This is a genomic window from Nocardia sp. NPDC004573, from assembly GCF_053602135.1.
In genome coordinates this window covers 508,804-622,083 of sequence record NZ_JBSGDA010000001.1, presented here as the reverse complement: position 1 = coordinate 622,083, position 113,280 = coordinate 508,804, and the positions used below count along the sequence as shown (strand labels likewise).

At 69.6% G+C, this 113,280-nt stretch carries 112 protein-coding genes, 4 tRNA genes and 2 pseudogenes (2 of these 118 cut by a window edge); 46 read left to right on the top strand and 72 right to left on the bottom strand.

The genetic code is table 11. From position 1 onward, the window contains the following. The 3 genes from ACWEKR_RS03100 to ACWEKR_RS03090 all read right to left on the bottom strand — a co-directional run. Nucleotides 1-108, bottom strand: partial view of an adenylosuccinate synthetase gene (locus ACWEKR_RS03100; protein WP_452353006.1) — the beginning only. The gene continues 1,146 nt to the left of window position 1, outside the view; 108 of the gene's 1,254 nt are visible here — the first part of the coding sequence; it begins with the start codon at nt 106-108; its stop codon lies beyond the left edge, outside the window. A 16-nt stretch (nt 109-124) separates the two neighbouring features. After that, entirely contained in the window at nt 125-1,072 is a 948-nt protein-coding gene (locus ACWEKR_RS03095) for a hypothetical protein (protein ID WP_452353005.1), read from the bottom strand. Between the two features lie 146 nt (nt 1,073-1,218). Beyond that, nucleotides 1,219-1,728 (bottom strand): winged helix-turn-helix transcriptional regulator, encoded by a 510-nt coding sequence (locus ACWEKR_RS03090; RefSeq protein WP_452353004.1) that lies wholly within the window; start codon nt 1,726-1,728, stop codon nt 1,219-1,221. 80 nt (nt 1,729-1,808) lie between these two features. On the opposite strand from ACWEKR_RS03090, the gene ACWEKR_RS03085 reads away from it, so the two are divergent. Continuing rightward, nucleotides 1,809-2,219, top strand: a complete 411-nt coding sequence (locus ACWEKR_RS03085) for a nuclear transport factor 2 family protein (RefSeq protein WP_452353003.1) — start codon at nt 1,809-1,811, stop codon at nt 2,217-2,219. 117 nt (nt 2,220-2,336) lie between these two features. On the opposite strand, the gene ACWEKR_RS03080 is transcribed toward ACWEKR_RS03085, so the two are convergent. The 8 genes from ACWEKR_RS03080 to ACWEKR_RS03045 form a co-directional block, all read right to left on the bottom strand. Next, nucleotides 2,337-3,917, bottom strand: a complete 1,581-nt coding sequence (locus tag ACWEKR_RS03080; RefSeq protein ID WP_452353002.1) for an ABC-F family ATP-binding cassette domain-containing protein — start codon at nt 3,915-3,917, stop codon at nt 2,337-2,339. A 163-nt stretch (nt 3,918-4,080) separates the two neighbouring features. Further along, complete coding sequence (locus tag ACWEKR_RS03075) at nt 4,081-4,686, bottom strand: DUF4291 domain-containing protein (RefSeq protein WP_452353001.1); 606 nt, start codon at nt 4,684-4,686, stop codon at nt 4,081-4,083. An 82-nt stretch (nt 4,687-4,768) separates the two neighbouring features. Next, the gene (locus ACWEKR_RS03070) at nt 4,769-5,341 is read right to left on the bottom strand and encodes an adenine phosphoribosyltransferase (RefSeq protein WP_195083626.1); all 573 of its coding nucleotides are present in this window, start codon (nt 5,339-5,341) and stop codon (nt 4,769-4,771) included. A 38-nt stretch (nt 5,342-5,379) separates the two neighbouring features. After that, on the bottom strand, nt 5,380-7,101 hold the full coding sequence (locus tag ACWEKR_RS03065; protein WP_452353000.1) for an ABC transporter substrate-binding protein: 1,722 nt from the start codon (nt 7,099-7,101) through the stop codon (nt 5,380-5,382). 18 nt (nt 7,102-7,119) lie between these two features. Then, nucleotides 7,120-8,355: a protein translocase subunit SecF gene (gene secF / locus ACWEKR_RS03060; protein ID WP_452352999.1), complete on the bottom strand. Its 1,236-nt coding sequence runs from the start codon at nt 8,353-8,355 to the stop codon at nt 7,120-7,122. 7 nt (nt 8,356-8,362) lie between these two features. Next, complete coding sequence (secD, locus tag ACWEKR_RS03055; RefSeq protein WP_452352998.1) at nt 8,363-10,045, bottom strand: protein translocase subunit SecD; 1,683 nt, start codon at nt 10,043-10,045, stop codon at nt 8,363-8,365. 120 nt (nt 10,046-10,165) lie between these two features. Next, a complete protein-coding gene (gene yajC, locus ACWEKR_RS03050) occupies nt 10,166-10,525 on the bottom strand; it encodes a preprotein translocase subunit YajC (protein WP_195083630.1) in 360 nt (119 codons plus the stop codon). A gap of 170 nt (nt 10,526-10,695) precedes the next feature. After that, nucleotides 10,696-12,186, bottom strand: coding sequence for a flavin-containing monooxygenase (locus ACWEKR_RS03045; protein ID WP_452352997.1), 1,491 nt, complete (start codon nt 12,184-12,186; stop codon nt 10,696-10,698). A 36-nt stretch (nt 12,187-12,222) separates the two neighbouring features. Between ACWEKR_RS03045 and ACWEKR_RS03040 the strand changes: the two genes are divergently transcribed. Together ACWEKR_RS03040 and ACWEKR_RS03035 are read left to right on the top strand one after the other, a co-directional pair. After that, nucleotides 12,223-12,888 (top strand): TetR/AcrR family transcriptional regulator, encoded by a 666-nt coding sequence (locus ACWEKR_RS03040; protein WP_159837943.1) that lies wholly within the window; start codon nt 12,223-12,225, stop codon nt 12,886-12,888. A 151-nt stretch (nt 12,889-13,039) separates the two neighbouring features. Further along, nucleotides 13,040-13,603 (top strand): DivIVA domain-containing protein, encoded by a 564-nt coding sequence (locus tag ACWEKR_RS03035; protein WP_195083632.1) that lies wholly within the window; start codon nt 13,040-13,042, stop codon nt 13,601-13,603. A 17-nt stretch (nt 13,604-13,620) separates the two neighbouring features. On the opposite strand, the gene ruvB is transcribed toward ACWEKR_RS03035, so the two are convergent. The 5 genes from ruvB to ACWEKR_RS03010 all read right to left on the bottom strand — a co-directional run bounded on the left by ruvB (nt 13,621) and on the right by ACWEKR_RS03010 (nt 17,107). Beyond that, nucleotides 13,621-14,706 carry a Holliday junction branch migration DNA helicase RuvB gene (gene ruvB, locus ACWEKR_RS03030; RefSeq protein ID WP_452352996.1) on the bottom strand — a complete coding sequence of 362 codons (1,086 nt, stop codon included), beginning with the start codon at nt 14,704-14,706 and terminating at the stop codon, nt 13,621-13,623. A 6-nt stretch (nt 14,707-14,712) separates the two neighbouring features. After that, nucleotides 14,713-15,318, bottom strand: a complete 606-nt coding sequence (gene ruvA / locus ACWEKR_RS03025) for a Holliday junction branch migration protein RuvA (RefSeq protein WP_452352995.1) — start codon at nt 15,316-15,318, stop codon at nt 14,713-14,715. Continuing rightward, a complete protein-coding gene (gene ruvC, locus ACWEKR_RS03020; RefSeq protein WP_159837951.1) occupies nt 15,315-15,884 on the bottom strand; it encodes a crossover junction endodeoxyribonuclease RuvC in 570 nt (189 codons plus the stop codon). Before ruvC ends, ruvA begins: the two co-directional genes overlap by 4 nt. Nucleotides 15,885-15,966: 82 nt before the next feature. Continuing rightward, entirely contained in the window at nt 15,967-16,419 is a 453-nt protein-coding gene (locus tag ACWEKR_RS03015; protein WP_195083636.1) for an acyl-CoA thioesterase, read from the bottom strand. Nucleotides 16,420-16,591: 172 nt separating this feature from the next. After that, nucleotides 16,592-17,107 (bottom strand): O-acetyl-ADP-ribose deacetylase, encoded by a 516-nt coding sequence (locus ACWEKR_RS03010; RefSeq protein WP_452352994.1) that lies wholly within the window; start codon nt 17,105-17,107, stop codon nt 16,592-16,594. On the opposite strand from ACWEKR_RS03010, the pseudogene ACWEKR_RS03005 reads away from it, so the two are divergent. Then, nucleotides 16,994-17,623 (top strand): annotated as a pseudogene (locus ACWEKR_RS03005) (hypothetical protein); the annotation flags it as partial. The gene ACWEKR_RS03010 and the pseudogene ACWEKR_RS03005 sit on opposite strands and share 114 nt — an antisense overlap. A gap of 2 nt (nt 17,624-17,625) precedes the next feature. Here the strand turns inward: ACWEKR_RS03005 and ACWEKR_RS03000 are convergent. Beyond that, a complete protein-coding gene (locus ACWEKR_RS03000) occupies nt 17,626-17,757 on the bottom strand; it encodes a hypothetical protein (RefSeq protein WP_452352993.1) in 132 nt (43 codons plus the stop codon). A 179-nt stretch (nt 17,758-17,936) separates the two neighbouring features. Here ACWEKR_RS03000 and ACWEKR_RS02995 point away from each other — a divergent pair, with 179 nt between their 5' ends. The 4 genes from ACWEKR_RS02995 to ACWEKR_RS02980 all read left to right on the top strand — a co-directional run bounded on the left by ACWEKR_RS02995 (nt 17,937) and on the right by ACWEKR_RS02980 (nt 19,568). Next, nucleotides 17,937-18,278, top strand: a complete 342-nt coding sequence (locus ACWEKR_RS02995) for a zinc-binding dehydrogenase (RefSeq protein ID WP_452352992.1) — start codon at nt 17,937-17,939, stop codon at nt 18,276-18,278. Nucleotides 18,279-18,320: 42 nt separating this feature from the next. Then, nucleotides 18,321-18,527 (top strand): DUF5988 family protein, encoded by a 207-nt coding sequence (locus tag ACWEKR_RS02990; protein WP_195083639.1) that lies wholly within the window; start codon nt 18,321-18,323, stop codon nt 18,525-18,527. 109 nt (nt 18,528-18,636) lie between these two features. Further along, nucleotides 18,637-18,993 (top strand): metalloregulator ArsR/SmtB family transcription factor, encoded by a 357-nt coding sequence (locus ACWEKR_RS02985; protein WP_452352991.1) that lies wholly within the window; start codon nt 18,637-18,639, stop codon nt 18,991-18,993. 71 nt (nt 18,994-19,064) lie between these two features. Next, a complete protein-coding gene (locus ACWEKR_RS02980) occupies nt 19,065-19,568 on the top strand; it encodes an SRPBCC family protein (protein WP_452352990.1) in 504 nt (167 codons plus the stop codon). Here ACWEKR_RS02980 and ACWEKR_RS02975 read toward each other — a convergent pair. The 3 genes from ACWEKR_RS02975 to ACWEKR_RS02965 form a co-directional block, all read right to left on the bottom strand. Continuing rightward, nucleotides 19,565-20,317 (bottom strand): YebC/PmpR family DNA-binding transcriptional regulator, encoded by a 753-nt coding sequence (locus ACWEKR_RS02975; RefSeq protein WP_063020994.1) that lies wholly within the window; start codon nt 20,315-20,317, stop codon nt 19,565-19,567. The two genes, ACWEKR_RS02980 and ACWEKR_RS02975, sit on opposite strands and share 4 nt — an antisense overlap. 162 nt (nt 20,318-20,479) lie before the next feature. Then, nucleotides 20,480-21,130: a pyridoxal 5'-phosphate synthase glutaminase subunit PdxT gene (gene pdxT, locus ACWEKR_RS02970; protein WP_452352989.1), complete on the bottom strand. Its 651-nt coding sequence runs from the start codon at nt 21,128-21,130 to the stop codon at nt 20,480-20,482. Between the two features lie 76 nt (nt 21,131-21,206). Beyond that, nucleotides 21,207-22,028 (bottom strand): acyl-CoA thioesterase, encoded by an 822-nt coding sequence (locus ACWEKR_RS02965; RefSeq protein WP_452352988.1) that lies wholly within the window; start codon nt 22,026-22,028, stop codon nt 21,207-21,209. 107 nt (nt 22,029-22,135) lie between these two features. Here ACWEKR_RS02965 and ACWEKR_RS02960 point away from each other — a divergent pair, with 107 nt between their 5' ends. Beyond that, nucleotides 22,136-22,762: a hypothetical protein gene (locus ACWEKR_RS02960; protein WP_452352987.1), complete on the top strand. Its 627-nt coding sequence runs from the start codon at nt 22,136-22,138 to the stop codon at nt 22,760-22,762. 107 nt (nt 22,763-22,869) lie between these two features. On the opposite strand, the gene ACWEKR_RS02955 is transcribed toward ACWEKR_RS02960, so the two are convergent. From ACWEKR_RS02955 to ACWEKR_RS02885, 15 genes are all read right to left on the bottom strand, one after another. Next, the gene (locus ACWEKR_RS02955) at nt 22,870-23,604 is read right to left on the bottom strand and encodes an SDR family oxidoreductase (RefSeq protein WP_452352986.1); all 735 of its coding nucleotides are present in this window, start codon (nt 23,602-23,604) and stop codon (nt 22,870-22,872) included. A 136-nt stretch (nt 23,605-23,740) separates the two neighbouring features. Then, nucleotides 23,741-24,235 (bottom strand): hypothetical protein, encoded by a 495-nt coding sequence (locus ACWEKR_RS02950; RefSeq protein ID WP_452352985.1) that lies wholly within the window; start codon nt 24,233-24,235, stop codon nt 23,741-23,743. A 162-nt stretch (nt 24,236-24,397) separates the two neighbouring features. Continuing rightward, nucleotides 24,398-25,282 carry a LysR family transcriptional regulator gene (locus ACWEKR_RS02945; RefSeq protein ID WP_452352984.1) on the bottom strand — a complete coding sequence of 295 codons (885 nt, stop codon included), beginning with the start codon at nt 25,280-25,282 and terminating at the stop codon, nt 24,398-24,400. Nucleotides 25,283-25,306: 24 nt separating this feature from the next. Further along, nucleotides 25,307-26,209 (bottom strand): pyridoxal 5'-phosphate synthase lyase subunit PdxS, encoded by a 903-nt coding sequence (gene pdxS, locus ACWEKR_RS02940; RefSeq protein ID WP_195083648.1) that lies wholly within the window; start codon nt 26,207-26,209, stop codon nt 25,307-25,309. Nucleotides 26,210-26,661: 452 nt separating this feature from the next. Continuing rightward, complete coding sequence (locus tag ACWEKR_RS02935; RefSeq protein WP_452353097.1) at nt 26,662-27,705, bottom strand: NUDIX hydrolase; 1,044 nt, start codon at nt 27,703-27,705, stop codon at nt 26,662-26,664. Further along, on the bottom strand, nt 27,705-28,829 hold the full coding sequence (locus ACWEKR_RS02930) for a glycosyltransferase family 4 protein (protein WP_195083649.1): 1,125 nt from the start codon (nt 28,827-28,829) through the stop codon (nt 27,705-27,707). The genes ACWEKR_RS02935 and ACWEKR_RS02930 overlap by 1 nt, the downstream gene beginning before the upstream one ends. Then, nucleotides 28,826-29,794, bottom strand: a complete 969-nt coding sequence (locus tag ACWEKR_RS02925; protein WP_452352983.1) for a phosphatidylinositol mannoside acyltransferase — start codon at nt 29,792-29,794, stop codon at nt 28,826-28,828. The genes ACWEKR_RS02930 and ACWEKR_RS02925 overlap by 4 nt, the downstream gene beginning before the upstream one ends. A gap of 88 nt (nt 29,795-29,882) precedes the next feature. After that, nucleotides 29,883-30,578: a phosphatidylinositol phosphate synthase gene (gene pgsA / locus ACWEKR_RS02920; RefSeq protein WP_452352982.1), complete on the bottom strand. Its 696-nt coding sequence runs from the start codon at nt 30,576-30,578 to the stop codon at nt 29,883-29,885. A gap of 23 nt (nt 30,579-30,601) precedes the next feature. Beyond that, on the bottom strand, nt 30,602-31,201 hold the full coding sequence (locus ACWEKR_RS02915) for an HIT family protein (RefSeq protein ID WP_195083652.1): 600 nt from the start codon (nt 31,199-31,201) through the stop codon (nt 30,602-30,604). Further along, nucleotides 31,198-33,261, bottom strand: coding sequence for a threonine--tRNA ligase (thrS, locus tag ACWEKR_RS02910; RefSeq protein ID WP_452352981.1), 2,064 nt, complete (start codon nt 33,259-33,261; stop codon nt 31,198-31,200). The genes ACWEKR_RS02915 and thrS overlap by 4 nt, the downstream gene beginning before the upstream one ends. A gap of 244 nt (nt 33,262-33,505) precedes the next feature. Next, the gene (locus ACWEKR_RS02905) at nt 33,506-34,117 is read right to left on the bottom strand and encodes a (2Fe-2S)-binding protein (RefSeq protein WP_452352980.1); all 612 of its coding nucleotides are present in this window, start codon (nt 34,115-34,117) and stop codon (nt 33,506-33,508) included. Next, the gene (locus ACWEKR_RS02900) at nt 34,114-34,545 is read right to left on the bottom strand and encodes a TIGR02611 family protein (RefSeq protein WP_452352979.1); all 432 of its coding nucleotides are present in this window, start codon (nt 34,543-34,545) and stop codon (nt 34,114-34,116) included. The genes ACWEKR_RS02905 and ACWEKR_RS02900 overlap by 4 nt, the downstream gene beginning before the upstream one ends. A gap of 100 nt (nt 34,546-34,645) precedes the next feature. Further along, nucleotides 34,646-36,895 carry a solute carrier family 23 protein gene (locus ACWEKR_RS02895; protein WP_452352978.1) on the bottom strand — a complete coding sequence of 750 codons (2,250 nt, stop codon included), beginning with the start codon at nt 36,893-36,895 and terminating at the stop codon, nt 34,646-34,648. A gap of 244 nt (nt 36,896-37,139) precedes the next feature. Beyond that, nucleotides 37,140-39,368 carry a SulP family inorganic anion transporter gene (locus tag ACWEKR_RS02890; RefSeq protein ID WP_452352977.1) on the bottom strand — a complete coding sequence of 743 codons (2,229 nt, stop codon included), beginning with the start codon at nt 39,366-39,368 and terminating at the stop codon, nt 37,140-37,142. Between the two features lie 322 nt (nt 39,369-39,690). After that, nucleotides 39,691-39,762, bottom strand: a tRNA-Val gene (locus ACWEKR_RS02885). 384 nt (nt 39,763-40,146) lie between these two features. Here ACWEKR_RS02885 and ACWEKR_RS02880 point away from each other — a divergent pair. The 4 genes from ACWEKR_RS02880 (at nt 40,147) to ACWEKR_RS02865 (ending at nt 41,931) form a co-directional block, all read left to right on the top strand. Continuing rightward, a tRNA-Gly gene (locus ACWEKR_RS02880) sits at nt 40,147-40,219 on the top strand. Nucleotides 40,220-40,262: 43 nt separating this feature from the next. Beyond that, nucleotides 40,263-40,333 (top strand) — tRNA-Cys (locus ACWEKR_RS02875). A 1-nt stretch (nt 40,334) separates the two neighbouring features. Further along, nucleotides 40,335-40,409 (top strand) — tRNA-Val (locus tag ACWEKR_RS02870). 292 nt (nt 40,410-40,701) lie between these two features. Continuing rightward, nucleotides 40,702-41,931, top strand: a complete 1,230-nt coding sequence (locus ACWEKR_RS02865) for a sigma factor-like helix-turn-helix DNA-binding protein (protein ID WP_452352976.1) — start codon at nt 40,702-40,704, stop codon at nt 41,929-41,931. On the opposite strand, the gene ACWEKR_RS02860 is transcribed toward ACWEKR_RS02865, so the two are convergent. Then, nucleotides 41,897-42,841 (bottom strand): hypothetical protein, encoded by a 945-nt coding sequence (locus ACWEKR_RS02860; protein ID WP_452352975.1) that lies wholly within the window; start codon nt 42,839-42,841, stop codon nt 41,897-41,899. The genes ACWEKR_RS02865 and ACWEKR_RS02860 overlap by 35 nt on opposite strands. A gap of 542 nt (nt 42,842-43,383) precedes the next feature. Here ACWEKR_RS02860 and ACWEKR_RS02855 point away from each other — a divergent pair. Continuing rightward, complete coding sequence (locus tag ACWEKR_RS02855) at nt 43,384-44,427, top strand: hypothetical protein (RefSeq protein WP_452352974.1); 1,044 nt, start codon at nt 43,384-43,386, stop codon at nt 44,425-44,427. On the opposite strand, the gene ACWEKR_RS02850 is transcribed toward ACWEKR_RS02855, so the two are convergent. The 3 genes from ACWEKR_RS02850 to ACWEKR_RS02840 all read right to left on the bottom strand — a co-directional run bounded on the left by ACWEKR_RS02850 (nt 44,394) and on the right by ACWEKR_RS02840 (nt 48,652). Next, nucleotides 44,394-45,365: a LysR family transcriptional regulator gene (locus tag ACWEKR_RS02850; protein ID WP_452352973.1), complete on the bottom strand. Its 972-nt coding sequence runs from the start codon at nt 45,363-45,365 to the stop codon at nt 44,394-44,396. The genes ACWEKR_RS02855 and ACWEKR_RS02850 overlap by 34 nt on opposite strands. Before the next feature lie 436 nt (nt 45,366-45,801). Beyond that, nucleotides 45,802-47,361, bottom strand: coding sequence for a flavin-containing monooxygenase (locus tag ACWEKR_RS02845; protein ID WP_452352972.1), 1,560 nt, complete (start codon nt 47,359-47,361; stop codon nt 45,802-45,804). A gap of 58 nt (nt 47,362-47,419) precedes the next feature. Then, nucleotides 47,420-48,652 (bottom strand): cytochrome P450 family protein, encoded by a 1,233-nt coding sequence (locus tag ACWEKR_RS02840; protein ID WP_452352971.1) that lies wholly within the window; start codon nt 48,650-48,652, stop codon nt 47,420-47,422. Between the two features lie 159 nt (nt 48,653-48,811). Here ACWEKR_RS02840 and ACWEKR_RS02835 point away from each other — a divergent pair, with 159 nt between their 5' ends. Next, entirely contained in the window at nt 48,812-50,038 is a 1,227-nt protein-coding gene (locus ACWEKR_RS02835; RefSeq protein WP_452352970.1) for an MFS transporter, read from the top strand. 79 nt (nt 50,039-50,117) lie between these two features. On the opposite strand, the gene ACWEKR_RS02830 is transcribed toward ACWEKR_RS02835, so the two are convergent. The 3 genes from ACWEKR_RS02830 to zapE all read right to left on the bottom strand — a co-directional run bounded on the left by ACWEKR_RS02830 (nt 50,118) and on the right by zapE (nt 52,810). Beyond that, nucleotides 50,118-50,870 (bottom strand): alpha/beta fold hydrolase, encoded by a 753-nt coding sequence (locus tag ACWEKR_RS02830; protein WP_452352969.1) that lies wholly within the window; start codon nt 50,868-50,870, stop codon nt 50,118-50,120. 66 nt (nt 50,871-50,936) lie between these two features. Then, nucleotides 50,937-51,719, bottom strand: coding sequence for a tyrosine-protein phosphatase (locus ACWEKR_RS02825; protein ID WP_452352968.1), 783 nt, complete (start codon nt 51,717-51,719; stop codon nt 50,937-50,939). 74 nt (nt 51,720-51,793) lie between these two features. Further along, nucleotides 51,794-52,810 carry a cell division protein ZapE gene (zapE, locus tag ACWEKR_RS02820; protein ID WP_195083668.1) on the bottom strand — a complete coding sequence of 339 codons (1,017 nt, stop codon included), beginning with the start codon at nt 52,808-52,810 and terminating at the stop codon, nt 51,794-51,796. Nucleotides 52,811-52,845: 35 nt separating this feature from the next. Between zapE and ACWEKR_RS02815 the strand changes: the two genes are divergently transcribed. The 4 genes from ACWEKR_RS02815 (at nt 52,846) to msrB (ending at nt 57,051) form a co-directional block, all read left to right on the top strand. Continuing rightward, complete coding sequence (locus ACWEKR_RS02815) at nt 52,846-53,607, top strand: pyrimidine reductase family protein (RefSeq protein WP_159838005.1); 762 nt, start codon at nt 52,846-52,848, stop codon at nt 53,605-53,607. Between the two features lie 31 nt (nt 53,608-53,638). After that, nucleotides 53,639-55,189, top strand: coding sequence for an alpha/beta hydrolase (locus ACWEKR_RS02810; RefSeq protein ID WP_452352967.1), 1,551 nt, complete (start codon nt 53,639-53,641; stop codon nt 55,187-55,189). A gap of 84 nt (nt 55,190-55,273) precedes the next feature. Next, nucleotides 55,274-56,611 (top strand): glycosyltransferase family 87 protein, encoded by a 1,338-nt coding sequence (locus tag ACWEKR_RS02805; RefSeq protein WP_452352966.1) that lies wholly within the window; start codon nt 55,274-55,276, stop codon nt 56,609-56,611. Next, entirely contained in the window at nt 56,608-57,051 is a 444-nt protein-coding gene (gene msrB, locus ACWEKR_RS02800) for a peptide-methionine (R)-S-oxide reductase MsrB (protein ID WP_452352965.1), read from the top strand. Before ACWEKR_RS02805 ends, msrB begins: the two co-directional genes overlap by 4 nt. A gap of 81 nt (nt 57,052-57,132) precedes the next feature. Here msrB and hemQ read toward each other — a convergent pair whose 3' ends face one another. The 5 genes and pseudogenes from hemQ to hemE all read right to left on the bottom strand — a co-directional run bounded on the left by hemQ (nt 57,133) and on the right by hemE (nt 61,512). Further along, nucleotides 57,133-57,828 (bottom strand): hydrogen peroxide-dependent heme synthase, encoded by a 696-nt coding sequence (gene hemQ / locus ACWEKR_RS02795; protein ID WP_452352964.1) that lies wholly within the window; start codon nt 57,826-57,828, stop codon nt 57,133-57,135. A gap of 4 nt (nt 57,829-57,832) precedes the next feature. Continuing rightward, nucleotides 57,833-58,453 carry a hypothetical protein gene (locus ACWEKR_RS02790; RefSeq protein ID WP_452352963.1) on the bottom strand — a complete coding sequence of 207 codons (621 nt, stop codon included), beginning with the start codon at nt 58,451-58,453 and terminating at the stop codon, nt 57,833-57,835. A gap of 131 nt (nt 58,454-58,584) precedes the next feature. Then, nucleotides 58,585-58,656: pseudogene (locus ACWEKR_RS02785) on the bottom strand (transcriptional regulator); the annotation flags it as partial. A gap of 286 nt (nt 58,657-58,942) precedes the next feature. Further along, a complete protein-coding gene (locus ACWEKR_RS02780; protein ID WP_452352962.1) occupies nt 58,943-60,304 on the bottom strand; it encodes a protoporphyrinogen oxidase in 1,362 nt (453 codons plus the stop codon). A gap of 152 nt (nt 60,305-60,456) precedes the next feature. Next, nucleotides 60,457-61,512, bottom strand: a complete 1,056-nt coding sequence (gene hemE, locus ACWEKR_RS02775) for a uroporphyrinogen decarboxylase (RefSeq protein ID WP_452352961.1) — start codon at nt 61,510-61,512, stop codon at nt 60,457-60,459. Between the two features lie 132 nt (nt 61,513-61,644). Between hemE and ACWEKR_RS02770 the strand changes: the two genes are divergently transcribed. Then, complete coding sequence (locus ACWEKR_RS02770; protein WP_159838015.1) at nt 61,645-62,283, top strand: DUF3000 domain-containing protein; 639 nt, start codon at nt 61,645-61,647, stop codon at nt 62,281-62,283. 139 nt (nt 62,284-62,422) lie between these two features. Next, a complete protein-coding gene (locus ACWEKR_RS02765; RefSeq protein ID WP_452352960.1) occupies nt 62,423-63,661 on the top strand; it encodes an HRDC domain-containing protein in 1,239 nt (412 codons plus the stop codon). A 34-nt stretch (nt 63,662-63,695) separates the two neighbouring features. Here ACWEKR_RS02765 and dxs read toward each other — a convergent pair whose 3' ends face one another. Continuing rightward, on the bottom strand, nt 63,696-65,591 hold the full coding sequence (gene dxs, locus ACWEKR_RS02760; RefSeq protein ID WP_452352959.1) for a 1-deoxy-D-xylulose-5-phosphate synthase: 1,896 nt from the start codon (nt 65,589-65,591) through the stop codon (nt 63,696-63,698). Nucleotides 65,592-65,784: 193 nt separating this feature from the next. Between dxs and glsA the strand changes: the two genes are divergently transcribed. Then, a complete protein-coding gene (gene glsA, locus ACWEKR_RS02755) occupies nt 65,785-67,602 on the top strand; it encodes a glutaminase A (RefSeq protein WP_452353096.1) in 1,818 nt (605 codons plus the stop codon). Between the two features lie 52 nt (nt 67,603-67,654). Further along, a complete protein-coding gene (locus tag ACWEKR_RS02750; RefSeq protein ID WP_452352958.1) occupies nt 67,655-68,329 on the top strand; it encodes an SIMPL domain-containing protein in 675 nt (224 codons plus the stop codon). Nucleotides 68,330-68,478: 149 nt separating this feature from the next. Here the strand turns inward: ACWEKR_RS02750 and ACWEKR_RS02745 are convergent, their stop codons facing one another. Then, the gene (locus ACWEKR_RS02745; RefSeq protein WP_452352957.1) at nt 68,479-68,778 is read right to left on the bottom strand and encodes a DUF1330 domain-containing protein; all 300 of its coding nucleotides are present in this window, start codon (nt 68,776-68,778) and stop codon (nt 68,479-68,481) included. Nucleotides 68,779-68,900: 122 nt separating this feature from the next. On the opposite strand from ACWEKR_RS02745, the gene ACWEKR_RS02740 reads away from it, so the two are divergent. Next, nucleotides 68,901-69,704, top strand: coding sequence for an enoyl-CoA hydratase (locus tag ACWEKR_RS02740; RefSeq protein WP_452352956.1), 804 nt, complete (start codon nt 68,901-68,903; stop codon nt 69,702-69,704). A gap of 4 nt (nt 69,705-69,708) precedes the next feature. Here ACWEKR_RS02740 and ACWEKR_RS02735 read toward each other — a convergent pair whose 3' ends face one another. After that, on the bottom strand, nt 69,709-71,139 hold the full coding sequence (locus tag ACWEKR_RS02735; protein ID WP_452352955.1) for a class I SAM-dependent RNA methyltransferase: 1,431 nt from the start codon (nt 71,137-71,139) through the stop codon (nt 69,709-69,711). A 19-nt stretch (nt 71,140-71,158) separates the two neighbouring features. Then, nucleotides 71,159-73,147, bottom strand: coding sequence for an APC family permease (locus ACWEKR_RS02730; protein WP_452352954.1), 1,989 nt, complete (start codon nt 73,145-73,147; stop codon nt 71,159-71,161). Nucleotides 73,148-73,308: 161 nt separating this feature from the next. Here ACWEKR_RS02730 and ACWEKR_RS02725 point away from each other — a divergent pair, with 161 nt between their 5' ends. Both ACWEKR_RS02725 and ACWEKR_RS02720 read left to right on the top strand, forming a co-directional pair. After that, nucleotides 73,309-73,974: a potassium channel family protein gene (locus ACWEKR_RS02725; protein ID WP_159838024.1), complete on the top strand. Its 666-nt coding sequence runs from the start codon at nt 73,309-73,311 to the stop codon at nt 73,972-73,974. 2 nt (nt 73,975-73,976) lie between these two features. Continuing rightward, nucleotides 73,977-74,648, top strand: coding sequence for a potassium channel family protein (locus ACWEKR_RS02720; RefSeq protein WP_159838026.1), 672 nt, complete (start codon nt 73,977-73,979; stop codon nt 74,646-74,648). 50 nt (nt 74,649-74,698) lie between these two features. Here ACWEKR_RS02720 and ACWEKR_RS02715 read toward each other — a convergent pair whose 3' ends face one another. The 3 genes from ACWEKR_RS02715 to ACWEKR_RS02705 form a co-directional block, all read right to left on the bottom strand. Next, a complete protein-coding gene (locus ACWEKR_RS02715) occupies nt 74,699-75,325 on the bottom strand; it encodes a sigma-70 family RNA polymerase sigma factor (protein ID WP_159838028.1) in 627 nt (208 codons plus the stop codon). A 164-nt stretch (nt 75,326-75,489) separates the two neighbouring features. Then, on the bottom strand, nt 75,490-76,182 hold the full coding sequence (locus ACWEKR_RS02710) for a DUF3159 domain-containing protein (protein WP_452352953.1): 693 nt from the start codon (nt 76,180-76,182) through the stop codon (nt 75,490-75,492). Between the two features lie 3 nt (nt 76,183-76,185). Next, nucleotides 76,186-76,563: an OB-fold nucleic acid binding domain-containing protein gene (locus tag ACWEKR_RS02705; protein WP_452352952.1), complete on the bottom strand. Its 378-nt coding sequence runs from the start codon at nt 76,561-76,563 to the stop codon at nt 76,186-76,188. A 132-nt stretch (nt 76,564-76,695) separates the two neighbouring features. On the opposite strand from ACWEKR_RS02705, the gene ACWEKR_RS02700 reads away from it, so the two are divergent. Continuing rightward, nucleotides 76,696-77,391, top strand: coding sequence for an alpha/beta fold hydrolase (locus tag ACWEKR_RS02700; RefSeq protein ID WP_452352951.1), 696 nt, complete (start codon nt 76,696-76,698; stop codon nt 77,389-77,391). A 16-nt stretch (nt 77,392-77,407) separates the two neighbouring features. Here the strand turns inward: ACWEKR_RS02700 and ACWEKR_RS02695 are convergent, their stop codons facing one another. Both ACWEKR_RS02695 and dut read right to left on the bottom strand, forming a co-directional pair. Beyond that, nucleotides 77,408-78,277 (bottom strand): DUF3710 domain-containing protein, encoded by an 870-nt coding sequence (locus tag ACWEKR_RS02695; RefSeq protein ID WP_452352950.1) that lies wholly within the window; start codon nt 78,275-78,277, stop codon nt 77,408-77,410. A 5-nt stretch (nt 78,278-78,282) separates the two neighbouring features. Beyond that, on the bottom strand, nt 78,283-78,783 hold the full coding sequence (gene dut / locus ACWEKR_RS02690) for a dUTP diphosphatase (protein ID WP_195083688.1): 501 nt from the start codon (nt 78,781-78,783) through the stop codon (nt 78,283-78,285). Nucleotides 78,784-78,856: 73 nt separating this feature from the next. Between dut and ACWEKR_RS02685 the strand changes: the two genes are divergently transcribed. Further along, nucleotides 78,857-79,348, top strand: a complete 492-nt coding sequence (locus ACWEKR_RS02685; protein ID WP_452353095.1) for a DUF3093 domain-containing protein — start codon at nt 78,857-78,859, stop codon at nt 79,346-79,348. A 23-nt stretch (nt 79,349-79,371) separates the two neighbouring features. Here the strand turns inward: ACWEKR_RS02685 and ACWEKR_RS02680 are convergent, their stop codons facing one another. Next, on the bottom strand, nt 79,372-79,674 hold the full coding sequence (locus ACWEKR_RS02680; RefSeq protein ID WP_039799153.1) for a DUF4193 domain-containing protein: 303 nt from the start codon (nt 79,672-79,674) through the stop codon (nt 79,372-79,374). Nucleotides 79,675-80,050: 376 nt separating this feature from the next. Here ACWEKR_RS02680 and cei point away from each other — a divergent pair, with 376 nt between their 5' ends. Then, nucleotides 80,051-80,728, top strand: a complete 678-nt coding sequence (gene cei, locus ACWEKR_RS02675) for an envelope integrity protein Cei (protein WP_452352949.1) — start codon at nt 80,051-80,053, stop codon at nt 80,726-80,728. Here the strand turns inward: cei and ACWEKR_RS02670 are convergent, their stop codons facing one another. Beyond that, nucleotides 80,729-81,631 carry an inositol monophosphatase family protein gene (locus ACWEKR_RS02670; protein ID WP_452352948.1) on the bottom strand — a complete coding sequence of 301 codons (903 nt, stop codon included), beginning with the start codon at nt 81,629-81,631 and terminating at the stop codon, nt 80,729-80,731. Between the two features lie 197 nt (nt 81,632-81,828). Here ACWEKR_RS02670 and ppgK point away from each other — a divergent pair, with 197 nt between their 5' ends. The 3 genes from ppgK to ACWEKR_RS02655 all read left to right on the top strand — a co-directional run bounded on the left by ppgK (nt 81,829) and on the right by ACWEKR_RS02655 (nt 85,114). Further along, nucleotides 81,829-82,587, top strand: a complete 759-nt coding sequence (gene ppgK / locus ACWEKR_RS02665) for a polyphosphate--glucose phosphotransferase (RefSeq protein WP_195083691.1) — start codon at nt 81,829-81,831, stop codon at nt 82,585-82,587. 193 nt (nt 82,588-82,780) lie between these two features. After that, nucleotides 82,781-84,160 carry an RNA polymerase sigma factor gene (locus ACWEKR_RS02660; protein WP_452352947.1) on the top strand — a complete coding sequence of 460 codons (1,380 nt, stop codon included), beginning with the start codon at nt 82,781-82,783 and terminating at the stop codon, nt 84,158-84,160. A gap of 195 nt (nt 84,161-84,355) precedes the next feature. Further along, a complete protein-coding gene (locus ACWEKR_RS02655) occupies nt 84,356-85,114 on the top strand; it encodes a rhomboid-like protein (RefSeq protein WP_452352946.1) in 759 nt (252 codons plus the stop codon). Here ACWEKR_RS02655 and ACWEKR_RS02650 read toward each other — a convergent pair whose 3' ends face one another. Then, nucleotides 85,115-86,299, bottom strand: coding sequence for a cation:proton antiporter (locus ACWEKR_RS02650; RefSeq protein ID WP_452352945.1), 1,185 nt, complete (start codon nt 86,297-86,299; stop codon nt 85,115-85,117). 1 nt (nt 86,300) lies between these two features. Beyond that, nucleotides 86,301-86,783 carry a cation:proton antiporter regulatory subunit gene (locus ACWEKR_RS02645; RefSeq protein WP_159838050.1) on the bottom strand — a complete coding sequence of 161 codons (483 nt, stop codon included), beginning with the start codon at nt 86,781-86,783 and terminating at the stop codon, nt 86,301-86,303. 111 nt (nt 86,784-86,894) lie between these two features. Here ACWEKR_RS02645 and ACWEKR_RS02640 point away from each other — a divergent pair, with 111 nt between their 5' ends. Together ACWEKR_RS02640 and ACWEKR_RS02635 are read left to right on the top strand one after the other, a co-directional pair. Next, nucleotides 86,895-88,064, top strand: coding sequence for a sensor histidine kinase (locus tag ACWEKR_RS02640; protein WP_452352944.1), 1,170 nt, complete (start codon nt 86,895-86,897; stop codon nt 88,062-88,064). After that, nucleotides 88,061-88,708, top strand: coding sequence for a response regulator (locus tag ACWEKR_RS02635; RefSeq protein ID WP_452352943.1), 648 nt, complete (start codon nt 88,061-88,063; stop codon nt 88,706-88,708). The genes ACWEKR_RS02640 and ACWEKR_RS02635 overlap by 4 nt, the downstream gene beginning before the upstream one ends. On the opposite strand, the gene ACWEKR_RS02630 is transcribed toward ACWEKR_RS02635, so the two are convergent. Beyond that, nucleotides 88,709-89,068, bottom strand: a complete 360-nt coding sequence (locus ACWEKR_RS02630; protein WP_324198008.1) for a DUF952 domain-containing protein — start codon at nt 89,066-89,068, stop codon at nt 88,709-88,711. Between the two features lie 276 nt (nt 89,069-89,344). On the opposite strand from ACWEKR_RS02630, the gene ACWEKR_RS02625 reads away from it, so the two are divergent. After that, the gene (locus ACWEKR_RS02625) at nt 89,345-89,539 is read left to right on the top strand and encodes a DUF7455 domain-containing protein (RefSeq protein ID WP_159838275.1); all 195 of its coding nucleotides are present in this window, start codon (nt 89,345-89,347) and stop codon (nt 89,537-89,539) included. 103 nt (nt 89,540-89,642) lie between these two features. Here ACWEKR_RS02625 and ACWEKR_RS02620 read toward each other — a convergent pair whose 3' ends face one another. Beyond that, a complete protein-coding gene (locus ACWEKR_RS02620; protein ID WP_452353094.1) occupies nt 89,643-90,359 on the bottom strand; it encodes a TetR/AcrR family transcriptional regulator C-terminal domain-containing protein in 717 nt (238 codons plus the stop codon). A gap of 157 nt (nt 90,360-90,516) precedes the next feature. Here ACWEKR_RS02620 and ACWEKR_RS02615 point away from each other — a divergent pair, with 157 nt between their 5' ends. Beyond that, nucleotides 90,517-92,280, top strand: a complete 1,764-nt coding sequence (locus tag ACWEKR_RS02615; protein WP_452352942.1) for a DEAD/DEAH box helicase — start codon at nt 90,517-90,519, stop codon at nt 92,278-92,280. Next, a complete protein-coding gene (locus ACWEKR_RS02610; RefSeq protein ID WP_452352941.1) occupies nt 92,280-92,834 on the top strand; it encodes a hypothetical protein in 555 nt (184 codons plus the stop codon). Before ACWEKR_RS02615 ends, ACWEKR_RS02610 begins: the two co-directional genes overlap by 1 nt. 29 nt (nt 92,835-92,863) lie before the next feature. On the opposite strand, the gene ACWEKR_RS02605 is transcribed toward ACWEKR_RS02610, so the two are convergent. Further along, complete coding sequence (locus ACWEKR_RS02605) at nt 92,864-93,433, bottom strand: class I SAM-dependent methyltransferase (RefSeq protein WP_452352940.1); 570 nt, start codon at nt 93,431-93,433, stop codon at nt 92,864-92,866. Between the two features lie 55 nt (nt 93,434-93,488). On the opposite strand from ACWEKR_RS02605, the gene ACWEKR_RS02600 reads away from it, so the two are divergent. After that, nucleotides 93,489-94,256, top strand: a complete 768-nt coding sequence (locus tag ACWEKR_RS02600; RefSeq protein WP_452352939.1) for an AraC family transcriptional regulator — start codon at nt 93,489-93,491, stop codon at nt 94,254-94,256. On the opposite strand, the gene ACWEKR_RS02595 is transcribed toward ACWEKR_RS02600, so the two are convergent. Continuing rightward, on the bottom strand, nt 94,257-94,997 hold the full coding sequence (locus ACWEKR_RS02595; RefSeq protein WP_452352938.1) for an SDR family NAD(P)-dependent oxidoreductase: 741 nt from the start codon (nt 94,995-94,997) through the stop codon (nt 94,257-94,259). A 105-nt stretch (nt 94,998-95,102) separates the two neighbouring features. Here ACWEKR_RS02595 and ACWEKR_RS02590 point away from each other — a divergent pair, with 105 nt between their 5' ends. Then, entirely contained in the window at nt 95,103-95,705 is a 603-nt protein-coding gene (locus tag ACWEKR_RS02590; RefSeq protein ID WP_452352937.1) for a TetR/AcrR family transcriptional regulator, read from the top strand. 6 nt (nt 95,706-95,711) lie between these two features. On the opposite strand, the gene ACWEKR_RS02585 is transcribed toward ACWEKR_RS02590, so the two are convergent. After that, on the bottom strand, nt 95,712-97,463 hold the full coding sequence (locus ACWEKR_RS02585; RefSeq protein WP_416382517.1) for a DEAD/DEAH box helicase: 1,752 nt from the start codon (nt 97,461-97,463) through the stop codon (nt 95,712-95,714). A gap of 192 nt (nt 97,464-97,655) precedes the next feature. Here ACWEKR_RS02585 and ACWEKR_RS02580 point away from each other — a divergent pair, with 192 nt between their 5' ends. Continuing rightward, on the top strand, nt 97,656-98,801 hold the full coding sequence (locus ACWEKR_RS02580; protein ID WP_452352936.1) for a YihY/virulence factor BrkB family protein: 1,146 nt from the start codon (nt 97,656-97,658) through the stop codon (nt 98,799-98,801). Nucleotides 98,802-98,807: 6 nt separating this feature from the next. On the opposite strand, the gene ACWEKR_RS02575 is transcribed toward ACWEKR_RS02580, so the two are convergent. Further along, nucleotides 98,808-99,044 carry a DUF3039 domain-containing protein gene (locus ACWEKR_RS02575; protein WP_195083704.1) on the bottom strand — a complete coding sequence of 79 codons (237 nt, stop codon included), beginning with the start codon at nt 99,042-99,044 and terminating at the stop codon, nt 98,808-98,810. 195 nt (nt 99,045-99,239) lie between these two features. Here ACWEKR_RS02575 and ACWEKR_RS02570 point away from each other — a divergent pair, with 195 nt between their 5' ends. Next, complete coding sequence (locus ACWEKR_RS02570) at nt 99,240-99,593, top strand: DUF3099 domain-containing protein (RefSeq protein ID WP_228829183.1); 354 nt, start codon at nt 99,240-99,242, stop codon at nt 99,591-99,593. A gap of 19 nt (nt 99,594-99,612) precedes the next feature. Here the strand turns inward: ACWEKR_RS02570 and ACWEKR_RS02565 are convergent, their stop codons facing one another. Beyond that, nucleotides 99,613-100,917: an MFS transporter gene (locus ACWEKR_RS02565; RefSeq protein WP_452352935.1), complete on the bottom strand. Its 1,305-nt coding sequence runs from the start codon at nt 100,915-100,917 to the stop codon at nt 99,613-99,615. 190 nt (nt 100,918-101,107) lie between these two features. Between ACWEKR_RS02565 and ACWEKR_RS02560 the strand changes: the two genes are divergently transcribed. From ACWEKR_RS02560 to ACWEKR_RS02550, 3 genes are all read left to right on the top strand, one after another. Further along, nucleotides 101,108-101,851 carry a VOC family protein gene (locus ACWEKR_RS02560; RefSeq protein WP_195083706.1) on the top strand — a complete coding sequence of 248 codons (744 nt, stop codon included), beginning with the start codon at nt 101,108-101,110 and terminating at the stop codon, nt 101,849-101,851. Between the two features lie 73 nt (nt 101,852-101,924). Next, nucleotides 101,925-103,442, top strand: coding sequence for a DUF7782 domain-containing protein (locus ACWEKR_RS02555; protein WP_452352934.1), 1,518 nt, complete (start codon nt 101,925-101,927; stop codon nt 103,440-103,442). Nucleotides 103,443-103,637: 195 nt separating this feature from the next. Then, nucleotides 103,638-104,606: a sigma-70 family RNA polymerase sigma factor gene (locus tag ACWEKR_RS02550; RefSeq protein WP_195083708.1), complete on the top strand. Its 969-nt coding sequence runs from the start codon at nt 103,638-103,640 to the stop codon at nt 104,604-104,606. 216 nt (nt 104,607-104,822) lie between these two features. On the opposite strand, the gene ACWEKR_RS02545 is transcribed toward ACWEKR_RS02550, so the two are convergent. The 3 genes from ACWEKR_RS02545 to ACWEKR_RS02535 all read right to left on the bottom strand — a co-directional run bounded on the left by ACWEKR_RS02545 (nt 104,823) and on the right by ACWEKR_RS02535 (nt 109,214). Then, complete coding sequence (locus tag ACWEKR_RS02545) at nt 104,823-105,125, bottom strand: DUF4333 domain-containing protein (RefSeq protein ID WP_452352933.1); 303 nt, start codon at nt 105,123-105,125, stop codon at nt 104,823-104,825. Nucleotides 105,126-105,277: 152 nt separating this feature from the next. Beyond that, nucleotides 105,278-107,950 carry a bifunctional acetate--CoA ligase family protein/GNAT family N-acetyltransferase gene (locus ACWEKR_RS02540; protein WP_452352932.1) on the bottom strand — a complete coding sequence of 891 codons (2,673 nt, stop codon included), beginning with the start codon at nt 107,948-107,950 and terminating at the stop codon, nt 105,278-105,280. Next, the gene (locus ACWEKR_RS02535) at nt 107,943-109,214 is read right to left on the bottom strand and encodes an acetoin utilization protein AcuC (RefSeq protein WP_452352931.1); all 1,272 of its coding nucleotides are present in this window, start codon (nt 109,212-109,214) and stop codon (nt 107,943-107,945) included. The genes ACWEKR_RS02540 and ACWEKR_RS02535 overlap by 8 nt, the downstream gene beginning before the upstream one ends. A gap of 207 nt (nt 109,215-109,421) precedes the next feature. Between ACWEKR_RS02535 and ACWEKR_RS02530 the strand changes: the two genes are divergently transcribed. Continuing rightward, nucleotides 109,422-110,108 carry a metal-dependent transcriptional regulator gene (locus ACWEKR_RS02530; RefSeq protein ID WP_195083712.1) on the top strand — a complete coding sequence of 229 codons (687 nt, stop codon included), beginning with the start codon at nt 109,422-109,424 and terminating at the stop codon, nt 110,106-110,108. A gap of 3 nt (nt 110,109-110,111) precedes the next feature. Beyond that, on the top strand, nt 110,112-111,092 hold the full coding sequence (galE, locus tag ACWEKR_RS02525; RefSeq protein ID WP_452352930.1) for a UDP-glucose 4-epimerase GalE: 981 nt from the start codon (nt 110,112-110,114) through the stop codon (nt 111,090-111,092). A gap of 188 nt (nt 111,093-111,280) precedes the next feature. Here galE and ACWEKR_RS02520 read toward each other — a convergent pair whose 3' ends face one another. Both ACWEKR_RS02520 and ACWEKR_RS02515 read right to left on the bottom strand, forming a co-directional pair. Beyond that, complete coding sequence (locus tag ACWEKR_RS02520) at nt 111,281-112,360, bottom strand: DUF4192 domain-containing protein (RefSeq protein ID WP_452352929.1); 1,080 nt, start codon at nt 112,358-112,360, stop codon at nt 111,281-111,283. A 422-nt stretch (nt 112,361-112,782) separates the two neighbouring features. Beyond that, nucleotides 112,783-113,280 carry the 3' portion of a sensor domain-containing protein gene (locus tag ACWEKR_RS02515; protein WP_452352928.1) on the bottom strand. It continues 207 nt past the right edge of the window, so 498 of the gene's 705 nt are visible here — the last part of the coding sequence; its start codon lies beyond the right edge, outside the window; the stop codon is at nt 112,783-112,785.

Sequence of the window (113,280 nt, the reverse complement as noted above, 5' to 3'; positions counted from 1 at the left end):
GGCTGCGACATCGAAGCCCTGCTCGGGCGCGCACAGCCAGTCGACCGTCGCACCCTTACCCGCGTCCCCGAATCCGAGATCCACGACGATGATGTGCGACCGGGACATCACGCGCCCGTACGGTTCAGCCGCGGCCACGCGGCAAGGCCCGCCGTCGCACACCGTCGGCTCCGAGCGCCTTGCCGACCGACGCGGCCTCGGCCGTGGACCCGACATCCCGCAAGTCCGCCAGCCCGCCGGCCAGGTCGACGCGCCCCTCCCCCAATCCGATGGTCAGCGCGATGAGTTCGCATACCGCCGCGGGGTCGTCCAGGCGCAGGAAGTTCTGGCCGAGCAACCCGCGCCAGTGCTCGGCGATCTCCGGATCGTGGAAGTAGCTCGACTGGTCGGGCAGGATGTAGTGCACGTGCCAGCGCTCGGCCAACTCGCGGTAGATGGAGTCCACCGCGATGTCCTGGCGCACACTGTCGCCGATGATCGCGCGGATGTGGCGGGAGGCCAATCGCGGCTTGTTCAGTTCGTCGCCGATCAGGAACAGATAGCCCTTCTTGCGTCGCTTCTCCCAGGCGTCGGTCGCGATATGCGTCGCCAGGAAATAGGCGGCCAATTCATAGCTCTCGGACTTCTGCCCACCGCCCCCGCCTTCCAGGAAGACGGCGCGCAATTGCTCGTCCATCCGATTGTCGGATTCGAACTGACCGATCTGCAGTGGCACGCGGTCGGTGTCCGCGTCGCCGATCGCGCCGAACAGAATCTGTGGATCCTCCGCATAGCCCTTGCGGCGCAACAGACCGTGCAGGGTGCCCAGCTTGTCCTGCATGATGCGCGGAACCCGGCCCATCGATCCGGTCACGTCGAACAGCACCGCGATGGGCAGCGAGTTGCCGTGCTCGGCCGAGTCCCGGCACTCACGGGCCGCGACGCCGAGCGGATCCAGGATCGGATGCACTCGCCAGTTCGCGTGCGGCTCGGCCCGCATGTCGGCGGTGTAGCCGAAATCATCGATCCCCCGAGCGGCGCGGAAGGTCTTGGCCGCGCGGTAGGCGGAGTCGTCCCAATGTCCGTATCCCATCTGATCACGTCCTCTCTAGTTTTAGTCTAGTTAACCAAAACTAGCGCGGTCAAGGATCCCGCAGCCGGCGTCCGATCCCGCTCCAGACCGGTTCACACCGCACCATCGAGCCCGAGGGCGACGACAGCCGCCGGAGCGAGACCCGATCAGCCCGTGGCGTCCCCGGCTTCGAGCAGGTCACCGATCAGCATCGTTCCCGGCCCTTGCCGCCCGCCAGGGCCGGAAAGCCACCGAACATTTCCCGCGGTGAGCGGCTCGCCGCACTCCCGGCACACCACCACACCGGACGTCGGCCGCCCGCATTCACGATGGACCACGACGGCGGGCGGACCTTCCGCACCCGCGAGCCACTTGTCACCCCACGTGATCAACATGGTCAGCACCGGATACAGATCACGGCCACGTTCGGTCAGCAGATACTCGTAACGGACCGGATTCGATTGATATGGACGCTTTTCCACGATGCCGTGCTCGTGCAGTGCGTCCAGGCGCGCGGCGAGCACATTGGAAGCGATGCCGAGATCGCGACGCAGATCTTCGAACCGGGTCAGCCCGACGAACAGGTCGCGCAGGATCAGCGGTGTCCAACGCTCGCCGATCGCCTCGACCGTGCGCGCGATCGAACAGACGATGTCGGAGAAAGCAGCCTTGGGCATCCGCCCAGTCTAGTCCATTGCTTTTTGCAAGTGACTTGAACTAGGTTCGGACCCATCGACGAGAGAAGGGGCCGAACACCATGTCCGACGCAATCGCCGAATTCCGCAGAGCGACCGAAAGCGGCGACATCGACGCGCTGACCCGCGTCCTCGCACCCGATGCGGAATTGATCTCGCCGCTGTCCGGCCGACTGGTCTTCCGCGGCCGCGACGACCTGCGTGTGCTGCTCGCGGCGGCCTACGGAAGCCTCACCGGTCTGCGGTGGACGGAGGAAATCGGCGACGGCGCGCGGCGCGTCCTCCTGGCCGGCGCCACGATCGGACCATTCCGGCTGACCGAAGCGCTGGTGATCGGGCTCGACGAGCAAGGCCGCATCCGCACATTGCAGCCACACCTGCGTCCCTGGCTGACGCTCACCTATTTCGCGGTACGACTGGCACCCCGCCTGTTCGCACATCCCGGCCTCCTCCGGCGAGCGGCCCGGGCGTGAATTCGCGCCCCTCGCGGACCGCGGAGAACCGGGCACGACGATCCCGTGCCCGGTTCCCATAGCCGCACAGGCCGAACTGGCCGCCGGCTCACCGCGGACGGTTCGGCGTACGGCCGCCTACGTCTCCGCCAAACCGTCCGCGGTGAGCTCCAGGCGCCGGGTCACCCCGATGTCGTCGAGGAAGCGCGAATCGTGGCTCACCACGATCAGCGCGCCCTCGAAGCTCGCCAGCGCCTGCGTGAGGTGCTCGAGACTGGGCAGGTCGAGATTGTTGGTCGGTTCGTCCAGCAGCAGCAACCGCGGCGCCGGATCCGCCAGCAACAGCATCGCCAACGCCGCCCGCAATCGCTCACCGCCCGACAACGCCGCGGCCGCGACATCGGCGTCCGTGCCGCGGAACAGGAACCGAGCCAATTGCGCCCGGATCCGCTCCGCTGACGCGTGCGGCGCCGTGGAGGCGACGTTCTCGAACACCGATCGCTGCTCGTCGAACACGTCCAGCCGCTGCGGCAGCATCCGCCACGGCACCTTCGGCCCTTCCTGCGTGATACGCCGCAGCAACGTCGTCTTGCCGACGCCGTTGCGTCCGGTCAGCGCGATCCGCTCCGGACCCGACACCCGCAACGTCACCGTCGGCCCGCACGCCAGCTCGACCTCGTCCAGTTCGATGACGTCTTGACCGGGATACAGCCGGGTGTCGGGCAACTCCACCCGGATCTCCCGGTCGTCGCGCAACAATCCCTTGGCCTGCTCGAGCTGATCCTTGGCGGTGTCGAGCTTCTCGATGTGGTTGTTGCGCAACTTGCCCGCGGATACCTGCGCCTGCCGTTTGCGTTCGCCCATGACGATCTTCGGCTCGCGCTTCTGGTCCCACATCTTCTGCCCGTACCGCTGTCGGCGGTCCAGTTTGATGCGCGCCTCGACCAGTTCGCGGGCCTGCTTGCGAACATCGCTGCGCGCATCCCGGATCGCGGCACGGGCGGCTTCCTGCTCGGCCGCGACGATCCGCTCGTACTCGCTGAAATTCCCGCCGAACAGCCGGAGTTCGCCGTGGCGCAGCTCGGCGATGGACGCCATCCGCTCCAGCAGCTCCCGATCGTGGCTGACCGTGAGCACCGTGCCGGAGAATTGGCCGATCACCTCGTAGAGCCGTGCGCGCGCCAGCCGATCCAGGTTGTTCGTCGGTTCGTCCAGCAGCAGCACGTCCGGCTCGGCGAGCAACTCGGCGACCAGTCCGAGCAGCACCGTCTCGCCGCCGGAGAGGGTATCGAGCGTCCGGTCCAGCTGGTGCACCGAATCGGCGACGTAGTGCAGGCCGAGGCGCGCCAGCAATGCCACCGCGCGTTCCTCGACGTCCCAGTGGTGACCGACCAAGTCGAAGTCGGTGTCATCACCTACACCGGACTCGATGCGATGCAATGCTTTTCGCACTTCCGCGATGCCGAGCACCGCATCGACTCGCTGCCCGGCGCTCAGCCCGAGATCCTGGCGCAAGTACCCGAGATGACCGGTGACCGTGACCGAACCGCGAGCGGGCTTCAGCTCCCCCGCGATCAACCGCAGCAGTGTGGACTTACCCGCGCCGTTTCCGCCGACGAGGCCGATGTGACCGGGGCCGAGGACAGCGTCGAGCCCCTCGAACACCGGAGTGCCGTCCGGCCAGCCGAAAGTGAGATCGGAAAAAGACAGATTGGTCATGCCAGCTCCCAGAGGTTGCGACGAACACGGCGCGCGATGGCGGGCCGCACGAGTGGCTACCTCAAATGAGCAACGGCAGACTCCGATCAACGGGAATAAGACCTCTATAGGTTAAACACAGCCGCGACGCCTGCGCCAGTGCGATTCGGATCACATGTCCGGGTCAGGACGACGCTCCGATGGCGGCGGCCACGGGCACGGGCAGCGGATAGGGGCGCTCCTCGGGAAGGGCGCGAGCCGCCGCATCCAGCTTCCCCGCGGCCACCATGCTCCGCAGTTGCCGCACGTCTGCGGTGACATCGCGGATTCCGGTGATCCAGCGGTCGAGATAATGCCCCACGGCGATGCCGCCCAAGCCCACTTGCAAGCAGCGGTACGACAGCGGCCGACGCGCGAGGTCGCGTTCCGGGTCCCACTGGACGCGCACCGGACTCGTCTGCAACCGCTCGGCCCAGACCTCTCGATCCGGGCACAGTTTCGGCTGGTAGTGGCTGAGACAGGCATGCGCCAGCGCCCACTCGAACCCCGAACGGGTGATCGTGATCGCCAGGACCCGCTCCTGGCCGGGCTTGCTCGCCCACACGCAGCGATACATCATCCACAGGAACGAAGGCTTGATCCAGGTCATCCGTTCCCGGCGGAACGGGGCCACGAAAGTTCCCGCCGCGAGGGCGGATTCGGCGATTTCCGGGGAATATGCCTGGTAGACGACGATCGTGTGCTCGTCGTAGACCGCTCGGATCCGGCGCGGCGGCTCGTCAGGTCGCATGCCGCGATCCTGACAGCCGCCGCGAACCGGGGCAACAGGTTTCGGCGGGACTCTCCCGCACGCCGGGCAGATCCCGGTGCGCTCAGAGTTGGACGATCGACGTCAGCGGATAGTCGCCCTGCCGGGCCCGTCCGCCGAGAAATCCTAGTTCCAGCACCACCGCGGCAGCGGCCACTTCGGCGCCCGCCTGCTTGAACAGTTCGGCGGCGGCGGCGAGGGTGCCGCCGGTGGCGAGGACGTCGTCCAGCAACAGGACACGACGGCCCGCCAGTTCGATGCCGTCCGCGGGAATCTCCAGCGCGGCGGTGCCGTATTCGAGGCTGTACTCCCGGCTGATCACCGGCGGCGGCAGCTTGCCCGCCTTGCGGACGGCGAGCACACCGGTACCGAGCGAGGCGGCGACACCGGCTCCGAGCAGGAAGCCGCGAGCGTCGACGCCGGCCACCAGATCGGCGTCGGGGGCGCAGGCGGCCAGGCAGTCGACCACCGCGCGGAAGCCCTCGGCGTCGGCGAACACCGGGGTGAGATCCGCGAAACGGACACCGGGTGAGGGAAAGTCGTCGTGCCAACGGGTCAAACGGTCGACCATCTCGGCGGCTTTGGTGGTCCGTTCGGCGGCTACGTCCTCGGATTCGATTGCCGCGTGCTTGCTCATCGACACCTCTCCATGCTCACATCGCCCAACACCGTCGATCACCGCTCGAGCACCCACCGGTCCATGTTCCAGCCGGATCCGGCCTGGGTGGGGGCGGCGATCCCGTTGCGCAGCCCCTTGCCGAAGGCGATCGTGCGCGGGGTGGCGAACAACGGGATACTCGGCAGCTCCGCCCACAGCAGGTTCTCCGCCTCGGTGAGCAGATTCAGCTGTACGGCCGAATTGTCGTCGGCCCCGAGCTGATCGGTGATCGCATCGTAACGGCCGTTGCCGAACCGTCCGAAATTGAGACCGCTACCGGTGCGCAACGCGCTGGTCGCGGCCACTCCCCCCAGCGAGCCCGCCGGACCGGGCGCCGACGCGGTGCTGCCGAGGACGGCGTCGACCTTGCCCTCGGCGAGCCGGGCGGGGGTGAAGTCGGGTGCACCGGCGTCAACCACGGTGATGCCCGCCGGTTTGCAGGCCTCGGCGATCAGGGCGACGGTCTGCGCCCGCCGATCGTCCGGACCCGCGTAGCCGATCCGCACGGTGGGGTTCGGGGCGCCGGAGGCCGCCACTGCCCTGGTCGCGTTCGCCACGTCGCCGCCGGAGTAATTCTTCGACGCGCCGATCACGGCCGGGTAGAACAGGGAATCCTGTTGCACGACATGCGCGTTCAACGGTCCCGAGCCGAGCCCGGTCTTCGGCGCGTCCGGCGCCTTGCCGAGCTTGTCGAACAGCGTCTGACGCGGCAGGCACAACGCGAACGCCCGGCGCGCCTCGATCGAGGAGAAGACGCCGCCGGTCGCCAGCACCAACTGCTCGGCGCCCCGGCCGGGCACGGTCTGCACCGAGAAGCCGCTCAGATTCAGGTCTTTCACCGAATGCGCACCGATGTCGAGCACGCCTACGGCGTTCTCGCCGACCTTCTTCTTCAGGTCGAAGGTCTTGGGCCACACCACGATCCGCCCGGTCGCCGGTTTGTTGCCCCACCATCGTTCGTTGGCCACCAGCACCAAGCCGTCCTCGCTGCCGAAGGACTCGATGCGGTAGGGCCCCGACGATGGGAAGCGCGACAGGTCCAGCCGGCCGTCGGCCGGAACGGTCCAGCCGGTGTTCCAGAATTCCGCGATCCGTCCGAGAGCGTTCGGGTCGCCGGTCTGCAACGCCGACACGACGTTGGGCACGTTCGCCGCCCGAGCCGCGACGTGCGCGGGCATCAGCTCGCCCGCCGTGAACAAGGTGCGCCACGGCAGATAACGCCGCCCGGGCCGGAACACCACCGTGGCGTCCCGTGAGCCGGGCTGGCAGTCGACTCGCTCGATGGCGTCGTAGCCGCTGGTGCTCGCGGCGTCGAACAGGGGAACCGGACCCCGGTCCCCCGGTTTGGTGTACCGCCCGCTGCGGGCGGCCCACGCCAGCACCAAGTCGTCGCAAGAGGTCGGCACACCGTCGGAGTAGACGCCGTCGGGATTGAGGCGGTACTGGATGGTCTGCGACTCGCCCGGCACCTCCTTGGCGGTGCCGTAGTCGGTGTCGGCGACCTGCTGGCCGTCGGGACCGGTATAGAAGAACCCTGTGAGCACCCGGGAGAACACCGCGGGGGATCCGGAACTCGCCCCTAGCGTGCTGCCGCCGTTATAGGTGGCGATGATGGCATCTGTCGCGTAGCCGATGGAGGGCACCTGATTCTTGCTGGAGCAGCCGACCATCAGCCCGGCGGCCAGCGTGCCCGCAGCAAGCGCTCCGATCAGTCGTACCGCACTGCGTGGCTGTCGCATGAAACCCCTTGCCTGGTGTCAGTTCCGCCTTTTGTGCCGTTTACCGCTCGGGCGCGCACCGGGTCGCGGCGTCTGCCCGGCCGCACGCTGCCTGCGCGGCGTCTCATCGAAATCCCGGCCCGCCGCCATGCTCGCCCGGCGCTCGGCCACGGCGCTCGCCCGAGCGCTCGCCGCACCGGCCCGCTTGGCCATGACCTTCTTCGTGTGCGCTGCCACGGGCCCCCAGCGTTCCTTGATCGAGACCAGCAGCGGGGTCGCGAAGAAGATCGAGGAGTACGTGCCGACCAGCAGACCCACCAGCTGCACCAGCGCCAAGTCCTTGAGCGTGCCCACCCCCAGCATCCAGACCGCGATCACCATCAAACCGACGATCGGCAGGATGCCGATCAAGGCGGTGTTGATCGAGCGCATGAGCGTCTGGTTCACCGCGAGGTTGGCCTGCTCGCCGTAGGTGCGGCGGGTCAGGTGCAGGATACCGTGGGTGTTCTCCTCGACCTTGTCGAACACGACGACGGAGTCGTAGAGCGAGAAGCCGAGAATGGTGAGGATGCCGATGACCGTGGCCGGGGTGACCTCCAAACCGACGAGCGAGTACACGCCCGCGGTGACGGTGACGTCGAAGGCCAGCGCCGCCAGCGCCGCGATGGCCATGTGCGTCTCGAAGCGGATCGCGATGTAGACCGCGACCAGCACGAGGAAGACCGCGAGCGCGATCAGCGCCTTGCGGGTGATCTGATCGCCCCAGGTCTCGCTGACGTCGGACGTGCTGATCGCGGCCAGGCTCGGGTTACCGTTCTTGTCCTTCGGCTGGAACTTCGCGAACAGCGCGTTGTTCAGCGCCTCCACCTGATTCTGGTCCAGCGCCTCGGAACGGATCAGCATGGTGGCCGATCCGCCGGTGCCGACAGTCTGCACCGAGACCGGGTCGGTGCCGATGGCGCCGCGGTAGACGTCCTCCACCGCGCTGGTGGTCGCGTCCCCCGCCGGGAACTGGATGCGCGAACCGCCCTCGAAGTCGATCCCGAAGTTGAACCCGCGGAAGACGATGCTGCCCAGTGAGATGAGCACGATCGCGGCGGTGATCAAATACCACATCCGGCGCTTGCCGATGACGTCGACCGCGCCGGTGCCGGTGTAGAGGCGGTTGAAGAAGCCGTGCTTGGGCGGCTGCGGCTCGCCGACCGCCGCGAACACGTCGGTGGTCTCGGTCGCGCTCGTCTTGTCGAGCGAGGGAGTGGTGTGGCTGTTGGTCATCGCGTCCTCACGCCTTCCCGAGGGCGGCCTCGGCCGCCTTCCGCTCACGGGCGATCTGCTGGATCGCGCCGAGGCCGTTCACCGACGGCTTGGACCAGAACGCCGTGCGCGAAGCGAGCAGCACCAGTGGCGAAGTGACCAGGAACACCACGACGACGTCGAGAATCGTGGTGAGACCGAGGGTGAACGCGAAGCCCTTCACCTGGCCGACGGCCAGGATGTACAGCACCGCGGCGGCGATGAAGCTGACCGCGTTGCCGGACAGGATGGTCCGGCGGGCACGCTGCCAGCCGCGCGGAGCCGCGGAGCGGAAGCTGCGTCCCTCGCGCATCTCGTCCTTGATGCGTTCGAAGAACACCACGAACGAGTCGGCGGTCATGCCGATACCGATGATCAGGCCCGCGATGCCGGCGAGGTCCAGCGTGAAACCGATCCAGCGTCCGAGCAGGACCATGATGCCGTAGACCGCCAATCCGGAGGCCACCAGCGACAAACCGGTGACGAACCCGAGCATCCGGTAGTAGGCGAGGCAGTAGAGCAATACCACCGCCAAGCCCACCGCTCCGGCGAGCAGACCCGCCTTCAGCGAGGACAGGCCGAGCGTCGCGGAGACCGTTTCGGCCTCGGAGGTCTGGAACGACAGCGGCAGCGAGCCGTACTTCAGCGTGTTCGCCAGTTCTTTCGCCGACGTGGCGGTGAAGTTGCCCGAGATCTGGGTGCGGCCGCCCTGCTGCGGGCCCTGCTGCACGACCGGCGCGCTGACCACCTTCGAGTCGAGCACGAAGGCGACCCGCTTGTAGACGTACTCGCCGGTCAGCGCGGCCCACGCGTCGCTGCCGCCGGACTTGAAGTCCAGATAGACCTCGTGCCTGGCCTGCTGCTGGTTCAGGCCCGAGGTGGCGTCCTTGATCTCTTGGCCGTCGATGCGGCTCTTGTCCAGCAGGAAGACCTCGGTGCCGTCGGTCGAGCAGGTCACCAGCGGAAGAGCTGGGTCGTCGTTGCCCGCGAGCGGATCGGCCTTCCCGCAATCCAGGGTGGCCAGCGCGGCCTGTTGCACCGACGGGTCGGTGCTCTGGCGCAGCGCCTTGGCGGCCTGGATCTCCTTGGTGGCTTCTTCGGTGGGCGTCAGCGAGGGATCGGCGGGCGGCTGCGTCGGCTGCTGAGCGGGGAACACGCGCTGCTGCGGCGCGGGTGCCTGCTGGTCGGTCTCCGGCGCGGCGGGCTGCGTCGTCTCCGGCGTCGTGGGCTGCGCGGCGGGCGCGGGCTGCGTGCCCGGCGTGGTCTGCGGGGGCGTCGCGCCGCGACCAGCCGCGGGCACCGCCTGCAACACGGGGCGGATGTACAGCTTGGCGGTGGTCGCCAGCGCGCGCGCCTGCTGCCCGTCGTCGCCGGGCACGGTGATCACGATGTTGTCGCCGTCGATGACGACTTCCGATCCGCCGACGCCGAGCCCGTTCACCCGGTTCTCGATGATGTCCTGCGCCTTCTTCAGGCTGTCCTGGCTCGGCTTGCTGCCGTCCGGCGTGCGCGCGGACAGCGTGACGCGGGTGCCGCCCTGCAGGTCGATACCGAGTTTGGGGGTCGGGGACTTGTCACCGGTGAAGAACACCAGCGCATAGATCACGGCCAGCAGCGCGGCGTAGACACCGAGCAGCCGCAGCGGGTGCGCCGATCCCTGGGAAGGTGGCACAGTACGTCATCTCCTAGGCGGGAAGTCGAGGATGGAACATGCGGACGTGCACCAGCTACGCCGGGTGCGCGGACGGACGGCCGCGGCGACATCCGGCGAGCCGGGGCACTACCGGAACGATCAGTCCTTGGTCAGGCGGGTCTCGGTCTGCTCGGCGGATTCCTCGACGGCGTCGGTGGTGTCCGAGCCGGTGGCCTCCGAGCCGGTCTCCTCGGTGCTCACCGCATCGTCGGTGCGCACCTCACGGATGGCCTGGCGCAGCCACGTGGTGACCACGTCCTCGGCGATCTCGAGGTCGACCGTGGTGTCGTCGAGTTCGACCACGGTGCCGTACAGACCCGACGTGGTGACGACCTGATCGCCGACCTTCAGGTTGTCCTGCATGCTGGCGACCTTCTCGGCTTCCCGCTTCTGACGGCGGACACCGAGGAACATCGGCACGAGCAGGGCTACCAGTAGCAGCGGAAACAGCAGTTCCATCGTCGAAGTCAGTCCCTAGTGTCGTGGGTGGGATGGACAAGTACCCACACAGTCTGCCAGTTCGCCGCGCGGGTGCCACACCCGCACGCCCGCCGGGCAGCTACAACTTCCCCATCACACACCGGATCGCCCGCCGGACACGCTCCGGCGGGCGAGGTGCGGCGTCGCCGTCAGGCGGTCCTGCCGTAGACGTAGTCCTCCAGGGGGAAGCCGACCGCTTCGCGATGCGCGTTGAGCGTGCTGGTCGGCCGCAGCAGGGCGGCCTCGCCGTGCGGGTTGAAGTAATAGCTGCGCGCGGTGGCGCAGTCGCCGCCATAGAACACCGACGAGCCGAGCTTGGCGGTGACCCGGTCCAGGAAGGCCGCGTTCGCTTGCTCGGTGACCTCGAAGGTGGTCTCGCCCCGGCGGCGCAGCTCGCCGAACAATCGGCCCATGTGCTTCATCTGGGCTTCGATGGTGGTGAAGTAGGACAGGCCGCTGTAGGAGTACGGGCTGTTGAGGCTGAGGAAGTTGGGGAACTTCGGCACCGTGATGCCCTCGTAGGCTTGGAAACGGTTGTCCCGCCAGAACTTTCCGAGGTTCACCCCGTCCCGGCCGATGATCTCGATGGCCGGGAAGTTCACGTCCCACAGATTGAAGCCGGTGGCCAGGATCAGGGTGTCGATCTCGGTCTTGTGCCCGTCGGCGGTGACGATGCCGTCCGGTTCGATGTGGTCGATCGAATTCGTCTCCAGCCGCACGTGCGGTTGGTTGAACGTGGTGAAGTAGTGGTTGGAGAAGGTCGGCCGCTTGCACCCGAAGTCGTAGTGCGGGGTGAGCTGCCTGCGCGTCTCCTTGTCGCGCACGGACGCCCGCAGATGCGCCTTGGCCAGTGCTCCCGCGCCCTTGTTCAGCAGCCGGGCCTGCTTGAAATGCAGCACCCCGACCACCATCAGCGCCTCCAGCAGACTGGTGTTGACCAGTCGCGCGGCCTTCTGCGTGGCCGGAACCCGTTCGAACAGCTTTCGGACCGGCGCGGGGATCGCGGTATCGATCTTCGGAACCACCCAGATCGGGGTGCGCTGGAACACCGTGAGCTCCCGCGCCTTCTTGGCGACCTCGGGCACCAGCTGCACGGCGGTGGCGCCGGTGCCGATGATCGCGGCTCTGCGGCCGGTGAGGTCGAAACCGTCCTCCCATGCGGTGGTGTGGATGATCTTGCCCGCGAACGTGTCGATGCCCGGGAAGGGAGGCGTGTAGGGCTGGGAGAGGAATCCGGTCGCGGTCAGCAGATACCGCCCGGTGACGGTCTCCCCGCCCGCGATCGAGACCACCCAGTGCTGCTGCTCTTCGTCCCAGCGCGCGCCGTCGACGACGGTGCCGAAGCGCATCCGGCGGCGCAGGCCGTACTTGTCCGCGACGTACCGGGCGTACTTCTTCAGCTCGTCGCCCGGAGCGAACAGCCGCGACCAGTGCGGATTCGGTTCGAAGGAGTAGGAGTAGGTGACCGACGCGATGTCGACCGCCAGACCCGGATAGTGGTTCACGTGCCACGTACCGCCGAGATCGTCCTCGCGCTCGAGGATGACGTAATTGCCCAGGCCGAGCCGATCGAGCTGAATGCCCGCTCCCATGCCCCCGAACCCCGCACCGACCACGACCGCGTCGTATTGAGGCGCCACACCGAACCTCCTGCTAGCTGAACCGCATATCACGGAATGACACATCATTCCGTTTGTGATGACTGTATCATCGGGGAGGTGACGAAGCCATCCACGCGTGCCGAGCGACGGAAAGCCGAACTGCGCCAGGAGATCATCGACACCGCGTTCGCCTGCTTCGCGGAAAAGGGCTATCACGCCACCGGCATCGCCGACATCGCGGGACAGCTGGGCATCGGTCACGGCACCTTCTACCGCTACTTCAGCAACAAGCGCGACATCATCGACCACGTCATCGACGATCTGGCCGCGCGCATCATCGCCGCCCTCGGCACCGAGAACGCCCCGGACGCCGCCGCCACCCTCGACGAATACCGCGCCCAGATCGACCGCATCGGGGTGGCGCTCACCGAGATCCTGCTGGCCGACCGCCGGGTGGCGCAGCTGCTGCTGTTCCACGCCACCGGCATCGACGACGAGCTCACCCAGCGCCTGTACGGACTGCTCGACACCGCCGACGCGCTGACCGCGGGCTACCTCGACCACGGCGTCGAACAGGGTTACCTGCGCGCCGACCTGGATACCTCGAACACCGCGCGCGCGGTGACCGGCATGCTGATCGGAGGCATCGTCTACGCGCTGCGCGAACCGGACGAGGCCGCCATCACCGCGCTCAACGAGGCGATCCGCCGCCTGCTCGTGGACGGCGTCCGCAAGGACTGAGCAATTCGGCAATCCCCCTGACACCCGCACCGGCGCTAGGGTGAGGCGCACTGATCCGACGCTTTCGCCAGGGGGACGGCCCTTGTTCGCAAATGGCCAGGGAAACGCCAGAATTCCCTTCCGAGCGGCCCGACGCTCCGAGCCTGACAGAATGTCGCCCGTGACTCCCGAGGACGTGCGCCGCACCCGTTTCGCGACCCCGACGCTCGGGTATCGCGGCTACCACGCGGACGAGGTGGACGCCTTTCTCGAACTCGTCGCCGCGGCCTTGGCCGGGCAGGGCGTGCTCGCCGCCGACGATCTACGGCACGTCGACTTCGGTGCGCCGCGGCTCGGCCAACGCGGTTACCGCGCCGATCAGGTCGATGAATACCTCGACCAGCTGCGCGTCGAATTGGAGTTTCGCCAGCGCGGCGTCCGGCCGGTGCCTGCCGCGAACGGCAACGGTCACGTCCTGCTGACACCGGACGACGTACTGCGCATGCGATTCAGCCCCGCTGCGGTGGGCAGGCGCGGGTACAACGAGGAAGAGGTCGGCGCGTTCCTCGATCTGGTCGCCGCAACCCTCGTACACGGCGGACCGGGCAGTCTCACCCTCGCCGATGTCGAGGCCGTCCGGTTCACCGAGGCCCGCGTCGGCACGCGCGGGTATCAACGCGACGAGGTCGACGCCTTCCTCGATCTGGTGGCCGCCGCGCTGCGCCGCCGCCACTGACTGCCCGCGGCCACGTTTCACTCGAAGAGGTCGAGGGTGGGATGGGGCTCGCGCCCGCGCACTTCGATGGACCCGAACACCAGGTCCGGCGGCGGGACGAGACCGAGGTGCTCCCAGGCGGCGGCGGTGGCGACCCGGCCGCGTGGCGTGCGCGCGACCATGCCCGCGCGCACCAGGAACGGTTCACACACCTCTTCCACGGTCGCGGCCTCCTCCCCGACCGCCACGGCCAAGGTGGACACCCCCACCGGGCCGCCGCCGAAACTGCGGACCAGCGCGCCGAGAACCGCGCGGTCGAGGCGATCGAGGCCGAGCACGTCGACGTCGTACACCTCGAGCGCGGCCTGCGCGATGGGGCGGGTGATCCGGCCGTCGGCACGGACCTCCGCGTAGTCGCGGACGCGGCGCAGCAAGCGGTTGGCGATGCGGGGCGTGCCGCGCGAGCGGCCCGCGATCTCGGCCGCCGCCTCCTCCTCGATGGCGACGCCGAGGATCTGCGCCGACCGTTGCAGGATACGCAGCAGTTCGCCGGGCTCGTAGAAATCCATGTGCCCGGTGAAACCGAACCGGTCGCGCAGCGGACCGGTCAGAGCTCCGGACCTCGTGGTGGCGCCGACCAGGGTGAACGGCGCGATGTCCAGCGGAATGGAGGTCGCGCCCGGCCCCTTGCCGACCACCACGTCCACCCGGAAGTCCTCCATCGCCAGGTAGAGCATCTCCTCGGCGGGACGGGCCATCCGGTGGATCTCGTCGATGAACAGCACGTCGCCCTCGACCAAGTTGCTCAGCATGGCGGCGAGGTCACCGGCCCGCTCCAAGGCGGGACCGGAGGTGATCCGCAGCGCGGTGCCGAGCTCGGTGGCGATGATCATCGCCATGCTGGTCTTGCCCAGACCCGGCGGGCCGGACAGCAGCACGTGGTCCGGTGTGCCGCCGCGTTGCTTGGCTCCGCGCAGCACCAGCGCGAGTTGTTCGCGTACTCGGGGCTGACCGATGAAGTCGTCCAGCGATTTCGGGCGCAGACTCGCCTCGATCTCGCCGTCGGACTTCAGATAGCTTGCGCTGACCTGGGATTCGGTGGGTTCCGCTGGGTGGTCGTCCATTTCGCCTTACCGGTTCTTGCCGAGCAGCGCGAGCGCGGCCCGCAGGGCGGCCGAGGTGTCGGCGGCGGGCTGGTCGGCCAGCACCGCGTCGACCGCCTGCTCGGCCTGTCTGGCGGCGAAACCGAGGCCGACGAGCGCCTCGGCCACCTGCTCACGCACCGGCGTGGCCACCGCGGCAGCCGTCGATCCGGGCGCGCCGGACGGCACGGGAACGAGATTCACCTTGTCGCGCAGTTCCACCACCATGCGTTCGGCGCCGCGCTTGCCGATGCCGGGAACCCGGGTCAAAGCCGCCACATTGCTTTCGGCCAGCGCTTTGCGCAGCGCTTCGGGCTCGAGTACGGCCAGCACCGCCATGGCGAGGCGGGGTCCGACGCCGGAAACCGTTTGCAGCAGGCCGAACAGGTCGCGGGCCTCGGTGTCGGCGAACCCGTAGAGGGTCATCGAGTCCTCGCGGACGATCATCGCGGTGTAGAGCCGGGTTTCCTCGCCGCGAGTGAGCCCGGCCAGGGTGGACGGGGTGGCGTTGAGCCGGTAGCCGACGCCGGCCGCCTCGATCACCGCGTGGTCGAGGGCGATCTCCAGCACTTCACCGCGTACCGACGCGATCACCCGTGCACCGCCTTCCGTTGTTCGGCCAGCCGTTCGATGTACCGGCGCTGCGCCGCGGCCGCCTTTGCCTCCGCCGCCGCCATCCGCTCCAGCAGCGGCGCCCGCCAACAATGGCAGATCGCCAGCGCCAGCGCATCCGCCGCATCCGCCGGTTTCGGCGCGGCCGGCAGCCCGAGGATCCGGGTGACCATGGCGGTGACCTGCTTCTTGTCCGCGCTGCCGTTGCCGGTGACGGCGGCCTTCACCTCGCTGGGTGTGTGAAACGCGACCGGGATCCCCCGGCGCGCGGCGGCGAGCGCGATCACCCCACCCGCCTGCGCGGTACCCATGGCGGTACGGACATTGTGCTGGGCGAAAACGCGTTCGATGGCGACCGCCCCCGGCTTGTGGGCGTCCATCCAGCGTTCGGCGGCATCGGCGACCGCCAAGAGGCGGTGCGCGAGTTCCATGTCACCGGGCGTGCGGACCACGTCGACGTCCACGGCGGTAACCTTCCGCCCCGACCCGCCGTCGACGATACTGAGGCCGCATCGGGTGAGTCCGGGGTCGACGCCCATCACCCGCACGACAACCCCTCTCGCAGACGCGAACAACTGTTCGAGAGTGTAGCCGAGGCTGCGTCTTTCGCCGCCCAGCGACACGGCCCGGCTATCCGCCGAGCGCTGTCGCTTCCCGCGCCACGCCCGGCAGGCCCAGCAATTCGGGACGGCTCGCGCGTGCCGCCCATTGCCGCGCGGGATCGGCGACCAGGCGGCGCGCCGCCAGATCGAGCAGGCCGCCGACATTGGTCACCGTCGCGGCCACGACGCCGTCGGCGCGGGTCAGGACATGCTCGGTCCGATAGGTCTTGCCCGCACCCCACTCCCACGCACAGGACACCTCCACGGTGTCGCCCCCGCGGAGTTCGCGCTGGAAGCGCAGCACGGTCTCCAGATTGACCGGTCCCAGGCCGGACGCGATCAACTCGTCCACCGAGACGCCCGCGGCCTGAACGCAGGCGAAGCGCGCGTGGTCGGCGAATTGATGATAGGCCGCGCCGGTGACATGCAATTGCGGATCGAGGTCGGACACCCGGACCTCGATGCGGGTAGTGAACGACACCCGCCGCACTATGCCAGTGGCCACCGACAAACTCGGCGCGCCGAAATGAACGACGGGCTCATACCGTAGGAGTCCCGCCCGGCACCTGCGGCATAACGGCGGAGAGCCGATCACTCCTCCGTAGGCGGCCCCGCACCTCCGCACCGGTGGGCGCGAGAGGCGCATCCGGGTTTCAGAGGCCGCGGACCCGCCTCGTGAACACATCATGAGCACGTTCGTCGAACAAGACGAAACGTGCTTCGGTCACCGCCGTAGGAGTCGCGCGAACGGTGTCCACCGCGATCCGGGCCCCGTCTTCCATCGGCCAGCCGAAGATGCCGGTGGAGATCGCGGGGAACGCGACCGTCCGCGCCCCCAATTCGTCCGCGACGCGCAGCGATTCTCGATAGCACGAACCCAGCAGAGCCGAGCGGTCCTCCGTGGCCGACCACACGGGGCCGACCGTGTGGATCACCCAGCGCGCGGGCAGTCGACCGGCCGTGGTGGCGACCGCGGCCCCGGTCGGCAGACCCGAGCCGTAGTGGGACGCTCGCAGCCTGCGGCACTCCGCGAGAATTTCCGAGCCACCACGCCGGTGGATCGCGCCGTCGACTCCCCCGCCGCCGAGCAGCGACGAATTCGCCGCATTCACCACCGCGTCGACCTCCTGCTCGGTGATGTCGCCGCGGACCAGCACCAGTTCGACCATGCTCGCATTCTGCCTCGCACACCGCCGACGGATCAGACCCCGCGGCCGGATGCCCCGGATCGCCGCAGCCGATTCCCAGCCTGCCTCGAGGAATGTCCTCGATCTCCTTGCTGCACGGCCGGCTGCCGTCATGCCGACGCTGGACGGTTTCAGCGAGGCGAACGGCGGCCTCGCGTCGGGGTCGAGGAGCACGCGCGGGAAGGTGCGCCGGAACAGACCGGCCTGGTTCCAGTGGGTGGTGGGTGGCCGGGCGGCCGTCGAGCAGTCCAGCGGCCGCGGCCACGAAGGCGCCGGTGCAGCGATCAGCCAGCAGACCCTCGGCGGACCAGAGGTACTCACCGAAGTGACGCTCGCACAACCCGTTGCGGGCCCCACCGCGCCACCCCGGGGCTGTTCTTGCCCGTGCCGCCGTTCGTCCTCAGCTGGGACGTCTCCGGTGAAGTCGCGGCCATCGGCATCGGCCTCACCCTCTTCCGCCCCGGCGACGAGGTGTTCGGCATGCTCCCGTATCCGCACGGTCACGGCTCCTGCGCCGAATACGTCGCGGGCCCGGCCCGCGCCTTCGCCCGCAAACCGGCCGGGCTGGACCACACCCAGGCGGCGACGATCCCGCTCGCCGCGCTCACCGCATGGCAGGCGCTCGTCGACACCGCGCATCTGGAAGCCGGGCAACGCGTGCTGATCCACGCGGCCGCGGGCGGCGTCGGCCACTTCGCGGTGCAGATCGCCAAAGCGCGGGGCCTATGTCATCGCCACGGCCAGCGCACCCAATCACGCGTTCCTGCGCGAGATCGGCGCCGACGAGGCGATCGACTATCGTACGACCGACGTGGCCGAGGCGGTCCACGACGTCGACCTGGTACTGGACTCGATCGACGACGATCACAGCATCCGGTCGCTGCGCACCCTGCGCCCCGGCGGACTGCTGGTGACACTGCGGGCGTTCGGCGCGGCCGCCGTCGCGCGCGAGGCGGAGGCACTGGACGTCCGCGCGATCCGGCTGCTGGTGGACCACGACCAAGCCGGCATGCTCGCCCTCGCCGGACTGGTCGAATCCGGGGCGCTGCGTCCGGCGATCGCGGGAGTGTTCCCGCTGTCGCGGGCGGCCGAAGCGCACGCACTGGGCGACACCGGGCGAACCGTCGGCAAATTGGTACTGACCGTGCCCTGAAATGTGCCACGATCAGGCCGTTCGCGCTTCTACCATCCGAGGATGAGCATTGGTGCAAAAGCTGTCCTCGAAGGCGGGCCGCAAGATCTGCCCGCGCGCATCGTCCCGATCACCCCGCCCGGAGTGGAACTGAAGGTGCCGTACCGCGGCGGATACGAGCACTTCAAGGTCACCCAGCGGGAACAGGACACTCCGGAGGGGCGGCTGCGGGTGTACGAATGGTGCGATCGCACGAAGATCGCGGAGTGAGCCGGCCTCACCTGCTCGGGGGCGGCAACCCGCCCCCGGTCGCGCCATTCTGACCGAATTCGACTCGCCACCCTGGACAAAAGCGTAACCGCTTGGTTACGCTTTTGTCGTGGACGAAGTAGCCGGCGCGATCGCCGATCCGGTGCGCCGGGAGATCATGGAATTACTGATCGGCGCCCGGCGCACCGCCGGGGAGATCGCCGGGCACTTCGCGATCAGCCGCCCCGCCGTGAGCCGGCATCTGCGGGTCCTGCGCGAAAGCGGGCTCGTCCGCGACGAACTCGTCGGCAGGGAACGCTTCTACGTGCTCGACACCGGCCCGCTCGCGGCGCTCACCGAGTGGCTCGCGCGATTCCAGCAACCGGCCACCTGGGCACACCACCTCGACGCACTCGAAACCGAGGTGTACCGGACCAGACGCGAGCGTCGTTCCGGCGGCCAGGACACGATCCAGAGCACCGCCTGAGCGGTGCGACCGGGAGGCGGTTGCCGAGCGTCACCGCGCAGAGCTCCACTCCCACGAGAAAGGGACAAATCATGACCAAGCAACCCACCGGACGACTGTTTCCCGCTGACACGGGCCGGGATCTAGTGCTGACCCGCACCTACCGCGCACCGATCGAAGACGTCTGGGCCAGCGTCACCGAACCCGACCGCACCGCACGCTGGTTCGGACCGTGGGAGGGCGAGACGGGACCGGGGCGAACGATCAAACTGCAGATGGTTTTCGAAGACCAGCAGCCGTGGATGCAGCTGCGCATCGACGTCTGCGAACCTCCGCATCGCCTCGCCGTCTCCGCCATCGACGACCACGGTGACTGGCAGCTGGATCTGTCGCTGCGCGAAGCGGCGGGAACCACCGAACTACGGTTCACCCATCACCTGCGCAGCGACACCGAGATCGCTCAGCTGCCACAGGTCGGCCCCGGCTGGGAGTACTACCTGGATATGCTCGGGGCGGCCCGTGCACAGAACGACCGCCCCGATTTCGCCGACTACTATCCCGCCATGCAGGAGTACTACGCGCGCCTGGTCGACTAGTCGTCGAGTTGCGCGAGCACCTCGTCCGGGATGTCGACGTTGGTGTAGACGTTCTGCACGTCGTCGCTGTCCTCGAGGGCGTCCACGAGTTTGATCACCTTGCGGGCGCCGTCGGCGTCCACCGCGACCGACACCGAGGGCTGGAAACCCGACTCGGCGGAGTCGTAGTCGATCCCGGCGCTCTGCAGCGCGGTACGCACGGCGATCAGATCGCCCGGCTCGCTGATGATTTCGAATGACTCACCGAGATCGTTGACCTCCTCGGCGCCCGCGTCGAGCACCGCCAGCAACACATCGTCCTCGGACAGGCCGTTCTTCTCCAGGGTGACGACACCCTTGCGATGGAACAGGTAGGCCACCGAGCCCGGGTCGGCCATGTTGCCGCCGTTGCGCGTCATCGCGACCCGCACCTCGCCCGCGGCGCGGTTGCGGTTGTCGGTGAGGCATTCGATCAGTACGGCGACACCGTTGGGCCCGTAGCCCTCGTACATGATCGTCTGCCAGTCGGCGCCGCCGGCTTCCTCGCCGCCGCCGCGCTTGCGAGCCCGCTCGATGTTGTCGTTGGGGACCGACGACTTCTTCGCCTTCTGGATGGCGTCGTACAGCGTCGGATTGCCATCCGGGTCACCGCCACCGGTCCGGGCCGCCACCTCGATGTTCTTGATCAACTTCGCGAACAGCTTGCCGCGCTTCGCGTCGATCGCAGCCTTCTTGTGCTTGGTGGTGGCCCATTTGGAGTGGCCGCTCATTCCCTACTTCCTTCAGGTCGGTGGCACGTCTGGTCGTGTGTACGGTACCGGCACGGCCGGGCGGACAACTTCCCCAGCCTACTCGGGCGGCCCCTACGGCCGTGCGCAGCGGCCCCGACTATCCGCCTGCCCGCGCCGCGCGGACGTCAGCGGCCCGGGCCCTCACGCCTCGCGGACCAGCTCCACGAACATGCGGTGCACCCGCAGATCGCCGGTCACTTCGGGATGGAACGACGTAGCCAGCACGTTGCCCTGCCGGACCGCGACGATCCGGCCCGCCGCCGGGCCGGTCGGCACCGTGGCCAGGACCTCGACGTTCGCGCCGGCCCGCTCGACCCACGGCGCCCGGATGAACACCGCGCGCACCGGGCCGCCGGCCACCCCGGCGAACGGCAGATCGGTTTCGAACGAGTCGACCTGGCGGCCGAACGCGTTGCGCCGCACCGTCATATCGATGCCGGACAGATGCTCGGCGTCCGGGCGGGTATCGAGCACCTCCGAGGCGAGCAGGATCATGCCCGCGCAGGAACCGAATGCGGGCATGCCGTCGCGCAGCCGCGCGCGCAGCGGTTCCAGCAATTCGAAGGCCTGCAGCAACTTACTGATCGCGGTCGACTCGCCGCCGGGCAGCACGAGCGCGTCCACGGCCGCTAGTTCCGCCTCGCGCCGGACCAGCACCGGCTCGGCGCCACAACGGGCGAGCGCGGCGACGTGCTCCCGGACGTCGCCTTGCAGCGCGAGCACGCCGATGGTGGGACGGGACTGCTCCGGTCCGGTGTCGGCGGCGGGTGCGGCGACCGAGGTAGCGTTCACGCCGGAAAGCTTACGAGCCCTGCCGATGTGGGCCCGCTCACGGCCGCCTGCCACGCGTACCTCATCGCAGCCCGGGTCAATCCTCGCGCAGCGTCCGGATCAGACCTTCCTGCACCACGGCGGCGACCAGCTTGCCCGACGTGGTGAAGATCTTGCCGCCGGTCAGGCCCCGGCCGAATCCCGCGGACGGCGAGGACTGGTCGTAGAGCAGCCACTCGTCGGCGCGAAACGGCCGCAGGAACCACATCGCGTGATCGAGCGAGGCGTTCTGGGTCGGCTCGCCGGGATGGATGACCTTCGAGGAACCCAGCAAAGTCATGTCGCTCATGTAGGCGAGGGTGCAGACGTGCACCAGCGGATCGTCGGGCAACGGGTGCCGGTAGCGGAACCACACCTGCTGCTGGGAGACCACGCCGTCGCGGCGGGACACGTTTTCCTGCGGGACCATGCGGATGTCCCAGTGCTCCCACTCGCGCATCGCCCACAGCCGTTCGGGCGACATCGTGGTGCTCGCGTCGGGCAGATCATCCGGCATCGGAACGTCGGGCATGACGTCCTGGTGCTCCGGCCCCTGGTCACCGACGTGGAACGACGCCGACATGGTGAATATCGCGGCACCGTCCTGGATGCCGGTGACCCGCCGGGTGCAGAACGAGCGGCCGTCGCGGATGCGCTCGACCTGGTAGACGGTCGGCTCCTGCGGATTGCCCGGCCGCAGGAAGTAGCCGTGCAGCGAGTGCACTTGGAATCGAGGTTCCACCGTCCGCACCGCGGACACGAGCGCCTGGCCGGCAACCTGGCCGCCGAACGTGCGCGGAAGCTGGGTCTTGGTGGACGCGCCACGGAAGATGTCCCGCTCCAGCCGCTCTATCTCCAGCGCCTCTTCGATTGTCGCCATGCGCTGAGATTATCCCGGCCGCTCACGGCGTCACCGGTCGGCCGCCGGTGAACGCCCGGCAACGCCCACGCTCCCCCGGGCCGTCCCGATTTTGCTGAGATGGACCGGTGCCACACTTTCTGCCCATCACACCCGACATCCTCGTCGAGCGGGTGGCCCGTCCCGTCCTGACCGCGACCTCGCATACGGTGATCGCCGTCGACGGCGCGGACGCGGCCGATCCGGTGGCGCTCGCCGGGCGGATCGTCGCAGCGCTGCGCGACGCGGGCCGGTCGGCCGACGTGGTCTCCCTGCACGACTACGTCCGACCCGCCTCATTGCGCATGGAGTTCGGGCGCACCGACGAGATGTCCTATCGCACCGCCTGGTTCGACTATGCCGCGCTGCGCCGCGAAGTGATCGATGCGCTCCGCGGCCACGGCCGGTGGCTGCCCGCCCTCTGGGACGAAGCCGCCGACCGGTCCGCGCGCGCCGCGATCCGGACGGCGTTGCCCGCGACCACCCTCGTCGTCGCGGGCCCGATGCTCGCGGGCCGCCGTCTCGACGCCGACGTGACCGTTCGGCTGGACCTGTCGGAAGCCGCACTCCACCGCCGCACCTCGCCCGAGGCACAGTGGACCATTCCCGCCCTCCTGCGCCACGACGCCGAGCACCCTTTCACGCCGACCTTCTTCGTCCGCTGGGACCACTCTGATCGACCGGCGCTTCGAGTCGACGACAACCAGGTGGACTAGGTGTGCCGTCCCTGCCTGTTCTCGCCCGGTCGATGAGCGTTCACGAAGCGGATCAGATTGTCGAATGCGCATAGGAACGTATCGACATGTGACTTCTCCGACCTCGGTCACACCAGTCGATGTCCCCCGTCCGCGTGCAGGACGGTGCCGGTGATGAAGGGATTGCGCATCACCCCGAGCATCGCCTGCGCGATATCGGAGGGTCGGCCGATGCGACCGACGGGCAGGCGGGCGGCGAGTTGCTGGTGACGTTCGGTCTTCGCGGGCCCCGCGATGGTGTCCCAGATCGGGGTGTCCACCCATCCGGGTGCGATCACATTGACCCGGACCGGCCCGAGTTCGAGGGCCAGGGCGTAGGCCAGCGAGGCGAGAGCGCCGTTGACGGCCGCCACCATGGCGCCACCCGGCGCCGGCCGGTAGGCCGCGACGCCGGAGGTGAAGGTCACCGAGCCGCCGGGGACCACCCGGGCGTGCTTGGCAAGCAGCGTGGGGCCGATCAATTTGGACGACAGCAGGTTCCGAGCCAGATCGGGGTCGAACCCGGCCAGCGGCTGGTACGCGCCGGTGACGTCGGCCGCGGTGGTGACGACGTGATCGACCGGCTCCCGCTCGGTGAACAAACGCTCGAGGTCTGCTTCGCGCGTGATGTCCGCGATCGCCGAACGCACCGTGCCCGGCCCCGCGGGCAGGGTGCGCTCCGCCGCGGCCAGCCGTTCTGCCGAACGACCAGCGATGGTGACCTCCGCGCCCTCGGCGATCAGTGCGGCCGCCAGCGCCAGTCCCATGCCGGAGCTGCCGCCAACGACGACGACACGTTCGGGTGTTGTCCTGCTTGCTGTCATGGCTCCAGCCGACCATCGCGGCGGCCGAGTGTCCATGTCGCGCTGCCGAATACGCCTTAGCCCGGGCCTAACGCCGCAGGCCGGCAGGCCGATCCGGGGGCAAGGGGCGGCCTACTTCACCGCCGCCTTCCGCCCGTCAGGGGGTGCAGGCCGGGGATTGCTGGTTCAAGTTGGCCAGGGCTTGGCAAGCCCAGGCCTTCTGCACCTTCCACTTGCCGCCGTCCAGCACGAACGGAACGTCGACCTGGTTCTCCTGCCCGTTGATGGTGAACTTGGCCTGGGCGGTGACGCTGTCGCCGAAGGCCGTCACTCCGGTGACCACCGCCGTGGCGTTCGCCTGCCGGAACGCTTCGGCCAAACGGTTGGGCAGGCCGGGGTCGGCTTCGATGCCCTGCACGGAGTCGAGCTTCTGCTCGTTCGGCACCGCGGGGTCGAGCGCCTTCTGCAACATGGCGTTGAGCTCGTCGGCGGTGGGCGCGGCGGGCATGGTCACGGTCGGCGAGGCGCCGACTGTCGCGCGAGTGGACTTGGGCGAGTCGCTCTTGTCGTCGCTGCCGCAGGCGGCGAGACTCAGGGCGGCCACGAGGGCCAGTCCCGCTGCTGCGATGCGTCCGGTCTTGAGAAGCTTCAACTGTTCGTCCTTTGCGCTCGGATCGATCCGACGGTGAGAGGGCGCGAAATGGCCGGGACGGCCATCGAATGGCGAAGCTACTGAGCATGATTGTGAGAACCATGAGACGACCTTGCGGCCGCCGTAAGAGTTGAACCTAGCACCGGAAGCGGGCCGCGCGGCCTATTGAGCCGACAGTTCGCCCGTCAGCGCGGCGACCAGCGCCGCGACGCCGGGATCGCGCACCGCCGCGCGCCAGGCGACCGCGTAGGTCACCCGCAGTGGCGCGCCGCGCAGCGGCCGCCAGACCAGGCCGGGCAGCCCGTCCACGCGCGACGAGCCGAGCCCGATCACGTCGGGCCGGAACGGCAGCACCGCGAGCATCTGCGCATGCCCCATCGCGCTGTCGCTCAGGCGTACCCGGGCGCCGTTGGCTGCGAGCGTGCGCAACAGCGAATCATGCAGGCCGGCGGCGGATTCGCGCGCGAACAAGATCAGCTCGTAACCGCTGAGCTCGGCCGGGTCGAGCAGTGCCGCGCTCGCGAGGGGATGCCGCTCGGACATCACCACGCCCAGTTCCTCGCGGGCCACCGCGCGTTGCGCGAAGCGTTCGGGCAGCTCCACCGGGGTGCGAAGGAGCGCCAAGTCGACTTCGTCGTCGTCGAGCAAGCGCACCTGATCGGCGGTGGTCCCACCGGTGAGCACCGAGCGGGCGCCCGGTAGCGCGGCGGTGAGCAGGCGATCGATACGTGCGGGCAGCCACGGCGGGACGCCGTTCAACAGTCCCAGGCGCAGCACCGGGGCGCCGGCCGCGGCGGCGCGCCTGGTCTGCCGGACCGCGTCGTCCATCGCGCGCAGCGCGTCCTTGCCGGTGCGCAACAGCACCGTGCCCGCGGCCGTCAGCTCCACCCGCGGCTCCCGGATCAGCAGTGGACCGCCCAGCTCCCGCTCCAGCGCCTTGATCTGCTGACTCAGCGTGGGCGTCGAGATGAACAATCGCTCCGCGGCCCGGCGGAAGTGCAACTCCTCCGCCAGAACCACGAAGTACCGCAGCTGCCGCAACTCCACGCGGCAGACGCTACCGGCCGGAAATCACCACCCGCGCTCGGCCAGGCGGTGCGGCTGGGCGATCTCCTCGACGTTGATGCCGACCATGGCCTCGCCCAGCCCGCGCGACACCTTGGCCAGCACGTCCGGATCGTCGTAGAAGGTGGTGGCCTTGACGATGGCGGCGGCGCGCTGGGCCGGGTTGCCGGACTTGAAGATGCCCGATCCCACGAAGACGCCCTCGGCGCCGAGCTGCATCATCATCGCGGCGTCGGCGGGGGTGGCGATGCCGCCCGCGGTGAACAACACGACCGGAAGCTTGCCGGTCTCGGCGATCTCGCGGACCAGCTCGTAGGGCGCCTGCAGCTCCTTGGCCGCGACGAACAGCTCGTCCTCGGGCAGCGACGACAGCCGGCGGATCTCCTGCCGGATCTTGCGCATGTGCGTGGTCGCGTTGGACACGTCACCGGTGCCTGCCTCGCCCTTGGAGCGGATCATGGCCGCGCCCTCGGTGATCCGGCGCAGTGCCTCACCGAGATTGGTGGCGCCGCAGACGAACGGCACGGTGAAGTTCCACTTGTCGATGTGGTTGGCGTAGTCGGCGGGGGTGAGCACCTCGGACTCATCGATGTAGTCGACACCGAGGCTCTGCAGGATCTGCGCCTCCACGAAGTGGCCGATCCGGGCCTTCGCCATGACCGGAATGGAGACCGCCGAGATAATGCCGTCGATCATGTCGGGATCGCTCATCCGGGACACGCCGCCCTGGGCACGGATGTCGGCGGGCACCCGCTCCAGCGCCATCACCGCGACCGCGCCGGCGTCCTCGGCGATCTTGGCCTGCTCCGGCGTGACGACGTCCATGATCACCCCACCCTTGAGCATCTCGGCCATGCCGCGCTTGACGCGGGCGGTACCGACGGTCTGGGTGGTCTCAGGGGTGGTCACGGCAAACTCCTCCAGGCATGTGCGCCAATCGATCACTCGGGTCGAACGCCACGATTCTAGGTGGCCGCAAAAGGCCACTTGATAGCCAGTTGGAGCGCACTGGCCTGGTGTGATCTGGGTTATGGCGCCCTATGCCGGGAGGGCGCGGCAAGCGCGCTGTCCCGGCGCCGTACTGGACTGCCCGGCGCGCGCCGGGCGCCGGATCACAGCGGGCCGACCACCAGCAACGTTGCCCAATACTCCGCCGCCGCGGGACCGATCAGCGGCAACAGGAAATCGAACAGCAGGTACGACATGAACCAACTACCTCCACAACGAGCAGGAACGCCCCGCCATCAGCGGGACCACGACACCGAGATGGCATGCGTCCCTGTCAGCAGTACCCTCCGGCGCCCCGAATCATCGCGACGGTAGCACGATCGTGAAACACATCACACCCGTTCTGCTGCCGGTCAACGGATGGAACGGACCTCCGGATCGACGGTCCCCGAAGCCGCCTCGGCCGCTTCGGCGAGCAGCTCGTCCAGGTGATACGGGTAGACCGTCTCGCCGGAGCGGTCCAGCGCGGCTATATCGGCCGCGGTACACCATCGGTGCCCGGTGATGGAGCGACGTTCGATCAGGGTCTGATTCGCCGCGTGCGGTTCGAAACCCCGCGCTCGCAGCGCGAAGAACAATTCCTCGGAGCGGATCAGCTCACCGTCGAACGGGAAGACCGCGACGCGCCGCCAGATCGGGCCGCGCAAGTCGGCCGGATCCGCGCGGTACCCGGTCTCCTCGTACAGTTCCCGCACCGCCGCCGTGCGCAGGCTCTCCCCCGGCTCCACGCCGCCGCCGACGGTGAACCAGAACGACACCTCCGGCGTCTTCGGGTCGTTGCCGCGCATCAGCAGGGTCCGGTCGTTCTCGTCGAACAGCACGACCCGCGCGGTGGTGCGGATGGTGTCGACCGCCAGCCCCGTAGACGCAGCGGGGGTGGCGCGCTCGGTGATCTCGAAATAGGACGGCAGCGGCGCGGTACCCCCGAGATGCAGGATCCGGACCGGGCGGCGCGTGCGCAGCGCCAGCGTGTCGCGCACCGCGTCGTTGTGGAAGCGCCGGGCGATCAGCACCCGGGCCTCGGCGTCGGCCAGTTCGGCGACCAACTGCGGGCGCAGCGTGCCGATGTCCACCGCCGACAACGCGGAGGACAGCCGGTTCTCCACGGTCTCGCGTTCGGTGCGACCGGCGCGCTCGGCCCGGTCCGCGAGTGCCGACAGCTGTCTGGCCTGTTCCGTCATGGCCGGGTCGGACACCGGGCCCGCGATCGCCATCGCGACCGACCGGGCCACCACCGCCCGCCGGGCCAGCGCCGCGTCGAGCGCCTGCCAGGACTGGTCGGAGCGCACGTGCAGCCGGTCGAGCCGGTTGGCGGTGGAGTACGCCCACAGACCGATCGCAACGACGACCGCGGCGATCAGCGCGAGCACCAGCACCGTCGTCGCGGAGAAGGTGATCATCCGGCGGCCCGCACTCTCGTGTCGCCGACGGTCACCGTCTCGTAGACGCGCAGGATCTGTTCGGCCACCACCGGCCAGTCGTATTCGCCGACCACCTGCGTCGCGGTGTGCACCAGAGATTCTCTGCGCACCTCGTCGGTGAGCACGGTGTGCAGCGCGGCCGCCAGGGCCGCCGAATCACCGACCGGCACCAGCATCCCCGCCGTGCCGTCCCGCAGCACCCGACGGAAGGCGTCGAGTTCGCTGGCCACGACCGCGGTGCCCGCCGCCATCGCCTCGATCAGGATGATGCCGAAACTCTCCCCGCCCAGATTGGGTGCGACATACACGTCGGCGCTCCGCATCGCCGAAGCCTTCTCCTCGTCGGACACCTGGCCGAGGAAGCGCAGGTGCCCGGACAGCTCGCCCGCTTCGCGGCGCAGCCGATCCTCGTCGCCGCGGCCCACGATCAGGATCTCGACCTCGGGATGCCTGCGCACCAACTCGGGCAGTGCGCCGAGCAGCACGTCCATGCCCTTGCGCGGCTCGTCGTAGCGTCCCAGGAACAGCACCGTCCCGCCGGTGCGCGGATAGCCGGGCAGCATCGGCGCGCGGGCGAACGCCGGGACGTCGACGCCGTTGGGAATCTCCACCGCGTCCGAGCCCAGTGCCTCGACCTGCCAGCGGCGCGCCAGCTCGGACACCGCGATGCGGCCGGCGATCTTCTCGTGATACGGCCGCAGCACGCCCTGGAAAGTGCTCAGCACCAAGGATTTCGTCGTCGAGGTGTGGAACGTCGCGACGATCGGGCCCTCGGCGATCTTCAGCGCGAGCATGGACAGACTCGGCGCGTTCGGTTCGTGGATGTGCAGCACGTCGAAGTCGTTGCCGTCGATCCAGCGGCGGATCCGAGCATAGGCCATGGGCCCGAACGACAACCGGGCCACCGACCCGTTGTAGGGGATCGCCACCGCGCGGCCCGCCGACACCACGAATTCCGGCAGCGGCGTGCCCTCGGACGCGGGGGCCAGGACGCTCACTTTGTGCCCGCGTTCGAGGAATACCCGCGCAAGTTCGACCACATGCGCCTGCACCCCGCCGGGGACGTCGAACGAATAGGGGCAGACCATGCCGATCTTCATGGCGATTCGTCCCCCTGCTCGGCCTTGATGCTCGCCTGGGCGGTGGCGATCCTGGCGCGGCGCTGGGCCGACAGATCGCTTTCCCACAATGGTTGCAGCATGTGCCAATCCGCGGGATGCTCGGCGATATTCGCCGCGAAAAGATCCGCCAACGCCTGGGTAGCCGCCGCTACCCCACCGGAAACATCTACCGGCGCTTCGACTTTCAGCCCCCAGTCCTCACGGCCGTCGGCGTCGACCTCGAACCAGGCGTGTACCGGCAGCAACGCGGCACCGGTCTCGATGGCCAGTCTTGCCGCGCCTGCCGGCATCCAGGTGCGCTCACCGAAGAACTCGACGGGGACGCCTTTGCCGGTGAGATCGCGTTCGCCCATCAAGCACACGATCTTGTTCTGCCGCAGGCGCGCCGCCAACTGTCCGAACGGCGGTTGCTCACCGCCGGTCAGTGGGAACACCTCGAAGCCGAGGCTCTCCCGATAGGCGACGAACCGCTCGAACAGCGATTCGGGCTTCAGCCGCTCGGCCACAGTGGTGAGGCCGCCGTAGTGTTGCACCAGCCAGACGCCCGCCATGTCCCAGTTGCCGGAGTGCGGGAGCACGAAGACCACGCCCCGGCCCTCCGCGAGCGCGGCATCGAGATGCTCCAGCCCGTCGACGTAATAGTCGATCGCGGCATGGTCCATCGTGGGCAGCCGGAACGCCTCCCGCCAGTATCGGGCGTAGGACCGCATGCTCGCGCCGATCAGGTCGTCCGGCACGTCCGCCGGAAGCACGCCGAGCACACGGGCCAGATTGCGCCGCAATTGATTCGGCGCGCCGCCCGCGTGGAATTCCCGGTTGGCCCGCCGGGCGACACGGTCGGCGCCCCATTCGAACAGTCGCCGGGCCGTCGGCTCCGGCAGCGCGCGCACCAGCCGCCATCCCGCCGCGTAACCGGCGGCGCCGATCTGCTCCCCGATAGTCATCCGCACTCCCGCAACGCGAATCCGCAATCCGTCGTCCCCACTGTCCGGACGCCACCGTGCATCGGTCGGCGTCCGGTCCCGGGTGGGATCACGACGGAAGTCCTGTGGTGCCCGCTGTTCCGGCGCTCGGGCTCTGCGGGCGGCCGGCCGGGATCACGGCGCGCGCCCCCGGTGAGTTGCGCACGGCCAGCACCCGCTGACCGACGGTGACGATACTGAGCACCGCGAGGATCCACATGGCGACGTGCACGGCGTAGGTGAGCCACTCGATGCCCCAGTAGCCGCCGATCCCGGTGAATCCAGCGCCCACCAGCACGATGATCAGCCGGTCCGGACGCTCGATGATGCCGCCGTCCGCGGACAGCCCACTGGCCTCGGCGCGCGCCTTGGCATAGGAGATCACCTGCGAGGTCACCAGGACGACGAGCGTCGCTGCGAACAGCGGCTTGTGCTGCTCGTGGAAGACCGCCCACCAGGCCAGCCCGGCGAAGATGGCGCCGTCGGCCAGCCGGTCGCAGGTGGCGTCCAGCACCGCGCCGTATTTCGTGCCGCCGCCGCGCGCTCTGGCCATGGCTCCGTCGAGCATGTCGAACATGACGAACAACCAGATCACCATGGTTCCCCAGAACAGGTGTCCGGTCGGGAAGAGCGTGACCGCCGCGACGATGGAGGCGGTCGTGCCGATCAGCGTCATGGCGTCGGGGGTGAGTCCCGTGCCGACCAGCGCCCGGCCCAGCGGAGCCGTCGCCTTGGCGAACGTCTCGCGGCCGAAGAAGCTCAGCACGGCCGCTCCGCCCGGTCGCTCATCTACGTCTCCTTCCAGGCCGCCGAGAGCAGCGCCCTGGTCTCCCGCAGCAGTTGCGGCATGACCTTCGCCCCGCCGATGACGGTGATGAAGTTCGCGTCGCCACCCCAGCGCGGCACGATGTGCTGGTGCAGGTGGTCGGCCAGCGACCCCCCGGCCACGCCGCCGAGATTCAGCCCGACGTTGAAGCCGTGCGGCCGGGACACCTTCTTCATCACCCGGATCGCCTGCTGGGTGAAGGTCATCAGCTCGGCGCTCTCCGCCGCGGTGAGGTCCTCCAGGTTCGCCACCTTGCGGTAGGGCACCACCATCATGTGCCCCGGGTTGTACGGGTACAGGTTGAGCACGGCGTACACCAACTCGCCCCGGGCGACGACCAGCCCGTCCTCATCCGACATCTTCGGGATGTCGGTGAAGGGGTGTCCGGTCGAATCCTTGGCACTGGTGGCGGCCTCCGCGATGTAGGACATCCGGTACGGCGTCCACAGGCGCAGCAACCGATCCGGTTCCCCTGCGCCGGCGTCCACGATGCTGCCCGGCTCGGCCGAGGCAGCGGTGCCGTCCAGATCCGCGAGCCCGTCCGGCACCGTACGCTCGCTCATGCCCCACCCTTGTTCGCCGGTCGAATCACGAAACCCTCGGCCGTCGGCGACGCGTTCTCCCGATGGGCGATCCACGCGACGATGGTGGCCACCGCGTCGTCGACCGGCACGCCGTTGACCTGGGTGCCGTCGCGGAAGCGGAAGCTCACGGCGTTCGCGTTCACGTCGCGCTCACCGGCGAGCAGCATGAACGGCACCTTTTGGGCGGTGTTGTTGAAGATCTTCTTCTGCATCCGGTCGTCGCTGCGATCCACTTGCGCGCGCACGCCCGCGTCCTGCAACCGCTCGATCACCCGGTCCAGGTGCGCCGCGAAAGCTTCCGCGACCGGGATGCCCACGACCTGCACCGGCGACAGCCACGCCGGGAACGCGCCCGCGTAGTGCTCGGTGAGCACACCGAAGAAGCGCTCGATCGAGCCGAACAGCGCCCGGTGGATCATGACCGGCCGCTGCTTGGTGCCGTCGGAGGCGGTGTACTCCAGATCGAAACGCTCGGGCAGGTTGAAGTCCAGCTGGATGGTCGACATCTGCCAGGTGCGACCGAGCGCGTCCTTGGCCTGCACGGAGATCTTCGGGCCGTAGAAGGCGGCGCCACCTGGATCGGGCACCAGTTCCAGACCGGAGGCCGAGGCGACCTTCGACAGGGTCTCGGTGGCCTCCTCCCAGATCTCGTCGGAACCGACGAACTTCTTCGGGTCCTTGGTGGACAGCTCGAGGTAGAAGTCGTCGAGGCCGTAATCCTTCAGCAGATCCAGCACGAACCGCAGCGTGTCGGTCAGTTCGCTGTGCATCTGCTCTTTGGTGCAGTAGATGTGCGCGTCGTCCTGCGTCATGCCGCGCACCCGGGTCAGGCCGTGCACCACGCCGGACTTCTCGTACCGATAGACCGAGCCGAACTCGAACAGCCGCAGCGGCAGCTCCCGGTACGACCGGCCGCGGGCACGGAAGATCAGGTTGTGCATCGGGCAGTTCATCGGCTTGACGTAGTAGTCCTGGCCGGGCTTGCGGACGGTGCCGTCCTCGTTGAGTTCGGCGTCCAGGTGCATCGCCGGGAACATGCCGTCGCGGTACCAGTCCAGGTGGCCGGAGACCTCGAACAGATGTCCCTTGGTGATGTGCGGGGTGTTGACGAACTCGTAGCCCGCCGCGACGTGCCTGCGGCGCGAGTACTCCTCGAGTTCCTTGCGGATGATGCCGCCCTTGGGGTGGAACACCGGCAGGCCGGAACCGAGTTCGTCGGGGAAGCTGAACAAGTCCAGTTCCAGGCCGAGTTTGCGGTGGTCGCGGCGCTCGGCTTCGGCGAGCAGGTGCAGGTGCGCGTCGAGCGCCTCCTGCGATTCCCACGCGGTGCCGTAGACGCGCTGCAGGTCCTCGCGGCTCTGGTCACCACGCCAGTAGGCCGCCGAGCTGCGGGTCAGTTTGAAGGCCGGGATGAACTTGGTGGTCGGGATGTGCGGGCCGCGGCACAGATCGCCCCAGATCTTCTCGCCGGTGCGCGGATCCAGGTTGTCGTAGATGGTCAGCTCTTTGCCGCCGACTTCCATGACCTCCGGGTCGTCGATGCCCGACTTGTCGCTGATCAGCTCCAGTTTGAACGGCTCCCCGGCCAGCTCGGCCCTGGCCTCCTCGACCTCGACCACCCGGCGGGAGAACCGCTGCGCGCCTTTGACGATCTTCTTCATCCGGGATTCCAGCTTGGCCAGATCCTCCGGGGTGAACGGCCGCTCGACGCGGAAGTCGTAGTAGAACCCGTCCTTGATGTACGGGCCGATGCCCAGCTTCGCACCGGGGAACTCCTGCTGCACCGCCTGGGCGAGGACGTGCGCGGCGGAGTGCCGGATCACGTTGCGGCCGTCGGGGGTGTTCGCCGCCACCGGCTCCACGTCGACGTCCGCGTCCGGGGTCCACGACAGGTCCTTCAGTTCACCGTCCACCCGGACGACGACGACGGTGTCCGGCCCCTTCGTCGGCAGTCCCGCCTCACGCACCGCGGCGCCCGCCGTCGTCCCGGCCGGCACCCGTACGAGGGCGACTGGGCTGATGGCGGCTGAGGTGGTCACGGCTGCGCTCTCCTTGGCGTTCTCGGGTGCGGGCTGGGTCCCGCTCGATGGTGGCCGATCGCATGTTCGTCCGGCGCGACCATGCTACTGTCCCGCGGCGCCGACCCGTCCCGCCGGGTTTTCGGCCGTACGAGTCGGGTGGCGTGAGATTTGCGTTCGAGTCCCCGCCGGGTGGTCCGGCGCTGCGGGCATACCGGGCGAGTCACGGGCGCGGCGGTGAAGCCGGCTGTCACCCGGCCGGTCGTCAGTTCTCGGCGGCGAGGCCCGCGAGCAGGGCGATTCGTTCGGCGGCGGGGCGTTTCGGACAGCTGGTGCACATCTCGCAGCCAGGAACTTCGAACACCAGACAGCAGGAGATGCGCCGCACGAATGTGCGTCCGCCGATCTCGACGAAGCGCGGAACCGGCAGTTTGCCGCCGATCTCGGCGGCCAGCCGTGCCCCCGCGTCGGCGGACCCCGCGTCGAGCGCGCGGTTGCCGATCGCGTCGGCGACGATCGCCCACAAGGACGGCACACCGGCACCCGATACTCGGGCGACCGGTGGGATGACGGTCGCGAGCGTCTCGTGCAGGGCCGCCGCACCACCGCCGGGGCGACCGCCCCCTGGGATGCGCACGCGCTCGATGCCGCCATCGGGGCGAACCTCGCAGTCCAGGCGCTCCAGCGCGGCTTCGGGGGCGGCCTCGTCGTGCGCGTACGCCCGCGCGATCTGCTCCACCAGAGCGGAGGCGACCATGCACCACCACAACGTGCCCGCGATGCGCGGCGACGTGGTGCCCCAGGAACGGCCCATCTCACCGATACGCGCCGCCAGCCATTCCGGTTGGGTGAGCATGCGCCCCGCAACGGTGGTCACCGTTGCAGGGGGCTGCGCAGCCATTCCCATTCGACTCCGATCCAACTACCCACGAGCCCGAAGGTTCCCAATATCCACAGTGTCGCCACGACCAGCGCGGCGGTGCCGACAGCACCGGCCACCTGCACGGCTCGGCCCTGCCGGGAGTACCAGTCCATCAATTGCCGGTACCGGTCCCGCAGCCAGCCCAATGCCCTACGCGCCCAAGCGAATTCCGTGGCGAGGATGCCGAGCCCGGCGAACACGATCGCCCAGCCGGGACCGGGATAGGGGATCGCGAGCACCCCGACCGCGAGCACGGCCACACCGATGACGGCGACCATGATCCGGTAGCCGAGATACAGCGTAGGTCGTCGCTCGAGCCCGGCTCGGAAGGCGCGCCAGCGGGTCGGGCGATCGTCCGAGCTCGTTTCCAGGTCTGCGGTCACGTGCCCCAGGATACGAGCAGTCCGGCATACCGAACCGTCTCCGGATACGGCGATCCCGCCCGGGCACGCCACCCGGGCGGGATCACTCGTCCGGCCTCGATCACACGAGTTCGGCAGCGGGCTGATGGCCCGCGTCATCGATGTGCGCGATCCCGTTCTCGGTCACCTCGACCACCCGGGCGCTGGCGATGTCGAAGAACAGGCCCGACACCGTCACGCCGCGCTCGGCCACCGCCTTGCGCACCGCCGGATGCCGGTGCAATACCTCCAGCTGCACCGCCACGTTCACCATGGCCAGCTGATCGACCTCGCCGAAACCGGCTTCCCGCGCGGCGGCCGCGACCGGATGGCCCGTGCGGAATCGCTCCAGGCTCGGTCGCGCATGCGCGAGCCAGGGGTCCACACCGGGCACCTCGGCGCCGGTGTGCAGCGCCTTCATCGCACCGCAGGAGGAATGCCCGCAGACGACGATGGAGCGGACGTTCAGCTGTTCGAGTGCGAACACCAGTGCGGCCTCCACCGACGCGTCGCCCTCCGCGGGGGCCAGATTGCCCACGTTGCGGACGGTGAACAGGTCGCCCGGTCCGCTGTTGGTGATGATGTTCGGCACGATCCGCGAGTCCGAGCAGGTCAGGAAGAACGAGTCCGGGTCCTGCTGGTCGCGCAGCTCGTCCAGGTGCGGCCGGACGACGTGCGCGTGGCTGCGGTGGTAGGCCGCGACGCCCGCCGCGACCGGGTTGGCGGGCCGATCGTCGCGCCGCCACGGGCCGAGGATCTCGTCCCAGACCGAGCGCGCGAAGCTGCGCGCGGGCGGCTGCGCCCCGGCGTTGGCCATCCTGGCCCCGCCGATCTCCACGAAATCGACGCTGCCTCCGTTGTTCACCTGCTGGCGGGCGAACTCCTCGATGGCCTCGAACGCCGCGTGATCCAGGTAGTCGACCGTCATCTCCACCGTGACGTCGGCTCCCGGAGGGATCATGGCGAACTGCGCCGACAGCTTCGGCAGTGCGAGGAAGGTGGCCGAGCCGTCGATGGTGACCAGCCAGCGCTGGGTACCGGGAACCTGTTCGGCCTTGACCGCCACCCGGACCACCCGCCACAGCAGCAGGCCGAAAGCCAGGCCCAGACCGATCAGCACGCCCTCGAGCAGGTTCAAGAACACCACACCGAGCACCGTCACGGCGTAGACCAGCAGGTCGCCGGTGCGCCGGGCCAGTTTGATGTGGGCCAGTTTGACCAGCTGCGTGCCGATCACGATGAGCAGACCGGCCAGCGCGGCCTTCGGGATCTGCTCCACCACGGAGACCAGCGCCACGGAGAACACGAGCACCCAGACGCCGTGCAGCACCGCGGAGGCGCGGCTGTGCGCACCCGCCTGCACGTTGGTGGCGCTGCGCACGATGACGCCGGTGACCGGCAGGCCGCCGAGCAGGCCGGACAGCACGTTCGCCGAGCCCTGGCCGATCAACTCGCGGTCGAAGTCGGTCCGCTTGCGCGAGTGCATCTTGTCCACGGCCACCGCGGACAGCAGGCTCTCCACGCTGGCGATCAGGGCGATGGTGAGGATGGCCAGGACCAGACCCGACCAGTCGCCGCGCGGCAGGGCGGGCAGGCCGATGGCGTCGAACAGCGAGCCGTTGAGCACGATGCGCTCGGCATCGAGCGGCAGCACCAGCGACAACACCGTACCGACGAGCACCGCGACCAGCGGGCCGGGCACGGCGCGCACTCGGGCGGGCAGGTACTTCCAGCCGACCATGATCGCGATCACCACCGCGCCGATCAGCGCGCCGCCTCCGTGCAGGGACAGCAGCTGACCGGGCAGTTCCACGATGTTGCGCCAGGCCGAGCTGTGCGAGGAACCACCGAGCAGCACATGGATCTGCTGCAGCGCGATCGTGATGCCGATACCGGCCAGCATCGCGTGCACCACCACGGGCGCTACGGCGAGCGCCGCCCTGGCCACCCGGCTGAGCCCGAGCAGAATCTGCAGGACACCGGCTGCGAAGACGATGAAACACGTAGTGCGCCAGCCGAATTGGTTGATCGTCTCGGCAACGACCACGGTGAGGCCCGCGGCAGGGCCGCTCACCTGGAGGACCGACCCGCCGAGCGTGCCGACGACGATGCCGCCGATCACGGCGGCGATGAGCCCGGCGGCGACGGGGGCTCCGGACGCGATCGCGATGCCTAGCGAAAGCGGCAGCGCGACAAGGAAAACCACGATCGAGGACGGCAGGTCGTGGCGGAGGATATCGGAGAAGCGATCGGACAATGGTCCGGAACTGCGGCCCGAGCCCATGGGTGCGGGCAGTGACGGTGGCGGGGCCAAATCGTGATCGATAGCCATGACTCTCCTTCGCCGACTCGGCTGATTCGCCGAGGTCGGTTGACGATCAACATGTCCAGCAGGGCACAAGACCGCGAACCGGCATCTCGCGGTGAAGCAGTCCCGACACAGCGATGAGTCGAGATGTAAACGAGTACAAGTGTATTGGTAAAGACTTAGCAAAGCCTGAGAACTTCGCCGATTGTGTGGCATTCCCCACTGTCCCGTCGTCGTCATCACCGTGACCTACTGCACAATGCCCAGGTCACGCCGTTTCCGCCGCGATCAGGCGGCCTTCGTCGCCGAACTCCGCGATGCCGTCGACCATGACCTCGATCACCCGGGCTGTGGCGAGGTCGAAGAACAATCCGGACACCGCCACGCCTCGTTCCTCGACTCCCCGGCGCACGACCGGGTGCGCGTGCAGCGTCTCCAGTTGCACCGCGACGTTCACCATGCCCAGCTGGTCCACCGGCCCGAACCCCGCCACGGCCGCCGCGGTGGCCACCGGATGTCCCAGCCGATAGCGCTCCAGGCTCGGCCGCGCGTGCGCCAGCCAATCGCCGAGCCCTTCCCCCGCCCGCTCCTCGCGGTGCAGCGCCTCCATAGCCCCGCAACCGGAGTGACCGCAGACCACGACCGCGCGCACGTCGAGTCGCTCGAGCGCGTAGATCAGGGCCGCCTCCACCGAGACGTCCCCGCCGCGCGCCGGCACGATATTGCCCACGTTGCGGACGGTGAACAGGTCGCCAGGTCCGCTGTTGGTGATGACGTTCGGCACGATCCGCGCGTCCGCGCAGGTGAGGAAGAACGAGTCGGCGTCGTGCCGATGGCGCAGTTTGTCCAGATGCGGGCGCAGCACGTGGGCGTGGCCGCGGTGATAGGCCGCGATGCCCGCCGCGATGCGGTCCTCCCGATCACCCGACCGCCGCCACGGCCCGATCACCTGGTCGATGACCTGCCGGAAGTGCCCGCGCTCGGGCGGCCCGGCCAAGACGGTGGCCATCCGCGCGCTGCCGAGTTCAGCGAATTGCACCGTCGCGCTGGACGATTCGCGCTCGCGAGCCCATTCGGTGAGGTACTCGTGCGTGGCATGGTCCAGGAAGTCGACGGTCATCTCGACGGTCACGTCGGCGCCGGTGGGGACTTTAGCCAGTTCCGCGGTCAACTTCGGCAAGGCCAGGAAGGTGCAGGTGCCGTCGATGGTGACCACCCATCGGCGCGCGCCGGCAACCGGCGCCGCGACGATTGTCACGCGCACCACCCGCCACAGCAGCAGCGCGAAGGCCAGCACCAGCCCGATCACCATGCCCTGCAACAGGTTCAGGAACACCACGCCCAGCACCGTTGCCAGGTAGACGTACATCTCACCGGCCCGCCTGGCCAGCCGGATGTGCGCCAGTTTGATCAGTTGTACGCCGACGAAGATGAGCAGTCCGGCCAGGGCGGCGGTCGGGATCTGCCGAACCAGCCCGGCCAGCGCGACCGCGAACAGCAAGATCCAGATTCCGTGCAGCACCGTCGCCGCCCGGCTGCGGGCGCCGGCGGTCGCGTTCGTGATGCTGCGCACGATGACCCCCGCGATCGGCAGGCCGCCGAGCAGGCCGGACACGACGTTGGCCGATCCCTGCCCGATCAGCTCCCGGTCGAAGTCGGTGCGGTGGCCCGGCCGCATCTTGTCCACCGCGACGGCCGACAACAGGCTCTCGATGCTCGCGATGAGGGCGATCGTCACCATGGTCGTGGCGACCGCCGCCGGGCCGCCGGAGGGAATGCCGGGCAGGCCCAGCGCGTCCGCCAACGAGCCGTTCAGCACGATGCGCTCGACGTGCGCGGGCAGCACCAGCGCCAGCAGGGTGGCGGCGACCACCGCGACGAGCGGGCCGGGCACCACCCGCCCCCGCCGCGGCACGAAGCGCCACGCGGCCAGGATGCCGATCACGACGAGTCCGACGACCAGGTCGCCCGTGCGCACCGACATCAGCTGGTGGGGCAGGGCGACCAGCGCCGCGAACGACGAACTCAGCGAGTCCCCACCCAGCAGGACATGGACCTGTTGCAGCGCGATCACCACGCCGATGCCCGCCAGCATGCCGTGCACGACCACCGGTGCGATGGCCAGCGCGGCCCTGGCGACCCGGCTCAGCCCGAACAGGATCTGCAGCATGCCCGCACCGACGGTGATGAAACAGGTTGCCGCCCAGCCGAACTGGTGCACACTCTCGGCGACGACCACGGTGAGGCTCGCGGTGGGCCCGCTGACCTGGATCGCGGAACCGCCGAGCAGTCCGGCCACCATGCCGCCGACCGCGGCGGCGATCAGGCCCGCCGCGACCGGAGCGCCGGAGGCCACCGCCACCCCGAGCGAAAGAGGTAGGGCGACCAGGAAAACCACGATGGAAGCGGGCAGATCGGCACGGCCGATGACGGCCAGTCGATCGGCCATGTTCACGTGCGGCGACGTCCGTGGTGCGAAATCGGTGTCGGTGGACATATTTTCTCCTTCGCCAGGGTGGTGGCCCCGGTTCATCGGTCAAACATGTTCTTGGCATCGAAAGCGAGCGGCGGGCGAAGTGCGGGCCGTCGGCGGAAACACGACCATGAGGCAGCAGTCGGCACGATAGTAAAGACTTCGCAAAGCGTGCGGAAAGATTTCCGGTCCGAAGACGACAACCGCTACCATAATGTGATCCAGGTCACAGCGCAACATCGAGGAGCGTCCGCGTCATCGGAGTGACGTGAAGCCGAGAAAGCGCCGACCGGCGCGGAGAAGAAAGAAGACCGGGCAGCGACTGCACCGGTCTCGTTTGCGAAAGTGGTCCCAGCTGGGATCGAACCAGCGACCTTCCGCGTGTGAGGCGGACGCTCTCCCGCTGAGCTATGAGACCTTACGGGTTCCGGCGGCTGGGATGCCCTCCGGACGAGACGAAACATTAGCACGCGCCACCGGCGGTTCACCAAATCGCCATCCGGGCAGGGACGGTGCAGCGCCGCCCTCCGCCGAGCGACGGCCGCATACCCCCGAGGCTCTCGGAGAAGGACTGGACGCGTCACGACCCGTCCAGCCGGGCGGCCCACTCCGCACCCCGACCATCGAGACTCAGGACGGAAATGCCTCCCCTCTCCCACCGACCCCATGAGCCACCGCCGTCACAGACGCCACCTTCTGGATTTCCTTCGTTCTACCAGCGGATTTGTACCTTTCACCGAGCGTCCGCTAATGTTCTGTCTCGCACCACGGAGGCCGGAAACGAGCCCCGCGGAGGCAGAATGCGGATGTAGCGCAGCTGGTAGCGCATCACCTTGCCAAGGTGAGGGTCGCGGGTTCGAATCCCGTCATCCGCTCGAGAGGTAGGGCCAGGCAACATTACGCCGTCCCCCTTTGCGCGGTGGAGTGGCCGAGTGGTGAGGCAACGGCCTGCAAAGCCGTGCACACGGGTTCGATTCCCGTCTCCACCTCGCGCGATTAGCTCAGCGGGAGAGCGCTTCCCTGACACGGAAGAGGTCACTGGTTCAATCCCAGTATCGCGCACCACCGTCTCACCAGGTCAGACCCGGTTTTCGCCGGGTCTGACTTCGTTTGTGCCCACGAACGCCACGTTTTCGTCGTAACCGGAAATACCGCCGTGTGACTCCGAGACTCGACCGACGTTCACAATCGTCAGAAGAATCGCCGAAGACAATCCCCAGCCCCAAACCGTGCCGTGGCAATGCCCCGAACGGGCACCGAACCCTTGAAGCGGCCGGCACGGTTGCGGAGGGCCGGTGTCGGTGGGTAGGGATACGCTGTGGCGCACAGTGCCCGAGCCGAGTCAGGGGGTTGTCGCGTGACGATCAGTACGGAGGTCGCGCCGGGAGCGGCACCGGATGACGACGACCCCGAGTCGCTCGATCTACGCGACGACATCTCGTTCGAGCTCGAAGAGGTGAACGAGGTGCTCGGCGAGCTGGTCGCCCTGCGCGCCGGCGAGAAGGCCAAGGACGGCGACCTGCTGACGGCTCGGCTCGGGATCACCGGGGAGAAGCCCGAGACGCTGGCCCGCATCGGCGCTCGCTACGACCTCTCCCGTGACCGGGTGCGGCAACTACACACCAAAGCGGTCGGGCAGATGATCCGGATGGCGCAGTTGTCCGGGCATCGCGCCGCCGCGGTCCTGTCCGCGCGCTACCCCCTGGACGCGCGGGATCGGCAATTGACCCGCGCGCTGCTGGTGGAGACGTACGCGACCGACACCGATATCGCGGCGACCGAGCTGTCGTACCTGAAACTGCGACTGGCCGGGCACGCGGCGGAGGACGCGAAGCGGGTCGCCGGGTTCGTCACCCAGCGCATCGCGGCCTGGCAAAAGAAGACCAACCGGCGTCTGGCCAAACTGTACGACGCCGAGCCGCGCGCGACGATTCAGTTGAATCCCTGGCTCGACCAGGTCGACTGGCCCCGCGCCGGCGCACCGGCCGCCATCCCCACCACCTTCGCGCGCACCGTGGACAGCGATGACGACGGCCGTGGCCACTTCTACCTGGACAAGGTCGGTCGCGATGTGCCGTTCGACTCCGGTCTGGAGGCCAGGCTGTTGGGGATCCTGAACGCCGGCGACCAGGTCGAGACATTCCAAGAGCAACCCGTGGCGGTCGTCTACGGCCTCGACGGCGCCGAGCGGATGCACTATCCGAGCATCGTCGCCCGGCTCACCGACGGCCGCACGGTGTTGATCGACGTAGTTCCGCTCGGCCACGTGGCCTTCCATGTCAACCGGGTGAAAGCCGCCGCAGGCCGAGCGCATGCGCACGCCAACGGGTGGGGGTGGCTGATCTGGACCGGCAGTCGCATCGGCATCCGGGATCTGCGCACACGCCCCGTCGACGCCGCGAGCGAGCGGATGCTGCGTGACCTCGTCGAGCGCGGCCCCGTGCACTGGGCCGCACTCCGCGAGGTGCGCGCGAAGACCGGCCTGGAACTGCTGGACTTCCTCGCACTGGTGCTGCGCCACGAATGGCGCTGGGACCGAGCGCCCTTCCGGCTCAGCGCACCACCATCGCCGCCGCCAGGAACGTGACGATCAGCAGCATCGCGCAGATGGTGATCAACTGCCAGCGGCCGATGGTCACCTCGAGATTGGCGATCGTGTTGCGCAAGGCCTTGTCGAGCCGATCGTGATCGGCGATCGTGCGCTGGGCGGTGGCGAGGGCGTCGGCCCGTTTCTGCGCGTCCAGCTCCGCGCGCTCCAGCCGCGTGGTCAGCTTCAGCAGATGTTTCTGCTTGTCGCGTAACGACTTCCGGGCCACCGCGAGCGCCGTGCGCTGGTTGACCAGTTCCTGGCGCTGCCGAGCGATGACCGTGGCCTGTGTCTTCGTGTGGTACTCCCAGTCGGTCACGGTGGCCCAGCCTCCTGTCCTCTCGTCGCGATAGCCCCAGACGTATTCGCCGCGCACCCAGCCCGCGATGAATTCGCGCAGTTCGACCGGCTCGCGCCGCGGCGCCGCCATCGCGTGCTCGGTATCCAGCACACCGGTGACCGCGCGGTAATCACAGGCGGCCGGAGCGAAGTCCGCGATGCCCAGCGCATGCAGATACGGCACCCAGTAACCGGGCGGGCACAGCCACAGCACATCCGTGCAGCCTTCCGCGCGCAGCCGCTCGGTGTGCTCTCGCGCGAGCCCTCGCTCCACCGGGCCGCTGCGCACCTCGATGGCGTAGACCCGGTCGCCCTTACGCCAGTACACATCCACCGGCAGCGTCCCGATGCGCCCGTCCACTTCGGCCTCGTCGGCACCGTAGGCCAGCAGCCTGCCGCACAACCAGTACTTCAGCCGCCGCATATCCCACTGCGCGGCGGCGCATTCCGGACACCCGCAGGCATATCCGGTCTTCGATCCGCGGGTACGGCCGGAAGCCTCTCCGATACCCAATTCGGCGAGCATCGCTCGGCGCCCGCAGGCGATCTCCGCCCGCTGCTTCGTTCTCACGCGACCACTCCCCTGCACAACCACCGCAGGCCCGGCGACCTACGCCATAGATCAAGAGTGCGTCAGACTCGGCAACCTCGCCAGCCTCGTCTACCCCGCGCTCGGGTGTGCCACGCGCATACCCGATCCACGGCAATGGCGTCGCACTCTGCGGCACAAGGGCTTTCATCATGCCACGGAGCGGCATCGGCGCTTCTGATATCGACGGATTGACAGTTGCCGCCATTCCGCGCCGCGCCCGGCCCTCCGGGGACCGGACACGGGACGGCCGCGCGACGCACCCTCGCGGTCACCCGACGCGTGGATTCGCGCGGGCCGCGGATCGGGCGGATAATGCCGGATCGGATGTGTCGGCCTGTTCCGGACAAAGCGGGTCGTCGCGTAATCCGCCTGCCGGGGGGTATTTCCGGGGGCCTAGGCTGCAGCGATCAGGTCTTGGATCGGTGTACCGCCGATTCTTCGCGAGCCGCGGATGTCCAACTGGGCGGATAGAATCGTCCGGCCGAGTGCGAGCTGGGCCGATACGGGGAAGTGGGTACGGGATGGAGCACGGTCAGCAGACCGGCGAGTCGATCGGCGCGATGCTGTCGAGTATCGCGTCGGCTCTCCGAGAGGTCAGCGAGAAGCTGGACGCGGTGGCGGCACGCATCGACGGTGCGCAGGCCGTGGTGAGCGAACCGACCGTCGAGGGGCGGTTGGCCAAGCTCGAGGCGTGGGCTTTCGGTGCCGGACAGGACATTTCGGGTCTCGACGCCAGGGTGGAACGGCTGGAATCCGGTGCAGACCCGGCGCCGGAGGATCGAGAACCGACCCAGCGCCCGGCCGCCCCGCTGCCCCGGGCCGCCGCGAGGCGGTCGAGCGCGCGCAGGCCGGAGCACAGCGCCGAACCCACGGCACCGAAGAGCGAGTCACCCGACCCGGCCGGCACCCGGAACGGGATACCGCGTGAGCCGGTGCACGCGGCGCCCGAGCCGAGTCCCGCTGCGCCGACGAGCTACACGCCGCCCCGCGAGCCCACGCTGACCGCACTCGACTCGAACACCGGCTCCACGCAGGGCTTCACCGCCTCCGGCAACCCCGCGTCCGATTTCACCCCTCCCCAGCGTGAGCCCACTTTCACCACGCCGGCACCGCGAGAACCCCTCTCGTCCTTCACCGCGCCCACCCCGCGCGATCCCGGCACCGGACAGCGACAGACCTTCCCGGCCTCGCGTGAGCCCGCCCCTGCCGCGGGCTCGTACTCCCCCGCCGAGAACGCCCCGTACGAGAGCATCGTCGCCTCCGCCGCGACCACGAAGCACAGCGGCTCGGAGAACGGTGCGGTAGCCGACGCCACGGGCACGGGACTCACCGGCGCGCACCGCGCCGGCGTGGACGACCGGACTCCGGTCGAGAACACGCACGTGGACAAGTTGCAGGCCATGCTGGACGAACTCAAGCGCACGGCAGCGGCTCCGCTGGGCCGGACCGACGTCTTCGGGCCCACGCCGGGCGAGTCGACCACGAACGGATATCAGTCCGAGCGCACCGAAGCGCAGCGCAGACCGGCCGACTATCGGCTCTCCAGCCCGCCGCCGGTTTCCTGAGCGGCTCTGGCGCGCTTCCGCTTCGGCGGACGCGCCGCCGCCGAAGAACGCAGCAGCATCTCCTGCACTAGATCGCGCAACCAGCGGTGCCCCCCGTCGGCGGTGTTGCGCGGGTGCCATGCCATCCCGATAGCGACCTCGGGTAGCGGCAGCGGTATCTCGAACGCGGCAAGACCGATCGCGGGCAATGTGGCGGCGCTCAGCAGGGCGGGCGCGGGGCAGACCAAGTCGCTGCCGCGCACCGCGAACAGCGCGCTGGCCAGCGTCGGTACGGTGGCCACCACCCGGCGGGTGCGGCCGTGCAGAGCCAAGCGGTCGTCGATCGGGCCATGCGAACGGCCGGTGCGCGAGACGCTCAGATGCGGCGCTGCCGCGTACGCGGCGACGGTGACGCGATCGGTGACCAAAGGATGGTCGGCGGCGGCTACTCCGATCACGCGGTCGGTGAGCACGCGGCGCACGGTCGTCTCCGGGTCGGTGTGGTCGATCACACCGACTTCGAGGTCGACCCGGCCGTCCCGCAACGCGGCGGTGCCCTCCACGGTGTCGGGCAGGAATCGCAGCGTCACGCCCGGGGCCTGGGCCCGTACCGCGGACAGGAGGGGCCCGGCCAGTTCGCTCAGCACCATATCGCCGGCCTGCACCGCGAACGTCCGGCGCAGCGCGGCCGGGTCGAGGTCGTTACGCGGTGTCAGAAGCGCGCGTCCCTGCTCGACCAGGGTGCTGACCTCGTAACGCAATTCCAGAGCGCGTGGCGTGGGTACCAGATTGCGGCCCGCGCGCACGAGCAGCGGGTCACCGAGCACGCCGCGCAACTTGGCCAGCGTGCGGCTCATCGCGGGCGGCGAGGTGTGTAGGCGCTCCGCGGCCAGGGTGACGCTGTTGGTGTCCAGCAGTGCGTCGAGGGCCACGAGGAGATTCATGTCCAGCGCTTCCACCCTTGGATTATCGCCAACGCAACCAGCGGCCCCCGGTATTGCGCACGCGATAACCCGGGGCGAGTCCGACCCGGGTGGCAAGGCCGGAGGGCCCAGCGAGGGAACCGTCCGCGGTCGCACCCGCAATCGCTTCCACCCGTACGCCGTCCCGAGTTGGCAACGGCGCGCTGACCTGCGCATCTACCCCGGGCACCGTCGGCTGGCGAGCCGTGACGCACTCCATCGGTGCGCGCACCGGATACGGTGGTGCGCCCGCGTCACCCCCACTCGGGTCGAGCATCGGATGTCTCTGTCGGAGTCGCGCGGCGGCACACGCGGTTTTCGGCAGTCGATGCAAACGTGCGCACACACCACTCGCAGCCGACGATCACCGCGACCGGCGTGCGGTACCCGTCCGCCGCGCGTCCTACCGAGTGAGCGGACCGGTCACGGTCGCCTAGTGGCTGACCCGGCGGCTGTCGCCCTCGTAGGGCAGCAGTTCCGCCTCGATCGGCGCCGTCGGGCGCGCCGTCGGCCCCGGCCCGGGCTTGCGACGGGTGGCAAGTCCCCGGTAGGACTCCGGCTTGATCCGGCGGAACACCTGCGCCGCTCGCGTGTGCAGTGGCAGGCGGAACTTCAGGTCGGCGAGCATCTCGTCGATGTTCTGGATGGAGAACGGGACGACCGCGGTGCCGTGCGCGTGGCGGCCGCGCGTGCGTTCCTCCATCCAGCGCAGGCGGGCGTCGATCTGCTCGTCGAGTTGCTCGGCGGGCGGAAGGTGCAGCCTGCCGGTGAGCAACGCGGCGGTCCAGTGCGCGGCGACTTCGGCGCTGAGCGTGCTGATCGTCGAGGAGTTGTAGCCGGCGAAGGTCAGATTCGGGACCCCCAACGGCAGGATCTGCCGATGCAGGCGGAAGTTGCCGTGCTCGTCGGTCAGCCTGCGCTGGATGTACGGGGTGAGGAAGGGAACCCGCTGCTGGAAGCCGGTCGCGCAGATCACGACGTCGGCCTGCAGCACCTGCCCGGTGGACAGCCGGATCCCGGGCGCCGCCTTCTGGCCGCCGCCCATCTCGGTGATGGTCGTGTCCCGATGCACCGTGATGCGTCCGCTGGCCACCTGCTCGTAGAAGCCGTCGCTGACAAGGCTGACGGTGCTCTCGGCGATCTCCTCGAATCGCCCGGTGGGCACCAAGTCGAGTTCGCGCAGGTTCGAGTGCTTGGTGACGAGTTCCTGGATCAGATCGAAATTGCTGATCCGCACGGATTCACCGGGACCGTCCAGGAACCGATCCATCCAGCGGGGCCGTAGGTAGTGGAAGTGGGCCTCGCCGAAGCGGGTCAGCATCAACCGTTCGTAGTCGATGACCCGCGCCAGCTTGCGCGGCATCTTCCAGAACAGCCGCCGCGCCACGACCGAGGTGGACGCCGCGACCTCGCTCACCGCGGTGGCGATGTCGCAGGCGGACTTGCCGTACCCCACGACGACGACCGACTTGCCGCGCACCGACTCCAGGTCGGTGAACTCCGAGGAATGGCACAGACGCCCGCCCGCGGCGCGGAACCAGTCGGCGCCGTGGTACTCCGGCATGGCGGGCTCACTGAATACGCCGTTGGCGATCACCAGGTGGTCGCACGAGGCCCGGTGGACTCCGCTCTCGTCGCGAATTTCCAGCAACCAGCCGCTGTCCACCGGATCGGCGGCGACCACCTCGGTGCGCGGCCGCAAGTGCTCGGTCAGCCCGAAGCGCTCGGCGTAGGCGGCCAGATATGCCTGCATGTGCTGCCCGTCGAGAACCCGCGGGTAGTCGCCCGGCATCGGAAAGTCGGAGAAGTGGTAGGTGTCCTTGGAGTTCTGCGTTCGCAGTCCCGGGTATCGCCGGGTCGCACTCCACACGCCACCGACATCGGGTGCGCGGTCGAAGATTTCGACCGGAAAACCCTCCTGTTGCAATACTTTCGCGCAGGCGAGACCTGCGATACCCGCACCGACGATCCCGATGCGGCTTCCGCTTGTCATGCGCAAGAGGCTACGTCGCCGACGGCGCACAGCAAAGTCGGTGGACCGAATCCGCTCGTCAGCGCACCGCGGGCGCACGCACGGGGACCACTGGGAGCTCGAGCAGCCCGCGGATCAGGATGCTCTCCCGCCACCGCAGGTCCACGTCGTCGATCGCGGGCCGCAGCAGCGGATAGCGCCGGATCAGGCGGGTCAGCGCGATGCGCGCCTCGAGCCGGGCCAGTCCCGCCCCGAGGCAGTAATGGATGCCGTGGCCGAAGGCCAGGTGGCCGTTCGCGCCGCGTTCCGGGTCGAAGATCCCCGGAGCGGTGAAGTGACGTTCGTCGCGGTTGGCCGACGCCACGGAGACCAGCACCAGCTCCCCTTCCGGGATGACGCTGCCCCCGAACTCGACCGGCGTGGTCGTGTAGCGCAGGGTCGCGACGTTGACCGGCCCGTTGTAGCGCAGCATCTCCTCCACCAGCGGCGTCACACCCGTGGGATCGTCGCGCAGCGCCTGATAGCGGGACGGATCGGTCAGCAGTTCCAGCACGGTGTTGCCGATCAGGTTCACCGTGGTCTCGTGACCGGCCACCAGGATGAGGAAGGCCATGGAGATCAGCTCGTCCGGGCTGAGCCGGTCACCCTCCTCGGTGGCGAGTAGCAGTTGCGAGATCAGATCCTCGCCCAGCCCCTCTGCGCGCCGTCGGGCGATCAGGCCGTCGAAGTAGCCGACGATCGCATCGGTAGCGCTGCGTATGCCCTCCGGTGTGGACATGGGCGTGTCCACCACGGCCGTCGACCACTCCCGGAAACGCGCGCGGTCCTCGACCGGCACGCCGAGCAGTTCGCAGATCACCGTGATCGGCAACGGGAACGCGTACTCCGCGAGCAGGTCGACCGGCACGCCGCCCCCGGTCCGATCGATCGCGTCGAGCAGATCGTCCGCGATCGCCTCGACTCGTGGCGCGAGGGCCGCCATCCGCGCGGGCGCGAACGCCGGGACGACGAGTTTGCGCAGCCGCGAGTGCTGTGGCGGGTCGGCGTTGAGCAGATGGTGGCTGAGACGCTGGTTGACCGCCGTGACGCCGCTGCCGCCCGCGGCCGAGCGTCGTGCGTGGGCGCCCACCGGATTGTGCGGATCCTTGCAGACACCGGGATGGCGCAGGATCTCTTTGGCGGCGTCGTAGTCGACCACCAGCCAGGCGCGGACGCCGGTGCGCAACCGGATCCGGTGCACCGGCCCCTCGGCGCGCAGCTGCTGGTAGAAGGCGTGTGGCGCGCGAAAGAAATCCGCGGGCAGCTCTCTCATCCGGTCGGTCCCCCTCGGTTCGCGAGTGTCGTTGCGGCCCTTCGATGGTGACACCGATCACGGCGCACTGCCAGGCCGCGCGAGCGGAGGTCCCGCGCGAGCACCGTTGCCCGCCCGGATCGAAACGCGCCGTCGTGCGCCTCCGGCTACCCTGCGCCGGTGAATTCGATCGCCCCCGTCCTGCGGCGCGCCCGCGTCGCGAACTCCTTCGCGTTCGGCGCGCAGGGCTTCTTCCTCGCCGTCGTGCTGACCGAATTGCCGCAGCAAAAAGCACGCTTCGGCCTGTCGGACGGACTGATCGCCGTCTCGGTGGTGCTGATCTCGTTGCTGGCGGGCGGCGGCAGCGTCCTGGCGGAGCGGCTGGCGCTGTGCTGGTCCAGCCGCGCGGCGGTGCGGATCGGGCTGCTGCTCGTCGCCGTCACCGGTTCGGCGGCGGCGTTCGCGCCGAACACGGCGCTGCTGGTGGCCGCGCTCGGCTGCTACGGGATCGCGGTCGGCGTCGTCGACGCGAGCACCAATATGCAGGCGGTGTTCATCCAGCACGGGTACGGGACGTTCATCCTGTCGTCGTTCTACGCCTCGTGGAGCGCGGGAACGATAGCGGGGGCGTTGTTCGTCTCGGGGTGCGAGGCGCTGGGGGTGCCACTGCGCGCATCGCTGCTCGCGGCCGCGGCGATCGTGCTGGTGCTCGGCGGGATCCTCGGGCCTGGACTGCTCGGAGTGCGGGACGCGGAGACGAGTCCTCGCGAGACCGCCGCGCCCGGTCCGGCCGTCGCCTTGCGCGCGTACCTCGCGTTCGGAATCGCGGCCGCGTTCGTCTTCGCCGTCGACCTGGCGGTGGGCAACTGGTCGGCCTTGTATCTCACCGACGACCTGCTCGCCGGTTCGGCGACCGCGGCGCTCGCCTTCGCCGCGTACCAGGGCACATCGCTGGTCGCCCGAGCCGCAGGCGATTCGCTGGTGCGCCGTTTCGGTCCGCGCAACGTGGTCCGGGCCGCCGCGGCCACCGGGGTCTGCGGTCTCACGCTCGTGGTGGCCGCGCCGAGTCCGGCGGTCGCGATCGCGGGTTTTCTGGTCGCGGGCGCGGGCCTGCCCGTGATCGCACCGCTGTGTTTCAGCGCGGCCGGGCAACTCGCGACCGGACGCGAACTCGACGCACTGATCGCGCGTCTCAACCTGTTCAACTATGCGGGAACCCTGCTGGGCGGCGGCTTGGTCGGCGCGGTCGCGGCGAGCGTGGGACACCGCGCGGGATTCGTGATCCCCCTGCTGTTCGCGGTAGCCCTGCTAGCGCTCTCCCGGGTCTTCCACTCTCATCGCATCGCGAACGGGACACGTCCGGGAACACTGGACCAGCCCACCGCACCAGGGTCGACCGGCGGGTAGGCCGCGCCGGCCCCGAGCGCGAGCCGTAGGCGACTCCGGCATCGCCGTCAGCGGCGGAAGGAATGGACTGAGGCCGGACTCAGCGCAGGAATTCGACGAGCGCCGCATGGAAGGCGGGGTTCACCACCGCCATCAGATGGTCGCCGGGCACCACGGCGAGTGCGCCGTCCGGCAGGGCCGCGGCGAGCCGCTCCGGTTCGGCGGCGAACGGATCGTTGTCGCCCGCCAGCACCAGCGCAGGCACGGTGATGTCGGCCAGGGTCTCGATGGGACGATCGTCGAGGCCTGTCGCCACCGCGTGAATGGCGTCCACGTCGGCGTGCACCGCGTCGGCCAGCACGCGGAACATCTTCGCGGTCGGCGACGCTCCCGCCCCGTCTCCGGTCATCGCGGCCTGTAGATCGGGTAGGTCGATCACGCGGCGGTCGACGCCGCCGCAGTCCAGCACGCCCGACCCGATGCCACCGACCACCAGCCGCCGCACCCGCTCGTCGGTCGCGGCCACCAGCAGCGAGACCACGCCGCCCATCGAGTACCCGACCTGCACCACTTCCTCGAAGCCCAGCTCGTCGTAGAGCGCGCGCACGTCACGCGCCATGGCATGCCACGAGTAACGCGCCGCCTCGTGCGGCTTGTCGGAACGACCGTGGCCGCGTGCGTCCAGGGAAACCACGGTGTGCCCGGCGGATTGCAGCGCGGCGACCACACCGGTGCTCATCCAGTTCGCGTTGGTGTCCGCGACCACTCCGTGTTGCAGCACGACCGGGACGCCCCCGCCCTCCCAGACCCGGTAATTGAGTTCCAGGCCGTCCCATGTCTCAAACTTCGCCATGCCGGGATCGTAGTGCACACCGCGGCCACGGACAGCCGAAGCGGCCGTTCGGTCCGGAGGCCGCGCTCAGCCCAGCAGACGGGCCCGCAGGGCGGCGATATCGGCGTCGGTCAGTCGCAGCCCGTCCCGGACATAGGCGTCGAAACTTCCATAGGTCTGGTTCGCCTGGTCGAAGGCGGCGGCGAGCCACGCCGCCTGGACACCGTTGAGCGGGTCGTCGTGCCTCGCGTTGCGGAAACGGTTGGACAGCAGGTAGTCCTCGGTGACCGTGGCCCGATCGATCCCGAGCACGGTGAGCAGCACCGCCGCCGCCCAGCCGGTGCGATCCTTGCCCGCGGTGCAGTGGAACAGCACCGCGCCGTCCGCGCCGATGACGTCGCGCAGCACCGAAGCGAACGCCTCGTTCGCGCCGGGAGCGGTGACGAACGCGCGATACAGCCCGTCGCCTCCGGTGAGCGTGGTGGCGATGACCTGTGGTGGAGCCTGGCCGATCACGTCGGCCCAGTGCGCTGTCGCGCCCGCGGGGACCCGGTCCGGCCCGAGCGCGCGCTCGTAGACCGTGCGCAGGTCGTGGACGGAGCGCACGCGGCGATCGGTGAGCGCGGCCAGGTCGTCCGGCGTCGCGTTGTTCAGCTGTCCGGTGCGATACACCAGACCGCTGCGCACGATCCGGCCGTCGGTGGTGCGGTACCCGCCGATGTCGCGGGCGTTGTGCACCCCTTGCAGGTGCAGCGCGGGGTCGGCGGCGACGGTCGCGGGCGGCTCGGCCCGCGCGATGCCTGCTACCGGTCCGAACGCGACGGCCAGACCGGCCGCCATCGCGACCGGGGCACGAAAACGAGGGGCCATTCGGCTGCTCCAATCATCGAGTTCGCGGAAATCGCACACGTCGTCACCGAACCGCCGCGGTCGGACCGGCGGCGTCAGGCCGCGACTTCGAACCGCGACAGCGCGAGCAAGCGCGAGATGGCGCGCAGATACTTCTTGCGGTATCCGCCCTCGAGCATCTCGGCGGAGAAGATCTCGTCGAGCTTCGCCCCCGACACCGTCACGGGGACGCTCGCGTCGTAGAGCCGGTCGGCCAGCACGACGATGCGCAGTGCCACGGCCTGATCGGTCACCGGGTGCACGCCGGAGACGAACACCGACGACACCCCGGAGATGAGCGCGCCGTACTTCGACGGGTGCAGGGTGCTGAGGTGCTTCAGCAGCGCGTCGAAGTCGTCGAGCGTAGAACCCGGTGTGCTGCCCGCCCGTTCGGACAGCACGTCCGGCGACGTGGGCTCCGGCGCGGGCGGCAGGTCGCGGTGGCGGTAGTCCGGCCCGTCCACGCGCACCGCCTCGAAGATGGCGCCCAGTTTCTTGATCTCGCGCAGGAAATCCTGCGCGGCGAAACGTCCTTCGCCGAGCTGGCCCGGCAGCGTGTTCGACGTGGCGGCGATGGAGACACCGGCTGCGGACAGTTCGGTCAGCAATCGGGAGACCAGCATGGTGTCACCCGGATCGTCGAGCTCGAACTCGTCGATGCACAGCACGCTGTTGCCCGACAACCGCTCCAGAGCGTTGGCGAAGCCGAGCGCACCGACCAGGTTGGTCAACTCGCCGAACGTGCCGAACGACTTGGGCGCGGGCGAGCTGTGGAAGATCGAGGCGAGCAGGTGGGTCTTGCCGACGCCGAATCCGCCGTCCAGGTACAGACCGGCACCGCTGATCTGCTTCTTCTTGCCGAAGAAACTCTTCTTGTGCGCGGCCTTGCTGATCTTGGCGACCTGGTCGGCGAACTCTTCGGCCTTGCGAACCGCCGCCGCCTGGCTCGGTTCCTTCGGATCGGGGATGTAGGAGGCGAAGCTCACCTCGTCGAACATGGGCGGAGGCACCATCTGGGCGACGAGCTGATCGGCCGGGACCTCCGGGTGACGATCGACGAGGCGTTCTTGCATGGACGAAGCCTAAAGACGTGGTGTGATGTGGTCTCATGCAGCGTAGCCAGAATGCGATCCAGCTCACAGGGCTGAGCCCTGACGACCTCGCGCAGTTGTACGCGTTCCCCGCCGCACTCGACGCGCCTTGGGTCCGGGCCAATTTCGTCTCCAGCATCGATGGCGCGGCCACCAGCGGGAACCTGACCGAGGGGCTGGGCACTCCGGCCGACCGGACGGTGTTCATGCTGCTGCGCGAACTGGCGGAGGTGATCGTGGTCGGCGCGGGCACGGCGCGCGCGGAGAACTACGGCGGGGCGCGCACCGACCCGGGACGCCGCCGCGCGTTCCACGAGCGCGGCATCGGCGGGCATCCCGACGGCGTGCCGCCACCGATCGCGGTGGTCACGGCGAGCGCGGCGATCGACCCCGACGCGCGCCTGCTCACCGACACCCAGGTGCCGCCGCTGATCATCACGACGGCCACCGCTCCCGCCGACCGCAAACAGCGTCTGGCGGACGCGGGCGCCGAGGTGATCGAAGCCGGTGACATCGCGGTGACGCCGAGCGGCCTGCTGCGCGTGCTCGGCGAGCGCGGCCTGCTGCGCGTGCTCACCGAGGGCGGTCCGCACCTGTTCGGTGAACTGCTGGAGGCCGACGTGGTCGATGAGCTCTGCCTGACCACCGCGCCGCTGCTGGTCGGCGGTGCGGCACGGCGAATCTCGCTGTCGGCGCACGAGTTCCGCGTGCGGATGACGCGCGCGCACGTCCTGCTGGACGACGACGGCACGGTGCTCACCCGGTGGGCCCGTCGATGAAAGAACCGCCCGAACCTGGCAGGCTGTAGCAATGCGCTGGACTCGGGCCGCCGTGCTTGCCGCCACCCTCTCGATCGTGACCGCCGGTTGCGGCGCGGGACCGTCCGATCGTCCCGGTGTCGCGGTGCAGCGCCCGCCGGTCGCGGGCACCGCGACGACCTCCGCCGCGCCCGCTTCGCCGCCGAGCGCCGAGCTGCCCAGAACCGATCTCAGCTGGCGGGAGTGCACCCAGCCGACCCTTGATCAGCTCGGCCTCGGGCCCGCGCCCGCGGGGCTGGTGCTGGACTGCGCCGAGTACTCCACCCCGATCGACTCGACAGGCGCGGTGCTGGGCAATTTCCGGGCCGGTGCGCTGCGGGCCAGGCTGGCGCAGACCCCGGCCGACGCGCCGCCACTGGTGCTCACCTCGGGTTCGGATCGCTCCTCCTCCGCCACCCTCGCCGGATTGGCCGCGGGCCCGGCCTCGGCGCTGCTGGCCGCCCACCCGATCGTGGCGGTGGACCGGCGCGGCATCGGCACCTCGCAGCCGATCGACTGCCTGCCGCTGGAAGTGCGTCGCGGCTTGGCCGACAACGCCCAGTCCGACCCGGGCGACCCGGTCGCCAGGATGACGAAGCTGAGCCAGGACGGCACCATCGCCTGCCGCGATTTCCTGCAGCCCTACGAGGGCACCTTCGACGCGCCGCACGCCGCCGACGACATCGAGCAACTGCGCAGGCAGTGGCAGGTGGAGCACATCGCGGTGCTGGGCACCGGCAACGGCGCGAAGGTCGCGCTGAGTTACGCCCGCAAGTACGGCGATCACCTCGCCCGGCTGGTACTGGATTCCCCCGAGCCGGTCGGCACCGATGCGGTGACCCGTGCCGAGCAGGCCGTGCAAGGCGCCGAGGCGGCGCTGACGGCGTTCGCGCAGCGTTGCGTCGGCGTCGGTTGCTCACTCGGCGCCGACCCGCGCGCCGCGGTCACCGAACTCGTGAACCGGGCCGCGACCGGCGGGCTCGGCGACATCTCGGCGAACGCGTTGCTGACCGCGGTGTCGGGCTTCCTCGGCAGCCCGCGGGCCGACCAGGCCACCCGGGTCACGGAGCTGTCCGACGTACTCGCCGCGGCAGGTCGCGGGGATCGGGGACCGTTGAGCAACCTCGTCACCCGGGAAACCGCGGCCACGGCGAACGACGGCCAGTTCGTCAACCGGTGCACCGACACGCAGCTGCCGCCGACGCCGGGCAAGGCCACCGAGCTGGCAGGCACCTGGGCGGGCAAGTATCCCGTCTTCGGCAGAGCGGCGGCCATCGGCCTGATGGAGTGCGCGGCCTGGCCGGTGTCGACCGCGCCCGCGCTGCCCGAGAAGCTCGGGATTCCGGTGCTGGTGCTCGGCGGGGTCGCGGATCCGGTGGTCGGTAACGGCGGCCAGTCGTCGGTGACCGGCGCACTCGGTTCGGCGGGCGCTCGGCACGCGGCGCTGTCCTGGCAGGGCTTCGGGCATCCGGTGGCCACGCATTCCGGCTGCGCGCAGCGGGCGGTGCTCGACTATCTGAAGGACGGCAAACTTCCCGCTGACGGCACCGCCTGCCCCGCCTAGCCGGAGGCGTCGCGCAGCCGCCAGGGCGGCGGGTCGGGCAGGTCCGGCCAACCACCGGTAACCGATCCGGTGTACCGTGCCCCAGTGTTCCTTCGACAGCTCGAGCCCCGGACCGCTCGCACCACCGCCGAGGTGATCAAGTTCGCACTCTGGCCGCTGGCGGTCATGACCGTGCTGAACCGGGTTTTCATCAAGGCTGTCAACGGCTTCATCACCGACGACTACCGGCCGGTCTACCAGGCCTCCCTCGACTTCCTGAACGGACGCCCGGTATATACCGCGAACTTCGACTCGGTGGACCCGCACTACCTCTACCCGCCCAGCGGCACCCTGCTGATCGCGCCGATCGCGGTCATCGACTACGAGAAGTCACGCTGGCTGTTCATCGCCCTGAACGCGATCGCGATCCTCATCGCCTGGTACCTGCTGCTGCGGCTGTTCCGGTACACGCTGAGCTCGGTCGCCGCCCCCGCACTGCTGCTGGCGATGTTCACGTCCGAGACCGTGATCAACACGCTGGTGTTCACCAACGTCAACGGCTGTGTGCTGCTGGCGGAGCTGATCTTCATCCACCTGCTGCTGAAACGGCGAGATCTGTGGGCAGGCGCCGCGCTCGGCTTGAGTATCGCGGTCAAGCCGACTCTCGCTCCCCTGCTGTTGATCGCGCTGGCCCGGGGGCAATGGAAGGTGTTCGTGACCGCGCTGGGCGTGCCGCTGGCGCTGACCGCGATCGCCTGGCCGCTGTCGAAGGACCCGGAGAAGTTCCTCACGCGCACCGCGCCCTACCTCTTCGAATCCCGCGACTACTTCAACAGCGCGATCGTCGGCAACGGCGAGTACTACGGGCTGCCTGCGTGGCTGACCTGGGGCATGCGTGTGGTGCTCGGCGCGCTGGTGCTGATCTCGCTGTGGCTGCTGTACCGCTACTACCGCGCGGACGAACTGTTTTTCGTCTGCACCTCCTCCGGCGTGCTGCTCACCGCCTCCTTCCTGCTCAGCTCGCTCGGGCAGATGTACTACTCGATGATGCTGTTCCCGTTCCTGATGACGGTGGTGCTGCGCAATTCGGTGCTGCGCAACTGGCCGGCCTGGCTGGCGATCTTCGGGTTCATGAGCTACGACAAGTGGCTGTCGGACCGCTGGCAGCACATCGGCCGCAACTTGGAGTACCTGCGCATCACCTTCGGCTGGGGCCTGCTGCTCATCGTCGTGTTCTGTGTGCTCGGTGACCGCTATCTGGCCGCGCGGCGGGAAGGACGGCTGCCGTTCGGCATCGATCCCGCGTGGATGAAGTCCGCACCGGATTCGCGCGACGAGGCGCCGCAACGGCCCGCCGCCGCTACCACCTTCCCGGCGGAAACCTCCAGGCCAAACAACGGTTCGGCGCCGGTCGAGGAGAATCGTATTAGCGTGGAGCCATGAGCTCCGAAGCCGACACGTCCCTGCCCGCGCCGCGGATCCGGCTCACGCCGCAGGAATGGCGGGTGAAGCTGGACCCGGAGGAGTACGCGGTGCTGCGCGAGGCCGCCACCGAGCGGCCGTTCACCGGCGAGTACACCGATACCAAGACCGAAGGCGTCTACGCGTGCCGGGCCTGCGGCGCCGAACTGTTCCGCAGCACCGAGAAGTTCGACTCGCACTGTGGCTGGCCGTCGTTCTTCGATCCGGCGGCGTCCGACGCGGTGATTCTGCGGTCGGACGACTCGCTCGGCATGCACCGGGTCGAAGTGCTGTGCGCGAACTGCCACAGCCACCTCGGCCACGTGTTCGAGGGCGAGGGGTACAACACGCCCACCGACAAGCGCTACTGCATCAACTCCATCGCTCTGCGACTGCACCCCTCGGACAGCGCAGCGGAGTAAAGGCCCGACGCTCACCGGCAGCGTACGGATCCCGCACCGCTCGTCGCATGCCCCGAAAACTCTGGGCAAGTCCGGTGGACGTCAGGGCAGAGCGGCGATCAGCTGCTCGATCTCCACGCGGGGACCGGTGAAGAACGGGATCTCCTCGCGCACGTGCCGTCGGGCGTCGGTGGCGCGCAGGTCGCGCATCAGATCGACGATGCGATGCAGTTCGGGCGCTTCGAAGGCAAGGATCCACTCGTAGTCGCCGAGCGCGAACGAGCTGACGGTGTTGGCCCGCACGTCCGGGTAGTCACGCGCGGCCTTGCCGTGCTCGGCCAGCATCCGGCGGCGTTCCTCGTCGGGCAGCAGGTACCACTCGTAGGACCGGACGAACGGGTACACGCAGATGTAGGCGCCCGGCTCTTCACCGGCCAGGAACGCCGGGATGTGGCTCTTGTTGAACTCCGCGGGACGGTGCAGCGCCGCGTTGCTCCACACCGGCGCGCTGGCCCGCCCGAGCTCGGTGGTACGGCGGAAGTCGGCGTAGGCGCCCTGCAGGTCCTCGACGCGCTCGGCGTGCGTCCAGATCATGAAATCGGCGTCGGCGCGCATCCCCGCCACGTCGTAGATGCCACGCACCACCACGTCGCGGTCGGCGAGACCGTCGAAGAATGCCTTCGCCTCCTTGGTCGCCGCGTCCCGGTCCTCGCCCAGCACTCCGGGCTGCACCTGGAAGACCGAGAACATCAGGTAGCGGATGGTGGAGTTGAGAGCTTGATAGTCGAGTCGCGCCATAGCACTATCGTGCCATTCGCCCGGGAGCGCCCTCGTCGCCGGGCGTGAGCTGCGCGAGTGCACGCGGGCATCCGGGATGCCGAGGGCACCGCAGCTGCCCCTGGATCTCGCGCAGGAAGCCGGATGGATCGCAGACGTATACGTCGGCGTCCTGGGGCAGGTCGAGTGCGGAGAGATCGGCCCGGCCGCGCCGTGCGCCCGGGCCCTGTTCCTCGTACCAGATCTCGACCTCGGCCTGTTCGAGCCGGGCCGCGAGGCGCAAGAGCCGATCGCGCAGCGGGTGCGTGCGCGGTGCGCGATCGGCGTGCACGATCAGTGTGCGACGGCACGGGGCGTGGGCAGCGAGATATTCCAGCGCGCCGATCGTCGGCGTCACGCCGATTCCGGCGGAGATCAGCACCAGCGGTGTCTCCGCCGCGGTATCGATGACGACGTCACCGAACGGAAGGGTGACCTGCAGCCGATCACCGGGGCGCAGCTGCTCGTGCAGCCACGAGGACACCTCGCCCGCCGGACAGCCGCCGGGCGGGTCGACCCGTTCGACGGCGAACGAGAGCACGCCGTCACCCGGCCTGCCCACCAAGCTGTACTGACGCAGCTGGCGCGCACCGTCGGGGAGTCGCACGCCAACCGAGACGTATTGTCCCCGGAGCGAATCCCGGCAACTCCGTGTTCGGGTCGGCGGAACCGACGGTGAAGATCGCGACACCGGACGAGCGCACCTACCGAAGCGGCGCGCCCGGCCGCGGTGATGAGTAGTCCGCCGGATCGTCCGCGGTGCGCCTGAACCAGACCCAGCTCGACCAACCGGGAAACCGCTTTGGCCACATGCTTTTCCGACGCGCCCACCTGTCGTGCGATGAGTTTGTGGTCACTCGGGAATTCTTCTCGTCCTCCGCCGCGAGCCGCATGATGGTGCGCAGACCGATATCGGTGGAGTGCGAGAGCTGCATGATGCTCGAGCTACCGGCGAATTCCACTGATTCCGCATGCCGGCGAAGTGTTCTTGATTACGCCGATTCCTGCGCATTTTCGGTGCGCCGATTATCGACAGCCCGAGAAAAGCCGAGATTCCACAGCGGTATCGCGCCGGAGTGCGATGACCCGCTCAGGATCAGTGTGCGTTGCCCGCGCCGACCGTCGCCGCGATCCGCTGCGCGGCGGCTGCGCCGGAGGCGACGCACGCGGGCACGCCGACGCCGTGCAGGTAAGCGCCCGCCACCGCCAACCCGTCGAGCGCGGCGACCTGGGCTTCGACGGCCGCGACGCGGGCCGGATGGCCGGGCGCGTACTGGGCGAGTCCGCCTGGCCAGCGCTGCACCACGGCCTCGATCGGCTCGACGGCGACTCCGGCGACGGTAGCCAGGTCCTCGGTGGCGGCGGCCACCAGTTGCGCATCGGGCCACGACAGCGGGGAGTCGTCGCCGAATTTCCCGAACGAGACGCGGACGAGGGCGGTTTCGCGTTGCGCCAGATGTGTCCATTTGCGGCTGGACAGGGTGAACGCCTTGGCGCGCAACGGCTCTCCGGTCGCCACGAGAATGCCGGAGTTCTGCGGCAGCGCGGTCTCACGGGGCAGCGCCAGCGCGACCACCGCCGACGAGGAGAGTTCGACGCCCGCCAGTTCCGCCGCGGCGGCGGGGGCGACGGTCCGCAACAGTCGCGCGGTCACCGGCGCCGGGGTGGCGAGCACCACGGCGTCGACGGCGCCGATCGGGTCCACCACCCAGCCCCGCAGTCCCCTGGCCAGACGCGTGCCCGGGGTCGCGGTGACGAACCTGGCCCCGGAGCGTTCGGCGAGCGCTTCGAGCAGCACCCGGTACCCGTCGCGAATTCCGCCGAAGACCGGCGCGTTCGAGGGCGGCGGCAGCGCGGCGCCGACGGCTGCGGTGAGGCTCGGGGCGCCGTCGTCCAGGGCAGCGGCGAGGGTGGGCAGCGCGGCGCGGACACCGATCGAGCGGGAACTGCCCGCGTACACCCCACCGAGCAGCGGATCCACGCTGCGCTCGGCGACTTGCGAGCCGAAGCGGTCGGCGACCAGGTGGTAGACGTCGATATCGGAGCCGGGGTCCCAGGTCAACGGTCGGTCGGGTTCGGCGGCGATCCGCGCCAGCGTCTCGGCGTCGACCAGACCGCGCATCGATTCGGCGTTCGCCGGGACCCCCATCAACGTGCCCTCCGGAAGCGGATGCGCGACGCCGGAGAACCACACCAGCGGCCGCAGACCGGCCGGCGTCACCAATTGCGACTCGAGCCCGAGTTCCCGCAGTAGCGCGGGCACCTCCGGCCGTCGGCCGACGAACGCTTCCGCGCCGAGATCCACTAATTCCCCGGCCAGTTCACCGGTGTAGAGGATGCCGCCGACCCGTTCGGCGCGATCGAGCACGAGCACGTCGGCATCCGGCCCGAGCAACGTCCGCAACCGATACGCGGCCACCAGTCCGCTGATCCCACCGCCGACCACCGCGATACGCATGCCTCGACCGTATCGTGTGCCGCGACCTCGGCCGTCGAACGGTCGGCCTGCGATGACCCGGGGCACACCGCCCGCGACTGCGGCATGTACCGCCTCCCGGCTACCAGTAGCGCCTGAACCGAGCGCCTGCGGGCGGTGTTCTCCGCCGGGGCCTACAGCTCGTGGACGAGTTCCACCAAGGCGGTCAGCACGCCCGGATCGGTCTCCGGAAGCACCCCGTGGCCAAGGTTGAAGATGTGGCCGGTGGCGCCGAGAGTGATCGCCTCGTCCGCTTCACGTGCGATCCGCCGCGCCTGCGTCTCGACCGCCGCGGGCCCGGCGAACAGCACGGCCGGATCAAGATTGCCCTGCAACGCTTTTCCCGGTCCGACGCGGCGGACGGCCTCGGTCAGCGGCACCCGCCAATCGACGCCGACCACGTCGGCCCCCGCCTCGCCCATGGCGCCGAGCAGCTCGCCGGTCCCCACCCCGAAGTGGATGCGCGGCACTCCCGCGTCGGCGATCTCGGCGAACACCCGTTCCGAATGCGGAAGCACGAAACTGCGGTAGTCGGCCTGCGAGAGCGCGCCGGCCCAGGAGTCGAACAGCTGCACCGCGTCGACGCCCGCCGCGAGCTGAGCCTGCAGGAACGCGATGGTGATGTCGGTGAGCACGCCCAGCAGGGCGTGCCAGGTCTGCGGGTCGGCGTACATCATCGCCTTGGTGCGCTCGTGGTTCTTGCTCGGACCGCCCTCGACCAGGTACGAGGCGAGGGTGAACGGCGCGCCCGCGAACCCGATCAGCGGTGTCTCCCCCAGTGCGTCGAGCAGCAGGCGCACGCCGTCGGTGACCGCCCCGACCTCCTCGGGACGCAACCGCGGCAGCGCGCGCACGTCGTCGACCGTCCGTACGGGCGCGGCGACCACCGGGCCCACGCCGGGCACGATGTCCAGATCGATCCCCGCCGCTTTGAGCGGAACGACGATGTCGGAGAACAGGATCGCCGCGTCGACGCGGTGCCTGCGGATCGGCTGGAGGGTGATCTCGCACACCAGTTCCGGGTCGAAGCAGGACTCGAGCATCCCGACGCCGGCACGCACCTCGCGGTACTCGGGCAGCGAGCGTCCGGCCTGGCGCATGAACCACACCGGACGCCTGCTGGGCGTCGCGCCGGTGGCGGCGGCCAGGAACGGGGCATCGGTCAACCGGCGGCGGGTATGAGTGCTCATCACGGCTATCGTATGCGGGTCCCGCGGGAGGGGCGGACGCGGTGGCGGCAGCGATGCTCGCGCGGACGCCGCACGGCCCGTAGCGGCGCGCCTCCGACTGCGCCGGGTGCACAAGGTCTACCGTCAGCATTCGTGACACCGCTCGACTTCCGCGACGGCGCCGCACCGACCGAAGGACCTCAGGGCGAGCCAGCTCAGTTTCGCGCCGCGGTCGAGGCGATGCGCACCGCAACCGTGCACCCTCGGATCGAGCTCGCGCCCATCCGCCCGCCGCAACGCCTCGCGCCGTACTCCTACGCCATCGGCGCGGAGGTCACCCATCCGGAAACCCCTGTCGTGCCGGTCGATTCCGAAGGCGACGCGTTCGGCCGGTTGATCCTCCTGCACGATCCGGACGGCGACGACACCTGGCACGGCACCTTACGTCTGGTCGCCTATATCCAGGCCGACATCGATGCCGCGCTCGCCACCGACCCCCTGCTACCCGAGGTGGCCTGGAGCTGGCTGGTGGACGCGCTGGAGTCGCGGACCGAGCCCTTCACCGCGCTCGGCGGCACGGTGACCTCGACCAGCTCGGTGCGCTACGGGGACATCGCCGGTCCACCGCGCGCCCATCAGCTGGAACTGCGCGCCTCGTGGACGCCCGTCACCACCGACATGCGCCCGCACCTGGAGGCGTTCTGCGAGGTGCTGGCCTACGCGGCCGGACTACCGCCGGCCGGGGTGACCCAGCTGCAGGTGCCGCCCGGCCTGTCCCGCGAGCACCCCTGAGCAGGCCGGCAGACGCGGTGTGACCTGCCGCGGAACCACCGTCGTCCGGTACACCGGGCCCCTCGCGCCCGATCCGTCGACACACTTATGCGCCGATAGGACGGCGGCGCCGTGGCGTCGGCACGTAGAGTTCAACACCATGTCCGTACCAGACGAATCCGAACCCTCGGCCGCGACGCCGCTGCTCGCGCCGGTGGAGGGCGTGCCACCGGTACTGGACACCGCCGCGGAGATCAGCGCGGCCGCCGCCCGGCTGATCGCGGGCACCGGCCCCTTGGCCGTCGACGCCGAGCGTGCCTCCGGGTTCCGCTACTCGGCGCGCGCGTATCTGATCCAGCTGCGCCGCGCGGGCGCGGGCACGTTCCTCATCGATCCGATCCCGATCACCGACGCCCTCGGTCCGCTGGCCGACGCGATCAACGGGCTGGAGTGGGTTCTGCACTCCGCGGACCAGGACCTTCCGGGGCTGGCCGAACTCGGTTTGCGTCCGGCCCGGCTGTTCGATACCGAATTGGGCGGGCGCCTGGCGGGTTTCGAACGGGTGGGGCTGGCCGCGATGGTGGAGCGGCTGCTCGGCCGCGCGCTACGCAAAGGGCACGGGGCGGCCGACTGGTCCACCCGCCCGCTGCCCGCCGACTGGCTGAATTACGCCGCCCTGGATGTCGAATTGTTGCTGGAACTGCGCGACGCCGTGGCCGCCGCGCTCGATGATCAGGGCAAATCCGACTGGGCAGCACAGGAATTCGAGCACATCCGCACCCTGGACCCGCCCGCGCCGAAGGCCGAGCGCTGGCGGCGCACCTCGGGCATCCACACGCTGCGCCGCACCAGGCAGCTGGCAGTGGTGCGCGAACTGTGGACCACAAGGGACGCGCTGGCCCGCGCCCGGGACGTCGCGCCCGCCCGCATCCTCCCGGATGCCGCGATCATCGCGGCCGCGACGGCCGAGCCCCGGTCCATCGCGCAGTTGCGCACCCTGCCGGTGTTCGGCGGGCCGCGGCAGCGCCGCTACTCCCGCGAATGGCTCGCCGCGATCGAGCGCGGCCGCACCTTGCCGGACAGCGAGCTGCCGCCGCTCACCCAGCCGTTCGACGGCCCGCCACCGGTCAACCGCTGGGAACGCCGCGACCCAGCCGCAGCGGCCCGCCTGACCCGGGCACGGGCGGCCATGGCCGAGCTGTCGGCGGAGCACTCGGTACCGGTGGAGAACCTGCTCGCCCCCGACCTGGTCCGCCGCCTGTGCTGGGACGGGCTGCCCGACTACGACGCGGTCGACTCCTCGGCCGTCGACGGGTACCTGAAATCCGGCGGCGCCCGTCCGTGGCAGCGCGAACTGGCCGTACCGCGGCTGGCCGCCGCGTTGCCGCCGACCGGCTAGCGCCCGCCCGGGCGGCCCGGCCGACGTCCCCGCGTCAGCGAGCGGCCAGCCATCCGCCGATCCGCCGAGCGATGTCGGGACCGGTGAGACCGAGTTCGGCGTGCACCTCGCCGCGAGAGGCGTGTTCCAGGAACCGTTGCGGCACTCCGAGCTCGCGGGTCGGGATGTCCAGCCCGGAGTTGCGCAGGCGGGCCGACACCGTCGAGCCGATGCCGCCGTGCAGGCCACCGTCCTCGAGCGTGACCACCAGCCGGTAGTTCTCCGCGAGTTTCAGCAGGGTGTCGGAGACCGGCAGCACCCAGCGCGGGTCGATGACCGTCACCGAAGCCCCTTCGGAATCCAGCAGATTCGCCGCTTCCAGGGCCACCGCGGCGAACGAGCCCACGGCGACGAGCAGCACGTCACCGTGCACCGCCTGCACCGAACCGCCGTCCGACCGGGCCATGCGCAGCACGTCGATGCCGTCCAGCCGTTCGACCGCGGAGATGTCTTCGGCCACACTGCCTTTCGGGAAGCGCAGCGCGGTCGGCCCGTCGTTGACGGCCAGCGCCTCGGCCAGTTCCTCCCGCAGCGTCGCGGCGTCGCGCGGCGCGGCGACCCGGATGCCGGGAACGATGCCGAGAACCGACAGATCCCACATGCCGTTGTGGCTGGCGCCGTCGGAGCCGGTGATGCCCGCGCGGTCCAGCACCACGGTGACCGGCTGCTTCAGCAGCGCCACGTCCATCAGCAGCTGGTCGAAGGCGCGGTTGAGGAACGTCGAGTAGATCGCCACCACCGGATGCATGCCGCCCAGCGCGAGCCCCGCCGCGGACGCCATGGCGTGCTGTTCGGCGATGCCGACGTCGAACATCCGATCGGGGAAACGCTCGCCGAACGCCGCCAGGCCGGTGGGTCCCGGCATCGCCGCGGTGATGGCGACGATGTCGGCGCGGCGCTCCGCCTGCGCGATCAGCTCCTCGGAGAACACCGAAGTCCAGCCGCGTGCCTTCGGACCGCCGACCGGGACGCCGGTGAGCGGGTCGATCGGGTCACAGGCGTGCATCTGGTCGGCGACATGATTCTCGGCGGGCGCGTAGCCGCGGCCCTTCTGCGTCACGGTGTGCACCACGACGGGGCCGCCGAAGTCCTTGGCCCGGCGCAGCGCGGCTTCCAGCGCGACGACATCGTGGCCGTCCACCGGACCGACGTATTTGAGGCCGAGATCGCTGAACAGTTCCTGCGGGCTGACCGCGTCCTTGATGCCCGCCTTCACCGCGTGCACCATCGAGTACGCCGATTCACCCACCCGGGGGATGCTCTTCAAGATGCGCTTGCCGGTGTCCAGCGCGTGCTCATAGGCGGGCTGGGTGCGCAGCGCGGTCAGCCGCTCGGCCAAGCCGCCGATGGTGGGCGCGTAGGAGCGGCCGTTGTCGTTGACCACCACGACCACCGGGCGGTCCGCGGCGGCGATGTTGTTGAGCGCCTCCCAGCACATGCCGCCGGTGAGCGCGCCGTCGCCGACGATCGCGACCACGTGCCGGTCCTGCCCGCTCAACGCGAACGCCTTGGCCAGACCGTCCGCGTAGGACAACGCCGCCGAGGCGTGCGAGGACTCCACCCAGTCGTGGGCGCTCTCGGCGCGGCTCGGGTAGCCGGACAGGCCGCCCTGCTTGCGCAGCGAGTCGAACTGATCCTTGCGACCGGTCAGGATCTTGTGCACGTAGGCTTGGTGCCCGGTGTCGAAGATCAACGGGTCGGCCGGCGAGTCGAAGATCCGGTGCAGCGCGATGGTGAGTTCGACCACACCGAGGTTCGGGCCGAGGTGCCCGCCGGTCGCGGCGACTTTGCGCACCAGGAACTCGCGGATCTCCTCCGCCAGCTCGCGCACCTGCGGCACGGTCAGCCGGCGCAGATCATCGGGCGTGTCGACCCGGGAAAGCACTCCCACCTGAACTAGCTCCCTCCGGATAGCGCATCTGATCCGATCAGTCTACGGAGCGGCGGCTGGTGCTCCCGCACGAGAACGATCACACCAACCCACATGGCGTCGAAATGTGAGCCTCGACATACGGTACCCGGCCTAGAGTGACAGGGTGGCCCAGCCCGAGCAACTGGTCTCGCGGGCGATCGAACCCGGCGTGGTGGCGCGGATCGTCGACGACGTCCACCGGCGCTGCCGTGACGACCGTTCCGGAAGGCCGGCCGACTACATTCCCGAACTCGCAGCGGTGCCACCCGATTCGTTCGCGATCTGCCTGGCCACCGCCGACGGCCGGATCTACGGCGCGGGCGACGTCCGCACCGGCTTCACCATCCAGTCCATCTCCAAGCCGTTCACCTACGCTCTCGCGCTGGCCGACCGGGGGCCCGGCGGGGTCGCCGAGCGCATCGACGTCGAGCCGTCCGGCGAGCCGTTCAACGAGATCAGCCTGGATCCGGTGACCGCGCGGCCGCGCAACCCGATGATCAACGCGGGCGCGATCACCGCCGCCTCGCTGATCGATGGCCGCGACTGCGCCGACCGATTCGAACGGATCCGGCGCTACTACTCGAGCTTCGCCGGACGCGACCTCGCGGTGGACGAGGCGGTCTACGCCTCCGAGGCGCGCACCGGGTACCGCAATCGCGCCATCGGCTACATGCTGCGCTCCTTCGGCATCCTCGACGTCGACCCGGACGAAGCCGTCGATCGCTACTTCCGGCAGTGCTCGATCACCGTCACCTGCCAGGATCTGGCGCTGATGGCCGCGTCGCTGGCCAACAACGGGCGCAATCCGGTGACCGGGGAGCAAGCGGCCTCGGCGGCGCTGACCGAACAGGTGCTCAGTGTGATGACCACCTGCGGCATGTATAACGCGGCGGGCGACTGGGTGACCACCGTCGGGCTGCCCGCCAAGAGCGGCGTCGGCGGCGGGATCGTGGCGGTGCTGCCCGGGCAGGTCGGGATCGCGGTGTACTCCCCCCGGCTGGACGACCACGGCAACAGCGTCCGCGGAGTGGCCGCGTGCCGTGAGCTGTCGCGGCAGCTCGAATTGCACTTCCTGCACGTCACCCGGGCAGCGCGAGCCGCGATCCGGGCGGCGTACTCGGTGGCCGAGGCGCCCTCGCGGCTGCGCCGCCCGTCCGAGGAGATCGCCGTGCTGGCCGAGCACGGGCACCGGGCGCGCGTCTACGAGCTGCACGGCGACCTGCTGTTCGCGGGGGCGGAGCGCACGGTGCGGACCATCGAGGAACAGGCGGCCGAACTGGAGGCGCTGGCGATCGATGTGCGCAGGGTGGGCGAGGTGAGCGCGATCGCGGTGCGCATGATCGACGACCTGCGACACGAGCTGTTCGCGGTGGGTGCCCGCGTGGCGTTGGTCGACCCCGACGCCCGGCTCCGGCATCCGGGTTCCGGCATCGAGCCGGACGATCCGCGCGGGCCGGTGTTCATCGATCGCGACACCGCGACCGAGTGGTGCGAGAACATCGTGCTCGCCAACCATGGCGGCGCCGCGGAGCCTGCCCGCACGTCCTTCACCACGGGGAACCACCCCGCGTTCGCCGGACTCGCCGACGAGGACCGATCCCGCCTGACGGACGAGTTCGAGGTGCGCACGTTCCCCCGTGGCGCCGTGATCGCCGAACGCGGGAGTCCGCGCTCGGGTCTCTACCTGATCCTCGAGGGGCGCGTGCGCCTGACCTTCGACGGCGCCGACGGACGTACGCACCGCCTGCTCAGCCTGTCGGCCGGGATGTCGTTCGGCGAGATTCCGATGCTGGTCGGGACGCCGTTCGGGAACGAAGCGAGAGCGGAGACCGGGGTTCGGCTCGCGGTGCTGAGCCCCGAAAGGTTCGATCGGCTCACCGCTCGTGCGCCCGGGCTGAAGCTGGCCCTGCTCGAACAGCTCGCCGCCGAAGCCTTCGCACAGATCGACGCGGCGGTGCGGGCGATCGCGGCGCGCGGGGGCGACTACTGAAGCGGGCACGATGGTTCGGCAGGCAGCGACAGCGAGCACGAGGGAGAGTTCCGTGGGCAAGAAGACCGATTCGCGCGCAGGCACCGTCACCACCTACGGCCACGGCACCGCCCGCGCCACCCCGGACTTGCTGCGCGTGACGATCTCGGTCGAATCGCGGGCGAGCAAGGTCGCGCTCGCCTACCGCCGGGCCGGTGAGCGCGCGGCCGCGGTGGCGCGATCGCTGCGCTCCGACGGCGTCGACGGCGCGGACATCGCCACCAGCGGGCTGACGGTCCAGACCGAGACGGTGTGGACCGAGGGACAGGGCAGCCGCATCACCGGATACCTCGCGAGCACGTCGCTGACGGTCGCCTTGCGCGACATCGGCGAGGACGCCGATCCCGGCCCGGCCACCGTCATCGCCGACTGCGTCGAGGCGGGCGGTGACGACGTCCGGCTCGGCGGTCTCGTCCTCGCCTTCGCCGACCAGGAGTCCTTGCTCGTCCGCGCCCGCGACGCCGCGTGGGAGAACGCCCTCGCCAAGGCCGAGCAATACGCGCGACGCGCGCAGCGCTCGCTCGGCGCGGTGGTGGAGATCACCGAGAACACCGCCGCCGCGCCTCCGGTCCCGCGCGCACAGCCGATGTCCGCGCCGCTCGAGGCGTATCGCGCCGCCGCCGTCCCGGTCGAGCTGGGCGAGAGCGAGATCTCTGCGGGAATCCGCGTCACCTGGCAGCTGGACTGACGGTAGATCCGGCGGCCAACAGCGGCGGCTTCGGGAGTTCGGTCCACCCCAGTACTCCGCGGTAGAAGCCGCGCTGCCGGTCTTCCGCGCCTGCGGGACAGCACAATTGGACGTGCTGAATCATCGCTCCATCGTGCCGGAAATCCGGCTCACGAACCGTGACCGAGCCCTCGCACCAGCAGGGTGACCGTGTCCGCTCCGGCGTGCCGGTCCTTCGAGATCTCCTGATATTCGGGAGATTCGGCCCAGGCACGGAAGGAAGGCTCGTCAGGGAAGGACATCAGGACCACCTTTTCGCGGTCGGCGACGCCCTCGATCGTCTGCGGGGACTCGTCGGCGGCCAGCAGCGTGCCGGAGTAGCGGACGAAGACGTCCGAGAAGCGCGCCTGGTAGCGATCGTAGGCGGCGCGGTCGGTGAACTTCAGTTGGGCGATTACATACACGGTCATGGCTGTGACTCTAATTGCACGGTTGCGCGGACCCGCTCGGGATTGGTGTCACCGCGCCCGAATTCACCGCTGCGCCGGGTCCGTCGTGCCTATATTGGGGTCGTCACCGATCGGGAGGTCGCATGTCGTTCGTGCTCGTCGACACACCACGGCCGCATATCGCCCTGGTGACGCTCAATCGGCCCGAACGGATGAACGCGATGGCGTTCGACGTGATGATCCCGCTGCGCGAGGCGCTCGAGCAGGTGCGCGCCGACAACGACGTCCGGGTCGTCGTGCTCACCGGCGCGGGACACGGCTTCTGCTCGGGAGCTGACCTGACCAGCGCGGGAAAGGTGCCGGACGTCGACGGGCTGACCGTCACCAGTGTCGCGCGGCGGTCGATGGATCTGCTGAACGACGTGCTGATCACGCTGCGGCGGATGCACCAGCCGGTGATCGCCGCGGTGAACGGCGCGGCCATCGGCGGCGGGCTCTGCCTGGCCGTCGGCGCCGACATCCGGATCGCCGCCGACGACGCGTATTTCCGGGCCGCGGGGATCAACAACGGCCTCACCTCGGCCGAACTCGGCCTCAGCTACCTGCTGCCCCGCGCGGTCGGCGCGTCGAGGGCGTTCGAGATCATGTTGTCCGGCCGCGACGTCGACGCGACCGAAGCCGAACGCATCGGCCTGGTCTCGCGGACCGTTCCAGTGCCGAAACTGCTGGACACCTGCTACGACCTGGCCGAACGCATCATCGGCTTCAGCCGGGTGGGCACCGAGCTCACCAAACGCATGCTGTGGAGCGGCATGGAGGCGGGCGGACTCGAATCGCACATGCAGCACGAGGGCACGGCCCAGCTCTACGTCCGCCTCACCACCGGCAATTTCGACGAGGCGATGCGCGCCCGCCGCGACCGCAGGCCGCCGGTCTACGAGGACTGACCGCTCATCGCTCCAGCAGTGCCAGGCATTCCACGTGGTGGGTCGCGGGAAAGGCGTCGAAGGCACGCAGGTCGGCGAGCCGGTAGCCCGCGGCCTGATAGAGGCCGAGGTCACGAGCGAACGCGGCGGGATCACAGCCGACATGGACGATTCGCGTCGGCCCGCCTGCCGCGACGGCGCCGATCACCTCCTTGCCTGCACCGGCGCGCGGCGGGTCGAGCACGACGACATCCGGGGCCGCCCCGCCGACGTGTTCGAGCACCCAACGTTCCACCCGCTGGGCGCGCAGCTCCACCCAGGGCAGATCGCGCAGCGCGGCGGCGCCGTCGGCCACGGCGGGGCGGGCCGATTCCACCGCGAGCACCACACCGGTGCGCCCGGCCTGCTCGGCGAGACGCGCGGCGAAGACCCCCGCGCCGCTGTAGAGATCCCAGGCCCGTCCGCCGGGCCGCAGGTCGGACCATTCCGCGATCAGATCCGAATACCGTTGCGCCGCACCGCGGTGTGCTTGCCAGAAGCCCGTCGCCGCGACCTCCCAGCGACGGCCCGCCACGTACTCGACCGCCCGCCCGCTGCCCTCGAACACCCACTCGTCGCGCGCCGCGTGCGCCGCCGCGCGCCGGGCGGACGCCGCGCGCCGGTCGTCGCGGCGGGCGCCCTCCGCGGTAGTCCATTCGCCGCCTGCACCGCGCCGTCCCCCGCGCCGGTCGCGACTGTGCGGCCGGTCGCGTCGACCGGCTCCCCCGCCACCACGCTTGTCCCGGCCACCTGGCTCCCGGCCGCCACCCGGGCCACGCCGCTCCCCGCCACGACTGCCCGGCTCGGCCTCGGCGGCGGGAGCCAGCTCGACGACATGCCGGATTCCGTCACCGTCCACCGCGATCACCAAGTCGGCGCCGGGCGTCCACTGCCGGTCCGCGATCCCGTCCAGCGCACCCGCGACCGGTTGCGGACACCGCAGATCCGCGATCACGTCGGTGCTGCGGTAGCGGTGCACGCCCGCGCGACCCTGTGCGTCGATCGCGAGCCGCACGCGGGTGCGCCATCCGCCGATCACGTCACCGGAGCCGATCGGCTCCACCAGCACTTCCCGCTCGATCCCGGCCAGCCGCCGCAGCTGTTCGGCCACCACCGCGGCCTTCAGCGCGCGCTGGGCCACCGGTGTGGCGAAGGAGAAATCGCAGCACCCGGCGCCACCCGGACCGGACACCGGGCAGGTGGCCGGTACCCGATCAGAGGACGGCTCGAGCACCTCGACGGCGTCGGCACGGCAGAACGAGCCGCCGCGATCCTCGGTGACCCGCACCCGCACCAACTCGCCGGGCAGACCGTGCCGGACGAACACCACACGTCCCTCGTGCCGTGCGACGCAGAAGCCGCCGTGCCCGGGCGGCCCGAGCCGCACCTCGAACGTGCCGGTCCGCCGATCGCTCATGCCGAATACTCCCCGAGCGTCATGTCCGGTCCTCGTAGCCGCGCCGCACCGCGCCCGGCGCGTTCACCACTCCGGGCGTCCTGGCCCGCGCGGAGGAGCTCAGCTGCCACGGCACGCTGGTGACCATCACACCCGGCTCGAACAGCAGTCTGCCCTTCAAGCGCAGCGCGCTCTGGTTGTGCAGCAGCTGCTCCCACCAGTGGCCCACCACGTATTCGGGGATGAACACCGTCACCACGTCACGCGGGGCGTCCTTGCGCACCCGCTTCACATAGTCGAGCACCGGCTTGGTGATCTCGCGATAGGGCGATTCGATCACCTTGAGCGGCACCGTGATGTCGCTGTTCTCCCACTCCCGCACCAGCGCCCTGGTGTCGGCCTCGTCGACGTTCACGGTCACCGCCTCCAGCGTGTCCGGGCGGCTGGCGCGTGCGTAGGCGAGGGCGCGGCGGGTCGGCAGATGCAGCCGGGATACCAGCACGATGGAGTGCGAGCGGCTGGGCAGCACGCCGTCCCACTCGTGCTCGTCCAGCTCCCGCGCGACCGAATCGTAATGCCTGCGAATCAATTTCATCACGACGAAGATCGCGACCATGGTGAATATGGCGATGTAGGCGCCCGCGAAGAACTTGGTGATCAGCACGATCACCAGCACCGCTCCGGTCGCGCTGAGCCCGACCGCGTTGATCACCCGCGAGCGCTTCATCCGCGCGCGCTGCGCCGGGTCGGTCTCGGTGCGCAACAGGCGGGTCCAGTGCCGCAGCATGCCGGTCTGACTGAGCACGAACGACACGAACACGCCGACGATGTAGAGCTGGATCAGCTTGGTGACCTCGGCGCCGAACAGCACCACGAACGCGATGGCCGCGCCGGACAGGAACAGGATGCCGTTGCTGAACGCCAGCCGATCGCCTCTGGTGTGCAGCTGGCGCGGCAGGTAACGGTCCTGGGCCAGAATCGAGCCGAGCACCGGGAACCCGTTGAACGCCGTGTTCGCGGCGAGCACGAGGATCAGCGCGGTCACCGTCGTGATGAAGAAGAACCCGAGCGGGAACCCTTCGAACACGGTCTCGGCGAGCTGCGCGATCAGTGTCTTCTGGTGATAGTCCGACGGTGCGCCGGTCAGATCCTCGACGTTGTGCGCGTACACCACCCCGATCTTCTGGGCGAGGATGATGATGCCCATCAGCAACACGATCGCGATCGTGCCCAGCATCAGCAACGTGGTGGCGGCATTGCGCGACTTGGGTTTGCGGAACGCGGGCACACCGTTACTGATCGCCTCCACACCGGTCAGCGCGGCGCAGCCGGAGGAGAACGAGCGCGCGATGAGGAAGGCGAAGGCCAGCCCGTAGAGGTGCTCGTGTTCGGCGATCAAACCGAACCCCGCCGATTCGGCCCGTAACTCCTCACCGAGTACGAAGATCCGGAACAGGCCCCAGCCGAGCATGACGAACATGCCGACGATGAACGCGTAGGTCGGGATGGCGAACATGGTGCCCGATTCCCGTACGCCGCGCAGGTTCATCGCGGTGAGCAGGGCGATGGCCACGACGGCGAACAGCACTTTGTGCGTGGCGACGAACGGAATGGCCGAGCCGATGTTGGACGCGGCCGAGGAGATCGATACCGCGACGGTGAGCACATAGTCGACCAGCAGCGCGCTGCCGACGGTCAAGCCGGCGTTGGGTCCCAGGTTGGTCGTGGCCACTTCGTAGTCGCCGCCGCCGGAGGGGTAGGCGTGCACGTTCTGCCGGTAGCTGGCCACCACCACCGCCATGACGAAGGCGACCGCCAAGCCGACCCACGGGGCGTACAGGTACGCCGCCACCCCCGCGGCCGACAGCACGAGGAAGATCTCTTCGGGGGCGTAGGCCACCGATGACATGGCATCGGAGGCGAACACTGGGAGCGCGATTCGCTTCGGCAGCAGCGTGTGACCCAGCGAGTCGCTACGGAAAGGCCTGCCCAGCAGCACTCGCTTCGCTGCCGTCGTCAACTTGGACACTGGAGCGAGCATAGGCCCCCGCACGGGGGATCGCGCGCGTGGCTCGCAGGTTTGCTCGCCGACTGGAGGGGGAACGTGGCCGGTGGAATCATTCGACGGGTAGCGTTCGACCGAACAGCAAAGCAGACCGAACACCATGGTTCCAGGAACGAGGTTGCACGGTGTACGTAGTGATCATGGGGTGCGGGCGCGTCGGCTCGTCGCTGGCCCATGCCCTGGTCCGCGTAGGTCACGAAGTCACCGTGATCGACCGGGACTCCAGTTCCTTCCTGCGGCTGGGGTCCGACTTTCCCGGTGAGCGGGTGACGGGGGTCGGATTCGATCGAGATGTGCTGATAAAGGCCGGAATCGAGCGGGCCGACGCGTTCGCGGCGGTCTCCTCCGGAGACAACTCGAACATCATCTCCGCCCGGGTCGCCCGGGAGATGTTCGGCGTCGAGCGGGTGGTCGCCCGCATCTACGACGCCAAGCGCGCCGCGGTCTACGAGCGGCTCGGCATCCCGACCATCGCCACGGTCCCGTGGACCACCGACCGCTTCCTGCGCGCGCTCATCGGCGACACCGGCACCACCACCTGGCGTGACCCCACCGGAACGGTTGCCGTGACCCAGCTGACGCTGCACGAGGAGTGGTACGGCCGCACCGTGCGCGACTTGGAGCAGACCATCGCGGCCCGGGTCGCGTTCATCATCCGGTTCGGCCAGGCGCTGTTGCCCGACAAGAAGACCATCATCCAGGCCGACGACATCGTCTATGTGGCCGCCGCATCCGGCGCGGTGGGCGAGGCAGTCGCCCTGGCCGCGAAGCCCCCAGCGAGCGAGGACTGAACATGAAAGTGGCCATCGCCGGAGCGGGCGCTGTCGGCCGATCGATCGCCAGGGAACTCCTGCGCGGCGGGCACCGGGTCATGCTGCTGGAGCGTCAGCTCGAGCACATCGATGCCGCCGCCATCCCGGACGCGGTGTGGGTACACGCCGACGCGTGCGAACTGGCCCTGCTGGAGCAGGCGGGCCTGGAGACCTACGAGGTCGTCATCGCGGCCACGGGTGACGACAAGGCGAACCTCGTGCACAGCCTGCTGGCCAAGACCGAATTCGGGGTGCGCCGGGTGGTGGCGCGGGTGAACGATCCGCGCAACGAATGGCTTTTCGACGGTTCCTGGGGTGTGGACGTCGCGGTGTCCACGCCACGGCTGCTCGCTTCCCTGGTCGAGGAGGCGGTCTCCGTCGGCGACCTGGTGCGGCTGATGACGCTGCGCCAGGGCCAGGCGAATCTGGTCGAGATGACGCTGCCCGCGGACACCTCGCTGGCCGGCAAACCGGTGCGCACGCTCACCCTGCCGCGCGACGCCGCCTTGGTGACCATCCTGCGCGGCGGCCGGGTGATCGTCCCGCAGCCCGACGACGCGCTGGAAGGCGACGACGAGTTGCTGTTCGTCACCTCGGTGGAGGCCGAGGAAGACCTCCGGCTGGAGCTCGCCAACTACGGCATCAGGCCATAACTCCCCGTATACGGCCGGACGCGGGTCGTCGGCGAAGCGCCGCCGGAGCACTAGGCGGCCAGTCGCAGCTCCGCGCGCAGCTTGTTCAGCGCGCGGTGCTGCATCACCCGCACCACGCCCGGGCTGGTGCCGATGGCCTCGGCGGTCTGCGCCGCCGACCAGCCGAGCACGATGCGCATCACCAGCACCTCGCGGTGCGCGGGGGCCAGCACCTTCATCAGTTCCTTTGTGGCGGCGCGCCGCTCGGAGGCCAGCGCCCACTCCTCCGGCCCGGCGGCGGAGGACGCGTAGTCCGGCACGTCGGCCATCGGGTAGGCGGGGTGCTGCTGCGAGCGGCGGAACGCGTCGGCGACCTTGTTGGCCGCGATGCCGTAGACGAAGGCCAGGAAGGACTTGCCCTGATCGCGGTAGCGCGGAATGGCGTTCACGGTGGCCAGCAGGACTTCCTGCACCACGTCGTCGGCGGTGACCTGCAGATGCGCCGTGTTGCCCAGGCGCGCGCCGCAGTAGCGCCGTACCAGCGGGTGCACGATCCGGATGATCTCGGCGACCGCCTGGCGATCGCCCGCGGCCGCCGGGCCGATCAGCTTGTCCAGTTCGGCCGATACCCGCCGGCTCTCCGAGAGAGCGGGGTTGTGGGTCTTGGGCAGCGCCGCGGTGTTGTGCTCGGTAGCCACGTCCGAGTCCTTTCTTGCCGATCAGTGCGTGTTTTCGGTACGCATTGATCGTCTGACGAACTCGGGAGAGCGACCAGGCACCCCAGGGTGGGGAAGCATTCACCTCGGCGGTGGGACTTCTCCCACCCCCGTGGTTTCGCCGGGCGCGAGCAGCGGGTCGCCTCTCAGGCCGACCCGGCCGCGGCCACAGACTTGGTGGGCAGGTGGCCCGCCCGCCGCACCGCCCAGATGGTGACCCCCAGCGCCACCGCGGTCAGCGGCCAGCCCATCGCGATGCGGGCGAAGGCCAGCCAGCCGGTGTGGTCGGTGTCGTAGAGCTGCGACTGCACCAGGTAGCGCGCCCCGAACACCATGATCCACGTGGCGGTGGCCAGGTCGTAGAGGCGCACCGAGCGCGGATCCGACCGCCAGTCGGAGCCATGGCCGTTCAGCACGCCCCAGATCACGCCGACCAGCGGTCTGCGGACCACGATGGACGCGAGGAACACCCCCGCGTACACGAGGCTGGTGTAGATGCCGAAGAGGAAGAACCCCTTGGCCTCGCCCATCCGGTAGGCGATGAAAGCGCAGATGCCTACGCCGAAGAACCCGGAGATGGCGGGCTGGACAGGATCGCGCCGCACGAGGCGCCACAGGAGTATGGCGGCGGCCACTCCGAGGGCCGACCAGATCGCGGCGGCCAGCCCCGCGAAGCTGTTCACGGGAACGAAGACTACGACAGGGAGCGTCGAGTAGATCAGGCCGCTGAAACCGCCGAGTTGTTCGAGGAGGGTCTGCTCGGCACGTTCCTCGTCACGGTCGGGCACGTCGCGCCCGGTGCGGTCGTCCGATCCTGCGTTGTCATCGCTCCAAGTCATACGTCAGCTGTTCCCGCGCAATTCGTAGTAGGGGTTGAAGATCACTTTGCGTCCGTCACGGTCGCCGACCCGGCCACGGACGAGGATGCGCCGCCCCGGCTCGATGCCGGGAATGCGCCTGCGCCCGATCCAGACCAGTGTGACGGCGTCGGTGCCGTCGAAGAACTCCGCCTGGACGCTGGCGCCCGCGGACTTCGGACATGCTTCGACACTGCGGAGCCTACCCAGCATGGTGGCCTCGTCACCGCGCCGACACTCCGACGCGTGCGACGCGCCCGAGGCCTCGGACGTCTCGGCCAGCTCTTCGGCGTCCAGCTGATGGAGGTCCTGGGTCAGCCTGCGGCCCAGTCGTCGAAAATACCCTGAGGCTGCGGATGACATTGTGCACGCTCTCCTGCATAGAGCAGATGGCGTGGGTCGCACACCATCGTGAGGGATCCGATCCGCACGACCTGCTGCGGCCGTACAACGCCACTGTAGATGGGCCGGGCCACCCCCGCTACGCTCGGACCGATGTTCGACTCCCCACACTCCGCCCGCGTCGTGGCGCTGCCCGGCACCGGGTCCGACGCCGACTTCGCGCGGCGTGCTTTCGGGCCCGCCAGCGCCGCACGCGGCTTGGATTTCGTCGCGGTGGAACCGGACCCGCGCCAGATCGTTGCGAGCTGCCTGACCGCGTTGGAGGCGGCGGCGGACGCCGGCCCGGTCCTGGTGGCGGGCATCTCGCTCGGCGCGGCGATCGCCTTGGAATGGGCTGCGGAGCACCCGGACCGCGTGGCCGGGGTGGTGGCGGCGCTGCCAGCCTGGACCGGATCCGACACCGCCGCCTGCCCGGCCGCGCTGAGCGCGGCGGCCACCGCGGCCCAACTGCGCGCCGACGGCTTGGCCCCGGTGATCGACCGGATGCGGGCAAGCAGCCCCCGGTGGCTGGCGGACGCGCTGACCCAATCGTGGCGGGCGCAGTGGCCGGACCTTCCGCGGGCGCTGGAGGAGGCCGCCGACTACAAGTGGCCCGCCGCCGAGCTGTTGGCCACCTTAGAGCCGCCGCTCGCGGTGATAGCCGCGGTCGACGACCCCGTGCATCCGCCCGCGGTGGCCGAGGAGTGGGCGGCGCTGGCCCCGCGCTCGCAGCTGCACCGGATCACCCTGGACCAACTCGGCGCCGATCCCGCGATCCTCGGACACACGGGCCTCGGCGCCTTCGGGTGAGTTGGAGTTGCCCGGCTCAGTTCAGGCCGAGCTGCTGCATGGCCGATCCGTCCGCGCCGCGGCGCGGCCCCTGCGGCATCCGCGGCACCACCGGCTGCGCGCCGGTCTGCGCCGCCACCTGCGCGGCCATCGCCTGCTGCTGGGCTTCGACCTGTTGTTGATGAGCCGCCGCGAGCTGCTCGGCCAATTGCTGCGGCAGCACCACCGGCAACGGCTCGCGCACCGGCAGCGGGTCCTCGCCACGCCGGACGACCGTCTCGCTCAAGACCGCCCGCGCCGCCTTGACCAGCGGGGTGCCGTCGTTCGCCGCGCCCGACGGACCCGCCGCCACCAGCCGCACCATCCAGCGATAACCGTCCACACCGATGAAACGCAGGTCGGCTCCCTCGGTGAGGGCCAGCAACTCCCGGCCCCACGGCCCGTTCTCCACCGACACCCTGGCGCCGTCCTTGCGCAGCGAGTCGGCCAGATCCGCGGCGACCAGCCGCCATTGACCCGAGGTCTTGGGCGCGGCATAAGCCGCGACGGTGATTCGGCCGTGTTCCGTGGCCAGGTGCACCGCTTGCGGCTGGCCCTCCGGCGTCATCTCGACCTGCAACTGACCGCCCGGCGGCACCGGCACCAGCACCGACCCCAGATCCAGCCGCTGCTCGGACACCGCGTCGAGCAGTTCTGCGACCTCGTCGTAGTCGTAAGGGCCGGGCCGTCCGTGCGGACGGTCGGCGTTCAGATCCACGCCCTCGTACGAGCGCTCGTCGGTGGGGGCGTCGTCGTAGAAATCGTCGTCGTACTCGTCTTGGTAGGCGGGCTCGTAGTCGCCGTAGTCCTCCGCCTCGTCGTACCGGTCGTCCTCGGCCCGGCTCGACTTCTTTCGCTTTCCGAACATTCCCGTCATGCCTCCTTGCCGGCCGCCCGGCCCACCCCGTTCGTCTGTGCGGTCAGGCTCGCGTGACCGCCGCTGGAGCCGTACCCGCCCGCCCCCCGGGTCGTCTCGTCGAGCGAGTCGACCTCCACGAAATCCACCAGCTCCACTCGCTGCACCAGCAGTTGCGCGATCCGGTCGCCGCGACGCAACTCGATCGGCGTGCGCGGGTCGTGGTTGATCAGGCACACCTTGATCTCGCCCCGATACCCCGCGTCCACCGTGCCGGGGGCGTTCACCACCGACAGCCCGGTCTTGGCCGCCAGACCCGAGCGCGGATGGATCAGGCCGACCGTGCCGACCGGTAGCGCGACCGCGACGCCGGTGCCGACCAGCACCCGCTCTCCCGGCTCCAGGATGACGTCTTGCGTGGTGCACAGATCCACGCCCGCGTCGCCCGTATGGGCGCGTGTGGGCACGGGTATGCCGGGGTCCAGCCGCAGCAAGGGTATGGGTGAAAGTGCGCTCACGTTGGACGAGCCTACGCGTAGGCTGTTTGCCCTCGTGACTTAGTGTTGACTCGTGTCGGACCAGCCCAATCCCATGACCACGGACGAGAAAAAGCAGCGCGCGCACCACTACCGGGAGCGTCTGTGGGTGCCGCTGTGGTGGTGGCCGGTGGCCTTCGCCATCACCGGCTTGCTCGCGGCGGAGATCCACATGGGCGCGCCGGGTCTGCGGGCGTGGCTGCCGTATGTGCTGTTGTTCCCGGTGCCGGTCTGGGTGCTGCTGTGGCTGAGCCGGCACCGCGTCGAAGTGGCGCCGGACGCGAAGGGCACACCGGAGTTGCGCGCCGATCGCGCACATCTACCGGTGAATTTCGTCGCCCGCGCGGCGGCCGTCGCCCCCACCGCGAAAAGCGCGGCGCTGGGTCGCCAGCTCGACCCCGCCGCTTATGTCCAGCATCGACCCTGGGTCGGGCCGATGGTCTTGCTCGTGCTCGACGACCCGGACGATCCGACGCCGTACTGGCTGGTCAGTACGCGGCGGCCCGAACGGGTCCTCGCCGCGCTCGGTCTACCGAGCGCGGGCTGACACTCTGCTCGATCTCGTCGAGATCAGGCGGCGCAATCCATGCAGATCATCTGGCCGCCCTTCTCACTGGCCAGCCTGCTCCGGTGATGAACCAGGAAACAGCTGGAACAGGTGAACTCGTCGGCCTGCTTCGGGATCACCCGAACCGTCAGCACTTCCTCGGACAGGTCGGCGCCGGGAAGCTCGAACGACTCCGCGGTATCGGATTCGTCGATATCCACGACGGCGGACTGTGCCTCGTTACGACGAGCCTTCAGCTCCTCCAGCGAGTCCTCCGACACATCGTCGGATTCGGTGCGCCTCGGTGCGTCATAGTCGGTTGCCATGTCGTCTTCCCCTCGTCCTAACTCCGTATATCCCGGACCGGTCCGCTCACACCCGATTCCTGCCGGAACCGCCGCGACCGGTACCGCCCCGCCGGTGGTGCACGTCACACGTACACCGGTCGCCTATCAGGGCGGATCAGGCCGATCCACTCCCGATAGCGCTGGGTAAACGCAGGACATGCCCTTCTTGTTCCCGCGACCGACCACTGACTTCCGCACCGGTGATTCGATCTGGGCCGCCAGACAATAGCGGACCCCGGAGCAAAAGTCGCAATCAAAACACACACGAGTCGAAAATGAGGGCCAATCGACACCGTCCGGGGAACGCACCGAGACCTTGCGCCGCGACACCGCCACATTTTCGTAGAGTGTGCTGGTGGTTTCACTGATCACCGAAGGCACTCCGACGGATTCGCAAGGTCGGCCGTTCGTGCGCCGCCGGCCCCAGCCCTGGCTCATCATGCTCGGCGTTCTCGCGCTCATCTGCGGGATCGTCTGGGTCAAAGCCCTCACGACGCACGACACCGACCGCACCGCGATGGCGTGCAACTCACCGAGTCCGGCCGCGGATCCCGGTGCGCCGCAAGCCCCTTCGCTCGGACAGCGAGTCGGGGCGAGCCGGCTGCAGGACGTGGAACCCGCCGCGCTGGCGGCGAGCAAGGTGCGTGTGCTGAACGCGAACAATCAGCGCGGCCAAGCCGCGCACGTCGCCGCCCAGCTCGGCGACCTCGGCTTCGCGAGCGCACCCGGAACGCAATACGGCAACGATTCGGTATACGTCAACGGCGACCTGGAATGCACCGGCCAGATCCGCTTCGGCGTCAACGGCCGCCCGGCCGCCGCCGCGGTGCAACTGGTCGCGCCGTGCGCCGAGCTGATCGAGGATCAGCGCGGCGACGACACCGTCGATCTGGTGCTGGGCTCGCTGTTCCGCGACATCCGGCCCAGCAACGACGCCGAAGAGGTGCTGCGTTCGCTGAAGAACCCGGCGCCGGGCAACTCCACCTCCATCGATATCAAGCTGCTCGACGCCGCGCGTCAGGCCCGCTGCTGATCAGCGATCCGGAATCGGCTCGGTAGCCCCGACCCGGGCCAGCAACTCGCCGAGTTCGTCGGCGATGCCGGGCGCGGCGGCGACCACCAGGTCGCCGCCGGCGCCCGGCGCCGTCGCAGGCGGAAGCGTCAGCCGCGCGCCCGCCTCCGCGGCGATCAGCGCGCCCGCACCCCAGTCCCAGGCGTTCAAGCCGTGCTCGTAGTAGGCGTCCACCCGACCCGCCGCGACATGGCACAGATCCAGCGCCGCCGCACCGAAACGGCGGATGTCGCGCACATGCGGCAGCACCTGCGCGATCAGTTCCGCCTGCCTGCTCCGGCGATGCCTGCCATAGGCGAACCCGGTGGCCACCAACGCCATGCCGAGCGATTCGACCGGCGTGCAGCGCAGGTGCTCCACCGCGCCTTCGGCGTCGACGCGCAGCGCGCCGAGCCCCAGCCCCGCGCTGTAGGTCGCCGCCCGCGCGACATCCACCACGGCGCCCGCGACCGGCCGCCCACCCCGCAGCGCGGCCACCGACACGGCGTAGCCGGGAATGCCGTAGAGGAAGTTGACGGTGCCGTCGATCGGATCCACCACCCAGTGGACGGTGTCGGCGCTCGCGTCATCGATGCTGCCGCCGCCCTCTTCGCCGAGGATCGGATCGCCGGGGCGCTGTTCGGCGAGCAGCTTTCGGATCAGCTCTTCGGTCTCGGTGTCCACGATGGTCACCGGGTCGGTTTCGTGGCTCTTGGACTGCACCGCGCCCTCGGCGTGCGCTCCCGCGGGCCCGAACACCTCCGGGCGGCGGGCGCGGACGTGAGCGGCAGCGGTCTCGGCGATGTCGACCGCGACGCGGCGCAGGTCGGCCTCGTCGCCGCGCGCGACGATCGAGACGAAGGAGTCGGGGGTGTAGTCGGACACTGACGATGAGGTTTCCGGCACGCCCTTATCGCATCACACATCCTCGCCGAACACCCAGCCTCGTGGGCCCATTACTCTTGTCGTGCACGACACAGCGCCGTCGTCGGGCATCCCATTCGCACGCTCGCCATGGGCGTCCCGGGCCCCGTGCAGCGCTGTCATCACACCGGCCAGCACAGGGAGACGAGGGGTTAGTCATGTCCGCTCGGGGGCACGCATTCGGCATCGACATCGGCGGCAGCGGCGTCAAGGGCGCCACGGTCGATCTGGCCACCGGCGAGTTGGTCCACGAGCGGATCAAGATCGCGACGCCGCACCCGGCGACACCATTCGCCGTGGCGGAGGCGGTCGCCGAACTGGTCGACAAGGCCAAGTGGACCGGGCCGGTCGGCCTCACCCTGCCCTCGGTGGTGATCGGCGGCGTGGCGCGCACCGCGGCGAACATCGACAAGTCCTGGATCGGCACCGACGCGCGGGCGCTGTTCTCCGCCGCGCTCGGCGGCCGTCCGGTCACCGTACTCAACGACGCGGACGCCGCGGGCATGGCCGAGGACCACTTCGGCGCGGCGCGCAATTTCGCGGGCTTGGTCATACTGCTGACCTTCGGCACCGGCATCGGCTCGGCGTTGCTCTACCACGGCACGCTGGTGCCCAACACCGAACTGGGACACCTGGAGATCCAGGGCATGGAGAGCGAGCACCGCGCGGCGGCCTCGATCAAGGAACGCGACGGCCTGAGCTACGAGCAGTGGGCAGCGCAGGTCAGTCTGGTGCTGACGGGGCTGGAGAACCTGTTCTTCCCGGTCGTCTTCGTCGCGGGCGGGGGCATCAGCAGGGAGGCCGAACAGTGGATTCCCCTGCTCACCAACCGGACGCCGGTCATCCCGGCCCGCCTGCGCAACACCGCGGGCATCGTCGGCGCCGCCATGGCGATCGCGGGGGGCGTCGCACCGTGAGGCGCGCGGGAACCGCGAGGATGCCGTTCCCGGCATCGTGCCGTAGGTACCCTGGTTAGATCGTTACAATGGAACGTGCCCGGCTGAGCCGGAGAAACCCCGACCGGCCCTCCGCCGGTGAAACCCGACAGATCGCTCCGCCGGAAACCCACTCTGGCGTGACGCCGCACGAGACCGTCACGAAAGGGCGTACGTGGTAGCCACGAATACCCGTCAGACCGCCGAATCGGCCGATGCCGACTCCGCAGATGTAACCGCAGCACGGCCGGTCCGTAAGGCTGCCGCGAAGAAGGCTCCGGCGAAGAAGGCCGCCGCCAAGAAGGCGCCTGCCAAGAAGGCCGCGAAGGCGGCCAAGGCTCCCGCGAAGAAGGCCACCACCAAGAAGGCGGGCCCCGACGGCGAGCCCGGCGCCGACGAGGCGATCGAGGACGAGTCGCTCGATCTCGACGATCTGGGCGATCTGGAAGTCTCCGAGGAGGACCTCGCCGACGGTGACGAACTGGTCGACGTCGCCGAGGAAGCCGAAACCGAGGAAGCCGAGAGCGAGGAGGCCGACGAGCCGACGGCGGCCGACAAGGCGTCCGGCGATTTCGTCTGGGACGAAGAGGAGTCCGAGGCGCTGCGCCAGGCCCGCAAGGACGCCGAGCTCACCGCCTCGGCCGACTCGGTCCGCGCCTACCTCAAGCAGATCGGTAAGGTCGCGCTGCTCAACGCCGAAGAGGAGGTCGAACTCGCCAAGCGGATCGAGGCCGGCCTTTACGCGGCGGAGAAGGTGCGCGAGTTCGCCGAGCAGGGCGAGAAGCTGCCGGTCGCGATGCGCCGCGACTACAACTGGATCGTCCGCGACGGCAACCGGGCCAAGAACCACCTGCTGGAGGCCAACCTGCGCCTGGTCGTCTCGCTGGCCAAGCGCTACACCGGCCGCGGCATGGCGTTCCTCGACCTGATCCAGGAGGGCAATCTGGGTCTGATCCGCGCGGTGGAGAAGTTCGACTACACCAAGGGCTACAAGTTCTCCACGTACGCCACCTGGTGGATCCGGCAGGCCATCACCCGCGCCATGGCCGACCAGGCCCGCACCATCCGCATCCCGGTGCACATGGTGGAGGTCATCAACAAGCTCGGCCGCATCCAGCGTGAGCTGCTCCAGGATCTCGGTCGCGAGCCGACGCCGGAGGAACTGGCCAAGGAAATGGACATCACGCCGGAGAAGGTGCTGGAGATCCAGCAGTACGCGCGTGAACCCATCTCGCTGGACCAGACCATCGGCGATGAGGGCGACAGCCAGCTCGGTGACTTCATCGAGGACTCCGAAGCCGTGGTCGCCGTCGACGCGGTGAGCTTCACGCTGCTGCAGGATCAGCTGCAGTCGGTGCTGGAGACGCTGTCGGAGCGGGAGGCGGGCGTGGTCCGGCTGCGGTTCGGTCTCACCGACGGCCAGCCGCGCACCCTCGACGAGATCGGCCAGGTCTACGGGGTCACCCGCGAACGCATCCGCCAGATCGAGTCCAAGACCATGAGCAAGTTGCGCCACCCCAGCCGCTCGCAGGTCCTGCGCGACTACCTCGACTAGGTCGCCTCGCCTCGACGCCCGCCTTCGTCGTGCCGCTCGAATCTTTCCAGCGGCCGGCGAATGCGGGCGTCGCGCTTTTCCGGGAAGCCTGCTCCGCGCGTGGGTGTCGAGACTCCGGCCCGCATTCTCGGCCCGACGGGCGGCCCTGTCGGCAGGGGCACGGCGAACTCGCACCAGGCACGGCAGACTTGCGGAGTGGTTGCCTCGACCTCGACTCCGCGCGTGCCGCGCTCACCTTGGACGCGGACCGTCGACCTGCGCGCCGAGTTGCGTGACACCCTGGCCTGGCTGCGCCGTCCTGGATTGCCGCGGCGGATGCTGCCTGCGATCCGGGCCCATCTGGGCGCCGCGCCCGCCAGCACCGCCTACGCGTTCACGTTGTTCGTCACGTGGTGGACGTTGCGCGGGGTCGGGGACTCGGTCGAGCGCAGGCTGATCTTCTCGGCGTCGACCAATCTGTACAACATGCGGCACAACCCGGTTCAGGTGCTGGTCGCGTCCGCGTTCTGGACCGAAGGCGGGTTTCCCTGGACGGCCATCGCCGGTTTCCTGGTCGTCATGGCTTATGCGGAGCGCTGGCTGGGCACGGCGCGCTGGATTCTGCTGTTCGCGACCGGGCATATCGGGGCGACGCTGCTCACCGTCACCGGCATCGCCCATGCCATCGACCGCGGCGTCATCCCCTTCCGGGTGGCCGTCGCCGCGGATGTCGGTACCAGTTACGGGTTCTCGGCCGTGCTCGCGGCGCTGGCGTTCCGGTTCCGGGGCAGGGTACGGCTGGTGTGGGCGGCGGCGATCCTCGTCGCGCTCGGTGCGGCGCTGTGGATCGAACCGACGTTCACCGACTACGGCCATCTGTGCGCCGCCGCCATCGGACTGGCGGTCGGCGCGATCGCCGCCCTGTTCTGGCACCGGTTGGAACGGATCGCGACGCGCAAGGCCGCCCAGGACTGATCAGGAAACCTGCGGTTCGGGGCGGCCACGGCTCTGCAGGACCCCGGCCACCGGCTCGACCACGCGCGCCGCGATCGGGCCGAGCACCGCCATCAGCAGCACGTACGTCGAGGCGAGCGCGGTGAGCTGACCGTCCATCGCGCCCGCGCTCACTGCCAGTCCCGCGATGACGATGGAGAATTCGCCGCGCGCGACCAGGGCCGCACCCGCGCGGGCCCGGCCCAGTGGCCGGATGCCCTCGCGCGCGGCGGCCCACCACCCGGTCGCCACCTTGGTCACCACGGTGATCACCGCCAGCAGGATCGCCCAGCCCAGCACCGGCGGGATCGCTCGCAGGTCGGTGTTCAACCCGAAGGCCACGAAGAAGATGGCCGCGAACAGGTCGCGCAGCGGCTCGAGCATTTTCGCCGCCGCGTGCGCGGTAGAACCGGAGATCGCGATGCCGAGCAGGAACGCTCCGACCGCGGCCGATACGCTCAGCGCCGAGGAGGCGCCCGCCACCAGCAGCGCGGCGCCGAGCAGCGTGAGCAGGAACACCTCGCGGTCGGCGCTGTCCACGATCGCTGACACATACCGCCCGTAGCGCAGCGCCACCGCGAGTACCAGCGTGATGGTGAGCAGGGCCACCGCCAGGGCGCGCAGCCCGCTGATCCAGCTCAGGCCGGCCAGCACCGTGGTGAGGATCGGCAGGTAGACCGCCATCGCCAGATCCTCGAATACGAGGATGGACAGGATCACCGGCGTCTCGCGATTGCCCAGACGGCCGAGATCGTCGAGGACTTTCGCCACGATGCCCGACGACGAAATGTAGGTGACACCCGCCATCGTGATCGCGCCGGGGAGGCCCCAGCCCAGCATCAGCGCCACCACCGCGCCGGGCGACGCGTTGACCACGATGTCCACCACACCCGCGGGCCAGGAACGACGCAGCCCGGTGACCAGCTCCGCGGCCGTGTACTCCAGGCCGAGCAGCAACAGCAGCAGCACCACGCCGATCTCACCGGCCACGTGGCCGAAGTCATGAGCGGCCCGCAGTTCGATGAGACCGCCCTGACCGAAGGCGACACCACCGAGCAGGTACAGCGGGATGGGCGACATCCCGACACGGCCTGCGACACGACCCAGCATGCCGAGAACGAAAAGAACCGCTCCGAGCTCGATCAGGGCGAGCGCGGTGTCCGTCACGTCAGCCGTGCGTCAAGATCTTCGCGGCGGCATCCAAGCCCTCCGGAGTGCCGACGACTACGAGCAGGTCGCCCGCGGTGAAGGTGAAATCGGGGCCGGGCGAGGGATGCAACTGCCCGGCCCGCATGACCGCGACGATGGAGACCTTCGTGCGGGTGCGCATCTCGGTTTCGCCGAGGGTGCGGCCGTCGTACGGCGAGTCGTCCCCGATCGGCAGCTGGCGCGTGGTGATCCCGGGCATGTCGCGGTGGTCGTCGTTGAGCTTGGCGACCAACTGCGGCGCGCCGAGCAGGTTGGCCAGGACCGCTGCTTCGTCGGTGGTGAGCGGGATCTGCGCGGCACAGGCGTCGGGATCGTCGAGCTTGGAGACGATCAGGTCGATATCACCGTCGCGGTGGGCGACCACGCCGATTCGGCGACCGGAACGCACTTCGAAGTCCTTACGGACCCCGATGCCGGGTAGTGCGGTGACGTCGACGTTCACGCCCTCCAGATTAGCCGGATCACCGCGTGCGCGAACGGATCGGTCATCACTTCGGCCGATGGCGCGTCGCATGCGCTGTGCTGTGATGGAGGCGTGCGGCGGTGGTCGGATTTGCCGGAGCGGACGCGGGACGCGCTGGGCGCGGTGATCGCGTTCGCCGGCGGCGCGGCGCTCTATCTCACCGGCCTGTCGACGATGACCGACCGGGGCGAGCAGGTGTCGTTGTGGGTGCGGTTCGGTGTGCTCGCCGTGCTGTGCCTGGCGACGTTCGCCCGGCGCCGCGCACCGGTCGCCGCCATGCTGGGCGGACTGGTCCCCTTGGCGATGGACATCCGCCTCGGCGCCACCGTGTCGGTGTGGATCATCTACGCCGACCTGATCTACGCCGCTGTGCTGTACTCCGGGCGCCGGAACGCGCGGATCACGGCACTGTCCTGGTTTGCGCTCTCCGGCGTCCTCGTTGTCCTGGTTCTGGCGCTGACCGGCGACCCGCGTGCGGTGTCGCTCGCCCTGGTGGCGGTGTTCAGTTTCGTCGCGACACCGATCTGGTGGGCGAATTCCGTACGCACGCACAAGGAGATGGCGCACGCCGAGCGCGCCCGCGCCCAGGCGCTGACCCTGGTCGCCGAACTCGACCGGCGCGCGGCCGTCACCGACGAGCGCACCACGATGGCGCGCGACCTGCACGATGTGATCGCCGGGCACCTGTCGGCCATCGCGCTGCACTCGGAGGCGGCGCTCGGAATACTGGACCGCCGCACAGCCGACCCCGCGGTGGCCGGGATCATGCGGTCCATCCGGGCCGACAGCGTCAGTGCGCTGGAGGAGATGCGCACCATGATCGGATTGCTGCGGAGCGACGACGCCGCGGCGGAGGTCGCCGCACCCCGCACGCTCGCGCAGTTGCCGATCCTGGTGGACGCCGCCCGCGCCGCAGGGGTTTCGGTGCTGATACGCGAATCGCCGACCGGCGCAGCGCTGCCCAGTGCGGTCGGCCAGGCCGCCTATCGGATCGTTCAGGAAGCTATGACCAACGCCATGAAACACGCACCGGGACAGGAGGTCTGCATCGACGTGCGCACCGAGGAGGGGATGCTCACCATATCCGTTCGCAACCGGATCGGGCCGCGGCCATCCGGCGCGACGGATCGAGCCGGGCGTGGTCTGGCCAATATGCGTGAGCGTGCCGCTGCGCTCGGCGGAAGCCTGCATGCCGGAACGGATTCCGGCCGCTGGGAAGTTCTGGCCAGACTGCCGCTCGGATCCATGGACGCCGCATGACCATTCGGGTGGTGATCGCCGACGACCACGCGGCGATCCGCGCCGGGCTGCGGATGATTTTGGAGGCCGAGGACGACATCGAGGTGGTCGGCGAGGCGGCCGACGGCGATGTCGCGGTGGCGCAGGCGAAAGCGCTGCGGCCGCAGGTGGTGCTGATGGACGTGCGGATGCCGGGGGTGGACGGCATCACCGCCACCGAGCGGATCACCGCGGACGGTCTGGCCGCGGTGTTGATTCTGACCACCTTCGACTTGGACGACTACGTCTTTCGCACGCTGCGGGCGGGTGCTTCGGGGTTCGTGCTGAAATCGACGTCGGGACGGGCCCTGGTCGAGGCGGTGCGCGCGGTGGCGGCGGGTGACGGCGTGCTGGCTCCGGAAGTGACGCGAGCGGTGATCGCGGCGTTCGCCTCGTCGAACGGCACCGGCACGCGACCGGCTCCCGCGGGGCTCCACGGACTCACCGAACGAGAACGCGAAGTGCTCGACTGTCTCGGCGACGGGTTGTCCAACGCGCAGATCGCGCGCCGGTTGTTCATCGGCGAGACGACCGTGAAGACGCACGTGTCCCGGGTGCTGTCGAAACTCGGTGTGCGGTCGCGGGTTCAGGCCGCCATCGTGGCGCGCGAGATCCGGGACCGATGATCACGCCGTGCGTGGGGCGAAACTCCCGTCCGGCTCGGGCGGGTACTCCTCGACTCCGGTGACCGCGGCCACCGGCAAGGGGCCGTACAGATGCGGGAAGAGCATCGATTCCGGGTCGGTGGGGACGCCCGGCTCCCATTCGATGGGCGAACCCACGCGGCGGGCGTCGATACGCAGCAGCACGAGATCACGCCGTCCGCGAAACAAGCGGTTTGCGGGCAGGTGCACCTGCTGGGGCGTGGAGAGATGGATGAACCCTGCCTCGGTGAGCGAGGGCGCACGGTACTCCCCCGTTTGCCGAGCGGAAAGCCATTCGTCCAAAGTGCATAGGTGAACAAGCGTGTGAGTGTCATAGGTCACGGGTAATCTCCCGGTAGACAACTGGATCGGTCGATCGAGGGTGTGACGCAGTGCACATCGACGGCATGACCTGTGGCGTTCGCCCGTAGCGAAATCCCTGGTCGTGTTATCGAAAACACACTGCTTCATACGCGGGAACAAAGTCCCCCGTCCCGAACGTCTGACAGAGTAGTCATACCCCTGCTGGGAAGTAGCGGTAGCGAGCTCGTGGTGAGTGACCACGGGCCCCACACCAGGTGAACGGTCGTCGGGACCGGGAGCCAGGACGGAGGAGTCATGCCAGGAACCCTGACAAGCACCCCACTGACCGCGGTCGATCGTTGCGACCGCTGCGGGGCGGCCGCTCGAGTGCGCGCCGTACTGCCCGCGGGTGGAGAGTTGCTCTTCTGCCAGCACCACGCGAACGAACACATGGATCGGCTGCGTGAGCTGGACGCCGTGATCGACACGGAGTCCGCTCCCACGCTCTGATCTGCTCCTCGCGTCCTGACACAACAGCATCGGACAACAGAACACCGTTTCCACCGGCAGCGGGCGACCCATAGGTCGCCCGCTGCCGGCGTGTCCGGGGCGTTCAGTTTCCCGGCACCGCGCCGAGGATGCCGTCCAGCAGCCTGGCCAGGCCGAACTCGAAGGCGCCATCGGGGTCGGCGGGCGCCTGGTACAGCTCACCGACCGCGGCGCCGACGCGTGACGACAGCGGGAAACGGCTCGGCGGCATGACCTCGGCCAGCAGCGGGCCGTGCACCTCCCACCACCGCGCGTCACTCATCCGCCCGGTCTCTCTCGCCGCGGCCACCGCCATGCGGGCGTTCCCGGTGGCGAACTCCGCCAGCACGGCGATCACCCGGTCCATCACCACGTCCGGCAGGCCGAGTCCGTCGATCGCGGCGAGCTGCCGTTCGTAGCGGCGCATCCGCCCCGGCCCGAGCACCAGCCGCCACGGCGGGACGTCGAGCAGCCAGGGGTGTGCGACGAGTTCCGCGCGGACCTGCCTGGCCACGGCGGCCATCCGCTCGCGCGGCGGCAGATCGCCGGGTATGGGCGGATCCTCGTCGGCGACCGCGTCGACCATGAGGACCGTCAGCGCGTCCTTGCTCGGCACATAGGTGTAGAGACCCATCGGCCGCAGCCCGAGTTCGGCGGCGACCGTGCGGATGGAGACCTTGTCGTAGCCCTCGCGGTCGGCGAGTGCGACCGCCGCCGCGACCACCGCGTCGACGCTCACGGTCTGCTTCGGACCGCGTCCCACCGGACGCGGTGGAAGTTCGCGCCGCCACAGCAGGCTCATCAGCCGCCTGGCCTGGTCGAGTGTGCTGTCCTCGCTCACCGGCTCCTCGGAATCAATTCGATACGGTGTACGTTGTTACAGTACTCCGTACACCATACGTTGATCTGAGGGGTGCGTCCTGCCCAGCACACAAGCCACATACCTGCCCGATCGGCACATGTTCGCGGTCTGGTCCTGGACGGGAACCACCACCGGCCCGCTCCCGGCCGGTCCGGGGGACCCGGAGACCGTCGTGCTGGCCGTCCCGGCCGCGGACGGAGCCCTCGCGGTCGCCGAGGTCGACGCCGTCCTGGTGGACGCCGAGACGCTTGCCGACTCGACGCCCGAGCAGCCCGGCGAGTCGGTCCTGTCCTGGCAGCGGATCGTGCGATCCGTACTCGCCGATCCGGACGGGGATCCGCTCGACACGGATGCCGTCGCCTTGCCCATCGCGGCGCACGCGGTGCCGGACGCGTCCGGCACCGCGGTCGTCTCCGCGCAACGCGCGCTGCGCGTCCTGCACGACACCGAGGCGGTCACCGCGGAGCTGCGGGCGACGTTGAAAGCGCGGCTGCGGCCCTACCAGGCCCGTGGGGTCGGGTGGCTGCGCGAAACGGTGGCCGCCCACGGCGGCGCGGTGCTCGCCGACGAGATGGGTCTCGGCAAGACCGTCCAGACCATCGGTTTCCTGCTCGACCGGGCCGCGGCAGGCCCGCAACTGGTGGTGTGCCCGACCTCGCTGGTCGGCAACTGGGCACACGAGATCGGCCGGTTCGCGCCGGGGCTGCGCGTGGTCGTCTGGCGTGGCGGCACCGTCGCCGCCGACGCCGGCACCGTCGTCGTCACCGGTTATCCGACCTTGCGGCTGCACGGGCAAGGGCTGGCGCAGCAGGACTGGGCGACGGCCGTCTTCGACGAGGCGCAGGCGGTGAAGAATCCCCGCACCCAGGTCGCGAAGGCCGCGCGCGGGATCGGCGCGGCCGCGACGGTCGCGCTCACGGGCACGCCGGTGGAGAACCATCTCGACGAGTTGTGGGCCCTGCTGCACCTGGTGGCACCCCGGCTGTTCGGGCACCGGACGCAGTTCCGGCGGCGTTTCGTACGACCGATCCACGAGGGGTCGGCGGCCGCCGCGGCGCGGTTGCGCGACACCATCGAACCGGTTGTGCTGGCCCGGACGAAGAGCCAAGTCGCCGCGGCCCTTCCCGCGAAGATCCACAGTGACCTGCTCTGCGACCTCACCGCCGAGCAGGAGCGGCTCTACGACCAGCTACTCGACAAAGCCGTCGACGACGGGTTCGGCACGGGCATCGAGCGCCACGGCCGCGTGCTCGCGACGCTGACCGCGCTCAAGCAGGTGTGCAACCATCCCGGCCTGATCACCGGCGACCTCGACGAGTTGACCGGCCGGTCCGGAAAACTCGACCTGTGCACCGACATCATCGCCACCAATCTCGAAACCGACAGTCCCACCTTGATTTTCACCCAGTACCGGCAGACCGGTGAGTTGCTCGTCCGGCATCTGGCCGACCGGTTCGGGGTGACCGCGCCGTTCTTCCACGGTGGGCTGTCGCAGGCCGAGCGCGCCGAGATCGTCACCCGGTTCCAGGCCGAGGACGGGCCACCGGTCCTGGTGCTCAGCCTGCGCGCGGCGGGCACCGGGCTCACCTTGACCCGCGCGGCCGACGTCGTCCACTTCGATCGGTGGTGGAATCCCGCGGTGGAGGCACAGGCCTCCGATCGGGTGCACCGGATCGGCCAGACCCGCACGGTCACCGTCACCACGCTCACCTCCACCACCACCGTGGAGGAGCACATCGCGGGCATGCACGACCGCAAGGCCGCGCTGCGCGACCTCGGCGACGCGGCGGGCATCGCGGCGCTGGCCGCGCTGGACGACGACCAGTTGCTCGAGATCTTGCGCCGGAAGAGGGAGAGTTGATGGCCGACAACGAATTCGGTTACACAGCGTGGGGCATGGACTGGGTGCGGCTGGCCGAGCCGCTGCGCCAGACCAGGCCGGACCCGCTGTTGCCCCGCGCCCGCAGCATCGCCCGGAACAACGGCGTTCGGGCCACCGTCGAGGGCCGGGTGGTGCGAGCCACCATCCACCGCGGCGGGCAGGCGTCGGTGACTCACGTGGAGGTCGCGCCGCTGTCCCGGCAGACGATCACCGCCGTCGCCGGGATCGCGCCGGACACGACCGTGCTGACCGACGACATGCACCACGCGATGACGGCGGCCGGGATCTCGCTCGCGCCCGTTCTCGCGGGCGCCGACTGCTCGTGCACTGCACGCAAGGCACGGTGCGTGCACGTCTTGGCCGTCTGTTACGAGATGGCTCGGCAAGTCGACGCGGATCCGCGACTAGGGTTGGCGATTCAGGGCTATTTCGACGCCGTGCCCCGGGATGCGGACGCGTCCGCACCACAGGCACGGTGGACGCCGATCAGTGCGCTGGATCCGCAGCGTTTCTTCACGACGACGCCCGGCTGAACGGCGATCCCGTACGCCCCATGAGGACCTCACTCCGGCCGCCGTGCCCGGAAGCGAAAACTCGCTGCGCCGGTGTCGATCTCCACGTCGGTGAAGCCGATCCGGCGCAGCCGGTCCGCGGCCGTCTCCGGTGGCACGGGCACGCACGTGTCGCCGAGATGCATGAGCCGGAACATCCGGCCGTCGAGCCCGTCACTGCCCGCGAACACGCCGCCCGGGCGCAGTACCCGCAGAGCGTCGGTGAACACCGCGTCCTGCCTACCGGGCGTCGGCACGTGGTGCAGCATCGTGAAGCAGACCACGGAGTCGAATCGGCCCGAGGGCAGCGGCATCTCGGCTCCATCGCCGTCGATCACCGTCATCGCCGCGCCGTGTCGGTCGCGCAACCGCGCGGCCAGCACCGGATCGATCTCGACACCGGTGAGCGCGGAGGTGCGAGCCAGCAACGCGGACACGTTCGCGCCGTAACCGGGACCGATCTCCACAGTGTCGGAGCCGAGGTCGAGGCCGCACAGTGCCCACGGCACAATGCGCGTCGCGCTGGTCTTCTCCCACATCGACGAGCGGCACAGCAATCGGTGAAAGATGTTCATCGCCATGCCTGCCACGCTAGGAACGGATCGCGCCGGGCACGACAAGCTACGGTGACAAACTGTGTCGCAGAACGGCCACGCCGAGGTCCATCCCGCCCCGACCGGCGCGACGGCCATGGTGTTCGGGGTCGGCGTGCTGCCCGCGGGGCACTGGTTCGGCTTGCACGAGCACCCGCAACACCAGATCGCCTGGGCCTCCCGCGGGGTCCTCGCGGTCGAGGTGGACGACAGTCGCTGGGTGTTGCCGCCGACGAGGGCGCTGTGGATCCCCGCGGGCATCGCGCACCGCACCGGCACGTCCGACGGCGCGGCGATGCGCGGCATCTTCCTCGACCCCGGCCGGTGCGCGGTGGATTTCCGCGCGCCGACCATGTTGCGCGTGACCCGGCTCCTGCACGAACTGTTCGACCTGCTCACCACGGCCGACACCACCCGGGAGCGGCGGGCGCGCGCGGAAGCGGTGGTGTTCGATCTGCTGGAGCCAGTGGAGGTGATCCCGATCGGCGCCCACCTACCGGCCGATCCGCGGGCGCGGCGGGTGGCCGACGCCCTCGCCGCCGACCCGGCAGACCCGAGGACGCTCGCCGAATTCGCCGCCGACGTCGCGACCAGCCCGCGCACCCTGGCCCGGTTGTTCGTCTCGGAAACCGGTCTCGGTTTCGCCCACTGGCGCACGCAGATCCGGCTTGCCGCTTCCCTGCCGCTGCTCGCCGCGGGCCTGCCGATCGCCCGGATCGCCGGCCGGGTCGGCTACCGGACGCCGAGCGCTTACGTCGCGGCGTTCCGGCGGTCCGTCGGGGTCTCGCCGGGACGGTATTTCAGCGGCTGATCAGGCGTTGGTGCCGCTGTCCACGGTGAGGAACGCGCCGGTCACGCTGCGCCCGGACGGACCGGCCAGGAAGGCCACCGTGGCCGCGACATCGTCGGCGGCGCCGAAGCGGCCCAGCGCGGTCAACTCCCGCTGCCGCTGCGCGTGGGCGCCGTCCCCGGGGTTCATGTCGGTGTCGGTGGAGCCGGGCTGCACGAGGTTCACCGTGATCGCACGCGGGCCCAGTTCGCGCGCCAGCGCCTTGGTGAAGCCGTTGAGGGCGGACTTGCTGAGGTTGTAGAGCGTCACACCGTCGAAGGGCGCGTGATCGGTGAGGTTGGTGCCGATGCTGATGATCCGTCCGCCGTCGGTCATGTGCGCGACCGCGGCCTGCGCGCCGACGAACGCGGCACGGGCGTGCACGCCGAGCGCGTTGTCGATCTCGGCGACGGTGAACTCCTCGAACGGCTTCGCCGGAAAGATCCCCGCGTTGTTGACCAGGATGTCCAGCCCGCCGAGTTCGGACGCGGCACGGTCCACCGCGGCGCGTACGGCCGTGGCGTCGGCGCTGTCGGCCCGGATCGCGACGGCTCGGCGGCCGAGTGCCTCGACTTCTCCGACCACCGTCTTCGCCTGCCCTTCGGCATGCTGGTAGGTCAGCGCCACGTCCGCGCCCGCGGCGGCGAGGCGGCGCGCGATCGCCGCTCCGATCCCGCGGCTACCCCCGGTGACCAGCGCGACCTTGCCCATCAGCTCCGACATCGGTTACTCCTCAAATTTTGTGTCGATCAATACATAAATAGCCAAGCGCATTCGCCGCACCGATGTCAAGGGGTATATTTAACGATCGACACAGAAAGGGTCGGGATGGCTGGACGTGGACGACCGCGCGCCTTCGATCGCGCCGAGGCGTTGCGCCGCGCCATGGAGGTGTTCTGGGAGCACGGCTACGAGGGCGCCTCGATGAGCGACCTCACCGCCGCGATGGGGATCAACTCGCCCAGTCTCTACGCCGCGTTCGGCGGCAAGGAGGAGTTGTTCCGCGCGGCGGTCGAACTCTACGGGCATACCGACGGCGGCTACACCGCCCGCGCGCTGCGCGAGGAGCCGACCGCACGGGCGGCTGTGGAGGCGATGCTGCGCGACAACGCGAGGGCCTACACCGAGGAGAACAAGCCGCACGGATGCATGGTCGTGCTCGCCGGCTCCACTTACACCACACGCAACACCAGCATCCGCGACTTCCTGGTCGACAAGCGCCGAGCGACGACCGAAGACATCCGGCGACGGCTCGAACGCGGCGTCGCCGACGGCGACCTCCCGGAAGGCACCGACAGCGCGGCGCTGGCCGGTTTCTACACCACGGTCCTCTACGGACTGTCCATCCAGGCGCGGGACGGGGCGTCGCCGGCGGAACTCACCGCGTCCATCGACTGTGCCATGGCCGCCTGGCCCGCCCCGGCCGGCTGACGCGGGCTACTTCCGGCGCAACGCGGCGATGCGCTCGTTGAGTTGATCGGCCGAGGCCAGCGCGGTCGGCGGCCCGCCGCACTCGCGGCGCAGCTCGCCGTGGATCACCCCGTGCGGCTTGCCGGTGCGATGGTGATGCATCGCCACCAGGCTGTTGAGCTCGCGCCGCAGTTCGCCGAGCCGATCGGCTGTGGCGACGCGCTCCGCCGCGCCGGCCACCTGGGCGCCGGGATCGGGGACGGGCGCGGGCACGCTGCGCTCGACGACCTGCTTGGCCTGCCGCTCGCGCAACAACGCGCGCATCTGCTCGGCGTCCAGCAACCCCGGGATTCCCAGATAGTCGGCTTCCTCGTCGCTGCCGGCGAAGGTCGCGGTGCCGAACGAGGACCCGTCGTAGATCACCTGGTCGAGCTCGGCGTCGGCGGCCAGCGCGACGAACGACTTCTCCTGCTCGCCCGGCTCGTCCTGCTGCTTGTTCGCCTCGATCAGCAGTTCGTCGTCGAGGCCGTTCTTCTCCCGGTGCGGTTTGCCGATGACATGGTCGCGCTGCAACTCCAGCTGCGCGGCCAGATCCAGCAGCACCGGCACCGACGGCAGGAACACGGTCGCGGTCTCGCCGGGCTTGCGGGCGCGCACGAACCGCCCGATCGCCTGCGCGAAGTACAGCGGGGTGGAGGCGCTGGTCGCGTACACCCCGACGGCCAGGCGCGGGACGTCGACGCCCTCGGACACCATGCGGACCGCGACCATCCAGGGTTGGGTGCTCCTGCTGAACTCGGCGATGCGGCTGGAGGAGGCCGGATCGTCGGAGAGCACCAGCGCGGGCTTCTCCCCCGAGATGTGTTCCAGCAGTTCGGCGTAGTCACGGGCACGGTCCTGGTCGGTGGCGATCACCAGGCCGCCCGCGTCGGGCATGCCGGAGGCGCGCTTCTGGCGCAGCCGGATGTCGGCGGCGCGCAGCACGGCGGAGATCCAATCGCCCGCCGGGTCGAGCGCCGTTCGCCAGGCCCGCGCGGTCTGCTCGGCGTTCAGCGGCTCGCCGAGGCGCGCGGAGTACTCCTCGCCCGCGCTGTCGCGCCAGTGCGCCTCGCCGGAGTAGGCCAGGAAGACCACCGGCCGCACCACTCCGTCGGCCAGGGCCTCGGCGTAGCCGTAGGTGTGGTCGGCGCGGGACTTCGGGAAACCGGACTCGTCGGGCTCATAGACGACGAACGGAATCTGGCTGTCGTCGCTGCGGAAGGGGGTACCCGTCAGCGCGAGGCGGCGGGTGGCGTCGCCGAACGCCTCGGCGGTCGCGTCACCCCAGCTCTTCGCGTCTCCCGCGTGGTGGATCTCGTCGAGGATGACCAGCGTCCGGCGATTCTCGGTGCGCACGCGATGGCGCGAGGGGTGCGCGGCGACCTGGGCGTAGGTGACCACGACACCGTGATAGTCCCCCGAGGTGCCGCCGGTCGAGTTGGAGAACCGCGAGTCCAGCGCGATACCGGTCCGCGCGGCGGACTGCGCCCACTGGTGCTTGAGGTGCTCGGTCGGCGCGACCACGGTGATCTGGTCCACCGTGCGGTCGGCCAGCAGTTCGGCGGCCACGCGCAGCGCGAAGGTGGTCTTACCCGCGCCGGGGGTGGCCACGGCGAGGAAGTCCCGCGGTTTGGTGGCCAGATACTTCGTCAGCGCACGTCGCTGCCAGGCGCGGAGGGAGCCGCCGACGGCGGTGCTCACCGTTGTCGAATCGCCCGGCGTCTCCGCTTCTCCCGCCACAGCGGCGCCACCCGACCCAGTCACGCAGACGACCCTAGCGGCCCGGCACGGCGTGTCGCCAAACCGACGCGGCGGTCGCGATGGGCGTCACACAGCCGCCGGCCGGGATGCTGGGTGTTCACCCGACGCGCACCGACACGTCGCGTGCACAGCCCGATGCGGATCGCCGAAGTGCGCGATGCTGTAAGCACGATGACCGAGCACCGCGCCCTCCCGGGCGATCCGCCGCGGACCGACGCACCGTCGACCCGCGCCGCCGCCGTGCGCACCCCTGGATGGGCCGACCGCGTGGGCGCGCGGGCCTCGGTGGCGGGAAAACGGGCCGCGGAGCTGATCGTGCGCGTGGCACAGAAGGCCTGGGCGGATTCCATCTTCGCCAAATCGGCCGCGGCGGCGTTCTGGCAGACGCTCTCCTTGGCTCCGCTGCTGCTCGGGGTGCTCGGCAGCCTCGGTTACGTCGGCGGGTGGTTCGGCCCGGACACGGTGCAGATCGTCGAGTCCAAGATCATCGCGTTCAGCCGGGACCTGTTCAGCGCCAACGTGGTGTCCGACCTGATCGAGCCGACGGTCCAGGACGTCCTCGGACGCGGGCGCGGCGCGGTGGTGTCGGTGGGTTTCGTGCTGTCGCTGTGGGCCGGTTCGTCGGCGATGGCCACCTTCGTCGACTCGATCGTCGAGGCGCACGACCAGCAGGACGCACGGCACCCGGTGTGGCAGCGCATCTTCGCCCTGCTGTTGTACGTGCTGTTCCTGGTGGCGGCGGTGTTCATCCTGCCGCTGGTGGCGCTGGGGCCGACGCTGATCGGGCGGGTGCTGCCCGGCGCGTGGCGGGCGACCGGACTGCAACTGCTCGATTTCTTCTACTACCCGGGCGTCGGCCTGCTGCTGATCGTCGGGCTGACCACCCTGTACAAGCTGGCGCTGCACACCTCGCTGCCCTGGCACCGTCTCTTCGGCGGGGCGCTGGTGGCGGGGGTCTTCTTCATGGCGGCCAGCGACGTGCTGCGCCGCTACCTGTCCTGGGTCACCCGCACGGGCGTCACCTACGGTGCGCTGGCGACGCCGATCGCGTTCCTGCTGTTCACGTTCTTTCTGGGTTTCGCGGTGATCCTGGGCGCGGAGTTCAACGCGGCAGTGCAGGAGTTCTGGCCCGCCCGGGCGACGCGCATGGAGCAGGTGAAGGAATGGATCGCCAACCAGGTACGCGGCGAGAACGGCGCCGACGACGAGGACGCGGCGGGCCCGGACGAGGCCGCCACGGACCGTGGCGAGGCCGGGTCCCACGGCTCGCGCGCCGTGCTCGATCTGCGAAAAGCGGGGTCCGCGCCAGGCGAGTAGGACCCGTCAGTCGCCCTTGCGTAGGCCGTCGTAGACCTTCTTGCACTCCGGGCACACCGGAGAACCGGGCTTGGGCGAGCGGGTCACCGGGAAGACCTCGCCGCACAGCGCGACCACGTGGGTGCCCATCACGGCGCTCTCGGCGATCCTGTCCTTCTTCACGTAGTGGAAGAACTTCGGGGTGTCGTCGCCCGTCGTCTCGTCGGTCGTCGTATCGGGGCGAACCATGGTGTCGGTGCTCACGCATTCCATGATGCCCCATCAGGAGAAACCGGGTCGACCACGGTGGCGCGTCCCGGGTCACCAACGATTCCGGAGCGGAACCCTACCGCGGAGTGTGCGCACCCGGACCACGAGTGGAAGACTCGGGGTATGCAGCAGAACGGCGATTCCCCATCCGCCGACGGCCGCGACCGCGAAGAGCACCCCGACGTGACGATGCCGACGCAGCCCCGCCGTTCCCCCGGATACTTCCCAGGCAATGACGACAAACATCCGGCGCTGATCACCGAGGCGGCGCCTTCGCTGGAGGATCAGCACCGCGCTCGCGTGCGCCGATACACGATCATCATGGCGTTCCGCATACCGTGCCTGGTCCTCGCCGCGGTCGCCTACAGCGCGTTCGGCAATCCCCTGTTGTCGATCCTGATCATCGTCGCGTCGATCCCGCTCCCGTGGATCGCGGTGCTGATCGCGAACGATCGCCCGCCGCGCCGAAAGGACGAACCCAGCCGCTGGGACCGGCCGCGCACGGCCATCGAGTCGCGCCCGCACAACGCCATCGACAACTGACGGCTCCGGCGAGGCCGGCTCACCGCACGCCAGGGGCCGGTGCCGGAACACGGCGGATGATTGCCGACATCACAGCGGCGGCGCCACACAGGCCGCCCGCGACGTACCAGGCGAGGTCGTAGTCGCCGTGGACGTCACGAATGACGCCTGCGCCGGTGGCCGCCACCGCGGAGCCGATCTGGTGGGCGGCGAACACCCAGCCGAACGCGACGGGACCGTCGGCGCCGAACAGTTCGCGGCACAGCGCGACCGTCGGCGGCACCGTGGCCACCCAGTCCAGGCCGTAGAAGACGATGAACACCCACAGGCTCGGCCGCGTGTCCGGCCCGAGCAGTGCGGGCAGGATCAGCAGCGACAGCCCGCGCAGCGTGTAGTAGCCGATCAGCAGGTAGCGCGGATCCATCCGGTCGGTCAGCCAGCCCGAGGCGATGGTTCCCGCGACATCGAAGACGCCGACGACGGCCAGCAAGCTCGCCGCGGTGGTGGGCGGCATGCCGTGGTCGTGCGCGGCGGTGACGAAATGGGTACCGACCAACCCGTTGGTCGACGCGCCACAGACCGCGAATCCGCCTGCGAGCAGCCAGAATCCGGGACGGCGGGCGATCGCGGCGAGCACCGTGAGCGCGCGCGACGCGCCACCGGCGGCGGGGACCCGGAGACCCACTGCGCTGTCCGGCGCGGCGCCGTACGCGCGCACGCCCAGGTCGCTCGGATAGTCCCGGACGAACAGCAGCACCAGCGGCGCCACGGCCAGCGCCGCGCCCGCGACGATCAGCGACGGCATTCGCCAGCCGTGCGCCTGCGCCAGCGCCGACACCACCGGAAGAAAGATCAACTGTCCGGTCGCGCCCGCGGCGGTGAGCACGCCGGTGACCAGACCGCGCTGCCGCACGAACCACCGGCCGGTGATCGTGGCGACGAACGGCATCGACATCGATCCCACGCCGATTCCGACCAGCAGCCCCCAGGTCAGCACCAAGTGCCACGGCCTGGACATGAACACCGTCAGCCCGCTGCCCGCCGCGACCAGCAGCAGGGCGCAGGCCACTACCCGGCGGATGCCGAACCGATCCATCAGCGCGGCGGCGAATGGCGAGATCAACCCGTACAGCAGGAGATTCAACGAGACGGCGGTCCCGATCGTTGCGTGCGACCAGCCGAACTCGTCGTGGAGCGGATCCATCAGGACGCTGGGCACCGACCGGAATCCGGCAGCGCCCAGCAGCGCGACGAAGCCGATGCCCGCGACCAGCCACGCCGGATGCAAGCGGCGGCGCGGCGCGGCGTCGAGGGGAATCAGGGGTGGCGTCTGCAGTTCGGTCACCCGACGAGCGTGCCGGAATCATGCTCACGCAACGAGTGGCTGGAATGTCACATACCGCCGAATTCCTGCCAAACGCGGACGCGGCGGTATTTTCTCGACAACGCGGGCACGCGTACCTAGGGTCGCATCGAGCCTCGCGCACCCGACCGATCGGACCCGGTTCGTCGTGGGCGACAAGAGAGGAGTGAACATGATTCGGTGGATCTGGGTCTTCCTGGACCGCCCGACGCAGCGTTTCGACGACTGCGCGAAGTTCTGGTCCACGGTCACCGGCACCGAGCTCTCCGCTCGGCGCGGCGCGAACGACGAATTCCTCACCTTGTTGCCCGACCCCGCGCTGTTCGCCGCCGCCGGCGTCAAGATGCAGGCGGTGACCGGGCTCGGCGGTGTGCACCTCGACCTGGACGTCGACGACATCCCCTCTGCCGTTCGCACCGCACTCGGCCTGGGTGCCGAACTGGTCGCGAACCATCCGGACTACGCCGTGCTGCGCTCCCCCGGCGGCCAGACGTTCTGCCTGACGCCCAGCGGTCGCGCGACGAGCACGCCCGCGCCGGCGGTGCGTGCCCCGGACGGCACGTTGTCGCGGCTGGACCAGGTGTGCCTCGATATCGGCCCCACCGACCACGAGGTGGAGACCCGCTTCTGGAAGCTGCTGACCGGATGGACCTACGAACCGGGGAGGCGGCCGGAATTCGCCCGGCTGCGCTCCGCGGACACCCAGCTTCCCGCGCACCTGCTGTTGCAGCGCCTCGGCGAGGACCGCCCGACGAGCGCCCATGTCGACCTGGCCGCGAGCGATGTCGAAGCGACCGCCGCATGGCACGAGTCGCTCGGCGCGACCGTGGTGGAACGACACGAGCACTGGATCGTCCTCAGCGATCCGGGGGACGCGCTGTACTGCGTCACCGGCCGCGACCCCAGCGGAGTCTGATCGAACCCGTCCGCGGCCGGGACACCGCGGCCACCCGATCGGCACCCGGCGGCAGCGGTGGCAGAGTACCGGTGTGCCTACGAACCGAACGACGACCACCGGATCGCTGCTCACCGCGCTGTGCCCGGATCTGCGGACCGCACTGACCAGGGTGGGCTACGACGCCGACACCCTGCTCGCGGCACTGGGCGACGCGCATGCGGCGTTGGGGCGCTCGGAGCCGGTGCCGGTACGGCGAGCCGCACGCGCGGCCGGCGAACTGGGCACGCTGATCCGCCTGCTGTTGCTCGGCGACGCCCTGCCCGAGCGGGAGGTCGCCACGGCGCTGGCGCCCGTACAAATCGACCATGCGGTCGCCGCGGGGCTGCTGGATCGCGACGGCGACCAGGTGCGGGCGGCGCTCGACCTGCGGCCGCTGGACGCGGGCGCGGGCACGCGCTGGGTCCTGTCCGATCTCGACGATTCGATGCGCCGCCGCACCCTGACCGAGGATCACGTCCTCGGCGTCGGCCACGCCTCCCTCTCGCTGCTGCGGGCCACGCCCACCCGGCCGGTCGGCACCGTGCTCGACCTCGGCACCGGTTGCGGTGTGCAGGCGGTGCACGCCGCCTCCTACGCACAGCGCGTCACCGCCACCGACGTGAACCCCCGGGCGTTGTGGCTGGCCGAGGCCACCGCGGCGCTCAACGAGCTGGACGTCGAACTGGTGGCGGGTTCCTGGTTCGAGCCCGTGCGGGGCAGGCGCTTCGACCAGGTGGTGGCCAATCCGCCTTTCGTGGTGGGCCCGGGGCGTATCGAGCACACCTATCGCGATTCCGGCCTCGCGCTCGACGGCGCGAGCAAGTTGGTGATCTCCCAAGCCGCCGACCTGCTCGTCGCAGGTGGCACGGCGGCCATGCTGGCCGCGTGGGCCCATGTCGAGGACGAGGACTGGCGCGGACGGGTCTCGTCTTGGCTGCCCGCGCACGGCGTGGATGCCTGGGTGGTGCAACGGGACGTGGCCGACCCCGCACTGTATGTGGGCACCTGGCTGCGGGACGCGGGCGCGGACCCGCGGGATCCGGACGCGCAGGCTCGCGCCGAGCGCTGGCTGGACGCCTTCGAGGCCGCCGAGGTGGAGGGAATCGGATTCGGGTTCGTCTACCTGCGCGCCATCGACGGGCCGACCGAACTGCTCGCCGAGGATCTCACCCATGGTTTCGACGATCCGCTCGGCGAGGAGGCCGTGCGGTACTTCGAGCGCTCGGCCTGGCTGCGAGCGGTCGCCGCGGACGAAAACCTCGCTTGGTCTTCACGTTTCGCCGTGAACCCGGCGACCGCGCTGGAGCGGGTGTATCTGCCCGGCGTCGAGGGGTGGACGCCCGAGGTGGCGCGGCTGCATCGCGGCGACGGGCCCCGCTGGCAGCACGAAGTGGATGAGGTCACTATCTCGCTGCTGGCGGGAATGCGCGCCGACGGCCTGCCGTTGTACGAGCTGATCGAACTGCTGGCGCTCGCCCACGGATCCGACGAGGTGGGCGCCGAGTTCGCCGCCGACGCGTTGTCCGTGGTCACCGGGCTGGTGCGGCACGGGTTGATCGAGCCCGTGTGAGCGCACGACAACCGCGCGCCGGCCGGTGCAGGCCCTGGCCGGGGAACGTCCCCCCACTGCGGTGCTTCTCAGGAACTTCTCAGACGAGAGGGGCGAAAACCGCTGCTCAGAGCGGTTTACGCGAGCCGTAACGGGGAACTTTCTTCCTGTCGGGTCCGTTTATCGGAGTGAGACACCACCGACAGGAGGCAAGTCATGACAAGCCCCGCCACCACTCGTGTGCGCACCAGCGATTCGGACATCGACGCTCAGAGCCCTGCCGCCGACCTGGTACGCGTGTACCTGAACGGGATCGGCCGCACCGCGCTGCTCACCGCTGCGGACGAGGTCGAGCTGGCCAAGCGCATCGAGGCGGGCCTCTACGCGCAGTATTTGCTGGAGACCGGCAAGCGACTGTCGGCGACCCGCAAGCGTGATCTCGCGATCATCGTGCGCGACGGTCAGGCCGCCCGGTCCCACTTGCTGGAAGCCAACCTGCGTCTCGTTGTCTCGCTCGCCAAGCGTTACACCGGCCGCGGCATGCCGCTGCTGGACCTGATCCAAGAGGGCAACCTCGGGTTGATCCGGGCCATGGAGAAGTTCGACTACGCCAAGGGCTTCAAGTTCTCCACCTACGCCACCTGGTGGATCCGGCAAGCCATTACCCGCGGCATGGCCGACCAGAGCCGCACCATCCGGCTGCCCGTCCACCTCGTCGAGCAGGTGAACAAGCTGGCCAGGATCAAGCGTGAACTGCACCAGCAGCTCGGACGCGAGGCCACCGACGAGGAATTGGCCACCGAATCCGGCATTCCGGTCGACAAGATCTCCGATCTGCTCGACCACAGCCGCGACCCGGTGAGCCTGGATATGCCCGTCGGCAACGACGAAGAGGCGCCGCTGGGCGATTTCATCGAGGATTCCGAGGCGACCTCGGCCGAGTCCGCGGTCATCGCCGGTCTGCTGCACCACGATGTCCGCAGTGTGCTCGCCACCTTGGACGAGCGCGAACAGCAGGTCATCCGGCTGCGTTTCGGCCTGGACGACGGGCAGCCGCGCACGCTGGACCAGATCGGCAAGCTCTTCGGTCTGTCCCGCGAGCGGGTGCGTCAGATAGAGCGTGAAGTCATGGCGAAGCTGCGCAAGGGCGAGCGGGCCGACCGGCTCCGCGCCTACGCCAGCTGATCACCTCCCGGCGCCGGACGCTCCCAGACAGCGCCGGTGTTCGGCTCGGTGACCCTTCCGCCGGGGTCACCTTCCCGCGCCGACCGGTCAGCGCGCGTACCCGTCCCCTCCGGGTGTCGCGCGAGCCGGTCGGCGGTGTTGTCTCCCCTGACGTGCAGGCGCGGTGTTGTCTCCCCTGACGTGCAGGCGCGGTGTTGTCTCCCCTGACGTGCAGGCTCAGCTCTGGTCCACCGCAATGTCGTACTTGACGGTTTCGCCGTCGACCGAGGTCACCGTGAGCAGCACACCGAGCGTGTCGCCACCGGCGGTCAGCGTGCAGCGCATGGTCGTCCCTTCCTTCCCGGTGAGATCGCCGGGGCAATCGATCGAGTCGGGCTCCTGCCCCACCTTCTCGGTGAGCGAGTCCTTGACCGACTTCTCCAGGTCGGCCTCCTGCACCTTCGGCGTGCCGATGCTCACCGAACACGCGGTGAGCGCCGCTGCGAGCAGCGACAACAGGGCGAGGCTACGGATTTTCATGTGCGAGACGGCCTTCCTTCCAGGACGAATGTGGCATCCCCAGATCGTGCTGAGCGCGATCGTCCGTTAGCGACCGTCCCCCAGGTGACGTGTGCGAGCCGACGGCTCAGCCGCGCCACCCACCTGGTGGCATACCGTGGGACCGGAAATACTCACCCCAGCCGACGCGGACCGGTGTCGAACCGGCTCGGCTCCGGGCCGATACGGCCGCGTGCGTAGAGGATCTCCGCCGAAGTCGGCGAGGCCAGCACGGGGTCGAAGGACAACTCCCGCATCTCCGGCAGATCATCGAACAAAGCCGAAATGCGCTGGGCCAGTTCGGCCAGGGCCGCCTTGTCCACGCGGGGGCTCGCCGGGGTCCCCGACAGCAGCGGCGCGGCCCGCGGTGCGTCGATCAGGGCCGTCGCCTCGTCGGCGGTCAACGGCAGCGCACGATAGGCGCGGTCACCGAGCAACTCGATGATCAGCCCGGACAAGCCGAACTCGATCACCGAGCCGAACGAGGGATCGTCCTGCACTCGCAGGATGCAGCCGACACCCTTGGTGGCCATCTTCTGGATGTGCAACACGGGGTCACCGCACAACTCCGCCAGGTCCGCGTATCCCTGCCGCACCGCTTCCGGTCGCCACAGATCGAGCCGGACACCGGTGAGATCCGGTCTGCGCCGCCAGTGTTCGCCGGTCGCCTTGGCCGCCACCGGATAGCCGAGTTCCTCCGCCGCCGCGACCGCCTCCTCGGCATTGCGCACTTCCCGGAATTCCACGACCGAGATCCCATAGCAGGCAAGCAGTTCCACCGTCTCCAGATCGGTGAGCCGGCGACCACCCGACCCGGCCATCCAGTCGGCCACCAATTGGCGCGCGCGGTCGGTGTCGATACCCTGCGGCCGCACCACCGGCGACACAGGTCTGGTGCGCCATTCGGCGTAGCGCCGGACCCGGGCCAGAGCCCGTGCGGCGCGTTCGGGATCGGGATACGACGGTATCGACCCGTGCGCCGTCGCGGCTCCCGGGCCGCGCACGGCGAGCAGGTTCGGAATCCCTTGTTCGGCCACGAACGTGGTGAGGATCGGTTTCCCCGCCTCGGGTACCGCGGCCGCCGCCGCGCGGATGGCGTCGGCGAAACCGGCGGTCGGCAGCGGGACCGGGGGAGCGAAAACCACGATCACGGCATCGGTCTCGTCGGACCGCAGAGCCGCGACCAGTGCGTCCAGGTACGCGCCCGGCGTCGCCTGCGGTCCAAGGTTGACCGGCTCGGCGACCTCGAGCCCCTCCCCCTGCGCCGCGTCGACGGCCAGCCAGTTGAGTGCCGTGCTGTTGCCGACGACCGTCAACCGTGAGCCGCGCGGCAGCGGCTGGTAGCCCAGCAGGGCTGCGCAGTCGAACAGTTCGGAGATCGAGTCGACCTGAACGATGCCCGCTTGGGCGAACAGATCCCGCACGATCGAACGGTCCATGTCCCCCGCGGGCTGGGCGACCGAGCGGCCGCTGCTCACCGCGACGATCGGTTTCGTCCGGGCGACCCGGCGCGCGATCCGGGAGAACTTGCGCGGATTGCCGAAGCTCTCCAGGTAGAGCAGCACCACATCGGTGTCCGGGTCGCTGTCCCAGTACTGCAGCAGGTCGTTTCCGGAGACGTCGGCGCGGTTACCCGCCGACACGAACGTCGACAACCCGAGATTGCGCGCCGCCGCCTCACCCAGGATGGCCGCGCCCAGCGGTCCGGACTGGCAGAAGAATCCGATCCGCCCGCGCCCGGGCAGCACCGTGGCGAGCGTCGCGTTCATGGCGACCGCGGGGTCGGTGTTCGCGATGCCGAGCGCGCTCGGCCCGACCACGCGCATACCGTGACCACGCGCGGCCGCCACGAGTTCCCGTTCGGCTGCCGAACCCTCCTCGCCGGTCTCGCCGAAACCCGCGGTCAGCACCACAAGCCCTTTGACCCCTTTGGCCATGCAGTCGTCGAGCACGGATCCGATCGCCGCGGGCGGCACCGCGACCACGGCGAGATCGACCTCGTCGGGTATTTCCCGGACCGTCGCGTAGGCCCGGACCCCGCGCACCGACTTGCGGTTCGGGTTCACCGGGAACACGGGCCCCTGGAACAGGCCCGACAGCAGATTCGACAGCACCGCACCGCCGACGCGCCCCGTCGCCGGCGTGGCCCCGATCACGGCGACCGACCGCGGGGTGAGCAGATTGCCCACGCTGCGCGCCTCCGAGGCGCGTTCGCGCGAATCACGCACCGACAGCAGCGCTTCGGTGGGGTCGATGGCGAATTCGAGGTGCAGCACCGAGCCGTCCCTGCTGCGCTCGACCTGATAGCCCGCGTCCCGGAACACCGTCACCATCACGGTGTTCTCCGCGAGTACCTCGGCGACGAAGGTCTCGATCTTGTTCTCGGCGGCGGCGCCGGCCAAGTGCTCCAGCAGGATCGAGCCGAGCCCGCGCCCCTGGTGCCCGTCGGCCACTACGAACGCGACCTCCGCGGCGCGCGGCCCGTCCCGCTCCAGCAGTTCGTAGCGGCCCACCGCCACGATCGCCTCACCCAGTTCCAGCACCAGCCCGACCCGGTCGTGATAGTCGACATGCGTGGTGCGGTAGAGGTCCTTCGGCGAAATCCGGGGATACGGCCCGAAATACCGCAGGTACCTGGTGCGATCCGACAGCGCGCTGTGGAAGTCCTGCAGGCGCTCGGCGTCGTCCGGTGTGATCGGCCGCAGCCGGACGACGCCCCCGTCGGAGGCCAGCACGTCCGCGAACCAGTGCTGCGGCGGCGGAGGGGGGGTCGCAGGGGTGTCCGCAGTATCGGGAAAGTCAGTCACGAGGGTCCTCCGGGTCCAGTCCCAGCAACCCGAAAGTCGCTCGGCGGGTGGCCAGCACGGCCATGTCGACGGCACGTTGGGCGCGGTCGACCCGCGCGTCACCGGTCTCGCCGGTGCCGCCGGGGCCGTCCCACGGACGGTAAGCGACGTCGCCGCCCTCGCCCATCGTGCGCGGCGGGTCGGCTCGCGGCGCCGCCGCGCGGATCGTGTCGATCCAATCCTGTGGTATCGGCGTCGCGGGGTCGACGGTCCGGTCCAACGCGGTGGCCAGCAGATGGGTCCAGGCCCGCGGCACCACGCGGACCAGGCCGTACCCGCCACCGCCGACGGCAAGCCAGCGACCTTCGGCATACCGATCGGCGAGGTCGCGCATGGCGAGGAAGGCCGCGCGCTGTCCGTCTACGGTGAGTTCCAGATCGGCCAGCGGGTCTTCGCGATGGGTGTCCACCCCACACTGGCTGACCACGATCTGCGGCCCGAACGCCGCCACCGCGCCGGGCACCACGGCGTGGAAACCGCGTAGCCATTGCGCATCCCGGGTGCCTGGCAACAGCGGCAGATTGATCGCGGTGCCCTCCCCCGCGCCCACGCCGGTCTCCTCCGGCCAACCGGTATTGGGCCACAGGGTGGCCGGATGCTGGTGCAGCGAGATGGTGAGCACCCGGGGGTCGGCGTAGAAAGCGTGCTGCACGCCGTCGCCGTGGTGCACGTCCACGTCGATGTATGCGATCCGGTCGAAACCGTGGTCCAGCAGCCAGGAGATGGCCACCGCCGGGTCGTTGTACACGCAGAAACCCGCCGCCGAATCGGGCATCGCGTGATGCATGCCACCGCCGATGCTCACCGCTCGCTTGCTGCGCCCCTCCGCGATCGCCCTGGCCGCGGCCAGGGTGCCGCCGACGATCGTGGACGCGGCCTGGTGCATGCGCGGAAACACCGGATTGTCCGGGGAACCGAGGCCGTAGGGCGGGGCGGCCGGCGAACCCACCGGCGGCACGGCGCGTTCCACCGCCTCGAGGTAGTCGGGCGTGTGGATGCGCAGCAGCTCCGGGCGGCCTGCCTCGGCGGGTTCGAGCAGTTCGACACCCTCGAGCAAGCCGAGGCTCTGCGCCAGCGCCATGGTGAACTTCAGGCGAGCGGGCTGCATCGGATGCTCCGGCGTCCAGGCGTAATCCAGGAACCGTTCGGTCCAGACGACCGTCGCGGGCCTGCTCGGTGCGGGCGGGATCGGCGTCCGCGGTTCGCCGCGCGGTGCAGTGGCCATGATCGCAACGCTAGCGGGAAGCAAGCAACCCCGCGAAACGTTCCTATGCAGTACAAATACAAGAAAGACGCTCGCGGCCGCCTGCCGTGCGCCGATCGGGCCCCGCAATGCCGCCGGAGATGTCGTGCGCAGCGTGGAGCGACACGATCCGGCACACGGAGGTGCCGTCGCGCGTGGGTAGAATTCGTGCCGACGAAGGGGTAACAGGTGAAGGATCTGGTCGACACCACGGAGATGTATCTCCGTACCATCTACGACCTCGAGGAGGAGGGCGTGGTGCCCCTGCGCGCCCGGATCGCCGAGCGCCTCGAACAGAGCGGCCCCACCGTCAGCCAGACCGTCGCCCGGATGGAGCGCGACGGTCTGCTGCTGGTCGCCGGCGACCGTCATCTGGAGCTGACCGAGAAGGGGCGCAGCATGGCCGTCGCCGTCATGCGCAAACACCGGCTGGCCGAACGCCTGCTCGTCGACATCATCGGCCTCGACTGGCAGAACGTGCACGCGGAGGCCTGTCGCTGGGAGCACGTCATGAGTGAGGACGTCGAGCGCCGCCTGGTCGAGGTGCTCAACCACCCCACCACCTCCCCCTACGGCAACCCCATCCCCGGCCTGGACGAACTCGGCGTCATTCCGCCCGCCGCCGCCGACGAGACGCTGCTGCGCCTGTCCGACCTGCCGCACGGCCAGCAGCACGCCGTCGTCGTGCGCAGGCTCGCCGAGCACATCCAGACCGACCCCGAGGTCATCGGCCGGCTGCGCGAAGCGGGCGTGGTGCCCGACGCCCGCGTCACGGTGGAGACGAAGGCCGGTTCGGTGGTCATCACGGTGCCCGGCCACGACGGCTTCGAACTGCCCGACGAGATGGCGCACGCCGTCCAGGTGAAGCTGGCCTGACACGTGAAACTTCTCGTCACAGGGGGCGCGGGCTACGTCGGCGGCGTCTGCGCCCAGGTTCTGCTGGAAGCCGGCCACGAGGTGGTCGTGGTCGACGATCTGTCCACCGGCAATGCCGACGGCGTCCCTTCCGCCGCCCGGTTCGTCCAGGGTGACGTGGCGGTCGCCGCGCCCGCGCTGCTGGCTTCCGAACCCTTCGACGGCGTCCTGCATTTCGCGGCGCAATCGCTGGTCGGCGAGTCGGTGCAGCAGCCGGAGAAGTACTGGCACGGCAATGTGGTGAAGACGTTCGAGCTGCTGGAGGCCATGCGGCTCGCGGGCACGCCGCGGCTGGTCTTCTCCTCCACCGCGGCGGTCTACGGGGAACCGGAACAGGTGCCGATCACCGAGGACGCCCCGACCCGCCCGACCAATCCGTACGGCGCGTCGAAGCTGGCCATCGACCACGCCATCACCTCCTACGCGATCGCGCACGGGCTGGCGGCGACCAGCCTGCGATATTTCAACGTCGCGGGCGCCTACGGCGGGCTCGGTGAGAACCGAGTGGTGGAAACACATCTCATCCCGCTCGTGCTGCAGGTCGCTGCCGGGCACCGCAAGGCGATCTCGGTCTTCGGCACCGATTGGCCCACCCACGACGGCACCGCGGTGCGCGACTACATTCACATCCGCGATCTCGCCGAGGCCCATCTGCTGGCCTTGGCGACCGCGGAAGCGGGCACCCACCGGATCTACAATCTCGGCAGCGGTACCGGATTCTCCGTTCGCGAGGTGATCTCGGCCTGCGAGCGCGTCACCGGCCTGCCGATCGCCGCGCAGGACGCGCCCCGCCGCCCCGGTGACCCGGCGACGCTGATCGCCTCCAGCGAGCGTGCCATCGCCGAACTCGGCTGGCGCCCCGAGCACAACGATCTCGACGAGATCGTCACCGACGCCTGGGCTTTCCTTCAGTCGCTCGGCGCCCGCGCACACAGCGCGAAGTAACCGGCTCCACCGCGCCCGAGTCGGTTCCGCACCGACTCGGGCCGCCGAGACCGCGTCACCGCACCGGAGCCAGGATCGTCGCGACGCCGTGTGCCCGGCGAAGGCACTCTGCCTCGCGAAGTCTCCGGAGCCGTTCGGAATCGGACTGCCCACCGCCGACTGTCCACCGCCGACCCTTGTCTCCGGCTTCACGACGACGGTGTGCCGAGGTCGACGCCGAGACCGGCGGCGGTCCGATAGCCACTGTGCGCGAGCCGCCGCATCTGTTCCGGACGCATGCCCAGGCGCAGCGAAGTGTCCAGCAGCAGTGCCATCGGGTGACCCGGATCCGCTTCCAGCGCGGCGTCCAGCGCGATGCCCGCCAGCGGCCCGTCGCCACGGACGTAGGCACTGTATCCGAGCAGAGCGGCCGCCTCGGCGCGGTCCGTGCCCGACAGCGCGCGGGTCAGCGCCGCCCACACCGCCTCGGCCGCGGCGGCGTGGTCGCCCACCGCCAAGGCGAACATCGTGTCCCGCACCGCCCGATCGCGCAGGGCCGCGGCCATTTCGGCCAACTCCGGCGCCAGTAGCTCGGCGCCCGAGGCGGTGTTGGCGATCTGCCACAACATGTGCTCGAGCGCTTGCCTGCTGTATCCGATCGGATCACCGCGACGCGCCGCCACCGCGTAGCGCTCGCGTGCGCGCGCGACCGCGTCCGCCAAGTGCGCCGCCACCTCGGCCTGCGCGGCCGGATCCGGCGCGACCAGAGCGGTGAGCTCGGAGCGTGAACCGCGGATCGGCCTGCCGTCCAGCACGTGGGTCAGCGTCACCAGGGAGGCCGCCGGGTCTCGCAGCACCCCGCGCCGTCGCGGTCCCGTCACCGTCCACCAGCGCTGCCCAGCGGTGATCGACCGCACCGCCCACACTCCCGCGAGCGAGATGTCACACGCGGCCAACCGCCTGCCGAGCGAGCCGACCAGCACGTCGAATCGACCGGCCGCGCACGCGGGCCGGTCGACGCCGGCTTCGGGCTCTACGGCGCGTTCGTCGACGAGAACGGCCAGGACCTCGGCCGCCTCGTCGTGCGCACAGATCCGCGCGATCGCGGACGCCAAGGTCGCGCCACGTACCCGCCGGCCGCCGGGCGAATCCAGATCGAACCGCACCACCGCGTCGACGATCGCACCACCGCCCGCAGCGTGCCGTAGGACGAGCACGACCACCGACCGTTCCGGGGTGAAGCCCAGCATCGCGGGCACGGCGGCGATCAACTCCGCCGGGTCGTCCACACACACGGCCTGTTCCGGGGAATTCCGGAACGGCGGAGGATCGTCGCGGCAGCGGACATGCCGCGCCGGCCGGCTGGAGTGCCCCACAGTCGGCCCGTTCGCCGCGTGCGAAACAGATTCCGGCCCAGTGTCTTCGGCCCCAGCGACTTGCACCGTGGCCGCCGGCGGAGCGCCGCGGGTCGATCGAGCGTCTCTGACCGCGCCCAGCCGGAGGACGCCGTCCATGCCCGCACTTCTCGCGTCGCCCGGTTCGGAAGAGGAAGTTGTCATGCACCGACGATGCGGGGCGCCGGTCACCGGACCCGGACGCCGACCTGGCCGTTCACCCGCCCTGGGGAGATCGATTCGCGCTGTGCACCACTCGGCGACACCGCGCACGGACCGCGACTCGTGTCGGTGCCGCCTGCTACCGTGCCGTCCCGCTATCGTTCGCGCACTTTACGCACAGCGGTGGCGAACAGCGCATCCAGCGCGGGGATATCCGGTTCGTCCTCGGCGAAAGACATATAGGTCACCGTGATCCGCACATCCCCGGACTGCGCGACGTGGGTGCGCATGGATTGGGTCAGCCGCGCGCCACCGGATTCCGGCCGCACGGTCCTGCGCAGCGAGAGGGCGTCGTCGGCGTCGATCGGCGGAGGCGACTTCAACTCGGTCGTCACGGTGGTGGCGGCGCCCGCGCGGTTCACCCGCACCGATCCGCACTGCCCCAGCCGGTCGCGCAGCGCCGTCAACGGCTCGCCGGTGCGGGTCAATTCGACGGTCAGTGTGGCGCGCGTGACGTCGTCTGTGCCGACCGCCATCGCGGTGTGATCCGGTCCGAAGTCCTGGCTCGGCGGCACGCACCTGCTGGGCTGGACGTTCGCACCGCGGCCCATGCCGTCCAGGTCGCCCGCCGCCTGTGCCACGGCCTCCTGGGG

Coding starts and splice junctions, on each gene's coding strand:
- yajC (WP_195083630.1), bottom strand. CDS start 10,525: ATGGAACTGCTGTTTCCGCTGCTACTGGTAGCCCTGCTCGTGCCGATG.
- ACWEKR_RS02545 (WP_452352933.1), bottom strand. CDS start 105,125: ATGAAAATCCGTAGCCTCGCCCTGTTGTCGCTGCTCGCAGCGGCGCTC.
- ACWEKR_RS02695 (WP_452352950.1), bottom strand. CDS start 78,277: ATGTTCGGAAAGCGAAAGAAGTCGAGCCGGGCCGAGGACGACCGGTAC.
- ACWEKR_RS03010 (WP_452352994.1), bottom strand. CDS start 17,107: ATGGTCGAACTGGTGCTGGTCCGCGGCGACATCACCGAGCAGGAGGTC.
- ruvB (WP_452352996.1), bottom strand. CDS start 14,706: ATGGACGACCACCCAGCGGAACCCACCGAATCCCAGGTCAGCGCAAGC.
- ACWEKR_RS02635 (WP_452352943.1), top strand. CDS start 88,061: ATGACCATTCGGGTGGTGATCGCCGACGACCACGCGGCGATCCGCGCC.
- ACWEKR_RS03075 (WP_452353001.1), bottom strand. CDS start 4,686: ATGCGACCTGACGAGCCGCCGCGCCGGATCCGAGCGGTCTACGACGAG.
- ACWEKR_RS02605 (WP_452352940.1), bottom strand. CDS start 93,433: ATGGCGATGAACATCTTTCACCGATTGCTGTGCCGCTCGTCGATGTGG.
- ACWEKR_RS02815 (WP_159838005.1), top strand. CDS start 52,846: ATGCAGCGTAGCCAGAATGCGATCCAGCTCACAGGGCTGAGCCCTGAC.
- ACWEKR_RS02780 (WP_452352962.1), bottom strand. CDS start 60,304: ATGCGTATCGCGGTGGTCGGCGGTGGGATCAGCGGACTGGTGGCCGCG.
- ACWEKR_RS03035 (WP_195083632.1), top strand. CDS start 13,040: ATGTCGCCCGTGACTCCCGAGGACGTGCGCCGCACCCGTTTCGCGACC.
- ACWEKR_RS03080 (WP_452353002.1), bottom strand. CDS start 3,917: ATGACCAATCTGTCTTTTTCCGATCTCACTTTCGGCTGGCCGGACGGC.
- zapE (WP_195083668.1), bottom strand. CDS start 52,810: ATGCAAGAACGCCTCGTCGATCGTCACCCGGAGGTCCCGGCCGATCAG.
- ACWEKR_RS03070 (WP_195083626.1), bottom strand. CDS start 5,341: ATGAGCAAGCACGCGGCAATCGAATCCGAGGACGTAGCCGCCGAACGG.
- ACWEKR_RS02625 (WP_159838275.1), top strand. CDS start 89,345: ATGCCAGGAACCCTGACAAGCACCCCACTGACCGCGGTCGATCGTTGC.
- hemE (WP_452352961.1), bottom strand. CDS start 61,512: ATGAGCACTCATACCCGCCGCCGGTTGACCGATGCCCCGTTCCTGGCC.
- ACWEKR_RS02590 (WP_452352937.1), top strand. CDS start 95,103: ATGGCTGGACGTGGACGACCGCGCGCCTTCGATCGCGCCGAGGCGTTG.
- ACWEKR_RS02570 (WP_228829183.1), top strand. CDS start 99,240: ATGCCGACGCAGCCCCGCCGTTCCCCCGGATACTTCCCAGGCAATGAC.
- ACWEKR_RS02925 (WP_452352983.1), bottom strand. CDS start 29,794: ATGACTATCGGGGAGCAGATCGGCGCCGCCGGTTACGCGGCGGGATGG.
- ACWEKR_RS02895 (WP_452352978.1), bottom strand. CDS start 36,895: ATGGCTATCGATCACGATTTGGCCCCGCCACCGTCACTGCCCGCACCC.
- ACWEKR_RS02735 (WP_452352955.1), bottom strand. CDS start 71,139: ATGAGCGATCGGCGGACCGGCACGTTCGAGGTGCGGCTCGGGCCGCCC.
- ACWEKR_RS02620 (WP_452353094.1), bottom strand. CDS start 90,359: ATGAGCCTGCTGTGGCGGCGCGAACTTCCACCGCGTCCGGTGGGACGC.
- ACWEKR_RS02550 (WP_195083708.1), top strand. CDS start 103,638: ATGACAAGCCCCGCCACCACTCGTGTGCGCACCAGCGATTCGGACATC.
- ACWEKR_RS02840 (WP_452352971.1), bottom strand. CDS start 48,652: ATGAGAGAGCTGCCCGCGGATTTCTTTCGCGCGCCACACGCCTTCTAC.
- ACWEKR_RS03085 (WP_452353003.1), top strand. CDS start 1,809: ATGTCCGACGCAATCGCCGAATTCCGCAGAGCGACCGAAAGCGGCGAC.
- ACWEKR_RS02990 (WP_195083639.1), top strand. CDS start 18,321: ATGAGCATTGGTGCAAAAGCTGTCCTCGAAGGCGGGCCGCAAGATCTG.
- ACWEKR_RS02740 (WP_452352956.1), top strand. CDS start 68,901: ATGTCGTTCGTGCTCGTCGACACACCACGGCCGCATATCGCCCTGGTG.
- ACWEKR_RS02845 (WP_452352972.1), bottom strand. CDS start 47,361: ATGACAAGCGGAAGCCGCATCGGGATCGTCGGTGCGGGTATCGCAGGT.
- ACWEKR_RS02535 (WP_452352931.1), bottom strand. CDS start 109,214: ATGGCCACTGCACCGCGCGGCGAACCGCGGACGCCGATCCCGCCCGCA.
- ACWEKR_RS02830 (WP_452352969.1), bottom strand. CDS start 50,870: ATGGCGAAGTTTGAGACATGGGACGGCCTGGAACTCAATTACCGGGTC.
- hemQ (WP_452352964.1), bottom strand. CDS start 57,828: ATGGCGCGACTCGACTATCAAGCTCTCAACTCCACCATCCGCTACCTG.
- ACWEKR_RS02955 (WP_452352986.1), bottom strand. CDS start 23,604: ATGACAGCAAGCAGGACAACACCCGAACGTGTCGTCGTCGTTGGCGGC.
- ACWEKR_RS03065 (WP_452353000.1), bottom strand. CDS start 7,101: ATGCGACAGCCACGCAGTGCGGTACGACTGATCGGAGCGCTTGCTGCG.
- ACWEKR_RS02580 (WP_452352936.1), top strand. CDS start 97,656: ATGACCGAGCACCGCGCCCTCCCGGGCGATCCGCCGCGGACCGACGCA.
- ACWEKR_RS02680 (WP_039799153.1), bottom strand. CDS start 79,674: ATGGCAACCGACTATGACGCACCGAGGCGCACCGAATCCGACGATGTG.
- ACWEKR_RS02610 (WP_452352941.1), top strand. CDS start 92,280: ATGGCCGACAACGAATTCGGTTACACAGCGTGGGGCATGGACTGGGTG.
- ACWEKR_RS03090 (WP_452353004.1), bottom strand. CDS start 1,728: ATGCCCAAGGCTGCTTTCTCCGACATCGTCTGTTCGATCGCGCGCACG.
- ACWEKR_RS02930 (WP_195083649.1), bottom strand. CDS start 28,829: ATGAAGATCGGCATGGTCTGCCCCTATTCGTTCGACGTCCCCGGCGGG.
- ppgK (WP_195083691.1), top strand. CDS start 81,829: ATGTCCGCTCGGGGGCACGCATTCGGCATCGACATCGGCGGCAGCGGC.
- ACWEKR_RS02615 (WP_452352942.1), top strand. CDS start 90,517: ATGTTCGCGGTCTGGTCCTGGACGGGAACCACCACCGGCCCGCTCCCG.
- ACWEKR_RS02560 (WP_195083706.1), top strand. CDS start 101,108: ATGATTCGGTGGATCTGGGTCTTCCTGGACCGCCCGACGCAGCGTTTC.
- msrB (WP_452352965.1), top strand. CDS start 56,608: ATGAGCTCCGAAGCCGACACGTCCCTGCCCGCGCCGCGGATCCGGCTC.
- ACWEKR_RS02980 (WP_452352990.1), top strand. CDS start 19,065: ATGACCAAGCAACCCACCGGACGACTGTTTCCCGCTGACACGGGCCGG.
- ACWEKR_RS02890 (WP_452352977.1), bottom strand. CDS start 39,368: ATGTCCACCGACACCGATTTCGCACCACGGACGTCGCCGCACGTGAAC.
- ACWEKR_RS02825 (WP_452352968.1), bottom strand. CDS start 51,719: ATGGCCCCTCGTTTTCGTGCCCCGGTCGCGATGGCGGCCGGTCTGGCC.
- ACWEKR_RS02595 (WP_452352938.1), bottom strand. CDS start 94,997: ATGTCGGAGCTGATGGGCAAGGTCGCGCTGGTCACCGGGGGTAGCCGC.
- ACWEKR_RS02745 (WP_452352957.1), bottom strand. CDS start 68,778: ATGACCGTGTATGTAATCGCCCAACTGAAGTTCACCGACCGCGCCGCC.
- ACWEKR_RS03095 (WP_452353005.1), bottom strand. CDS start 1,072: ATGGGATACGGACATTGGGACGACTCCGCCTACCGCGCGGCCAAGACC.
- ACWEKR_RS02810 (WP_452352967.1), top strand. CDS start 53,639: ATGCGCTGGACTCGGGCCGCCGTGCTTGCCGCCACCCTCTCGATCGTG.
- ACWEKR_RS02710 (WP_452352953.1), bottom strand. CDS start 76,182: ATGACTTGGAGCGATGACAACGCAGGATCGGACGACCGCACCGGGCGC.
- ACWEKR_RS02915 (WP_195083652.1), bottom strand. CDS start 31,201: ATGAGCGAGCGTACGGTGCCGGACGGGCTCGCGGATCTGGACGGCACC.
- ACWEKR_RS02855 (WP_452352974.1), top strand. CDS start 43,384: ATGGAGCACGGTCAGCAGACCGGCGAGTCGATCGGCGCGATGCTGTCG.
- ACWEKR_RS02720 (WP_159838026.1), top strand. CDS start 73,977: ATGAAAGTGGCCATCGCCGGAGCGGGCGCTGTCGGCCGATCGATCGCC.
- secF (WP_452352999.1), bottom strand. CDS start 8,355: ATGACCAACAGCCACACCACTCCCTCGCTCGACAAGACGAGCGCGACC.
- ACWEKR_RS02685 (WP_452353095.1), top strand. CDS start 78,857: ATGACCACGGACGAGAAAAAGCAGCGCGCGCACCACTACCGGGAGCGT.
- ACWEKR_RS02765 (WP_452352960.1), top strand. CDS start 62,423: ATGTCCGTACCAGACGAATCCGAACCCTCGGCCGCGACGCCGCTGCTC.
- ACWEKR_RS02700 (WP_452352951.1), top strand. CDS start 76,696: ATGTTCGACTCCCCACACTCCGCCCGCGTCGTGGCGCTGCCCGGCACC.
- ACWEKR_RS03040 (WP_159837943.1), top strand. CDS start 12,223: ATGACACATCATTCCGTTTGTGATGACTGTATCATCGGGGAGGTGACG.
- ACWEKR_RS02975 (WP_063020994.1), bottom strand. CDS start 20,317: ATGAGCGGCCACTCCAAATGGGCCACCACCAAGCACAAGAAGGCTGCG.
- ACWEKR_RS02705 (WP_452352952.1), bottom strand. CDS start 76,563: ATGTCATCCGCAGCCTCAGGGTATTTTCGACGACTGGGCCGCAGGCTG.
- ACWEKR_RS02965 (WP_452352988.1), bottom strand. CDS start 22,028: ATGGCGACAATCGAAGAGGCGCTGGAGATAGAGCGGCTGGAGCGGGAC.